A 105749-nucleotide genomic window follows, 5' to 3' on the forward strand; every position below is an offset into this window, starting at 1 on the left:
TTGCCAAAATCCTTGGCTACAGATTCATCTCCAAGTAACGTATAGTTGATCGATTTCATTTTACTTGTGAGAATTGGCAACTAGTAAAATATCTTGTGGAGTTGCATCAAAAACAGATTATACATTACATGACACGGTACAATAAACAGACAAGACAGATTTTATCGAGTTGTACTATACCACGCCTGTTTTATGTACAGTAACAAGTCCGTTATCTCCAATAATTTCTTTAATCTCTGGCAATATGCTCTCGATTTTTTCTAGATCATCTATTACCTCAATTATTAACGGCATGTTAACTGATATTCCCTCTATTTGGAAATTTGATTTTCCGCGCTTACCATACCCTGAGACTCCTGTCCACACAGTAGCTCCTGAGATGTTCCCTTTCTTTAGAATATCCAATATCATGTTATGAACGCGTTTTCCTTTGAATGTATCATTACGCTTTATCCTTATCACAAGAGACCACATGTCCAGAGTTCTCATCTAAATCCCCCTCCTAGAATAACACTCGTTAGAGCCCTGCCGCCAAATATTGCTCCAAGCGACAATCCTACATTAGTCATGACATTAACTGCGACTATGATGTATTGTTTGTTATCAATTAGATTTGAAGTTTCAAGCGCAAATGATGACATGGTTGTTAGTCCTCCGCAGAACCCTATTGCTACAAGCAATGCATATTTTTCATCAAGATTCCATTGTTGCGAAAAGACCGCAAATGCACCAAGAATAAAACTTCCAATTACATTTACAATCAATACGTTTACGGGTAATGCACCAAGTAGCAATGGAGATTTTGTGATACCATACCTTAGGAAAGTTCCAGCCGCTCCACCCACTGCAAGAAATACCAGTTCTATCATTTTCATACCTGACTAGCGCATTGGTTACTTAAATTAACTACATTTTGGGTTTTGATTTTTTTGCTCATTTGTATATCAATTCTCTACATGTCTTACCTAGTCACCAGAGATCATATGGGTGATTTTTTCTCAAACGTCTTATTGCTTTTATGTATAGTTTGAACACTTTTTTCTGATCTTTTTCCTTTGATCTTAAGGAAGTATACCCCTGCTATAGCTATCCCAGCAGGTACAAAGAACATAGGCATAAGCCACCACGAGATCTCCAAGTTTCTTGCAGGTTCTACTATTGGCATGTTCATGTTGCTCATGCTAGAGTTTCCTTGTTTAACTATAGTAGAATACTGCACCGACTGTCCCGTATGAGCAACATCGTCAAACTCAAATGTCACAGGACCTGGGTTGTCAAATTGGAAATACTGGTATGCGCCTCCATACTGTGTCGAGTCATCAACCTTGTACAACTGTTGTCCATTTTGGGTAATTGTAAATACATAGTGAGCAGGTATTGCCAGAAATTTGATGTTGTCATAGATCTGGTATACGAAGGTAATCTTTTGCCCTGTTGTGATGTAGTGAGGCTCCCAATCAAGGTCCATTTCATATGCTCTGTCTTGAGTGAGGCGCACAATGGGAAACTTGGTAATCTTCATGTCCTTCTGCATCGGTAGGGACGGGTTGTGCTTGCTGCACTATGACAAAACCTTGCATCCAGGGATGTATTGTACAAAAGTACTCAAATGTACCTGCTTGTGTGAACTTGTGGGTCCACGATTGTCCAATGTTGATGTTTCCGCTATCAAAAAGACCATCTGGCAGCCCTACGCTATTTCCAATAAGGCCTGCTCGCCCTGCAGACTTGCCGCTTGTTACAGTATGAATCTCTTTATCTTGGTTTATCCAAGTTACACTTTGATTCACACTTATTGTGACAAACGGTGGTTGGTACCAAGTTGGCGCGGCAGTATTGTAGTTTGGATCATATGCGCCATATGGGATGGTAATTACTTGATTTGTTTCTGCAGGAGCTTCTGATACTGCAGTGTGATAGCTGTATTTCTGGCCAATGGTTATCTCAACTATCTCATTTGGTCCGGTCCATTCAGTGATGCTGGTGTCTGGCATGCCTGCACCTTGTAGTTGCACCTGAAAGTTGATTGGACTTACATTTTGTAATGAACCTGTAACCTGTATGTCTTTTCCATTGACTGCAAGGGCAGACTCGTTTGAAAGCAACAGCATGCCATTGCTATCCATCTGTTGTGCCCTTATGCCATAATGTTCATACGGAATCAGATTTCCATGAGGATCAGTGAATGCTATTTGCAGAGCAAGTGGTTGGTCTGCTTCTATTTGTGTAGAGGTTATTGTAACGTGAACCGAACCGTCTGAAGAGACACCTTTTGCTACCACTAGTGAGTTGCCAGATTCAGTTTGTGCAAATGCTGTACCATGCATCAGATACAAGCTAGACAATACAGAGATAATGGCACTAACTACAAGAATGTCTTTAAAGATTCTATTGGTTTTGACGTATGACAGAAGCGAGATGTCTGTTATTGATGAAGCTATTCTTGTTTTTTTGGTTTTGATTTTTGTGTTCATTTGTCTACCCATTAATTTCCATTAGGTAGACATTATCAGCATCAAGCGATGCGGTTTAGAAATTTTTTATTTCAAGGCTAATGTCATAGCCGCGCATTTTGTATTCTACCATGCACATTTATAACTTTTGGTCAGTGTAGATTTGCCTCACACAAATACAATATGTAGGAAAATCAGCTTTTAGAATACATTCCCATCAGCTCAGTCTTGTCTATGACATGTCCATTCATGGCCTGTTCCAGATCACTTCTTGTCGAATTCTGATCAAGATCAAGCAAAGTATCCAAGGCATAGAGTGTAAAGAAATACCGGTGTGTGCCAGACGGAGGACATGGTGCTTTGTAGCCATGCGTTCCAGCGCTTGTAACCCCTTGAGGAAATATCATCTCTTCACCTGGAGAAAATGAGGCCTCATTAGTAGAAATGTTCCACATTACCCAATGCGTAAATGGTCCCTTTGGCGCATCAACATCGACAACAGTTAGTGCAAGGCTTTTTGCAGTTTGTGGAACACCAGATATTTCAAGTGGTGGCGAGATACTGTTGCCGTCACACGTATATTGTGATGGAATTGTTCCACTGTTTTCAAATGCAGAACTTGACAATACAAAAGACGAATTGTGTCCAGTTTGGAAAACATTTTCCTGTATGAGTATAGTAGATATTGTAAAAATGATGGCAGAGACAAGTGTCAGATAAATCCAAGATCGCATGTGAACGCTAGGCTCTGCTTTTAAATAAATTAACTCAAAAAAACCCTTTTTAAAAACAGGTCATGTGATTACAAGATTTTAATAGATTTAGAATAGAACCAGAACTGTGGTAGTAGACGTAGTTAGGACAATCAACAGAGTGGGCAAGTGGTCTTTGAATAGAGCGGTAGGAAGAAGGAGGCCCATAATTGCAGTTTTTAGTCTTACCCATTATTGTAATTATTACTGTCCCATGTGTCCATTTGGGGATTCAGACAAGCAAGGCCAGATAAAACTTGCAAGCAAAAACGACCTAACAACTGATCAATGGAAGCAGATTTTTGACAAAGTTGCACAATATTGCATTTGGTCCATAATAGAGGGAGGAGAAGCCTACAAGCAGGCCGGATTTCATGGAGCTTCGTGCGGTATGTGTACGGCCTCAAATTGCCAATTACATTGATTACAAACTGTTCATTGTTGCATACAATTGATCTTGATGAGCTGAAAAACTACATCCAGTTTATCACATGCAGCATAGATTCTGTGTTTGAGGAATCCTACTGCAAAGTTCGCGGAGTTACGCCGCAGATGTATCAGCGCGTAATGCAAAACTTGCAATTGTTGACAGATCACAAGGTTCCACATTATTTTAATTCGGTCATAACCAAGTTTAACACAAAAGAATTCATTGACAAGTCATATTTTAAGAGGGCAAAAGAGCTCGGTGTCAGTTCAGTTTCTCTTACATTTGTAGAAGACAGATCAGATGTGGATTATTCCTTGCTTCCCGACAGGGAGACCATTGTGAAGGTTTGCCAGAGTGTACTAGAACACATACACAGTAAAGAAGACCCTCAAGTGATGATACCTCCACAGTACTTTGAGCAGATAATCGAGCATGGACGCGGAGTATATGACGAGTGCGGAGTCTGGAAAAGCATCTTTGTAAACGGAAATGGCACAGTCATGGTGCCATGTTGGAAGTATAGCAAACCTGAGAACACATACAACCTGCTTGAAAAGAGCGTGGATGAAATATGGAGCGCACCACAGTGGGAGATTGCAAAGACATGTCATGACTGTGAAGTGTTGGGATGCATATGGTATTCTTCCCAGCCTGTAACTACTTTTGCCCAAAACTATATGCGAGGACTATCCAAGATGATCAACCAGCGCGTCCCAGATGTACAAGTCTAGTTATTTTTTCGCAACAATCAGATCTACTTTATAGTTAAGATTCAGTCTTGAATTTACATTTAATTTCCATGGAATAAAACTAGGGCGATTTGTTCTCTGAATTAATCTAAATCCTGCATTCCTCAAGTGCAGCCTTAACTCTTCTGGGCCTGTTTTTGATTTTACCGAATCTTTTCCTCGTTCAAAATCATATGGGTCAGACAATACGAGAAACTTTCTAGTCTGACGCGAAACAGTGCGCAAAAGCTCTGTCGGTTCAACAATATCAAGCAAGTTTAAGGCAATTACCAGATCAAACTTTCTATTCCCAAAAGGGGCGTTCAGCGAGTCAGCCACCACAAAATCAGAATTTTTCCTCTGATTCTTCTTTGCTTCCAGGATTCCGTAAAATGATTTATCGATTCCAAGTACATGCAAGTTTTGTTTTGCAGATTCTCGTGTTACATGTCCTATTGAACACCCATGTTCCAACACCAAATCACATCTAGGCAGTTTTTGAAGTAAATCTTTAACATGAGCGTAAAATTTTGAGCCCGTACTACGTTTGTAAATCCCACTCCAATTTCTTTCAAGATTTGAAGTATCCTTTGATGTGGGAGATATTTTTCCAAGGGCAGACTTTACAAATGACTTCATCTTTTGAGACTTTGCCATTAGCATCAGCTGTCCTCCCAAAGTCATCCGAATTGATAAGTATGACGAAAAATTGTCCAACATGAAAGGTATTGATGATATCACTGGATAACTGTGACCGCATTTTACACAGTTGAGAAATCCCTCCTGCAGCTCATCATCAGATATCAGTGGTTCAGTTGATAGATCAGACTTGCAATTTATGCAACGCAAATATTTGGCAGTAAAGTCAAACAATGATATTTCAGAATATGTTACAGATTAAATTTATACTGTTTACTCTTGAATTTTGCTTTCCTGAAACAAGTCAGAGTTATACCAGCAATATCTGAAATAATCCAAGCACCATTCGTGGAACAGAGGATCTGCACTGTAAAACATCTCACGCATATCGGTGATACCATCCATGGTTGGAAAACCAACACATGCTTCTTTCTCATTTAATACTACAATCACATTTGTACCGGCTCTCATTTTTCGCTCAACCAGACCTTTGTCAAGTAAAGATTTCATACCTAATTTTTTGAGCAGGTCACGTCTGCCTTTTGGAACTATGACAGATTCTGAAAAGATGTAATGTAGTTTTATTCCCTGTTTTACTTTGATCAAAAGCGGCTCTATTAGATCAAGTGGCACTTCGGTAAAAATCTCATAAACAAATTCATCTGCATTTTTATAAATTGACTTCCACTGCTCTAGTACCTTGACAAATCCTTTAACCTGTTGTCCGCCTGCAAGTGCACCTATTCTTTGCATAAACTTCATTGGAATATCTCCAAAGTCGTGACTTTCAAAATATTTCCTGTTCTTAGAAAGAAATAGCAGTGGACGGAACCTGCGTACATATTGTTTTGCCATAGGTAGTAAGATCATACATGCCATCACGATCCTTTACAATCAACCCTGCAGATGCAAGCCGCTCAAAATTCCTATGAACTTCCTGAACCGTAGCATGTAGTTCTTTTGCCATGTTTGAAATCTTGGATTTTTTCTCTAAAAGTTTGAAGATTATGTTCAGGCGTTGTTCGCTTGCAAGTTCAAGAAAGTCATTTGCGGCATTTTCATATATGTCAGCCACTGACAGAACTTCATCAAGTTATTTATCTAAATCTTTGCCCTTGTTTTGCTACAGATTATTTCAAAGGCAACAGATCAAAGATCTTTTGTATTAGATTTTTATTTTAAAACACTGGAAGATAGCATGTACAAAAAGGCTAGTTAACTTTGTTAAGTAACCCATTAAATCAAAGAAACAAAATTAAGAGTAATGCTTGAGATTGGAGATATTAACGAGGAGATGATGCAAGATCTCTTGTCAGATAAAGCCAACAGGATGATACTAAAATCAATTATGACCGCCCCAAAATCTACAACTCAGCTCTGCATAGAATGCGACATACCTACAAGTACAGCATATAGAAAGATGCAGAAACTACTTGACTACAAGGTAATACGTAGAATTGGCACCATAAATGAGGCAGGCAAAAGAGAGATACTCTACAGGAGCAATTTTTCAGTTTTGAAGAAAGCTTCTCAATGGGAAGAATTTTGTTAAACTAAAATAAAGTGCCGCCTTGGCATACAATATGATCACTGTTAACTGTAGAGACATCCTTCCCATAAAATCAACACTAGCTGTTTATACTTCTGACCAAGTGGGTGCAGTTCCTGCGTTAAAATCACGTGAGTTTATGCTTGCCCCAATAGAAGACGAGGAGATCAATGCGGCAAACGTAATCACGGCAATCAAAATGTTCCTTGCGTCACTAGGATGTGAAAGACATTTTGCAGTAATACAGAAAAATGATGTAATTTCAGTAGTCGCACTTGATGGATACAAGATAGATGTACCGCCACAAGGTGTCACTGACCAGTTTTTTTCATGTGTTCATTGTGGATATGTTACTCAATTTGAGACAATGTACAAAAATCACATGAAGATCCATTATTTGTGATGTATAGCCAGAGGCGTCAATTGGCAACTACTTCATAGAACATGGGCCTAGGTGGGGTTTGCATGTATGAATGTCCCTTTGATTGAATTCGAAAATGCTCCTGTGTTTGATGCATTTTTTCAAACTTTTCCTGACTCTCAAACTCTACCAATATGGTATGTTTGCCAGTACGAGTTGCCAGCAGTCTTCGGTTAATGAATCCATCAAACTTGGCAAGATCGTGGTTGGATTCATTTACCCATTTTTTGAATTCTTCCTCTACACCGCTTTTTAGTTGGATCTCAACTACAGCTACGAACATAGAATTCCTCGAGGCTGGAGGATTTAAGAGGATTTCTAATATTCCCACTTTTTGTAAACAAGGTCTCAATAGACGCAATAATGCTAAATACGGGATTACGTTCGACAGATGTATGAATGAGAGACTGCTCATATTTGGCGGAATTGCAGCGGCAATTGTAGTTATGACTACAGCAGTTTTTCCATTTTGGAATCTTATTCCCAACATGGTAACGGAACAAGTTACCGTAAAGTCATCAGACCAGAATGGTTGTTATGTTGAGACTCATGATCATTTTGTCATAAAGATACCGCCATGCAACGCACAGCCCGGACAAAACATAACAGCTACATTTGATGCCAAAGTAAGAGATCGTGAAAAACAAATCTAAAGCAGTTTTAGACTTTGTGTAACCTTATCAATTGTATCTTCTGGAGCAGGCCCTATAGAGATACAGGTTACCGTTCCAGGTGCAATCTGGGTATGACCTGCATCAGTTACCTCTGACCACGGAAGACCAAGAGTAATTACATGTTTTTTTACATTTTCCAATTCGGATAAACTTGAAACTTTGAGCACTACTTTTTCTTGACCAGACTCTTGCCATGCATCATACCACTCCTTATGAGATTTTCTTACATGTTCTGCACCTAGGACACATGCATGCCCCACTTGGGCAGCAATCTTTCCAGTACCCATTCCGAGATCCTTTCTTACTACAATTACCTGTTTAATGGTACCCATATCAATTTGGAATAATATTAGTACATGTTAAACTTTTGAATTGAAAGTATTTTTTCATGGACAAAAACTGGACTTGAGACGCCAGATATTCAACGGTTAGATAAATACATGGAATTGTTCTGTTTTTTACAGATAGTTCGATTGCATTCTAAACAAGAGAATCCCTGACACGATGTTTGATATAAATAAATGATGAAAAGTAACAAGGTGTGGATTACGACGTAGTTGTTGCAGGTGGAAGCGTGGCAGGACTTTTGTGTGCAAGAGAAATTGCATTACAAGGCCACAAAGTCCTTGTCATAGAAGAAGACTATGAGATTGGTCACACCAGAACATTGCGGGGGACTTGTAAGTCATATCAGCCATGGATGATCTTGGAATCATCCCAATGAGAGCTACACTTGACAACAAGGTAAGAACTGCTCGCATGATAGCGCCATCAGGAAAGAGCTTTACACTAGATGCAAGACCGCAACAGGTCATAGTACTTGATAGGAGAGAATTTGATAAGCAAATTGCACATCAGGCCAAAGTCAACGGTGCAGAGATACGAGTAAGGTCATCACTTAGAGAAATAACCAAAGACGGCGTCAAGACAAGCGACGGAGACATCAAGTGCAAGATAATAGTTGATGCAAGGGGAGTCTCCTCTTTAATTCACAAGGACCGTACAGGAACACTGCAATCTGCACAATACGAAGTATATGCAGACTGGATTGACAAGGAACAAGTCGAAGTATATCTTGATCAAGAAAAATACCCTGGATTTTTTGCGTGGATAATACCAACCAGACGCGACGAAGCAAAAGTAGGAGTTGCCGGAAAAGGAATCAATCCAGCTTTGGTGCTAGAAGACTTTTTGAAGCAAAAAGGCAACTATTCCACTGTAAGAAAAATATTTGCGCCCATATGGGTAAAGGGGCCAATCAAGGAATTTGTAACAAGAAACATAGTAACAGTAGGAGATGCTGCAGGACAGGCCAAGCCCACCACTGCTGGCGGAATTTATTCTTCAGGGCTTGGCGGCATATTGGCGGGAAACGCAATATCCAAATTTTTAGAATCTGGAAAAAAAGAAGAGTTGCAAAAATATCAAAAAGAATGGTCGGAGAAATTTGGAAAAGAGTTTGAGCAGATGCTTCTTGCCAGATCTCTTCTTGAAAGACTTGACAACAAATCGATCAATGGTCTTTTCGAATCAATAACTCCTCAAGTGTTAGAAGAGATTTCAAAAGAGGGAAGCTTTGATTTCCACACAGTATCTGTTGCAAAACTTTTAGGAGTAAAAGGTTCTGTAAAAGCTATTCAGGCAATTTTAGGAAATGAATTGAGACGATTATTGAGCTAAATGTGCATTTGCTCATAAGGAAGATATAAATTCGGTAAAAAGTCAGTTTCCAATATGTCGTCGTCTATTACTTTACCAGTATGCAGTTCGTGCCATAGACCAATAATGCCTAATGATAAATGTGTAAAATTCAACTGCCCTAACTGCGGCTCTGAATTGCTTTGGCGCTGTGAAAGTTGCAGAGAGTCGGCTAAAGTTTACAAGTGTAAATCATGCCACTTTGAAGGACCATAAAGAATATGCCTCGACTAGTTTTACGAGCAAAGATTTTACCAACAGGTACTGAAATAGATCTAGACGGTGTTGCTAAAAACATCAGTACAACTCTAAAGGACGGCATAGCGCTTTTAAAATATACAAAAGAGCCACTTGCTTTTGGTCTCTACTTTATTAATGCCGAATTCGCCTTAGATGACAAGGAAGGACAAATGGACTCACTTGAAAACAGTGTACGTTCAATTGAAGGCGTAGGAGAGTTCGAGGTACTCGGAGTAAGTCGAGCTTCTGTAGACGCCAAGTAATGGAGGTGTCTTTTTGGTAAAAAAAGATGAACTGCTCCAGATGCGCGTTGGAGAAGCAAAAGCAAAAGGGACGTAGGCAAAAGACGAGCCTAGAATAGAACCAGAAGCCATGGAATTTTTAAAAGTTGAACCTGGAGATATGATAGAGATCATAGGGAAAAAATCTAGCTGTGCAATAGTATGGCCAGCCGATGATGACAACAAAGCTCCTGACATGGTCAGAATAGATGGCCAGACAAGAAAGAATGTCGGCGTGGGATAAACGATCTAGTCAATGTTAGAAAAGTCATTGCAAAACCAGCAAAAAGCGTTGTCTTGATGCCAGTTAATGGAAATGTTACAGTAGATAAGGAATTTACAGATTTTGTCAAAAACAGACTAAAGGGTTTGCCTCTTTCCGAAGGAGATGAAATATCAGTAATGATTCTTGGAAATTCCATGGACTTTAAGATACATAAAATTTCACCAAAAAGCGTTGCCAAGATAGACCGCGGTACAGCACTTACCATTTTGACTGATACTTCAGTTGACAAAAAGGCGCGTGTCACATACGAGGAGATAGGCGGACTCAGAGCACAGATAGACAGAATGCGCGAAATTGTAGAACTTCCCCTAAAACATCCCGAAGTTTTCAGCAGATTAAACATAGAACCACATAGTGGAATTCTTTTGTATGGACCACCGGGATGTGGAAAGACATTGATTGCAAAAGTACTTGCAAGTGAATCAGAAGCCAACTTTTATTCCATAAATGGTCCTGAGATAATGAACAAGTATTATGGAGAGACAGAGGCAAGACTTAGAGATATTTTCAAGGAAGCAAAAGACAATGCTCCAAGTGTGGTATTCATTGATGAAATTGACGCTATTGCTCCAAAAAGAGAAGAAGCTTACGGCGATGTTGAAAAAAGAGTAGTAGCTCAGTTACTGGCGCTCATGGACGGCCTCACAGATAGAGGCAATGTAATCGTACTTGGTGCAACAAACAGACCAGAAAGTGTAGACCCTGCGTTGAGAAGACCTGGTAGATTTGACAGAGAGATAGAAATTTCAGTGCCAAACGCAGACGGTAGATTAGAGATTTTACATATTCACACAAGAGGAATGCCTATTGCAGAAGATGTTGACTTGAAGGTTCTTGCAGCAGAGCTCCATGGATATACAGGTGCTGATATCAAGTCACTTTGCAGAGAGGCTGCAATGAAAGCTCTTAGAGCATTTTTGCCCGAGATCGAGATGGAGACTGAAAAAATATCTCCTGCAATACTACAGAAGATGACCATACGCCTTCAGGACTTTTACGATGCAACACATGAAATTGTCCCAACTGCAATGAGGGAGTTTTACGTTGAAAGTCCAAAAGTATGGTGGAAAGATGTCGGAGGACTAGATGACGCAAAAAGAACACTAAATGATAATTTGATTACTGCCATAAAAGAACCGGCAAAATTCCAGAAGATGGGAATCAAGCCTCCAAAAGGCGCTTTGCTTTATGGTCCACCAGGATGCGGAAAGACAATGCTTGCAAGAGCACTTGCAACAGAGAGTGGGGGCAACATGATATTGGTAAGAGGAGCAGAAATATTGTCAAAATGGGTAGGCGAATCTGAAAAGGCAATAAGAGAGATTTTCAGAAAAGCAAAAGCATCATCACCGTGCATTATAATTTTTGACGAACTTGACTCTTTAGCAAGATCAAAATCGCTCGAAGAGGGGGAGGAGTAGGAGAAAGATTGCTCAGTCAGCTACTCACAGAGATGGAAGACGGTGGAGCTGCAAGAGTCATAGTTGTCGGAATTTCCAACAGGCCTGATCTGATAGATCCTTCGTTGTTAAGACCTGGTCGCTTAGACTTGATACTCTTCATTCCACCAGCTGAAGAAAAGGGAAGATTTGAGATAATCAAAACACTCACACGACAGATGCCTCTATCAGGGGATGTCGATTTGAAGGAGATTGCACTTTCAACAAAGGGATACACAGGTGCCGACTTGGTAGCAGTATGCAGAGAGGCAGCAGTGCAGGCAATGAGAAACAATACGCCAAAAATCAGTAGCGGAGACTTTGCAGCTGCATTAAAAGTCATCAAACCATCCATTACCAAAGGCGTTGAAGATTGGTACACATCAATCAAAGACAATATATCGTACGCATTACCCAAGCCAATTGACAAGGCGTTTTATGGTTAGATATGGCAACTATTCCTCTTAGAAATTCAGTATATGAAATAGTAAAAAATGCAGGCTCTATGACAGACTCTGAGCTCTCAAAGGCATTGATAAAAGCAGGAATTTCTATTCCTGAAGACGAATTCAACAAAACACTGCTGAATCTTGAAATCTATGGCCTCATCAAGGTTACTTGGCTAACAAAAGACGAGAGAAGAGTTGAGATTTACGAAAAAGAAGAAAACGAAGATGACATAGAAAAGCAAAACAGGGAAAGCCTAGAAAAAGAATACGAAGCAGGGTTTCCTGGTGTCGAACAAGAGCAAGACGTTCAAGAATAATTTATTTTATCACAGGAAAATGGAATGCTGCATCAAGTGCAATTCCTACAAATATTATTGTAAGGTATGGAGCAGTCACCTTGTAGGCCTTCCATGCAAAGTCCGAAGTCGGAGTCTTTGTCAGCTTGTAATGATATACCAGCATTAGGCCACCTGATACTGCGGCAATTGCAAGATAGACATAGCCCAATCCAAACGCTACAAGTGCCAATGAATATGGAAGTAGTATCGCGGTGTTGACAAGTATGTACTTGGATGTCTTTTGCATTCCAATCAATACAGGCAACATTGGAACATGTGCTTCCGCATAATCATCTCTTATCTTCATTGCAAGACACCAAAAGTGAGAAGGAGTCCACGCAAAGACAAGAACACCTACAAGTGCGCCCAATATGTCCATTGAGCCAGTAGCAGCTGCCCATCCTGCCATAGCAGCACAGCTTCCAGCAAAACCTCCAATTACAATGTTGGACGAATTGGCACGCTTGAGCCAGACAGTGTAGACTATCACATAGAAGAAGACTCCTAATGCGATGAAAAATGTAGAAACCGGATTTAGTGTAAACCATGCATAAATTACAGAGACCGCACTTACAATTAGACCATATATCAGAACATTTCTTGCAGACATCCTTCCTGACGGGATTGGTCTATTACTGGTTCTTTTCATCAATAGATCGATGTCTCGATCATAATAGTGGTTGAGAGCACTTGATCCGGCTGAAGAAAGCGATCCGGCAATGATTATGTGCAATAAACTGACATAGTTGAGTTGTGGACCTATCAATTTGCTTGCTGCGTACATCGATGTTACGGCGGTAATTACAAGTAAAACTACTATACGTGGTTTTGATATCTCCAGTATTTCTTTTAATCCCACTAGTCTTAGCGAGTCTGCTGGGAATTTAATTTCTTCGAAGTTTGTCACGAGAGGTCAAAAGAATTAAGTACCTCACTTAATCGAACTACCACAGATGAGCGACTGGGATCTAATGATGCCTGGTATGGGTTTGACCTCCATAGGTCTTGGAGGAGTCATTTTAACCTACTTGGGAATTGCCAATACGTTTCTTACAGGAATGCAGGCGCTTTCAGGTTTGACCATGCTCATAGGCATGGTGTTCTTGGCTGCAGGAATTCTAAGTGGCGGTGTTTCAACTAGCCCAAGAGCCAAAGCAACAACTCTTGTGATATTTGGAATTGCAGGTTCTGTCGCAGGTTATGCAATTAGTCTCAATACTGTCATAACATCATTGCCCAGATTTGTAGGACTTTTAATTATCATAATCATACCAACTGTTGTCATAGCATTTTCATCTATGAAAGCTCAGAAATATTTCAAACCAATAGCAGTAATATTTGTGGCTGCCATGGCAGTTGGAATTGGATCATTTACCGCGTTTGGATTCATGGGACCTGGTGCACAATTCTCTCTGCATCCACTAAATGAAACCAATGCAACACAAACAGCCGCTCAGACTTTGCCAACAGCTCCAGTAATTACAGTTAGCATTCCAGTCAACGCATCCATTAAAGGAAATCCAAACTTTACACCTAATACTGTCACAGTTCCAAAAGGCGACATAATAAAGTGGACCAATAACGATACAGTACCTCATACTGTTACAAATGCCCCAGATGGTGCAATATTTGATTCAAATTTGATTTCAGCAGGCAAGACATATTCACTTGACACATCAAAATTAAACGGAACTGAATATGACTACATGTGCACAGTGCATCCATTTATGACAGGCAAGATAATAATAACTCAGCCACTTTTTGCAAATGTTACAATCTCAAAAGGAGCATCCACGCAGAGCGCGGGACAAAAATATTTTGATCCAGCCAGCCTTTCTGTTAAAGTTGGAACAACTGTAATTTGGACCAACCAAGATTCTGCATCACATACAGTCACAAGCGGTGATCCAAGTGCAGGACCCTCAGGGACATTTGATTCTAACCTGATCAAGCCTGGAAACACATTCAAACATGCGTTTACAACAGCAGGTACAACGTCATATTTCTGCACAGTTCATCCATGGATGACTGGAAAAGTTATAGTAGGATGACATTACAAAAAGAGATAACACTTTCTAAAAATCACGTTGACACACTAATACGACATGCAAAGCAAAACGAGCCCAATGAATCTTGTGCCATACTTTTTGGAAAGAATAACAATGGACAATTTTCAACAACAGATGTATTTCTAACAAAAAATACAGAACCAACACCTGTTAATTTCACCATATCAAACGAGGATCTCATTAAAGCATACAAAGAATCTGAGGAGAAAAATTTAGAAGTCATAGCAATTTTTCACTCTCACCCAAACTCGGTAGCTTATCCCTCATCCACTGACCGTCAATACATGGAAGTAAATCCAGTCCCATGGATTATCTATTCAAACACAAATAACGAATTTAGAGCATATATTTTAGAATCGACTATCGTACCAGTTAATGTAACAATCCTTTAGCATTATTGCTTGTGTATGTTCTTTTTATGTCGCTCAAAATGCTCTTTATCTACAAAGGTTGCGCTACAATCCTTACACTTGAATCCGGCTTTTTGGCCCCACACTGATAAATAATACACGTAAGTTACGTAAAAGAATTGCCCTAGCCTAAACGTGATCTTTATACCATTGTAGAATTATTCGCAAATTTCCTGTAATTTCAATTGTTTTCCCAAGATCGTCAACGCTCCTAATGGTTCGGTAGACCGAATAGGAATAATGACTAAAATGATCTGGACTAACTTTATCGAATTCCAGAATAATGTTCTTGATCTTTGGAAGATCGGCTGACACTTTATGTATTACGATAAAAACCCGCGGGATTTAGAATAAATATCCCTTTTTCATCAATCAAAAACATGGACATTCACGTATACGACACATATGTAGAGGCAAAGGACGGCCATACGATGCATTTTGATGTCATTACAAATGTAAAAGATCATCAGAAGGCAATCCAGTATGCAAAAGAATGGCTTAAGAGCATAAACGAATCAGATGCAAAGGTTACAACCGAAGAGTGCCAATTCTGTCACACACAAGGTGCACCTCAGCCAATTGCTAACGAGATCCAGCAGAAAGGATACTTTATCCAAAAAATGGAAGGCTGCCCGTAACTACCTTTTTTCAATTTTTTAAACTCTTATTTTTGAAAACTCTTTTTAGATCGCCCTATTCTATTTGATATCATGGCAAACAATAGCAAATACAACAAACTGACAGTAGAAGGAGAAATCCAAACCAAGTGGATATGCGGCTGTTTTGAGACAGTAGACGGATTCTTCAAGTTTTGTACAGAACACAACAATGCAATGAGAAAAACAATAGAGGCTCAAATAGACGAGCTTGACATGACATTGATTGTGGATGATAAAAGATCAGACTAGTCTACAAAACAAAGATGGCAACAAATGCAGATACGAAAACTATTGCTACGGTATTTAACAATTTAATGACGGTATTTAGTGCAGGTCCTGCAGTATCCTTGTAGGGATCCCCAATTATATCTCCAACAATTGCTATCCTGTGCTCTTCAGTTCCCTTTTGTTTGTTGATTTCCATGTATTTTTTGGCATTATCCCATGCACCACCAGTATTTGCCAGGTGGAATGCCAGGAAAATCCCCGTAATTACAGCACCCATCAAAAGTCCAACTACTGCAGATGGACCCAAAATTATACCAAGAACGATAGGTGCTGCAATTGTTATTGCGGCAGATTTCCAGAGCTCACGCAATGACGCCACGGTTGCAACATCAACACATTTTGCATAGTCAGGCTTTGTCTCATGGGTCAAAATGCCAGGAGATTCCTTGAATTGTCTTCTTACTTCTTCTACCATTTTAGAAGCTGCCCGTGCTACTGCTGAAATCAACTGGCTTGTGATAAAGAACGGCAATAAACCTCCTACGAGCAACCCGACAACTACGGCAGGATTTGAAAGACTAGTAATCAAAGGTATGATGGAAGACTTTTCCTGCTTCATACTGAAATGCCTGAATCATGGCTAATGCCGCAAGACCCGCACTTGCAATTGCAAACCCTTTAGTCACAGCTTTTGTAGTATTTCCCACTGCATCAATTTCATCTGTAACTTTACGATTTTCTTCTCCCATACCTGTCATTTCTACAATTCCACCTGCGTTATCGCTAATAGGACCAAACGCGTCTATGCTCAATACAATTCCTGCAAGGCTTAGCATTGCCATAGCAGTAAGTGATGTACCAAAGATTCCATAAAGCACTGTTTGAGTAGGATCTGGTGCTGCAGATGATGCCAACACATACGAGGTAGCCAAGGCCACTACAATAGCAATCATGAACGGCCCTGTTGAGCGCATTCCTTGAATTATACCCATCAGTGTAAGTGATGCATATCCCCATTTTGCAGAAGCCGCAATTTCTTGGACAGGTTTGAACCTATAGCTTGTAAAGTAATCTGTGATTCGCTGTATTATTGGTACCAGAATAACTCCTATTACTGTACTACCAAACAATGCATACGCAATCTGAGTATGACCAAGAAACAGATATGTGAAAACAAAATTAAGTGCGATTGCTATTGCAGCAGAAACATAAAATGCGTTGGCAAGGGGCTTGTTTACATCTGTCATCTTTCTTGGAGTTATGGTTGCAATACCAATGATAGATGCAAATAATCCTGAAGCACCAATTAACATAGGATAAAACAAGTTTTGAGGAGTTCCAATCAGTCCTGCAATTAGTAGCGATGCAAGCATTGTTACAATATATGATTCATAAATATCAGATCCCATCCCAGCCGCATCTCCCACGTTGTCTCCCACGTTATCGGCAATCGTTGCTGGGTTTCGTGGATCATCTTCTGGGATATTTGCTTCAACTTTTCCTACCAAGTCTGCACCCATGTCGGCAGCCTTTGTGAAGATTCCACCACCGACCCTGATAAACAGAGCAATCAGACTAGCGCCTATACCTACTCCAGCAATTGTGATAGGATTTGGAAACGCAAAATAGAGTAGACTCATGCCCAAAAGAGCCATGGCAGGCACGGCAAGACCCACTGTTGCCCCACCTCTAAATGCAAGAGCAAATGTATGCCCAAGTCCTTTTCCAGATGCGTTTGCAGCTCGAACTGCTGCCTTTACTGTAATTTTGAGTGCGATCAGTCCAGCAATGGCAGAAAGCCCAGCGCCGACAGCAAAAGCAATGCCGTTTGTAGAGCCAATTGCGGCACCGATCAGGACAGCAAGACCTATGGCTATCGGAATAACAATTCTAAATTCTCTTCTCAAAAATGCCATTGCGCCTACCCCTACTGCATTTGAAATATCTAGCATCTGTTGTGTTCCAGGCTTTTGTTTAGATACCCATGTTGCAAGTACTGCCGCAATGATGAAGGATATGATTGACGCACCGACCGGAACCAGTTCTTTGAGCGTCATCTAAAAGTAAAACCCGGCTGGAGTATTTATATAAATTTATTCTACTTTTCTCATATAATGTTATAATGAAATGATTTAAAGTTCTTTTAAAAAGAATTTTTACACTCTTTTTCGATATGGTTTAAAATTTTTTCCGGCCAAACCTTGCCTTACAAGCTTGTTGAAACGCTTTCCATGGCTAAGATAAGGAAATCGAAAATGGATTAGTTCGTGCACGATGGTATTTTCAAGCGTCTTGTCATCAGGTATTTTCTTGATATTAACAAAGACCAGATTGTGTTGCAGGTATGACACCCCCAAGTATTTGTAAGCCGAAGTCCTTCTACCCTGAGTAACTTCCTTTGGCATGTCAAGAACTTCTCTAGTTGTCAACAACACTTTGGGTTCTGAGATTCCAAATCTCTGGGAATAGATCCCAACCTTCTCCAAGATCTTAACTTTCAGGTCTAAATCATGTTTCATTGCTTGAGAGTCGTTCTGAAATAGTTTAATTGGAATTGTCAAATATCGTGCAAGAGTTTGTGCATTTTTCCAAGTTTACCAAAAAAGTGGTTATTTAGGGTCAGAACTTGTGTAGCTTAATCATAAATCATACAGCCACCGTGTCATCATACCCCGCTAACTCATAGAATTCATAATCTTACTTGACTTATTTCTTATCTCTTCGGTTACAGTCACAATGACCAGTCCTTCGTTTGGCTGTCCATACATGATAACAGAATTCTCCGGAGCATGTATGGACAACGGGTAAAACCAGCAGGTCTTCTTCACCTTTTACAATTATTCGAACTGGCATATCTGCCTGAAAGGCTTTTTTGATGACAGATATGCTCTCGTCGGTAATCTCTGCTGCAGGGTTTACGCACTCAAGAACCGTCTTTGTGTGTCCCATTGGCAAATCTCGCTTGTTTCTCTTTTCCATAGAATCTACTATCTGCAATGACGGGATCAAGTCCAAATTTTATCATCTTCTCAGTGGTGGCATCTCCTATCGTTATCAAAAAGGTACCTTTTGGTACGATTCGTAAAATATTCTCTTTTGTTACCTCAGAATCTTTAATTAATAATCCCATGGGTATTTTGAGACTATCACGCAAACTGTCGGGTAGATGCACACGATACCTTTGTTTTATTCTATTTTTATGTAGTTGCTTCTGCAGCCATTTCTTCGCTTAGCTGGCTTGCAATCACACTACATCTTGCTGCTACATTCTTTGCCACAGCCATAAATGCTGGGCATTTGGAGAATTTGGATCAGTTACAAGTACAGGCCTGCCGCTGTCAGAGCTTTCCATGATGCCCGGATTTAGAGGAATTCCACCCAAGAATGGCAGACTGTGTTTTTCTCCCATTCTTTTTGCACCATCTTTGCCAAAGATATAATGATCAGTATTGCAATTATTGCATTTGAAATAGCTCATATTTTCTATCACGCCAATAATTGGCACGTTGAGTTTTTGGAACATGCCAAACGCCTTTACTGCCACATTGCTTGCGACTTCTTGAGGAGTGGTCACGACTACTATACCAGTAATAGGAATTGTTTGAGCCAGTGTCAATGGTATATCTCCTGTTCCCGGTGGGAGGTCTACAATTAGATAATCAAGATCACTCCAGTTTGTATCTACTAAAAATTGTTTTAAAATTCCTGAAATTATCGGGCCACGATATATTGCAGCCTGGTGTTCTTGATCAGCGAAGAATCCAAATGATACTACTTTCAATCCATGCGATTCTGCAGGCTGTAGTTTGTTATTGTCAACTTCTAGTGCAGCTTTTCCCATTCCAAGCATAAGCGGTACGCTTGGGCCGTAAATATCCGCATCAAGAATTCCAACTCTAGCACCAGTGTTTGCAAGAGCCAATGCAAGATTTACGGATACAGTTGTCTTACCAACACCGCCCTTTCCACTTGCAACACCTATGATGTTCTTGACAGTAGGTAGCATCTCATCCATGCTGAGTGCACGGCCTTCCATAACTTTGGCAGTAACTTTGATGTCTGGTTTTGATACCCCTGGAATTTTTGATAATGCTTGACGTACGTCTTGCTCTATCTGCTCATTGAAAGGGCATGCAGGAGTAGTTAATTCTAAAGTAAACTTGAGATCATTGCCATTTATCTCCAGATCCTTTATCATCCCCATTGAGACGATATCTTTTTTGAGATCAGGATCAATTACGGTGCTTAATGTCTGTAAAACCTCGTCAACTGATACCATACAATAAAAAATTCCTTAGTACAATATTTAAACATAGGCAAAAATAGCATACAAGCTATCCAAAGATTCATAAATTCAGATTTTGCCAGTTTTTTTGAATGTTTTCTATATCAACCCTTACTGATGTAGTTAGAGTTCCACCGAAATTATTTGGCGAGTCGCTGAAAAAGGCAGCCATAACAATTTTGAGAGAAAAGTACGAGAGCATGATAAATCCAGAATTGGGTTATGTCATAATGATTATGGACACCAAAGTCGAGAAAATGGGCAAAATTATTGCCGGAGACGGAGGTACTTATCACAGAGTAGAATTTACTGCACTTACATTCCATCCAAAGCTTCAAGAAATTGTCAGAGGAGAGATTGTTGAAATTACAGACTTTGGAGCATTTGTGAGAATTGGTGCAACTGATGCTTTGTTGCACTTGTCACAAATAATGGATGATTATCTAAAGAGCGACGTAAAGTCAGGCATGATTTTGGCTAACCAGAGTGGAAGAACAATGAAGATTGGCACCACACTTCGAGCAAGAATTACCGCAGTATCATTAGGCAAAACCGCTGCAATGAAAGTCGGCATAACTTGCAGACAACCGTTCCTTGGTGCAGATGAATGGATTGAGGAAGAGATAAAAAAGTCAAAATCACCTCCTACCCCACAAGCTGAAAAGGCCAAAAAACCCGTAGAAGCCAAGTGATAAGAAATGGTTAGAGAAATGGCTTGTCGCAAGTGCAAATTTGTAACCATTGGGAAGGTATGCGCAATTTGTAAATCAACAGACTTGACACCAGATTGGAGTGGTGCTGTTCTCATAGTAGATCCCATAAATTCAGTCATTGCAAAATCTTTAGGAATAACTGAAAAAGGAAAATACGCCCTCAAGGTAACCTAGATTGCACAGTCGTGCAAAAAAAGCACTAGAAACATTTCTCAGAGAAGATATAGGTAAAGGGGACATTACAAGTAAGCTTCTTCCAAGAAAAAAAATTTCCGCAGTCATAATTTCTCGTCAGGCAGGCATCGTTGCAGGTACATTGCATGTCAAAGAGATATTTACTTCAAGAAACTGTCGAGTCAGAATTCTAAAAAACGACGGCACAAAGATAAAACCTAATGACAGAATAATTGCCATATCAGGTCCTGCATATTCTGTTTTATCATGTGAGAGAACCGCACTTAATTTGCTATCGCGTATGAGTGGAATTGCAACGCAGACAAACAAGTTGGTTGGAATCATCAAAAGCGCAAATCCAAAAGTAGAACTCTATTCCACAAGAAAAACTGCTCCAGGTCTACGTATTTTTGACAAGGAAGCAGTGGAGATAGGTGGCGGCAGAAAATACCGAGTCGCTCTTGACCAGATGGTCATGATAAAAGATAATCATCTAGCAGTAGCAAAGTCATTACAGGATATAGTACGCGCTGCAAAAAAACGATATAAAAAATTTGAAGTTGAAGTAGAAAACCTCGATGATGCAATAACAGCTGCAAGAGAAGGAGCATCAATTATAATGCTTGACAATATACCTCCAAGAGAGATCCTACACATAATCCAAGTCTTAAAACGAGCTAAATCTTCGAAGACATGTAAAAATTGAAGCCTCTGGCGGAATAGATGCGTCAAATGTAAAATCATACGCCAAAACTGGCATAGACATGATTTCTATTGGAGGATTGACCAGTTCGGTCACAGGATTAGATTTGAGTCTTGAAATTAACTGATTGCGAGCATGCGTTCTATAGCTAGATGTGCCCTTTGCGCAATATTTTTTGGAACCTTGACTTCGTATTTTTCTTCCTTCAATGATAAATAGACCTTGTCAAGAGTTATCATCTTCATGTACTTGCAAACTGCCGAGTCTGACATTGGGACGAATTCTTTTTCAGGGTTTTGTTTTTTCATTCTGTACAGTATGCCTGTTTCAGTAGCGACAACGAATGTCTTTGCGCTAGAACTCTTTGCGTGATTCATCATTCCTTCCGTTGACAAGATCTGGACTTGTCTATTACCATAATCCCCACACGCTACATCATACATGATAGATGAAGTGCAACTACATTCTGGGTGAACCAGAAACTCTGCACCTGCATATTGTGTTAGTTTTTCTTGTACTTCTTGCGGTCTGATACCCTGCATGGACGTGACATTCACCTGCCCAGTATGTACATGTTTTTTCTATCGGTCATCTTGGCTACATACGAACCAAGAAACATGTCAGGCAAAAAGAGCACTTCTTTATCAACTGGAATCGATTTTACTACATTAACAGCATTAGACGAGGTACAGCAATAGTCAAGCTCAGCTTTTACTTCAGCTGAGGTATTTACATATCCCACCGTCACTGCACTGGGATGTTCGCTTTTCCACTTTTTCACTTGATCAGCATTGATAGTGTCTGCAAGAGAGCATCCAGCAGACAGGTCTGGGATGAGTACCTTTTTGTCAGGACATACAATTGCTGCAGTCTCTGCCATGAAATGCACCCCGCAAAATAGAATTGTTCTATGGTTAGTTTTTGCAGCTTGACGAGAAAGTCCTAATGAATCACCTACATAATCTGCCACATCTTGCACTTCTGGCAATTGGTAATTATGAGCAAGAATTAGCACATCCTTTTGTTCTTTTAGCTTAAGAATTTCGGATTTTAGGTCCATTGTTCAGAATAAAGCTGGTTTATCTTTCCATTTAAAGGGTCGTGATATTGACAAATTTGTAGTCAGGCAGAATACATTGTGGCAATATTTGCCATTCAGGTTCCTATTTGGATTTCTCCGTCACAAATCTTCCTTAGGCATTCAATTGCAGAAAGAATTGCAAGCCTGCTTGTTTTTGGATTGCTCTCACTTGGAACGTTTTCAATTTTAATCGAAAACTTTCCAAATTTTCCACTGGCCTCTATCTCATGAGTGTTTTTGTCAGTTTTTGGGTCGGCAACTATTCTTACTTTAGTTTTTGTGCTCCCAATTCCGGCCAAGCTGATAAGTGCTGCAACGTTAATGTTTGCAGGAAATAGTCTTACTGCCTCTTCTGCGGTTCCGTCGTATATTACAGTTGATTCTTTTATCTCATCTGGATTTATTTTTGAAGTCTCAAAAAATTTTGCCCCCTTTAGCGCTTTTGGGTTTTTGGTCGTGACTAGTACTATTGATTCCAGCTCGTCTTTTACTGCCCTGAATACTATCAAGTCCGGCAATTGCGCCAGACGGAAGAAATACTCGTTTGTTAAAATCCTTGCAGCCCTCTGACACTATCTCAAATATGGATTCGTCCAATAGTGCGCCCACACTCATTATCATCAGGTCTTTTCTATTTTGAAGTATGGACAGTGCATTATCTCGTACTGCATCCTGAGAAGCAGCCTCTATTATTAGATCCACTGGAGACGCAGCTAGCAGACTAACATTTTCTGTTATCACAGGTTTGTTTTTTAGTTTCGATACTAGACGTTGTGATGAATCTTTTGAAAAATCAAACATGTGTGTAAGTTTTGCAGCAATTTTGCCAGAATCTATAGCAATGGCTATTTCTGTACCTATTGCGCCACAACCCAACAGCCCTACCCTTTTCAAATCAATACTTTTGGCAAGCTACCTTGTTAAATCTGTTATCGGCTTTGCAGGTACACAACACAAAATTGAATTATACAATTTGCAGAGTTAATGGTGGAGTAAGATATAGAATTGGAATCACATGAGTCCACGCTTATAGAAAAATTCCTCTTCAGAATAGCAAAACAATGGATTGCTGGCGATACCATGGATGAAGCTCTTCAGTCTGCCAAGGCGGCAAACAAGAATGGAATGAACGCCGTAATCAACAAGCTTGGCGAACATATGACATCAAAGGATCAGATCAGCGATACAGTATCAGAATATCTAACACTTGTTTCAAACTTGCGTAGATCCAAGGTTTCTGGAGGCATATCAATCAAGCCAACTCAAGTGGGCATGTCTAAAACTATTGAAGATTGCATGACAAATCTTGAAAAAATAATAGAAAAAGCGACGTCCTCTCAGTCCTTTGTTTGGATAGATATGGAGTCTTCAGAATATACGGATAATACAATCAAGATCTACCTGAATTTATTTGAAAAATATGAGAGACTTGGTATGGCGATACAGGCAAACCTCAAGCGTACCGAGCAAGATTTGGAGATGCTATTAGAGCACGGCGCAAAGATTCGGTTGGTAAAAGGAGCATATAGAGAGAGCAAAAAGAATGCCTACAAAACAAGACATGAGGTAGATGAAAACTATGAAAAACTGACAAAGATGCTTTTTTCATGCGGTAACGAATTTGCAATAGCAACTCATGATTCTAAGATGATTGATCTTGCCATAAATTTATCAAAGAAAAGTGAGAGAAAGTTTGAGTTTCAAATGTTAAAGGGAATACGAGATGAGCTAAAACCAGTCTTGATCAAGAGTGGTTTTTCCATATCAGAGTACATACCATATGGAACCAATTGGCTTCCTTATTCAATAAGACGACTAAAGGAAAGAAAACGAAACATATTGCTTCTTGGTAGCTCTTTTCTTCATTCACATCGTGTTTGAGTTTGCTCACGCATGAATTGAAGTAAATAGTAAGCACCGCCTGCACCCTTGCCTGAGATTCCAGAATATTTCCAGCCTACAAAAGGCTGGGCCCCAACCATTGCTCCAGTTGTTGCACTAGCTGCCCTATTTGCATAAGTAACTCCTGCTTCTATTTTATTGAAAAATGATTCAATCTCATTTTTGTCTTGGCTGAAAATTCCTGCAGTTAACCCGTAGTTACTTTTGTTGGCTTCAGATATTGCATCATCAAAGTTGTCAAATTCCTCTATACAGAGAAATGGGACAAATAATTCTTCTTTCACTAGTTCGTGATCTTTTGGAAGGCCTACAACAATTGTAGGTTCAACAAAATTTCCATCCTTGAAGTGTGAGTCAGACAAGACAGATCCGCCACAAACTATCTTGCCATCTTTTTTTGCAATTTCTGTCGCCTTTTGGAATTTTTTCAAAGATGCCTCATTTATTACAGGACTGACAAAAACATCTTTTTCCCACGGTTTGCCCATCTTTAGCACCTTGGTCTTTGCAACCAACTTTTTCTACAAATTGATTTGCAATATCCTTTTGGACATAAACCCTTGAGCATGCACTGCATTTCTGACCACTATAACCAAAGGCCGCCTTCAAGACACCGTCTGTTGCTTTTTCTAAATCAGCTGTTTTTGTAATTATGGCAGGATTCTTTCCGCCCATCTCTGAGATAAACGGCCTTGGAATGCTTTCAACAAATGCGTTAAAGCCTGACATTCCTACCTCTTTTGAACCGGTAAATGCAATTCCGCATCAACAAGAGGGCTTTCCAAAATGGTTCTACCCACTACACCGCCAGAACCTGTTACAAAACTTACAACTGCCTGGAGGAAGTTTGTGACATATGGCCTCAATGAACTTGTAGGCAGATATTGGAGAATCAGCTAGACGGTTTCAATATTGCCGTATTGCCAGTAATTAATGCACCAGAAGTCATTCCTATCGATATCGCAGATGGAAAGTTAAATGGAGATATTATTCCCCAGACACCATAGGGTTTCAGTGTACTGCGAGTCTTTTCATTTTGATTTGCGCTTTGAGTCTCTTTTGAAAAACCTTGGTTTAGGTCAAGCTGGTCTGCATAGAATCTCATAAAATCTATTGACTCGTCCAAGTCTCCCATGGCCTCTAGCCTATTCTTGCCATTTTCAAAACTCAGTATTGCTGCAAGATTGAATTTATTCTGCGCAAATACATCTGCTACCTCTCTGAATATTTGAGATCTCTTCTGGTATGGTGTAAGAGACCACTTGTGAAAAGCCTCTTTGGCAGTTTCGATTGCATGTAATGTATCCTCCTTTGATGCCAGTGGAAAGTTTGCCAAAACAAGATTCTTGTCAGCAGGAGAATGCACTTGAAACTGGTTGTTTGAAAATATCTCTTTTCCGCCTATTATCATAGGGTAATTTTTGCCAAAATCTTTCTTGATTTCCGCTATTGCCTGATCAAATTTACTGATGAAATTCATCTGTAGAGTTGTTTGATACATACTTGGGCCAGGTGTTTTCGTTTTGGAACATGATAGTACTAGGAATCAACTACAATAATTAGTTAGCTTGGAGTTGATTTTGTGTTAACTTGCAGAATGAATCTGTTTCAAACGAGAAACATTTTATCCTTACAGGTAAAGGTGTTTTATGCTCAATACAGTTTATCGTGAAGCCCTAAAGAAACGAGATGAGGCAAAATCGATCTTCAAAGGGGAGACATTTGAGCGCATCATACAGGCTGCCAAGGAAAACTGGATTGATTACTTGCCTCAGAAAAAGGACGCAGTAATAGCAGGCATAGATAGTAGCTATAACAGTACAAAGTTTCAGGGGCTTGAGTTATGGGTGGTTACCGGAGTATCAATAAAATCAGACGGCAAAATCATAACTGAAAAACACAACCAAGGCTTGGGTCAGCCTTCTCCAGAGCTTGAGACGCAGGCAAGCAAGATGGAGGTAGAAGCTTGTGTTGCTTCAGTAGACATGGCTGACCTAGTAGCACTTGACGGTTCACTATATTCACAGTTTCTCACAAGACAGTCTTCACTTGGCAATTCTATCACTTTGGCAATCAAAAAGAAAGGAAATGTCGTGTTCATATCAAAGACATCATCTGCAAGAAAACAGTTTGAAAAACTTGGCTCTGCTGCAGGAGACATATTCTACTACAATCATGCAGTCAGAGGGCCAGGCTTTAGCAAAATATTTGTCGACAACTCACTTGGGCCGGGCAAAGTGGTGTCATATGTCTATGCAAGACTGCGAGACTCTACACCATTAATCAAGATCGAGTTACTTGGATCAGGAATTAGTGAAAATGAGATAAAATCTCTTTTGGATAGATTAACAAAAAATAGTGTCGGAGGATATCCATACGCGCTAAAGTTAGCTCACGAGAATTGCAAGATAACCAATTCAGAGTTGTCAAGACTTGTTAGTCTATATGGACTGACAAACGAGATTGGCTCTAGGGAAGTGCTGAATTGATAATAGGTGTTGTAATTGGCGAATCAAAGCCAACCGAAGTAACTGCACAATCGTCAAAGCCTCTTTCTGTTGGAGAATATGTCATAATTGATTCACAGGATGGCAAGATTCTTGGCCTGGTTGAAAAGTCTGCAATATCAAGTGATGCACTCACAGATGTTAGAAACTTTGATGAGGCAGTTGAGAGCAAAGAAGTTGCCGAGATTAATTCTAGGGATAAAAATTACAAGGTAAAGATTGGCATACTGGGATTTTTGGACAAGTTGCAAAAAGGACAGGTGATAATTCCTGCAATTCCACCACTTCCTGGAACCTCAATTCTTGAAGCAACCCAGAATGACTTGGGAATGATATTTGGGCCGGTTGGAAACGAGTGGATCAGGATAGGCTCACTTTTGAGAAATTCAAGTATTGAAGCAAAAATAAACATCAACAAAATTGTATCAAGACACTTGGCCATTCTTGCAATGACTGGAATGGGGAAGAGCAACCTTGTCTCTCCTCATAGCAAAACATGTTGCAACATTAAATGGTACATTGATTATCTTTGATTATCATAACGATTATGAAAATCTAGATCGTTGCCAAGATGAATTACATGATGGCGAAAATAAATCCCAGACTCTTGCCTGCAGACAAGCTGGCCGAAGTCATAGAACTTCGCGAGAATGCAGACAAGCAGCAAAGGGTCTTGCGAGAATCGCTTACTGATTCAGTCAAGCAAGCAAAAGACTTTTGGTCATCTTTAGAAGAGAATGTTTCTGCATTTGGGCACACCACAAAAGGTTATGCCGATAGCGCAAGCAGGGTTTTAGACAAGATAGATGACGCCAAACATAGATTTTCAGACATACTAGACCCAGATTGTGGAGACCCCGTTGATTTGATAAAGGAAGGAAGAGTGAATATCTTGAACATAGCTGAGCTAAGCGAGAGACAGGCAAACGCCGGATTGTCATATTATTTACAAGAACTTTTACAGCACAGAAAAGAATCAGTCTGGGAAAGAAAAGGCAAATCAACGCATAGGAAAAATTACAAGTTTCTTGCACCAATATTTGTCATAATAGAAGAGGCCCACGTCTTCATACCAAAGGGAGATCATACTGATACCAAATATTGGGCATCAAAAGTAGCAAGAGAGGGACGCAAGTTTGGAATTGGTCTATGCGTAGTGTCACAGAGACCAAGAAACATAGACCCCAACGTTCTCAGTCAGATGGGCTCTCTTGCAATAATGAAAATTGTACAAGATGACGACCAGCAACAGATAGCATCTGCCGCAGAATCATTAAGCAAGGATCTTTTGTCTCAGCTCTCATCTTTGAATATTGGGGATGCAGTATTGATTGGACAGTGGACAAACTTGCCTTCAATAGTACACATAGATGAAATGAAAAGTAAAAAATCTGGCTCTGACTTGAATGCAGTCTCAGAGTGGAGTCAGACAGACAAATTCAAAGACATTGCAAAAGAAACAACACAGGGGTTAATCCAAAAAGATCTATTGCTTGATTGAGATGATTTTCTCACATATTTCTGATACACATCTTGGTTTTGTACAATACCATTCAGAGGAACGCGAGGAAGACATCTACTCTGCATTTAACCAAGCCATAGACACCTCAATAAAAGACCATGTCAATTTTGTCATATTTGCAGGAGACATCTTTCATGTGCCAAATCCAAGCGGCAAGGCAATTATAGTATTAGCAAATGCACTAAAACGATTAAGACAAAACAGCATAGAATCATTTTTCATTTTAGGAGAGCACGACATCAGCAGGATAAGGTCAACTCCTGTTCCTTTTGTATACCACAATTTGGAATTTTCAAAATACATAGGAAATGGAAAACCCCTTGTGCACAAAGATATTCTCATAATGGGTTTTGACAAGAGACGAAAAAGCGAGATTCATACGTTTGAGAATGATTTTGCAACAGCTGATCTTGCAGCAAAGAACCACCAAGGACACAAGATATTGGTTTTACATCAAGGTATTTCTGAAATCAACAAATTTGCAGGAGAATTGAATTCTACTGATTTACCAAAGAACTTTACATATTATGCAATGGGCCATCTGCATGACCAAGAACTAAAAAGATTCTCGCACCTTGGAGGACCGCTGGCATATCCAGGGTCCATAGAAATGACATCAAGTGAGAGCATAAAAGATGCCCAGAAGGGATTCTACCAAGTTGATACATCAGGCCCCGAAGTCACATCAAATTGGATAAAACTTGACACTAGGCCACAGATGTCTTCTAGGATCTCAATTGACAACCTTTCCGATGAGATTGGCGTACTCGCTGAGAAGATCAAGTCATGTAGTAGAAAGCCAGTGGTTGAGATAAGAATAACAGGTGATGTCACAGACTCAGGATTTGTTCAAACGCAGGTCTCTCGGTTGTCTGAGATGACTCTGCGATGTTTTTGGAAACACGTTTCATCAGAGCAAAAAGACGGAGTCGGTGTTCATCGAAAGACCAATAAAAATAGAAGAAGAGATGCGCAATATAGCAAAAGACATTCTTGGCTCCACAGAGCTTGCAAATTTTGCCATAGATGAATTGTTACCACTACTCACAAAGGGAGACATTGATGAGGCAAATGCCGCAATCAATGAAAACTATATGCAATTCAAAAAGGGATTGAGAAATGCTACGATCAGTTGAATTAGCAAATTTTCTTTCACATGCAAACACCAGACTAGAGTTTGACAATGGAGTAACAGTCTTTGTTGGACCAAACGGAGCTGGAAAATCCAGCATAATAGATGCCATAACATTTGCATTGTTTGGAGAACACATAAGAAAATCTACAAAAGGACTGTTACGCAGAGGAAGCAGTCAGGCATATGCCAAAGTAGAATTTTCCATTGGAAATAGACAGTTTGAGGCAGTCCGCAAGATAGACCCAAAGGGAACGGTATCTGCCCAACTTTACGAAAAAATCAATGAAGAATTAGTTCCACTTGCGGCAGGCGAAAGAAAACAATTTGGAGAGTCCATGACACAAACAATCGAGTCCCTGATAGGACTTGATTTTGAAAAGCTCAAGGTAGCATCTATCGTACAGCAAGGCGAATTGCAGTCAATCATTGAGGCAGATCCGAAAAAATTCAAGGAACTTGTCAATGCAATAATTGGAATAGACAAGCTTGATACAGCATATGAAATTATGAAAAAGGCCATTGATGCATTTAGGATGTCTGTGAAGGCAAAACTTGAGTATGACGACACTAGCATAGAACTTCTTCAAACCAAGATAGACACGTCGTCAAAAGAGGTCTTGACTTTAGAGCCCAAAAGAAAGAAACTGGAAGAAGAAAAGGCAGTACAGGAGCAGGAATTTTTCACACTGCAGAGTAAAATAGAAAGCGACGCACCAAAAGAGCTCAAGTCAAAAGAGATAGAAAAAAGAAAAGAGGAACTAGGGACGTATCTTAGAAACGCTGTAACGTCCATCAAGAGAGAGATTTTTGAAAAAGAAAGAAAACTTGCAGAATGCACTAACAGTTTACCAATTTTGGCAGTCAAATCACAGATAGAATCTGAGACTAGACAAGTACAGCAAGAGATTGAACGAATACGAAATGAATCAAAAGAGATAGGTGAAAAAATAGCCAAGATAAAAGGACAGCAAGAGATTGCAGGCAAATTGCGGATGATAGACGGAAAATGCCCAGTATGCGACTCCAAGGTAGATCACATCAATCCTTTGTTTGAAGAAGAACATTTACGCATGGAGCTTGAGACACTGAGAAAGAAAGGAGATACTCTCACCCAAGAAGAAGTTGTAAATCAGAACAAGAAAAAAGAAATGGATTTGAAAACACAGCAGATCATCAAGGCAGAAAGCGTTCTTGCCTCAAACAACATCAAAAGTCAAGAAGATTTGGCAAGATTAAAAGAAGAAATCTCTAGTTTACAAACTAACATCAAGGAAGTTCATCTTGAGGCCAGTACGACTGGAAATCTTACACAGTTTGCAATAGACGAGTATTCAACTGATGCAATCAAATCAATATTGTCCCTAATAGAAGAGACAAAAGACTTTGATGTGACAAGTTTTAGAAACATCAAATCAAAGCTTGAACCACAGAGAAAACTTCTCAGTACGCTAGACCAAGAACTAGGCGCAATAACCACTAGACTAACTCTTCATAAAGAAGAGTCTGAGAAAATTTCACAGACATTGGAAGAGCTACAGCACGTGAGACAGTATGTTTCAAGTCTTGAAACTATACGTGGTCAGATTTACAACAGGGATGGTCCAGTTGCCACAAGTCTTCGCTCATGGGCACTTGGAACCATATCTCAAAAGGCCTCAGAATACTTGTCCACATTTAACGTAAAAATTCAGAGAATTATACTTGAAGATAAAGCAAGAGATATTGGAATTACGTGCTATTCTGGCAATTCCACACTTGACTTGGAATCATTGAGCGGAGGAGAAAAGGTAAGCGTTGCGTTGGCGTTACGTCTTGGCATGGCACATCTCATGGGATCATCGAGCCTGAACTTTATCATCCTTGACGAGCCTACTACACATTTGGATCAAGAGAGAAGAAAATCCCTTGTAAGTGTGCTCTCGCAAGCTTTTGAATCAAATGTAGATTCCATATCACAGTTCATCATAATTACTCATGACTCGGAGATCTTTGAAAATTCCAACATTGATGCAATATATGATTTCAAGTCAACACCAGAAGGAACTCTGGTTACGCCAATTTAGCCGCCAGTTAGTTTTGCAAATCGTTCATTCTTGCAAAGGCTTTCCATAAACTTCAAGTTGGAAAGCGCCACTACTGCCGAGTCTCTTACCTGCTCGCTAGAGTCTTCAAGTGCTTTTTGCAGTGTCTCTTTTGCATCTTGAGATCCAATCACACCAAGAGCAACAGCTGCTTCATGTCTAACAAACAAACTAGGATCATTTCTAGTTGCGTCTTCTAGTGGAGATATACCGCTTCTAAGACACATCTGTCCTAGAGAAAATGCCGCCTCGTGTCTTACCAATTCGTTGGAATCTTTCTTTAGCACACTTGCAATATACGGAACGACATCTTCACCACCCATATCCACCAGAATACAAACTGCTCTGCATCTAATTACAAAGTCTTCATTATCCAACAGGTTGACAAAATATTTCTTGTCCTTTTTCTCATATCTTTCTTCCATTTCAGATAATAGGTCAAGGCGGTCTTTAGGAATAAGTTCCATGCACACAATTTTATAATCGCATATTTATTTCAATGACTGTATGAGCCGATTGCGATATTGGAAATTAACAGTAGAAGATCTCAGAAAGGCACAGTATGATCCAAAAAAAGTCCTGATCTGGGAAATAAAATGTACCAAGGATGACAAGGGCACACATTTTGGAGTCTTCTGCTACAGAAACGGCACGCCATGGGATTACACATCCATTCACGGTATCGTCTTTTATCACAATCAGATAGATCAGCAAGAGATAGAAAAAATAACTAACTTCCTCAAGGGAAAATTTGGCGGCGAGCCAGCAGAAAAAGGCAGCAGAATATTCTTGAAGAATTCAAAGGAAATCTACGCGCCAAGCGAGATAGCAGACCTTGCAGTTCAGATAGGAGACACGTTTGAGGGAAGTACAGAACTAACGGTAGAACTTGAGAACTTTACAGTTCCTGAACAGGAACAAAGCAACTTGCCTTCAAGCAAGATTCTCCCCATACCTGGCAAGTAGATAAATAGGGTTTTGACAAACTCTAAGATCTCTGATGGATAGGCCAATGACGATCATGGAGCATCTGGAGGAGCTAAGAAAGCGAGTCTTCAAGATGATCATTGCGGTAGGAATTGTTACATTCTTTATTTTGGGATTTCATTTAACGCCATTTATCTACAATGGAATTCATCTGTACTATCCAACTTTTAGTCCCTTCAACAATATCGCAGCACAAGCAACTGTTGTCATGAAGCATAACCTGCTTCCACCTTCAGTACAATTAATTCAGACTGCTCCAGGACAGGCGTTTTTTGCACAGTTCTATATCGCAGTTTTGCTCGGCGTTGCAATAAGCATGCCAGTCATAATAAGAGAATTCATGGGATTTTTGATACCGGCCCTTGGCAAAAAAGAAGCGCAGATGATAAAATCTGCCACGTTTCCCGCAATTGGGCTTTTTGTAGCAGGTTGTTTGTTTTCATACTTGGTTGTAACTCCATACACGCTAGCATTTCTCTACAAGTATGGCGAGTCTGCAGGTCTCCTCACTTTTCTCAATGTGGTAGACTTTATCACATTCATATTGCAATTTGCACTTGCATTTGGAATATCATTTCAGCTTCCGCTCATAATGTATGCAGTAACCGCATCTGGAATGGTCGGCGAGAAATTTTGGAGACACAACATAAAGTGGGCCGTGATTGCAATGGTGATTTTGGGAGCTGCCATAACACCAGACGGTAGCGGGGTTACAATGTGGTTTGTTGCAGGGCCGCTGATAGGACTATATCTCATAGGCATGTTCCTCTCAGAGAGGCGCGCAAATCAGATTGCAACACTTAAATCTTGATCTACCGCATTAAGAGCACTCATGGCATATGAGAATGTAATAATTATTGTTGTAGTTATCGCAGTACTGATTTTCGGAGCAAAGAAGATCCCAGAGCTAGCTAGAACATTTGGCAAAGCAAAAGGTGAATACGAGAAAGGAAGAATCGAAGCAGACAAGGAACTAAAAGAGTTCAAAGACAAAGAAGAACTCAAGTAAAGAACGCTTTTTTACCCATACAAAAAGAGATATTCCATTGATCAAAAGATCAGAGATTCAAAAAATAGTAAGAGAATACTCGGATCTGTCCATAGGCTCACTTGGTAGCCATTCTGCCCTTGAAATAATGGACGGTGCCAAAGATGAAGGATTTAGGACAGTGGTGGTGTGCCAGAAAAGGCAGGGAAGTTCCGTACAAAAGATTTTCGCGAATTGCAGATGAAATAGTCATAGTCAACAAATTCAAAGACATGCTTCTGCCCAAGATTCAATCAAAACTTAGGTCGTCAGATACCATAATAGTTCCACATAGAGCCCTTACTGCATATCTTGGGTATCATCCAGTAGAAGACAAGCTCAAGATACCTTTGTTTGGAAATCGCGCACTCTTTCAAGCAGAAGAACGTGCGTACAAGAAAAACCAATACTATTTGCTGCAAAAGGCCAAGATTAGACTGCCTAGAATATTCAAAGACCCAAAAGACATAGACAGACCTGTAATAGTAAAGGTTCAAGAAAAGGCACGCAAACTAGAAAGGGCTTTCTTCATTGCAACGTCTTATTCAGACTACAAAGACAAGACTGAGAAGAAAATCAGACAGGGGTTGATATCAAGGGACGCACTAAAGGTTGCAAGCATTGAAGAATTCATAGTTGGTACCTACTTTAATTTCAATTATTTCCATACACCAATATCAGACGAAGTGGACTTTCTTGGAATTGAAAGGAGACTGCAGACAAATGTCCACGACTTTGTTTCATTGCCTGCAAAGCAACAACTTGAGACAAACATAGAATTGCAAAACATAGAAGTCGGCCACACACCAGCCAGCATACGTGAATCTCTGCTAGAAAAGGTAATAGAGGCAGGAGACAAGTTTGTTGCTGCAGTAAAAAAAGAGTATCCGCCTGGCATCATAGGCCCATTTTCACTTCAAAGCGTGATTACAAAAGACTTGGAGATACTAGTATACGATGTATCACTCAGAGTTCCAGGCAATCCAATTCTTGCAACTACTAGTCCATATACAAAGTACAAGTATGGAACAACTTTTGGCGTGGGCAGAAGAATAGCAATGGAGATAAGAAAAGCCCAGCAAGAAGGAAAGCTCGAAGAGATAGTAACCTAGGCTTCCATTTTTTCTTTTAAAAGATTTTTTCTGACAAGTATAGGTATATTGTAAAATGATGCCATTGCAATTGCATCAGATGCCCGATAGTTTCGCATGACAAGATCACTTTTTCCTGTAAAGTAGAGATTTGCGCGCAGTACGCTTCCACTTTCGTATACCTTTATTCTGACAAGAACTAGTTCGTTTACTTCGGCAATTTCCTCAATCATGTTGTATATGGTAGGTATTGCACCTCTTTCACCTTCAATAAAATTTGTAATGTGTCTTGCAACCTCGCCTGAAAATGCCCTTATGTGAAATTCTTTACCATCATCGGCTCGTAGTATGACCAGTCCTTCTACTCCATATGGATCAATGAAACCAACGTAAGTGATCTTAGTCTCTGCATAATCAGAATCTTGTGGCTCGTCTATCTTCACGGCTAATCTCTATCGAGCGTCATTCGCAGATAAATACTTTGAAAAAAACAGATAGAATTTAATGTCACCGTGCTTCGTTTTTACTCGTTGGAAAAACAGAGCACAGTACACCGCTCACATAAGGTACTGATCACTGTAGGATTTTTAGCAATAGCTGTATCGTTTCTTGCATATGCAAGAAACGACGAGATCACCATAACTCCAGCAGCCATGCCAGCGCTGCAGAATTTAGCAGTTGCAACATATGTTATTTTATTCACTTCATTTGGCGCAATAGGTTGGGGCTTGTACAAGTTTTTCAAAGCCAAGATAGAACTTCCTGATTCATCAACGTCTTCAATAATTTCAAATGCCATAAACAACAAGAGGGCAAAACAGATCTTTGTCATAAGTGCCATAGGATACGGGATATTTTTTGGACTAACATCTGGAATAATTCTCTACAAGCCAGAGCTCAATGCAACGGATTATGGATTTCCAACTCCACCACATATCGAGCTCTCACCTTGTTGTGATTTGCCAGGATACATGCCAATGATATTTGCGTTTTTCACAGAACATGTGGGATTACAGATTGTTCCACTAAATCTAGTTCTTCTTGTTACAGTATCCTTCCTAGTTGGATTGAATTTTGCCCTTTCGGCAACCACATTTGCAGTTGCAAGAGGGGCAGGAAAGTTTAGCACGTTTGGCGCAGTGACAGGACTCTTTGTAGGATGCCCAACATGTGCAGGTACTGTCTTTACAATGCTCTTTGGTTTGGGAGCTAGTGCAACAGGGATTACATTGTTTTTGACAAGCTATGAAGCACAACTGCAAACCATATTCATCGCTGCGTCAATTCCTGTACTAATTGCCACTCCGTATATCATGGCAAGAAAGATTAGAAAGGCACAAAACGGAAGCTGTGCAGTAGAACCTAAGCAGTAGATTTTACGACCTGAGGTGTTTTCCAGTCACCTATATTGTAGCCATCTTCTCTCAAATATTTCAGAGTAAGTTTGTAGACCAGCTCATCGTGATCAACGACTTCTAGAATTTCTTTCCAAGTTACCACGCCTGCCTGTTCTATCTTTTTTTCAAGTTGAGACGAGATAGACTTTGCTATCACTCGACATTGATCAAATGTTTTACCATTTTTGTAGGCTCTTGTCCTTGAATCACAGGCATCCATAGTTCACAGAGCGTACGACCCAAATAAAAAGTTGAATTTTATGTTTATTTGATAGAAGAGTTTTAAACTAAATGAGATTCATAATTTGTCAATTGCTCTCAGATAACAAACAAAAATTTGTCAGCATCAATCCTGTTGATGTATTTCTTTGGACATTTCGCAGAAATGAAAATGATGTCATAAATCTTTACGATACATTAGCATCCCTGATGCAGATCTCTACTGGAAGCAACATGCTCAATTTTGGATATTGGAATGAGAATACGTCTGATCCTCACCAAGCACAGATCACACTTTGTAAAACTATTGCAGAAATGGCGGAATTAAAATCATCAAATGACGTGTTAGATGTAGGAAGCGGTTTTTCTGAGCCTGCAACCATCTGGAAATCAGAATTTCCTCACATCAAAATTTCTTGCCTAAATGTAAATCCACAGCAACTCAATTTTGCCTCAAAAGTCATCAAGGGAAATGATTCTGCATCAAATCATCATTTTGATTCAGAACAAATTGACCTTGTCAATTCTACTGCCACAAAGTTACCATTTGCAAACAAGTCCATGGATAGAATAATTGCTTTAGAATCCGCACAACATTTCAAGCCATTTTCAGAATTCATATCAGAGAGCAAGAGAGTGTTGAAGGAAAAAGGCATCTTGGTTTTGGCCATACCAACACTTGCAAAATCAGCAAAATCTCTTGAAGTGTTCAAGCTTGGCATACTGTCTTTTACGTGGTCATCTGAGCACTATGATCTTGAAAATATCAAAAAGACAATTACAGATGAGGGATTTTCTATAATTTCCACAGATTTTATAGGTTCAAGGTATACGAACCGCTTACTGACTATTATATCAAAAAAAGAGAAGTTCTAAGATCAAAGATATTACAACAATATTCGCCATACGTTGAGAAGATCCTCTTCAAATCATTACTAAAAATGAAAGAGGTTTCTGAAAACAAGACCATCGATTACATTCTTTTAAAGTGTGTCGTATAACAACGAACAAAGCCTTATTTTGTAGTGGTGTATAGTCTCATCATAATACCAGTTCGTCTGGTACCACTGCATAGAGTAATTTCTATGCAGGTGCCATTTTATCACAATCCAGATCCATAGACAACCTAGTGTTTACCAACATGCTTTAAGAAAGCCACGCTTGAGATCGAAAAACATATCACATATCATTTAAACTTGAGAAAAAGAATTATTAGCACATTTTAACTATCTTGTCATATGGGCCTATTTGGAAAAAAAGAAACCCCTGAAACAAAATGTAAAGAATGCGGTCTTGAATTCAATGACCCTGTGCGTTTAGACAGACACATGAAAAAAGCCCACAAGCATGCTCCACAAAGGAAATTTGATGAGCAGGGGTTTTCCACTGGCGGCATGTGGTAAGTTCGCGATAGGTATAATTCACTATTCAAACGGCTATAGAAGAAGTTGGTCGCTGCAGAGATCCTTGGAAATTTGACAAATTTCATTATTCAAACCATATCAAATTCTGGATATCTGGGAATTTTCTTGCTCATGGTTGCAGAAAGTGCGCTAATCCCAATACCAAGTGAGGTAATCATGCCGTTTTCAGGCTATCTTGTCTCAACAGGAAAGTTCAATGTCATACTTGTTATCATTGCAGGCTCCATTGGAAATCTCGTAGGAGCCCTAATTGCATATTTTGTAGGGTCATATCTTGGAAGGGGCTTTGTCTTAAAATATGGAAAATTTGTCTTGCTCAGAAAATCACATCTTGAACTTGCCGAGTCTTACTTTAAAAAATATGGCGACAGATCAACTTTTATCAGCAGACTATTGCCAGCCATAAGAACATACGTTTCCCTGCCGGCTGGGGTTGCCAAGATGAATCTGAAGAAATTTGCAGTTTTCACCCTGATAGGCTCCATAATATGGAACACCACATTAACATACATTGGCGTAAAATTAGGCGAGGAATGGGACAGCATTAGAAAGTATTCAGATTATTTTGATGCGGTTGTAGTAATAGTTGTAATAGTTGCCATTATCATGCATACTTGGAAGAAGAGAAAATCGGCACCATCAGTCAACGATCCTTAAAGTGGCTTAGCTCTTCCAGTATTATTTTGAATATTGTTTCATTATCAAGCAAAACACATGGAATGTTGTTTTCCTTGCATGCCTTGCCAACTTCAGTGTCTTCGGTAACCATTATCATGCCATTTTCTTCAGCATATTTTATCATGGAATAGTCACTAGCGAGTTTCTTGCCTTCTGCAACCAGTTTTTTCACACTGAGCGCATCATAGCCAAATTCCTTTAGTTTTGTATCTATTCCATCATACATTGCGTCAACTAGCACTTTCATATTGTAACCTCAAAAGAGTTCCTATTTTTATCATTTGGTTTCAGAAATGAGACGACGATTTAACTTGAATCTGTTTTTCTTGTCAAAAATATGGTTTTCTATGTAAATGAATGCAATTCTATGAAAATACATACTACAATTATGCCCTAAAAGAATCCTTTAGAAGCATTACACAAAGCTTTTAGATCATGCCGTTTTCCGTACCACCATGGAAAGGAATCAAAATGCGTATAAACACATTCGTTCCGCCCTAGCATGAACATGGCACTAGATACAATTTTTCTAAATATTTCCCTGAGTAATTTTTCACATGTGCTTCTCTATTCTTCATATTCTTTGTTAAGAATGACAATTGCCCTTATCATATCGTATGTGTTTGCTATAACATATGGCATTGCAGCAGCGCGTAATAAAAAAGCTGAAAAAATACTGATGCCCATCTTAGACATATTACAATCAGTTCCAATTTTAGGATTCTTTCCTGCTGCCATATTCTTCTTTATTGCGCTATTCCATCAAAGTTGGGTTGGAGTTGAGTTGGCTGCAGTATTTCTCATCTTTACAAGTCAAGCTTGGAATCTCGCCTTTGCAGTGTATGAATCAGTATCATCCTTGCCTGCAGACTTGGAAGAAGCATCCGGTTCATTGGGATTAAAAGGGTGGAAAAAATTCAAGACATTGTACATTCCAATAGCCATACCAAAGCTCACCTATAATGGAATTTTGTCATGGTCTGCAGGATGGTATTACTTGGTAGCTGCTGAAATGATCTCAATAGGATCGCAGCAGTTTAACATGCATGGCATTGGCAGTTATCTAGCCGAAGCAACGTACGCAGGAGATTATCAAGGAACAATCATGGGACTTATTGTACTTGTCATGATAATTCTTATTGTTGATTTAATATTGTGGCGCCCTCTAAGACACTATGCAAATAGATTCAGGTATGAATCAGTGTCTTCTGACGAGGACCAGCCTCAGAAAGGCACCCAGGATCAGAGAATCACATGGTTGAGAAGTCACTTGGCCATATTGCCTGTCAGACCTGCAGTACTAACTCAGGCAATTACTGCAGATAGATTCAGACCAATCATTACAACAGTCAGACATGTTACCGAAGAGCCGAAATTTGTTCAAAGACATCGCAAACCGATATGGATTACAGTAATAGTTATCCTCGTGAGCATATTTGTGATTACAGGTGAAGCTTTTCTAATAGGATTAGTTTCGCTTCCATCTAGCATGTCAAATGACTTGAAAAAACCTGAGATAGCTTCAATGGCAGGCCAGATCCCTGCAGCGTTAGGAGCCTCCCTGCTTCGACTACTAGCAGCTTACCTAATCAGCATAGCATGGATTATCCCTCTAGCTCTAAAGCTAGCTGGCAAGCCAAAATCCTTTGGTATGTCCATATTTACAATGGAGGTTCTTGCGTCTCTTCCTGCAACAGCACTCTTTCCACTCATAGTACTAGGAACCATGCATTTGCCAGGTGGCCTTCAACTCACATCAATTATTCTTACAATGACTGGGAATGCAATGGTATCTGCTCTTTAATGTTGCTAGGTGGAGTCAAGGCAATTCCATCAGACATGTTTGAGGCTGCAAAGACATATCGCATTACAGGACTGCAAAAGCTCCGAAAATTTATTTTTCCTGCAATCTTTCCCGCATTTATTACTGGAAGTATAACTGCATGGGGTGGAGGATGGAATGCATTGGTCTTATCAGAATACATTACATTTAACAAACAAACCTTGTCAGTGCAAGGCCTCGGAGCATTGATGAATGAAGCAGCTTACAATGTTGGTAGTGTCACTTTGCTTACTTTGACTATTGTTGTAATGGTTTCCGTAGTAGTAGGATTGAATAGAGTGGTGTGGAAACGCCTTTACAAAATAACATTTACAAAGTACAAGTTAGGATTGATGATATAATTGACAACACAAGTTGAGACGCCAAAACTAGTTGAATTTCGTAATGTTACCAAGGCATATGGACCCATGACACAGAGGCCACATGTTATTTTAGAGCATATCAATTTTGCCGTATTACAGCATGAGTTTATCTGCATAGTGGGACCGTCAGGATGCGGAAAATCGACACTCTTGAGAATAATGATAGGCCTTACAAAACCTGAGGATGGCGAGGTATATTATCATGATAAGAAGCTTGGAGGAATTTGTGAGGCAATGTCAATGGTTTTTCAGACGTTTGCATTATTTCCATGGTTAGATGTTATTGGAAATGTTGAACTTGGACTGGAAGGAAAGCCATTTTCCAAAGAAGAAAAAAGAAAACGAGTCTTGGATGTGATCAAAGTAATAGGCCTTGATGGATACGAGGAAGCATATCCAAGGGAACTTTCAGGCGGAATGAAGCAACGCGTTGGAATTGCAAGAGCAATGGTTTCAGAGCCTGAAATTCTTTTAATGGATGAGCCATTCTCAGCATTAGATCCTTTAACTTCGACACACCTAAGAGAAGAGGTATTACACTTATGGGGAGACCCGTCCTTACCCCCAGAAGCAGTAGTAATGGTAACACATAACGTAGAAGAAGCTGTGTACATGGCAGATAGAATCATTGTTTTAACATCCAGACCTGGCACCATAGCCAAGGAGATACATATTGACTTACCTAGACCAAGAGATCCGCGAAGTCCGGAACTATACAAACTTGTAGATGAGATAACAGGATTCATAGTATAATGAAGATTTATTTGACAGCAACGAAAATGGAATTTGTTTTATGGAGAAGTTAGGTTGACCATTCCTCGCGTTCAAGTTGGGAGAATGATTGGACTCTTAGAAATTTTACAAGACTTCAAGGGCAAAGTAGACCTGGCAAAAGTTGCAGAAGAGCTCAGATTTGAGCTTGATGACATACTTCCTGCGGTAGACGCTGCAAAGCTTCTGCGTCTGCTTCAGGTAGATACAGGTGATCTGATTTTAACTGAAGATGGAAAAATACTACTATCAAAGAATGCCAGTGGAAGAAAGAAAATACTCAACAAGATATTAGCAAGTTTGGGAGAATTCAAAGGCATTACAGATTTTATTAAAAACGATCATGGTGGCGAAATAACAAAAGATGAACTTGTTGAATTTATTAAAGAAAATATGCCAGATGTTGATGCAGAACAGACATTTTCATGGATTGTGGAATGGGGGCGCTATTCGTTACTGTTAAGATATGATAGCGGTAGTGAAAAAATAAAGATCACAGAAAAAACCTCAGGCTCCAAAGAATAGCATAATAGATACAACATAACATTATCAACAGTTTTTCCTGGTAGACATTTTTATCAAATCTTTGGCTTCTTTGTCAGTTATTATACCAAAATAGATCATTTTCATTAAAATTGATCTAAATCAACTATAAATCTAGAATATCTCTATTTTATACAGAAAATCAAAGGTTCATAAATCGAATTCACCAACTCTCGGAGAATTACCTATCATGAAAGAATTTGGAACCCTAGAGTATGTCTTGGACACATATTCAAAAAACTGGACTTGGAAGCTTACCGGCTCTAGAGCTGTTAGCATGGTTGCCCGTGTTATTCCACAAGCTTGGTATGGCGATGGTCCTGAGGAAGCCATAGTACCTGATACAGAACACAATGTTCAGAAAATTAAATGGATAATGGAAACTTATCCACTTGAGATAAAATCTAGAAACATTTGGCAGAGAAAAACAAGGCACATGAAAGTGTCAAAAAAGAAGTGGACCAGAATAGAAAAATTACGAAAGGCAAATCCTGGCGAACAATTCAGGGGTACACTACTTAATTTTCAAAGAGAAGGGCTAGACTTTCTTTTAAAATCTTCCGGCAACGCTCTTTTAGCTGACGAGATGGGATTGGGAAAATGTTTGAAAGCAGATTCTCTTATCAGCACAATAAATGGACATGTTACAATAAAAGACATTTGGGAACAATCCACATTAACAGAAAGAGATGAGGATGAAGAATGGGGTAAATTAAAAACTCCCATCAGCATACAAACATTTGACGGAAAACAGATAGTTATCAAACAAGTAAACAGAGCTTTCAGGCAGAAGATTGACGAAGACATTACAAAGATTACTCTCTCTGACGGTTCAGTAATAGAATGCACTAGACGCCACATGTTTCTTACGCCAGACGGTTGGAAGATGGCTGGAAAATTAAACACGGACGATAAAGTAGCCATTCCTTCAAAAACATTACATGTAGAAAAAAATTCGCTAACACCAGATATAGCAGAATTAATTGCGTGGCAGATGGCAGAAGGATACGAGTATATTGAAAATAACAGATACCCACGTGGAAGATTCTATAATTCTGATTCAAAAATATTGTCAAGAATACAACAGTTAGGAAAATACCAAGGAATAGAACTACCCAAGCCAAGAAAAGAGGATACTACTTTTGTCATTGCTACAACTCAGTTTTATGAGTTATTTTCAAAATGGGGATACAAATGGGGTAAAAAATCAAAGGATAAAATTGTCCCAAAGGCAATAATCGAAGCATCGTTACCAGCACAGAAAGCATTTGTACAGGCAATTTTTGATGCAGAAGGTCATGTGAGCAAAACACATTGCGAATTAACTACTGCCAGTAGATCGATTGCATTTGCATTACGTGAAATTCTTCTTCACTTTGGCATCTGGCTTCGTATCAGATCTGCAAGAAAATATGCCACAAATGGCACAAGAAAACGTAGGAAATACTATGTCTGTACATTTGGAGGTAATTCAATAAACAGATTCAATGATCAATTTAGGATCATCTCAACGCACAAACAAATAGCACTAGAAAAACTAGCAGCAAAGAAACACAATACGAACATAGAAGGAGTGCCCTCACAGAAAATTGTTCAGAGAATTGCTGAGACTGGAATATCGCTACGTTCTCTCAACCTGTACACACCATACAAGTATACGCAAGGCATGAGCAAACAGCTAGCCCTTTTTGTTTCAGACAAGTTAGATACACTTCACGAGCATAAACTTGCTGAACAATTACGTGAGATAGCACTGGAATCGATTAATTGGTGTTCAATCAAATCTATAGAAAAGAAACAATTTCGTGGATATGTGTATGACCTATCAGTGCCTGAAACACACAACTATATTGCAAATGGCATAATTACTCATAATACCGTTCAGACTCTGTCATACCTTGCAACAGAAAGACAGACATTTCCAGCTCTAATTGTTGCTCCTCTTGTTACCCTGAGCAATTGGCAAAGAGAGATTCAAAAGTTTCTCAAAAGAAGAAGCAGAAATGGAAGAATAGTTGAAGGTGAATATCCGACATCAGTTTTAATTCGAACCGGCAAGTCACAGGAAATAGGAAAGTATGACATTTACATCATAAATTATGATTTGCTATACAAAAGACTAGACGACCTTTCAAAATTGAACATAAAGACACTTGTATGCGATGAGGTACAGCATCTTCGTTCAAAATCAACCAAAAAATATTCTGCAGTAAAGAAACTTTCTGCACTAGAGTCGGTAAAGTACAGAATTGGATTGTCTGGCACTCCAATCTACAACAGAGGATCTGAGATTTGGCCAATAGTTGATATACTAAGACCAGGACTGCTTGGAAGTTTTGATGAGTTTTGCGAGTATTTCTGCTACGTAAACGAGAAGGGAAAAGCAATAGTACTTGAAAATAAACGCGCCAGCCTGGGCGAAGAGTTAAGAAAGCACGTAATGCTAAGACGCAAGAAATCAGATGTACTAAAAGAATTGAAAGAAAAAGTAAGATACAAAGAACTCATAGAATCAGATATCAATTATTACCATGCAGAACTTGACAAAATATGGAAGAGGCTAGAAGAAGAACAAAAAACTGCAACTTCGGCCTTTGACAAGTTTTCATCATACAAAAGAGCCATCCAGAGTGAGAGACAGGCAGCAGGAGCTGCAAAAGTACCTCATGTCATAGAGTTTGTCAAAAACATCATGGAAATAGAAGAGAGTGTCGTAGTATTTTGTCACCACAAGGCAATTCATGGATTGCTACACAAGAGTCTTCATGAATACTCTCCTTCTTCCATCATAGGAGGCCAGACAGACAAAGAGCGACAAGGCAACATCGACAGATTCCAAAATGGAGAAACAAAGCTAATGATTGCAGGGCTCAGAGCTGGAAACGTTGGAATCAATCTGAGCAGGGCAAGATACGTGATATTTGCAGAGCTTGACTGGAGTCCTGCCATTCACAGACAGGCCGAAGACAGATTACACAGAATAGGTCAGAAAAATACCGTATTTGCATACTATTTGATGGGCAATGGTACGCTGGATGATCACGTAGCAAATGTGCTAGTTGACAAGAGTTATGAAATTGATGCAATCATGGACGAAAAAGAAGAGCCATTTGAAGACAAGGACAAGGCAGAATTAATCTTGGCTCAAATCCACGACAAGCTCTCAACCAAGCGCTAGTTTCATTTCTCTTCGCGTATCTCGTACTTGTCAAAAAATCCTGGCCTTCACCTTGTTTTTCCACAATAAATGACTCTAGTTTTTTTATAACTTCGGCTCTGTTTAGCCTTCCTTCATTTGATACATAATATTCGGCATGTGACGCTCGGAATTTCTTGTAGTTCATCCCTTTTGTCATCAATATCATTACAGAATTATCCATAATAAGAGATCTCATTGCCTCAGTTTTTTTGCCTGCTTGATGCACTTGTCTCCTTCTTTTTTCTTTCCTATCTTGAGCAGTAGACTGCCCTTGTTATACCAAGCATTTGCAAAATTAGGATCAAAACTTGTTGCCTTATCAAATGACTCTAGTGCTTCATCGTATCTTTCCAGATTGTAGAGACACACCCCATTTAGGTTCCATATTGCCGCATGTGCAGGATTGATCTTGATTGCCTTGCCAAATGACTCTAGTGCCTCACCATATCTTCCCAGGTCAGAAAGACATACACCCTTTAGGTTCCACGACACTTGTTGATTTTGAATCAATCTCCAGCACCTTATCATAACAGACCAGCGCTTCCTCGTATCTTTTCAGATTAGAAAAGCAGTCACCCTTCTTGAGCCATGCATTTGCATACCTAGGCAATTTTCCGACGGCCTTGTCATAGAGTACGACTGCCTCATCATACTTGCGTTTAGCAAAAAGCGCCTCAGCTTGGTTGTACCATGAAACAGCATCCTCAGGATACAGGTCAGCAAATTTTTTGTTGGGTGTTACCACAGTTTTGTGGTGATTTTTCAAGGTTTGGTAGGCATCAGATATTAGTTTGAACTGTTGATCATCTTTTTCTGATGAATTTTTATCAGGATGATACTTGAGGGCCAATTTTCTATACGCGCTTTTTATCTCTTTTAGTGACGAGCCGGGCTCCAAACCCAGAACTTCATAGCATTTTGAAACATTCAACTTGTATCACCCTAAATAACTCGCATCAACTCTAATTTGCAAAAACCTCTACAAATTAGCCTTTCACAGCATAACATTATTAATTTTATCATACATAAATGCAAAAACTCTATCATTATGACACATTTATCAATAATCCAAATGATCATTTTGATGTCAGAAAGCAATTTTTGTTGAATTTTATTTAATTCACAGTTATCAAAAAATTATTCCCAAGAAATAAATTGAAAAATATTTCAGCAGACTAGAATGACAAATCAAACAATAAGTGAACTTGTCAAAATGGCCGACAAGATAGTAATTGACGAAGTAAAGGGAAAGAAAGTGACTTTGAAGATAAGCTGGTTTGATCTCAAGGGAACAAGAAAATCAAAAAAGTTTTTGATGACGGAAAAGGAAAAGATCGAGTTTTAGATCTTTTACCTAATCATCTTTTTTATCGTCCATAATCTAATTTTTCCTAAAATTTTTCGATTTTATAGAATAAAAATTTTGTTCATGAGTTCTTCCCATCACTAATAAGCAAAAAAACAGTCCAAAGCATGGCGAACATTCCTTGTTTGTGATGCAGGAACTCAGACTCACCACCAGGATCTGAACGATCCTTACCCGCACAGGCAAGGAACGCCTACATTAATCACATATTGACGGGTCGGCATGAGACCGCTATGAGAGAGTAGATCATTTCATTTTTTCCTTGCAAACTAGCGAAATGCCCAAAACACTTGATGACGTATATTATTTCATGGGCTTTGTACTATACAGCAAAAGACACGGCCTTTATAGAAAATCGTTTGTTTTGCATTCTAGTGATTGCAAAGTAGATGAAGAGGAATAAATTATCAGACACATTCCCATTGATAAACATGATAAATGACCAAGCCTTGATTTTGTCATGAACAAGCACGAAGTCAATAAATCTCTTCTAAGCAAATTTACCCTAAATCAGCTACACGAGTTTTGCAAGACGCATAAAAGAGAGATGAACCAAATAGATTACAGGGACAGAGTAATTCTTGGCGAATCAGATCCTGAAATAATAAAGAAAAGATTCATTCCATACATAGTAGGTTTTTTTGATCAAGTGGAAATAATAGAGTTTGCCAGAAAACACAACATACCGATAGATTGACTAACTTGTCTCAAGGACCTGTCAACGAGTTGTTTCCCAGTCAAGTCCGTATGCCATTTGCAGATTCTGTCGTATCATTTCCACCTGTGGTATCTCCAGAATAAAGAAATCCCGCCGCAGACATGCGCGCTTGTACAAGTACCAATTGCTGCCTGATGTTTTCAGCCACATAGCTTTGCTTTGACTGGCAATCCCACTGACCTTTTCCAAAGATAACATTTGAAAATGCCAGAAGATCATAATTTTTTTCATACGAATATGGAATCAAGCCCAAGACCTTTGTTTTGATAACAAGTGTCGAATTAAAATCTGCATTAGACTCGTTGCTCAAAACCCAGTTGACAAATGTCTTCATGGTATTAGAGTCGGTAAAACCTAGTGTTCCTTGTAGTTGTCCCTCAGAAAGTGGCTGAACCGTGTTTCCAGTAATCTCAAGTGAGCCGTAATCACCTGAAGCACCACGCATGTCAGATTCTACGCTCTCAACGGTTACAGGTACAAATGATGGGTTACACACAGCCAAAGTAATATCCAAACCTGATGTATTGACCTGCCCTATACCACCTCCAGCAAACTCTAGGCTTTTTGCCAAATAGGATACACTGACAAATAATGCAGATAACGCAATCACTATTACGACTGCAAGTATTATCAGAGATCTTTTCATGAACATTGTGATCATACCTAGTATTCATAAACTTCTTGGCAAGAAAATACTCTCATTTACAGTAGACTTGGGTCAAATCGAATCTGAGAAAAAGCGAACTTCAAAACAAATCGACGTTCTAAATGCAGCAATCAAAGAAATAGAGTCCAGATAGAATAATTTTTACGCAGTGATTGGACAAGGTAGGGATTCTGATAATTTGACAATCAGTCTTTGTGTTACTTGATTATCTATTTGTCCATCGCTTATTGTAGAGAGCGGCAAGAAAGTAGAGGCAAAATCCAGTATTGATATGATTGTTTTTGTATCCTCCTCGTCTATCTGCAATCTGGTCAGCGATGTTTTGGAGTCAGTCTTTCGGAGTAGAAACTGCTTGAGGGTATCATATGAATACTCTATTCCATGCTCCTCAGATGAATGCGTCATGAACTTTCGGACCACGTCTTTTTCTTCTCCTTCAGCTTCATATCTGCATTCAAATCCATAATCGGCGCATGCAAATTTTGCCATAGATTGCATGACACCCTTTATCTCTTAAGAAGTAGCTTGATCGAAAATGGCAAATCTTGATGAAATAAACTGGAAATCACAGCAGGCTTGACGGAAACCTTGAATTGCAGGTCAACTTTCGCTTTGTATGATCATATTGCTTGAGACACGAACCAATATGCGTATGATGATACCATGAAACGAGGATATGGAATCCTGATAACCGGAGCAGGAATGTTAGTTATTGGTCGTTTTCTTTCACAATGGATAGTAAACAGCATACCTACAATCAATCAGGCTCATTCATCTATGATGGATGCACAGTATCACATGTTATCATGGAGTAACCAATTATCTACAATCAGCCAGTGGGGAATAATCGTGCTTGTCATAGGCGGATTTGTGACCGCTCTTGACAGAATGAAGAAAAATCAGGCTAGTGCAAAAAATGACTAGTGTTCTTGAACAAATACGTTCAATGATTCTTTTAATCCCTTGTACCTGTTTCGTATCGTAACTTCTGTCACGCCTGCAGCCATTGCAATTACTTTTTGTGTAGTATTGTCTCCGTTTACTGTACACGACAGATACAGTGCAGCAGCTGCAAGCCCCATAGGGTCCTTTCCTGCAGAAAGTTCCATGTCGTTTGCTTCCTTTAAAATCTCAAGTGCTTTTCGCTTTACCTTCTCGCTCAGCCCAGATTGGCTTGCAATTCGCGACATGCATTTTATCGGATCAAGTACTGGCATTGTCATATCAAGCTCTTCTAGCAATAGCCGATAGGAACGTGAAATGTCCTTTCGTTTTATGTTAATTTGACGTGCAATCTCGTTTAGTGTCCTAGGAGTACTAGATTCACGGCATGCCATGTATAATGCCGCTGCAATAAGACCAGAAATTGACCTACCCTTTGTGAGCCCCCTTTCTAGACCCTTTCTGTAGATGTATGCAGTCTTTTCAATTACTGCGTCAGAGAGGGCAAGCTTGTCCCTTAACCTGTTGAGTTCGCTGAAAGCCTGTCTTAGGTTCTTGTCAGCAGATTCGCTGGCCTTACTTCTGTTATCCCATGTTCTGAGACGATCCATAGTATGCTTCATCGAGGAAGAGAGCGGTTTTCCCATCGCATCTGTTCTGCCATGACCTATCATGGTGGCAAGCCCCATGTCATGCACCGCAAGTGACGTAGGCAATCCCGTTCTTGCCCTGTCATCATATTCTTCCTTTGTAAATGCGCGTGTCTCAGAGCCCAAGTCGACTATGCGATCTTGTATGACAAAACCGCATCCACTACAGAATTTTTCGCCAGTAGAACTGTCTGTTACGAGGGAATCTTTTCCACATCGCATGCAATTACCAGCATTATAATTATGTAAAACCATACAATTTGTCACCTGCATTGCATGACATATCAATAAGAACTCTCGTATTTTGTGATGGATGATTTTCGGGTTTTGTCATAACTTTGGTTTCTGATGTTGAAAAATCATGTTTTGATCAATCAACAAGTCAACAATGTTGCAATTCAACATGCTTATTAGCTATGCAAGTTCTCAAATAACATGGCAAAAGCCAAAGCAAAATCAAAAGCAAAATCAAAAACCGCAAAGAAATCTAAGAGATAAAATAAAAGTGACCTGAAATGGTCAATCCATTTTTTCCATAAAAGAAATTCTAAAAAATATTTTAATCCATATCGTGTTAACGATTTTTTTATTCAGAAAAGATCTAACAATTAGTTTTAGAGACATCGAGGTGTAATCACAGATGCTTTTCTGCCATCTGGACTTTAGAACAATGAGGATAACAGGGATGGCCATACTTGCACAAATCCATAGACTGGCCAGATATGACAGAACTAGAATAATGGTGACGGGCTTACAAGTGCGCTTCTTGAGGGATTCATAAGAATACAGCCACATTGCGAAGAAAATTACAGCATTGTCATGAATTTTATCGGATTATTCAGTGAGAAGAGTAGTGCGATTTTGAATCAGATTTTGTTTATTGCATATTTGTGTTAGTTTTTTCCAAATAAACTAGAGTTACTGTTATCAGTAACTTTTTTAGTTTTAAATATTTTATATCCAATGGTTTGATAGAGACGTAGATTTTTCTCGCTTTTACTTCCAGTAAATAATTCAAATCTTTTACAGGATTTAAACAAACTTTCTATTTCATTCATTAATTTTTTCCCAATACCATGACATTGATAATCAGGATGAACCATGAGCCTTCCTATATGACAGGTCTCCCCCTGTTCAAATGCCCTAACAGAACCTATTATTCTTTCATCAACCATGGCTTTGAGAAATATCTGGAGGCCAAATTCATCTCGTATACTTTGTAAAGTCTGAGTCATTGGCGGAATGGTAAAATCATCGTAAAGTTCAGATTCACTTTTGTATGCTAATTTTTGAAGCAAGAGTATCTCTTCTGCATCAGAAATTATTGCTTTTTCTAGTGTTACCATGGAATCATTGATTTAGTTCTTTAACAAATCTAAGTTTTATGATAGTTGCATGTTCCGACACATGATGTCTATGCGTATCATTTAACTAGATACAGTATATAGTGAAATCATGGGACAAAAAGTGTCAGGAATTGAAAAGCTTCTTGCCCCCTCGTTGAACAGAATGGAAGAAGAGTTGAAGGAGGTTCATGCCGAGATGAACACGGCAAAGGCAAAGATAGACGAAACTAGCAACAGGATAGCAAAACTGGAAGAGGACAACAGACGCCTTGCAAATAGAATAGACAATTTAGGCAACGGGTTACCTGCCGATGTTCGAGTCTCAATTGATAACATAAATGACATGGAAAAACATGACAGAGACGAGATTGATATTCTAAAACGCGGTATTGATGTTGCTCAAAGAAGGCTTACGGTCTTAGAGGCCAAAATGAAAGAACTGGTCAATGAAATCCTCGAAGAAAGATCAATGCTTGAAAGAATTGCTTTGTTTTTAACAAATCTTACAATCTCATAATACCAGAGATTCTATTTTATGATCTTTTTTTCCTTTTAGAGTCATTTAATGAGGATCTCTTTGTAGAATCATCCAATGATGATTTCTTTTTGTCCAAGTGCTTGATTCCAAAGCCTGCAAAAAAAACTAACCAGCCGCCGATAGTCACATATCCCATGATACCCTTAACCGAGTCTGACACATCATGTGAAACTGCAGAAAATATCCAGTTTATAATAATGACAGAAATCCCTGCGATCATGATCATAGTTCCACGTTGCATACAATCATAACTTTCGCACTGATCTTAAAGATTCCCTTCCCATATGAAATAGAGAAATTATCAGACAGCGTTAGGCTTTCATGCGTGAGACTCGTTGTTTGTTATAAAAGGACGACATCGGTTTGACGCAAAGACGTGACTAGTTGAAACTAAATATTTAAATCGAATTCCGTTTCATACAATTCAATGTCCACAAAAACGATCGCAATAATAATTGCCGCTTTTGCCGGAGGCGTGATCGCAATAGGAATTGCGATGTCTGCAGGATCAGGATGGGAACCAGCAGGCCAATATACCGGAATAAGTGACGCGTCGCATACTGCCAATAACTCATCGAATTGCTATGCATTTCAGACAGGATGTAGCGTTTCAAGTTATGGTTCAACAAATACTAGTTCGGACTATAGCGGTGCAGCTTTGAGCGGCAGCTATGGCCAACCATAGATTTACAATCTATTATTTTTTTCATTTTATCAGTAATTACAGATGATTTTCCATCAAGTTCACAACACATGAGAAGATACACATTACTTTCGATAAGAACAGACGCATAGCCTTTAGAATCAAAATCAATGACAAATATTAAACCAACATGAGATATCGAATAAAAGAAATGGACAAAGTGCAATGCGTGGAATGTTCCTCTGAAAATATAGGCGAATATATGGACCCAATCGAGAAGAGCGACGGTATGCATTATTATTTTTTATGTGAAGATTGCAAGCATGAATGGGAAGTAATAAGAAAATAATAGATTAAACATGTAGAAGAAATATTGCGTTAAATTTTCTCGCATTCTCTCCATTTCAGACGATTTTTTGGTGTAATATACGCACATGTTATTCTAGACATGAATCGAGCTAAAAATGTTTGTTTTTAGCAATAGTAAGTTCCTAACGCATGGACATTGGTTTCAGCAAAAAAATTGAGGCAGGCGCATCTTAGGCAAATAAAAGATGTCTCCCTTTAAAGGAAAGCTCGACCCCATCAAATAACATATGAAGTGGTTACCTGTCATTGTATTTCTTGCCATCCTTTCAGTACCTTTAGCAAACGGACAGTTCTATGGGCAGGTACAAGAAAATTCAGGTAATACAAACCAGCAAAGTAATACGTTTCCCAAGATAGCTTACACTGCTGACAAAAGTTACGAGGTAGACTTGACATGGGAACCTCATAGAATACTGACTGACCAAAAGATTATCTTCATTTTTCAATTTTATAACTACAAGACTGGTGAGCTTGTCCCAATGGTAGATTACCAGTTCGTCATATCACAGGATGGAAAGGAACTGACAAGAATCTCGGGAACTACCTCTCAGGCAGGTGACTACAAATACTTTGCATTTGATAATCCGGGTCCTGTCACCATAAGCCTTGAGAAAATAGGTGATACAGATTCTTCTGCATCTTACAACACTATCATATATCAAAATCCTAATCCGACAGGTCATGTCGTCATTATGCAGCCACCTGCAAACATTTCAGATAAACAAAGATCAATCTTTCCCATAATTGAAGACGTGATTGTGGGTGTGTTGATAGCGTTAATTGTATGGCTAGCAAGAGATCCCATATTGAAAAGACTGAATGTTTAGGCTTGAATTGGATTTGACCTAAAAAATTACGACAGATTCAATCGATAATTCAAAATCAGATAACAGAAATTGGCAAGATCAAAGAAGTTGTGAAGTCAATCTTAATGCAGATGGGAAAAGACTTGAGTTATGGAAGATTGAAAGTATTGATTCTAAAATCATGAATGACTCTGTGCCTATTTCTTTAAACCATTTTTCTAAGGATGAAATCTAACAAACACGATCAACTTTAAAAATATAGCCACGAATTAGCGATATTGAAAAAACCATGTGTGATTCTCCGACGAATTTATTAATTAAAGTATTTTACACCTTCATCGATGTCTATTTCATAACCCATCTTTCTCCAGAAGCCGGTACTTCGGGTATCTTCGATTCTAATTCTTGAAAAATCATGGTTTCTTACCCAATTTTCAACAGATGCGTGTATTTTGCTTCCAATTCCATGCCCTCTATATTTTGGATTTACCTCGAACATCTCAATTGTAGGAGCACAGTCATTCATTTCTCCTGCATAATAACCCAACAAAGCCTTTGCAATGACTTTTCGATCGTTACGAAAATACATGAATGTCTTAGGTAATAGTTCAATATTACCATCTATTGTGCCAGTTCTACATTTTGCCAAGATTTTAGTTTGTTTTATTTTAAAAGATTCTTCGATATGTTCTATCATTGCAAACGATTCAAATTCCAAACTTCTACCGTTTAGGTAATTTAGAATGCCTTCTTCAGAAGTTCTCTTTGTGAATCGAATAACAAGACAATTTGAGAGTGGAAATACGATTACGGATTCACTTACTGAAGAAATATTCAAAATTTCTCCATACGCGTCGTTTGATTCAGTCGTGATGTCGTATTGATTTTCTTCAAACCATTTTTTTAAAGATGTAAAAAGACCATTGGCTTCTCCAAATTCACCATAATCAACAAAAAACGTAGAATGACCATCCGCCTTGATCTCGTAATTTTTTGTATAATTTTTCCAAGATAATGTTAGCGGTTCTTCATTTAATCTCGGATACATTCGATAATCGTTCGAGTCGCTCAACTAAGTGCAGATTCCTCATTAAAGTACTTAATACTTTGAGTCAATTTCCAACAAATCATAACTTCCGTTATTATCTAGTAGCTTCAATTTCCACGCCTAAACGGTGGGTTTACTATTTTTACTCTTTGTCCACAAACTCATCTGCTGTTGGAGGTTCTGGACTTAGGCCCTTTCTCTTTCTAAGATCAGCTACTATAGTTGACAGGATAGAGTTTGGAACTGGCGTCCATGCCTTAAAGTGCGTGTTCCACATTGCCTTTCCTGCAGTCTGTCCACGCATTACCTCAGACAAGTCAAATGTTTCAGATGCTGGAATCTCTCCAGTGATAATATTTACAACGCCTTTTTGTTCCATGTTCAGAACCTTGCCTCTCTTTCCGGATATGACACCTGCGACGTTGCCAATGAGTTCCTGTGGAATCCTGACCTCAATTCCAAGTGTTGGTTCTAGCAGTACTGGTTGGGCAAGCAACATTGCACCCATACATGCGCGCCTTGATGCAGGTCCTAGCTGTGACAAGCCCCTGTGTGCTGGGTCCTCGTGAGGTACGAAATGATGGAATGTAAACTTGCATCCCCTCACCTGTTCTCTTGTAAGAGGCCCTTCCTTCATGGTATCATCAAATCCTGACAATATCGAATCAGTTGATTCCTGGACAAACTGGACACCTTTGGTACCATCAACCATAACGTTTCCTCTAGTATCAAATCGCATTACACGTTTTGCATCATCGCCATCCCAGCCGGCTTCCTTCAGTATCTTTTGTACTTCCTTTTTGTCCTTGTACTCGTTTAGTGTACCGTTTCGTATCATCTCAGCTACTTTCTCGTCGAGTGGTTCTACTTTCATGAATATCTTGTTGTGTCTGTTAGGTGATTTTGCCATGATGGGTCCAGCAGAGCCACGAATTGTTTCCCTGTAATTGATCAAGGGTTGTGAAGTGACAATATCCACTTTGGCATCTGCAATCAATGCAGTTGCAATCTCAAGGTGGAGCACACCCATGCCGGCAATCACTGTCTCTCCACTCTCTTCGTTTATCTTTACGACCAAGTTGGGGTCTTCAATTGTAATTCTGTTTAATGCCTCGACAAGTCTTGGCAAGTCTTTTGGATGCTTTGGCTCTACTGCAATTTGTACAACTGGTTCTGACACATACTGGATTCCCTCAAATGTGTTAACACCAGATATTGTGGATATTGTCTGACCCGCTCTTGCATACTCCAATCCCAAAAGTGCCGGAATATTTCCTGCTGCAAGCTCACCTACCATTTCCCTCTGGTTGCCCATGAAAAAGTTGACAGACTGGATTCTTCCCTCTCTTTTTGTATCAATGATATGAATTCTATCACCATCTTTTATCCTTCCAGAAAATAACCTTCCAATCGCGACAGGACCAGCGGCCGGATCAACTGTCATGTTTACAATCATCATTATGGCAGGTCCGTTATCATCACAATTGAGTAATGCCTTGCCAATATCTGATTCAAGGTCGCCTTTCCAAATCTTTGGAATTCTGTATTTTTGTGCAACATCTGGCGGCGGGTGATGTTTTACTACCATTCCAAGAACTGCATCATACAGCGGTGCCTTTTCTGCAAGTTCCTTGACACTTCCACCTTCAGAATATGCCGCAAAGATATCTTTGAATGAAATTCCTTTTTTCTTCATTACATCTGCATTAAATCCCCACTTGTCCTTTGCAGAACCAAATGAGACACTGCCGTCCTGAATACTTACTTTCCACTTGTCCTTGTATTCAGGCTCTGCGTAAATATCGATTAATCTGTTAAAGTTGGTTACAATCTCAAGCAGCCATTCCTGCATCTTCTCAGGTGTTAATCTTAATTCCTTTATGAGACGGTCAATCTTGTTGATATAAAGTACTGGCCTTACCCTCTCTTCCAGGGCTTGACGAGTTACTGTTTCTGTCTGCGTCATGATGCCCTCTACGGAATCAGATACCACAACTGCACCATCTATTGCCCTAAGGCTTCTAGTTACACGTCCAGTAAAGTCAATGTGACCTGGAGTATCAATCATGTTAATGACATATTCTTGGTTATCTTTTTCATAGAGTAAAGTAACATTTGCCTGAACGATGGTCATCTGTCTGTCTTGCTCTAACTTCATCGAATCAAGTGCAAGTGCCTGTCCTGCCACAGATGGACTGATGATACCACTGGATGCAAGAAGACTGTCACTCATGGTAGTTTTGCCGTGATCTACGTGAGCTATCACACCAAAATTTCTGATAAGTTTCTTATCTCCAATAATTTTGAGAATCTGGTCAGTTGCCTTAAATTTCATGTTTTAGCTAAATCCTTTTCTAGCCGCTATTAAACGTTTACAAGAATTATACAATAAATCAATGGATCATGGAAGAACTGGTGTTTCGCAATCTTTTTTCTTCAATAAAGAATCAATCCTTTTCGACTTTCTTTTTTGTTGCATGCAATACAATCAATTCTGAAAGCAAACATGAAAAACAAAATCAGTTCCCAATGATTTGGGTTTTAGGATCAGGCATCACCAATTCTCATACGGTTTACTGATGAATTCTTAAGCCCGTTGTGATTTTTTTCAAGTGTGACAGCAGTTGACATAACTTGGATATTTATAATAGAGGTAAAAATCCTAAGTTATGGAAATAACAGTCGGTCACACGCCAGATTCTGACGACGCCTTCATGTTTTATGCAATGTTGACAGGCAAGGTTACATCCCCTCACTTTAAGGTCAATCATGTTGTTGAAGATATAGAGACGTTAAACAAACGAGCCCTAAACCATGAGCTTGATGTCACAGCAGTTTCTGCACATGCCTGTGCATATATCAGAGATTACACCATATTGAGAAGCGGCGGGAGTTTTGGCAAGGGTTACGGTCCAATAGTAATTTCAAAACAAAATCTGTCCCCTGACCAATTGCGTCGCTCCAAGATAGCAATTCCTGGAAAGATGACTTCGGCATTTCTGTTGTTGCAGCTAATGATTGGCAAATTCGATTACGTTGAGATGAAATTTAGCGACATACCAGACGCTGTTTTAAGAGGCGATGTGGATGCAGGGCTTGTCATACACGAGACCCAGATAACGTATGAGCAAAACAAACTTGTCAAGATAATGGATGCAGGCGAGTGGTGGCGCAATCACACAGGCGGTCTTCCAGTTCCACTTGGAGTAAATGTGATGAGCAATCATTTCGGTCCAGATACAATAAAACAGTTTGATGCATTCTTCAAAGAATCAATTGTTTATGGAATGGCACGTATCGGAGACGCGCTCGATTATGCAATGCAGTATAGCAGAGGCCAGCCAAGAGACCTCATTGAGAAATTTGTTCGAATGTATGTAAATGACATCACTATAGAGATGGGAATACTTGGAGAGCATGCCACACGAAGTCTGTTCCAGTTTGGAATAGAAAAGGGACTCATCTCAGAATTCGATCTAAGATTCGCATAAGATAAAAACCAAAATTGACAATTAATGGTTAATTAAGAGACAGGCCAATTACGATATTGTGGACAAGCGAATATTTCTTTTAGGTGTTACAATGTTAGGGATTGGCGGATTATCATGGTACTACCTTAACAGTACAATGCCAATGAGCACACCCGACATGACTGCCGATGAGACAAGCGCTTTCAATGAGGCTCAAGCAGTAAACACTGGCCTGTCAAACATTTCTCAGATGGTGGCAGGACTAGGATTCTTCATAGCCTTGATCAGCGTGGGACTCAGACGCAGAAACAAAGGCGGCGTTGGAAAACCCGTTACACAAAAGCCTGCTGAAATCTAGAACGTTTTTAAGATATTGAAAAAGGTGTCTCGCTGTGCTGCATCTCTTCCAATTTCTTTTATCATGTTTCCAAGTTCCAAAATAGAAGAGTTTGTTCCCCTTCCAGCCGCACGATAAATCTCTTCTGAGAAAGCAGTGCCTACCAGATCATTTCCGCCATATGTCAGGGCTACTTGAGCCAGTTTCTTTCCCAGTGCAACCCAGTAAACAGAGATGTTGTCAAGTTGTTGTGCAAGCATCAGTCTTGAAACTGCAATGACTCTCAGATCATATGTGGAGGGGCTTTCAGATTTTACCAATCCTGCTTTTTCAAGTTCTGTATTTTCTAGGCTGAATTTGAGAGGAATCAGAGCGATAAAGCCCTTGGTTCTTTTCTGCACCTCTCTTAATTTTACCAAGTGATCTACAATGTGTTCTGGCTTTTCAATATGGCCAAAAAGCATGGTCGCATTGCTCTTGATGCCCAGATTATGTGCCTGTTCAATAGTATCAAGCCATTCTTGTCCTGAGCACTTGCCCCTGACTATCTTATTTCGTATTTCCGGATGAAATAGTTCTGCTCCTCCACCTGGCATTGTATCAAGACCAGATGCCTTGAGCCTTGTTAGTACTTCTTTTACCGAATTTTTTGTCAGTTTCGATAAAAAGAATATCTCTGCAGCAGTCAGAGCTTTAATGTTCATTTCAGGATGGCTCTTTTTTATTGTCCTGAACATTTCTTCATAATACTCTAAAGGTAACTCTGGGTGAAATCCCCCAACTATATGCACCTCGGTTGCACCCAATTCTTTTGCCTTGCCTACTCGTGCTTCAATATCCTGTGGAGTTAGTGTGTAAGCATCACTTTCGTTTCCTTTTCTATAAAATGCACACATCTGACAACTTGCGGCACAAACATTTGTGTAATTTAGATAATAAGACGCAGCAAATGTTACAGTATTTCCCGACTGTTTCTGTCGTACCAGATCTGCTGCAGCGCCCAACATGTAGAGATTATCATAAGACATTAGCTCAAGTCCGTCATCATACGAGAGTTCCTCTCCAGAAATGGCCTTCTCAAGTGCTTTAGAGTCTTTGACTAGCTTCTCTAACATGCCTCTTGTTGATTTTAATATCAATATAAAAGTAAACAGGGCGTTTTGCTATCGAAACAACGCATTGCTTGTTATATCTCTTGAACATTTGTTATTTTTGCCGCAATAGTCCTCACATTCGTGGGCAGTGTTAGATTCCTGATATCCAAATCCGCATTTCTCGCAGAAATAATACTTTTTTCCTTTTCGATATTGTTCCTGAACCATACATAAGATTAGGCATTTCCAGAATTTAGTGCTTTGGCCGGTATCTTATTTTATTACCCTAGTCTGGGGAGATCATGAAGCTGCATCACATAGGAGTTGTCGTGCCAAGCATACAAGATTCACTTGGCGACCTCAAAAAATACATGAGTTTTCAAAGCATTAGCTTGCCGACTCCAGTCGGAAGCAGAAAGGTAAATGTCTGTTTTTTAAAAATTGGTGAGCCGTTTCTAGAATTGATAGAGCCGTCATCGCCAGATTCTTCCATTGCAGAGTTTGCGTCAGGTGGGAGGTGGAATACATCACCTATGTTTTGAGGTAGACGACATACAAAAAGAGGTAGACTCTATGGCAAGCAAGGGTGCAACAGTACTTGTAGCTCCTGTAAAGGGCTTTGATGAAAGAAGAATTGCGTTTGTAGACCTGAACATGAAAAATACCAAATGTGGTATCATCGAGTTTATTGAGATTCACCAGTAAGATGTCTAAACTAAAAATAAAAAAAGGAAAGGAATTGCTTCTACTTGCTTGATGCAGTTCCTATGACAACTGGTCCATCTGCTGGATTCATGACCTGATATGATGTGTCGCCCATAGATCCTCCAATACCATGGAACATCATTACTTTTCCGGGCATGCCAAAAAATCCATCAGGTGCCTCAGTGTTTGACAAAACTTGGCCATTTCCTGCATCCACTATGACAAGATGGGTCTTACCTGAGCTGTCAAGTACCTGAAAGTTGTACACATAGTACCCTTGATATGGTCCAAGTTGTCCTCCTGTCACAGTTCCTCCAGTCACTGCAGTTTGTGCAGTGTTTGCAGCATCGACAAACTTTGTCTTGACGCTCTGCATCAGAAGCTGGTTTATGTTGATGCTTCCTTGAATTGCAGGTATGTTAACCATGGTCTTGCCTAAGGTTCCGGTACTGTTAGATGGGGTTGTGTCAGCGTAGACAGATACCGTTGTCCCAAGGGTAGCAACGATTGCCATACCTAGAACAATTCCAAGCAATGTCTTTTTGTTTGAAATGATTTTGTTCATCATTTGCACCGGCAATAACTAATGTAAATCTATAAAACTTTGTTCAACCTTGTTAGTTCATAATATTAGGTAACATAGTTACCGAGAAGCATAATTAGTTGAAATTTGATTTCTCGCTATGCACTTTACATTAGGACTGTTTTCTATTTGTAATAGTATTGTGCGAAATAGCGCAGCGTATGTTTTTGATGGGGAAAATATTTGTCACATGAGTATAGAGATAGAATATACATAAGAAAAGATATTTTGCTTGCATTAACAGAAGCAGGTGAACTGAAACAGACATCACTTCTCTCCAGATGTGGCCTGAATATTGTAGCTCACAAGGACATATTGGAAGACCTTGAAAAGAAAGGATTCATCAATAAAGTAGAAGAACCATGGGGGAGTAAAAAAATAGTCAAGTATAGCATCACCGACAAGGGAATTCACGTACTAAAAGAAGTCTTGGATCCATACGAGGAATTGTTTCCAAGAAAAAGTAAGGAGTAACTCGGTAACTATGTTACAGAAATGTTTTAAGATAAACAAAGAGGAGTGTGTTGTACCATGACAGCGCCTGAAAATAATTCTTCTCCATCACCCCCAAAAGAGAGTGAGCGCGAGAGTGTCTTTAAGGTGTTAGACGAGCTTGTCTCACACATGTACACCTTTAGAAATGTTGCCATGCTGCTCATAATCTCAGCGTTTGTCTTGGTACCAATCTCTCTGGTCATTGCAGTACTGTTACTGTCGAGCCCAGAGTTTGTTCCAGGACCAGAAGTTCAGTTCATAGGAACTAGAATGTTCAACGGAACACCCGCGATGATAAATGATGCGTTTGTTAACTCTACCTCTGGTGTAATGAGTATTAGAGTTGTTAACGGAAACATGACAGAAATTGGCATGGAAAAATTAAACACAACTAACACACCAAATGAAGTTGTAATTCAAAAAGGTCCTAACATGACAGTGGGACAGATTATTACGACACGCAAGGGATCTCCTAACACGATCTTCTATTCACCCGCAGGTCCTCCTAGATTCATGGTGTCGGGTGGCCCATTTCCGCATCAGGTATTAGACATTAGTACAATAATCATTGTCTTCATAGCGGTCTCCATTGTGTTATCATCAATATACCTGTTCATTGGAATAAAGGAATACAGTTTTTTCTCAAGATGGAACAAGAAATTTTCCAGGTACATGTCACTCAGGGATAAAGCAGAGAAAGAGCTTGGCTAGGACAAGACATAGATTAATCATGAAATCTCCACATATTGGAAAAGAAGGCATGCTCGATTCTGAACAGATGAATAACGAAGGAAATCTAGATGTCTTTCACTTTGGTTCTGTATTTCCTAAGACTATAAGACCAACTATGCCGAACCTGTTGAAGATAAAGCTAAATTCTTGTTTTCAGTGCAGATCTCTGAGATATTACTACGATAACCATTACTGAAATTATTAGAACTAGTGACGCCACTGGACCAAATTCTGGAACAAAAGTAGTGCTTTTTGAGAACATGATACCGTTACTTCCATTGTTAGCTTGTTGCCATGCAAGATACACAGTATTTGGAGATGACGCCATGGTGCCATACCACGAGCCATAGGTACCGTCGTTTACATTCACTGGAGATTCAAAACTATTACCATCGTCTGCACTTTTAGCTATGTAAATGTCATAGTTGACCAGGAGTGTTGTCAACCCAGCTTACGTATACATTATTAGTATCAGCAGATATTTGTGGCCAGCCAGATGCACCAGGAGTGTTGCTGACATTTATGGGCGTGCCAAATGTTTGTCCACCGTCACTACTTTTTGCAAGGAGAATGTCATAGTTTTTCTCTGTAATGACATTAGTCCATGTTACGTAAACGTTGTTTCCTACAACAGCAAATTGCGGGTATCCAGAATCTTGCACATCTCCGCTCACATTGACTGGTTTTGCAAATGTAGATCCACCGTCAGTGCTTTTTGCAAATAAAATATCAAAATTGCCAGGACTGTTATCCATCCATACTGCATAGACATCATTTCCATTGACTATCATTTGAGGGGCTCCAGAATCTCCTGTATTGTTACTAATGTTAGTTGGAATACTGTTGAAGGTATTTCCAGAATCATTGCTACTAGTTAGAAATACGTCAAAATTTTTTGCGCCATTGTCTTCCCACATTAAATAAACATGGCTCCCATAAGCGAAGATTTTTGGAATTCCAGTGTTGCCACCAGGATGGCTAGTGATTGGAACTGGAGTGTCAAATGTAGTGCCACCGTCATCGCTTTTTGCAAAAACTACATTTGTTATATCACCTGTCGTTCTTTCTAACCATACAACGTAAACATGGTTATCAGATGCAGCAATTTGTGGAAAAGCCGAATCTTTAGAATTGTCGCTGATTTGAACTGCAGGAGCAAAGGTGGTCCCATTATCATTGCTTTTTGCAAACGCAATGCTGGATTTGTTGTCCAAAAAAGACTGCCAAGTTGCATATATTTGGCCTTGAGAGGCCACAATTTTCATATTATCTGGAGCGCCAGAGTTTACATTTCCAAGGTCGACTTCCTTTTCAAAAGAAGAGCCCCCATCATTGCTTTTTGCAAACATTACCCCAAATTTACCAGCAGTATTGTCCACCCATCCAACGTATACGTTGTTTCCTGAGAGTACCAATTGCGGCAAAGTGGCGTTTTCACTTGGGGAACTAACACCAATGACATTTGTAAATCCCGTAGAACCAGAATCTGCGAAAGCGTTCGATATAGATACAGAAAAAGCTAAAATCAAAAGTGCTGGGATGAGTTTTTCCACACACAAGACTTTGTTCAGCATTATAAGATAGTTTTGATTCAAGAAATAATTACGGATTGATTTCATCTACTATTAGATTTAGTTCTACTCTAGTCTTTGTGTTGACGGTATTTGACACATGTGAGACAAGGGCAACCTCTTTTTTTTCGTCGCCAAACAACAAACTGGTCTTTACTTTAACAGGCGCAAATTCAGTGTTTGGTCCAAGCATGATCTTGGGTAAAAGAGAAAGTATGGACATGTCACCAGTGTCAGCTCTTATCTTGTAAGCAGTGGTATCAGTAAAGTACACACCTCCTCTTGTGGTCGGTTTTCGCACTGGAATTTTTGATTTAGCTATGAAAACATTTTCAAGATCAAAGATTTTTTCATCAATGTGTAGAGTATACTTTCAGATTAGAAGATTGAATTATTTTTGACATTATTTCCTCACTGACTTCCATAAATCGTACACTTATTCCAACACGTAATAATCTTCCTTTTGAAGAAATGTTTAAGATGGTTTTAGAGTCATCTTCATAGGTCTTTATTTGAAAAATTATGAGATAGAATCTGCTTGGCAATATCACGACGGAACAAAACATCCAAACGGAATGCTTCTCAACAGAGCCCACACGTATCATCCTGCAAATAGACCCATACCGTACAAGATATACAAAGATGCAACACGGATCAAACTTTTGCTGGACAAACAGCCAAGTGAAATTTCTGCCCTTGATGCCATATCAATTAGCACTAAAAGCGAACATGAAAACATCATTCCTGACATCAACATGCGCTTTCAAGAATGCTCTTCTTCTCAGGCGGCATCACAAAGACCCTTAGATTTCAGTCTCTTGGCGAGATAGAGTTCCGGGCAGCATCGTGTACTGGAGCACTATACCACATAGAGATTTACATCATATGTTCTGACATTTCTGGGCTTGAGGCAGGAGTTTATCATTTCAATCCGCAGAATTCCTCATTGACGGTATTAAGAAAGGGAGATTACCGTAAAGTTCTTGCAAATGCAGTAGCAAATGAGCCTTTTACATCTACTGCGCCCATCATGTTGGTCTTCACTGATGTATTTTCAAGAAATGCAGTCAAGTACCAAGCAAGAGAATATCGACATACATTTTGGGACTGTGGAACAATTCTTTCAAACGCACTTGCAATGTCAAATGCACAAAAAGTCCCATGCAAATTGATACTGGGTTTTGTCGACTCTGAAATAAATTCACTTCTTGGTCTTGATACAAGAAAAGAAGCAGCAGTAGCAATATTGCCACTTGGTCACTTTGACCAAGAGATTCCAACCTCACCTTCCATGTCTGAAGTTTCCAAGTCAGAACCATCAGAGCAGTACGTTGATCTTGCATCCATAAATGAGATTCACGAGTCATCGTCTCTGACAGACAAGCAGGAAGTGGCATCTTGGAGAAATCAAGTCATTCATGAACCACAGAGTGTAAAACCAATTGAAAGTACAGGAAGGGTTTCTTTGAAAGACAGTCTGGAAACTGTCATTCTCAGACGCGGTTCTACACGTAAATTTTCTCAAGATTCCATCTCACTTGAACAATTATCAACCATACTGAAAAGATCCACAGGCAGAATTATTTCAGATTTTGAAAAAGAAAGTATCAACGACGTCTACTTGATTGCAAATGCAGTTGACGGACTAGAACAGGGATCATATTTTTACAACAAGGAGCATGACAAACTAGAGATTTTACAGAAAGGAGATTTTCGAAACATATCAGGACACTTGGGCTTGGATCAAAGTTTGCCTTATGATGCATCCATTACAGTATTTTTTATGGTAAACCTTCAGAAGATTCTAGAACGCCTTGGTAATCGCGGATACAGAGTTGCACAATTAGATGCAAGCATCATGGGAGGACGAATGTATCTTGCATCATACGCATTACATATTGGTGCTACAGGACTTACATTTTATGACGATGAGGTGACAGAATTTTTCTCACCTCATGCAAGCAACAAAAATACCATGTTCATGATGGCATTAGGCAAGAAAGCCAAATCGTAGAGAGATAAAACAAGTTTTGCGCCAATACCAGTTCTCAATCCTTATATCTTTACTATCAAATTCATCATGAATATGCATATCAAGAAAATACATGTAATACTTGCATTAATTATTCTGATTCCATCATTTATTGATCTTACAGTTCCAATCTATAACAGAGATGCACCGGAACTATTTGGGATAGCCATTTTTTTATTGGTTCCAAACTTTGTGGCTGTTTGCATCAACGGGATTCTATATTGTTTTTGCTCGCATAAAGGGGAGAATCATGAATGACTAGCTCAGACATTGTCATTCCATTTGTCTCTCTTTTCATTTTGTTTATTGTTTTAGGATTTTACGGAAAATACTGGAGAAAAGGAGATCTCAATCACGTACACGAGTGGGCTCTTGCGGGAAGAAAGCTTGGCACTACACTAGTTTTCTTTCTCATAGGTGCCGATCTTTATACTGCATACAGCTTTGTTGCAATCCCCTCCGGAGTATTTGCCAAAGGTTCTCTCTATTTTTTTGCCATCCCCTATGTCATGCTGACTTTTGGAGTAGCACTTGTAACCATGCCAAGACTATGGACTCTGGCAAGAGAGAAAGGATACATCACGGCTTCTGATTTTGTCAAAGACAGATTTGGCAGCCCTACGCTTGCAATAATGATAGCCATCACTGGAATAGTTGCTGAACTACCGTACATAGCGCTTCAGATAGTAGGAATGCAGGCGGTTCTGACCGTCATGCTTGCAGGCTCTGCCAATGCACAGGTGGTAGAAGAGATCTCGCTTTTAATCTCCTTCATAGTCTTGGCTGCTTTTACTTATACAAGCGGTTTGCGAGGAACTACACTTACTGCAATATTCAAGGACATTATAATCTGGATTACAGTTTTTGCAGTAATCATAATAGTTCCGCTCAGCGTTGGAGGATTTCAACATGCTTTCAGTCAAGTAAAAGCAAATTATGTAACACTGCCTTCTGCATTGATGCCTGCTTATGCTACACTGATTCTTGGCAGTGCACTGGCACTCTATCTGTACCCTCATGCAATAAACGGTGTGCTAAGTTCTGAGAGTGCACGAAAGCTTCGAACAAGCACTGCACTGCTCCCCCTCTATGGAGTAGGACTTGCCATACTTGCTCTAATGGGAGTGCTAGTATTTGCAGTTCCCAATGCGATGAATTTCCTTTCAGGGTTTCCAGAAAGTTCCAGAGGCATACTCGTGGTTCCATCTCTGATAATGTATACAATGCCAGGGTGGTTTTCAGGAATTGCATTGCTTGGAATTTTTGTCGGAGGTCTTGTACCTGCAGCCATCATGGCCATGGCTCAGGCAAATTTACTTACAAGAAACATAATAAAAGAATTTAAACCAAATATTTCAAATAGTTCAGAGATTCGAATTACCAAAATTTCGTCAACAGTTTTCAAATTCATAGCTCTAGGTTTTGTTTTTGCAGTACCTGCAACATATGCGATATCATTACAATTGCTTGGAGGAATATTGATTGCTCAAATATTGCCTGCAGTTATTTGTGGATTGTATGTCAAGTCGTTGAGAAAAACTCCTCTCATTATAGGTCTGCTTGTCGGCATAGGTTCTGGGATTTACATGTTAGAAGCTGCAAATAATTTTGGAGCGCTAACTGCATCACTTTTCAACACAGGTTTTGGCTCAATCTACATTGCCGTAATATCACTTGCCATCAATCTAGCAATATCATTTGGCGGAAGCTATGCAGTAAATAAGGTGCAGGCGTCAAAAACGGAAAAAAATTAAGACCTGATATATGGTCCAGATATTAAAAACACAGCAAGATAGAAACTATTTCTTGGAACTACTCGTATTCCATCAGTTTCTTCTCTTCTAGAAGAGTGTGCAGATTGTGAACTGCCCTATATACTTCAGTCTCTTTCTTTGTACCAGTACAGACTAGCTTACCAGAAGCAAAGATTAGAACAACAGATCTTGGATCAAGCATTCGGTGTATTAGTCCGGGGAATTGCTCTGGTTCATACATACTTCTTGGAAGACTTCGTGCTGCTCTTTCAAGGTGTACTTTACCACCAAGGCTTACAGACGCAACTATGTTTTGAATTGTTATCTCAGGATCCTTTTTGATTTTTATCTTTCCCTTTCGGAGTTTCTGAACCACTGTATTTACTGCATTAATAGCTGCATCTTCAGATTTAGAACCAGTGCAGACCATCTTACCTGAGCTGAAAATTAGTGTTGCAGTCTTTGGCGATTTTAATCTAAAGACCAGTCCTGGGAATTGCTCTGGATGATATTCTACATCGGGAAATGTTTTTGTTATTTCAACGAGGTCGATTTTTTGATCGACGGAAGCAGAGGCAACAACGTTTACGATATCTACGATCGGTTTTGTTTGCGGCACTTATAAGGGTAAAATTTAGTACCATATATACCAATTACATCCTCTACGCAGGAAAAATCGAAAAAAATGCCCATATGATACAATAGGGATCAAACTGCAACAGCCCAAATCTCTAGTATGAGGCGCACGAGATCGTTCCACTGATCTTTTTGACATCTGTATCTTTTGATATTTCGTAAATGGTGTTAAGGGTCATCAGCCCGACAACTCTTAGCTTGCAATCATCTTCTTTTGCCATTTCGAATCCATATTTTTCAAGCCCAAACCTCTTTTTGTCCAAATCCACTACATGAGCATATTCAACGACAATCTCTGCATGAGGTTCAATATCGGTGAATTTTCTCTCATAATACATCGCTTGCATGGCAAGTTCAGGTTCAATTTTTTGCAGTCTGTTCTTTATGTCTTCTAGGAACTCGTCGTATTCTGCCTCAATTAGTTGAGACATGATATCAATACGTCAAAATCTTATTTAAATTTGCCAATAATACCAAACTTTGGTTAAATATGTGTGAGTGTTTTTCTCACAGATACACATGCAAAAATGTGCGCCATACAACTAGAATGATCTTATTGAATTATATTCTGCGGTAAAAAAGTTCTCAAAATAAATGAATTTTGGAAAAATATTTGACCGCAAAAAAGCTGATAACTCTAGTAAAAATCTAGAAGAGATTAACAGGATAAAAGAAGAGATAGAGAAAGAAGACAAGATATTTGAAAATGAATTGCCCTCAAAATACACTTTATTGCAAAAATTTGGTATGTCTGACCTGAAAACATTATGCAATGAATTGCTAGGAAGTGGACCAGTAGTAGAGGAATACGAGGATCCTAAAACAGGAAATAAAAAAATGCTTCCTCAATACAAGGAAGATTTCATACATTTCATCATAGACGAATTAAGATTGTCTGAAATAAAGGAATATGCAATAAAAAATAAAATCGCGCCTGATGACCTTAAATAATGACAGTAATTTTGCTACAGAATTTTAGCTGTTTGGAACAACAAGATCAAGAAAGATAGTCTTTGTTACAATTCCATTAGATACGCTAACCCCTAGCGTATAGTTACCTGGAGGAGCAGAATAATTTCGCAGGAGTAATTGTGCGTCATGACTAGAAGAAAGATCAAGAGTGTCAGGTGACAATTTTACGTCGAGATTTTCAAAACCAGCATTTGAAGCCATTGAACTTGATGCATTCAAAAATACGCGATTTGCACTGTAAGGACTCTGTCCATCAACTTTTAGATTCACAGATGTCTCTTGTGATGCGTCAGAACTGAGAACAACTTTGCTTGTGTCAGAAGATATGGAAAAAGGCAGTTGCACGTGACCATCAATTCTTGCGATTTTGTTAGTGTTCCATTCTGAAAACCACAGTATCATGTTGTCAGCAGGATCAGTGGCGATGTTGAGAGGATATGTCAGATACCCATCTGCAGGTCTAGAGGGGATATCGTACTCTATCATGGTTTTGTTTACAGTATCAAAGTACGCAACCTTGTTTCCCTCATGCTCATTGAACCACAGATCTTTACCGTCATTTATTCCCCGTATCCAAAATGGAAGTGTCGTTGCATGATACACATTTTGTGAAGTTGGATATCGCATAACCTGATCATTTCCAAATTGGTATTCAGTAAGAAAACTTGTACCATGCTCTGTCAGCCAGATAGAGTCATCAGTTACGAGAAGATCTGTAGGAGATGAAAATTGGGTCTGGTTATTTATTGGAATTTCCTTTACTTTTGTGATTCCAGTTACAACTCCGTTTTCACGGTCTATGTTAAATTCAATAATCTTTTGAGTGGTTATTTCTGCGACCCATACTGAGTTGTCTTTTAGATACAGCCCGGCAGGAGCAGTGCCATTGCCAAGATAAAATGCAGATACCTTGTAGCCAGTTTGGGTGTCGGCACTTTTTTGTACAACACATAAAGAATCACCGCTAAGTGTTGTAAACCACACATTCCCAGTGTTTGCATCTGCCTTCATCTGAAATGCAGAACCTGCATCTGATGAAATGGAGTGAAAAGTATCGTTTGTAGGATCAAAACGCCATAGTGATTTTGTTCCAAGCGGAGAAAACCATCATGATTCCATCTTTATCTTGAACTATAGTCCAAACCATAGTGGTGTTCTGTCCTGGATTAAAATACTGGGAGTTTCCGTCCTGTATCTCATAATTTTTTAGCTGTCCCGATTTTTGATCAAAACTGTAAAGCATGTCAGACTTTGATGATGTGACCCATACTGTTCCTGTTTTATCTACAATTAGGCCATTAGGTCCAGAATTATCAGGCAGTGAGTATTCTTGCAGGTATGGATTTTGGCTCAGAGTTGGAGTCAAGACAGATTCTGAAGGCTCAGATGCAGTCGGTTTTTGAGATACAAACCAAGCTGCCGCAAAACCAACCAGTACTATTCCTATAATTACACCCATCTTTTTAGATATCAAATACGCTCTCTCTGAAATTTAGGTCCTAGTTTCTTTATTAGTGTCGCGAAGATTCCTGCCTAGTTAGAACCACGACCAAATATAATATACCAAAACTGCCTAATCCACACAATGCAAAAAAAATACCTGCTTTTAGTGGTTTATTTCAGCTTCTTTGCAGGTCTTGTAACTTATGAAATAATGCATCCATCTTTTAGCACAGACGCTGCAAAAGTTGGCAACTATGAAGTCCAGGTATCTACAACACCTTCAGTCCCCAACGTAGGAGGTGACACAAAGATTCACTTTCTTGTGCTAGACCAAAATGGTAACCAAGTCGATAAAATCAGGATGGGTTTGAAGGTATACTATAACGACAACTTGATGAAAGAATTTCCTCCAGATGATTATCCAGGATCATCAGACATTGATTACACATTCCAAGAGCCAGGAAATCACGTATTCAGAGCCGAGATCTTGGATCCTAGTACCGGAAATGTAGGAGTATACGAATTCAACATAACCACGCTTAGCCTGTATGCATCAATTTTTGTAGTCCTAGTTATTGTAGGAGTTGGCGGAGCTGGCGGCATAGTCATAGCAATAATGATCTTTGCCAAACGAACACGGCCAAGCTCAAGATATTAATCAAAAGGCGTGACCCATAAATGCAGGACACTTGGAGATTACCTCCCTTTGAACAGCGCCTTTGCGCTTGGTTCGCATGTTAGTTCCTGCAGGGCCACGCTATGTCAAGCCATTTTTTGTGGCTTTGTGAACATACCATATGATGAATTTCATAATATTTAAGAATTTATTTAAAAAATCTCAGATTAAATTTTAATTATTTTGTTTATTGTTGATATAATGTTATTTTTATCTATAAATTACTAAATTCACCATAAGATCCAAGCAGATAGACCAAGTGCTAGCAAATTAAGATTCACTCAAGCATTGTCCAGAACCTAGAATATCTAAAAAGACCAACCCAAGCCAGATATGAAAAAGATTAGCGATAACGCAAAGAGAAAATAAAGATCTCTTCTGCGATGCGCAAGATCCATGTTAAGAAAGATAAACGCACCCATACCAATCAATCCAAAAAACAGGAGCAGCCTCCCAAGTCGCTTCCAATTCAAGTATAGAACGAATAGTACTTGAGATATAAAATGGATCTGGCTTCAAACTTGAGGCCAATCACTAGAAAGTGAATTTAGGAAATAACTTTACAATTACAGAATTCCGCATTTTGCATAGTATTGCTGATGATATTCTTCTGCCTTGTAGAATTCTGGTGCAGGTAATATCTCAGTTACAATTTTTTTCCCAGGTTTTTCCAAGTTTTGGAGTTGTTCTTTTGATTGCTTTGCGGTTTTTTCTTGATCTTGGTCATGATAGAAGATGGCCGACCTATACTGAGTACCCACATCAGGACCTTGTCTGTTCAGTGACGTAGGATCATGACAATGCCAAAAAGCATTGAGAATCTGGTCATACGATACAACAGAAGGGTCAAACTCAACCTGAACTACTTCTGCATGTCCGGTTTGGTCCGAACAGACATCCTCATATGTTGGATTACTTAGGTTGCCACCCATGTATCCTACAGCTGTTGATGTTACACCTTTTATCTTTCGGAATTCATGTTCAACACACCAAAAGCATCCAGCCCCAAAAGTAGCCTTCATAGACAGATACTCATGACTGCAGAATTAAATCCTATCGGAATGAACGGATAAAATAATGCCGCAACTTCGTTATCGGTAATTTTTCCTTCAGACCACGAGCAAATACCTGATTTATCAATTGATGAAGTTTGGTCCTGTGATGGAGGCATGGTAATCATTTTATTTGAATCAAGAAATTGAATTGCTGCCCCAAAGTCACTGTCTTGTATGGTACCATTACACCAAAAGCCTGCCAGATTTTTTACCCAATAAGGTATAGACGTGCTTTCTTGTTCACAGTTACAGGAAATGATTTTAGAACAGAGTTGCCTTCAGGGCTTATTGCAGAACAAGTAACTGTTGTTGTACCAATAGGAAAGAGAGAACCCGATGACGGATAACAAACAGGACCCACTAGCCCTTGTAGCACAGTAGAGTTTAGAAAATTCACACTGGTTCCATATGTATTTGTAGTTTGTACCGTTATGCTGCGAGGTACAGAAACACTTGGTGCCATCACGGGTGCAGTGTTTTGATAGTTTGCAGTTCCAATCGTTACAAATATGCTAGACTCGGACGGAATTTGTTGGGAGTTATCTCCAAATGTAAATTCCAAAGTAGAGCCAAGCTCAACTGGAAAGCCGTCAATTTGGCGAGGTATCTTAAAGGTAGCCGCAAAAGTGTCGGTGTTTGGTCCAGTTTCCCTTAGAGTGCCAGTGCTTGTATGAAATGCAGAATCTGCAAGTGTGGTGCTCACCCCTCCCATGTGGACTTGAATCAAGTTTAATGGTATGTCATCTGGAACTTGGGAATCCAAATTATAATTTGGCGCATAAATCTGAAGTGTGAAATATCGTCCAATGTTTACACTTTGTTCAGAAGGCTGACCTGCTAGGACTTGATTGTATGGATGATGGAATAGAGCTTAGAACCACAGATTGTGTTATTGTTTGGGGATTTCCATTGTTATCTGTAGGCTGGTGATATGTCATAAGGACCACATCGCCGTTTTGTAGCGGTCGCCCATTGACAGAAGATGGTAAAGTGAGTTGGAGGTAGAATTGCCCAGTATCAATACCAGTCTCTATCCATGCTAGAAGGGCCAGATATTGGAGTTCCGTCAATAGTAAAATCAACCAAACCTGCTGTCGATAAAGTCATGACCCCTCTATGATCTGTGACCAAATTTTCGTCGTTGATATAGAAAGATAAAACTGCTCCCGGAGTGGCAGATTGCGCATAACAAAGTGAGATGGGCAGCAAAAGCAATGATATTGCAAGATATTTCATCACAGAATTTACAACAACATCGGCATAATTATATCTCATGACGATTCAGATTTGGGCTTGCTGGTGAATTTGTCTGCGTTTTCAATGATCTTCTTCAACTTGGGGCGCATCGATTCCAGATCTCCCTTTGACAGTCCCTTGTACAGTGTCTTTCTCAATTGAAGGATAATTTCCACAATAGAATCAACAACAGATTCAGATTTTTTTGTAAGATACAGTCTGTTGTGCCTCCTGTCTTTTGGGTCCAGCTTTCGTTCAAGCAGTCCGTTTTCTTCCATTTTATCTATTACAGGCACAAGAGTACTGCTGTCAACATAGATCCTATCAGCAAGTTCTCTTTGGCTAAGCCCGTCAAACGAGTTTAGTGCTAAAATAATCTTCCACTGACTAGATGTCAGCCTTAATTTGTTTTTGATCTCACATTCTGCAGCACTTTCCATTGATTTTGATGTAAGGAAGATCAACGTTCCAATGCTGTCTTTTAGGTCTAATTTTCGCATGTTTTATGTTATATTAGGTTGTATACAAATCATTTGTATACAAATAGATTATATATCATAAAGCGAAACATAAGTCATGGCAGAACAAAAAAACCCAAGTCACTTCACTGCTGTAATGGTCACAATAATCGCTTTACGATATATCAACATGCACAATATCACGCATGCAAGTGCCACAATACAGGCAGATGAAGCAGGATATGCCACAACTTAGACTATTCTATAGATCGAAAAATTTTATCTTCAGTTGGATAGCATTTGTCATAATAGTTCCAAGCATGCCATTATCGTATGCTGACCGCGTAATTGACGTTCAAACAGTAGCAAACGTAAATGAGCAATCGTTACTTGCAACCATATCGAATGTGCAAAATTATCCACAAATCTTCCCCGATAATGTGAAATCGGTCAAGGTACTAGACAACAAAACAAACTTGGTAGACATGAACGCAGGTGTAAATGGAGTTTTCTTTGATACCCAAGCAATATACCAGCAATTGCCAAACGGCACATACACTGTACAGGTAGTATCAGGAGATCTCAAAGGTACTACAATGACAACTGAGCTTGACAAAACATGGGGTTTTGATGGCGCACCAGGAATGGGAACTGTGGCAAACATTAGTTTGGATTTGAAGACGTCGGGATTTCTTTCGTGGATGCTAAGTTTTGTTCCTGACAGTTCGCTCAACTATGCCCTTCAGAACGGAATTAGCAAATTTGTAGACTATGCAGAACAGAACTAGTCTTAGAGAATCCTTTCCGATATTGACATCAGTTGGTTTTGTGTAGTTTTGGTTTTAACTTGGAGTTTTTCTTTAGTAATTCCAAAGCAAGAGCCTTGTTGTTCAGGGCAATGTCGTATTTTTTATCAATTTTTAGAGCAGAGTTGAAACACTTTATGGCATCCTTTAGCATGCCAAGCTCCCCAAGTGACAGTCCCTTGTATGCTATTGCCATGGCGTATCGCGGTTGGATCTTAAGAACCCGGTCATAGCAGTCAATTGCATCATGATGCTTTCCTAGAGTATGAAGTGCAGAGCCCTTGTTTACAAGCGCATCCACATTATTGATGTCTACCTCAATGGCTGCGTTGTAACACTTGATTGATTGTTTGACTTTACCTATGTTCTGAAGTGTGACACCCTTGTTTATCAGGGCAGTCACATTATGAGGTTCCTTGTATAAGACAAGATCATAATATTCTAGGGCAAGCGTATACTCGCCTTCTTCACACAATTCATAGGCCTCGTTTAGAAGAGATGAGTTTCTCATCTTTTCGTACTATAAAACCTCATGATATTATTCTTTTAGTAGAAGACATGTTTGTTCTCAGTCAACAATTAGCTTTGCCCCAAGATAGAAAAATAATACTTGCAATGTCAATTGTGTTAATTTTCTCTCATACTATTCATTCACGATCTAGCTGATTTCCACATGTGGAAGAGCATGTGTTCGTAAAATGAGCCAATTTAACAAACCAATGAATCGAGGGTCTGAATTCACAACAGTCTTTAAGGGATTTTTAGTGCGAGATTCTAATGCCTACGATAGTCTTTGATTTTGACGGTACCATAGCAGATACCATGTCAGTAGTGATAAAAATAGCCAACAAATTTGCCGAGCAGTTATGGATATCGTAAGATACCTCTAAGCGATCTTCCAAAACTTAGAGAAAAAAAGCCCAGCGAGGTGCTAAAGCACTTGGGGATTTCAATCTTTAAGCTGCCTATAGTTGTAAGAAAAATAAGATTTGAGATGAACAAAGAGATAGTCCATCTGCAGGCCGCAGTGGGGATTAGAGATGCACTTGTGAATCTAAGAGAAAATGGATGTGTGCTTGGCATACTTACTACTAATTCAAGAGAAAACGTCATGGAGTTTTTAAAAAATAATGATTTACAGTTGTTTGATTTTGTATATACTGGAAGGGCAATGTATGGCAAGAGCAGATTACTCAAGAAATTAATGAAGGAGAAAACAATTCCTCACAAAGATCCAATTTACGTCGGAGACGAGATAAGAGATATCGAGGCTGCAAAAAAAGCAGGCGTCAGAGTCATTGGAGTTTCATGGGGATACAACACAAGGACTGCACTTCAAAAGGCAAATCCTGATTACATTGTAGAAAAACCAGAAGAGCTTCAAGATATTATTTTAAACAATAGCTGATTGTAGACCTAAGGTTTTTAGAGACACCAAGTGTATCATGCAATTAAATTGAGTGCAGACGTTACAGACGAAGAAAAAAAGGCACTTACTCCAGACTCTGGATTTAACCTGTGTGGTATTGATTACTTTGAATCATTTGGTAGGAGACTCTACCTGATAAAACACTATGATAAATATCAAGATGCGCTCAATGCAAAAAAAGAAAGAGAGAATCCTAATGAATATCTCATAGTCTACAAAGGATCTTAATTTCGAAGAGCATGACATTGATCATGATGTCAATGAATTCATTTAATACCAAATAATTCAAACTGTGATTTCATGCCATTGAGTCCTGAATTTAAAAAATATTTAGAAGAAACAATTCATGGCATAATAATTGGAATTCCAACATTGAAAAAAGAATATCCAAAGTTCAAAAATGACTGGAAGTTTAGCAGTGAATTTGATTTTCTTTACGGCTGTATCGTAGGTCAGATACTTGGCAGCAGTCTTACTGCCTTCAAGATGATACATAACAGGGAAGCCAAAACGGATGAAATTTTATCAATTGGAGAACTAATCGAATCATATTTTCCACTGATTCGAGACGAGATACAAAACGCATCTTGACTTGTACTTGTAATCTTTTGTGCTGTTATTATAATATCATTTTCCTTTGGCAGACTTTGGCTTTTCGTATGTTTTTTTGAAAATCCTAATTGCTTCAAGATGCGAACAGTTTGCTTTCAGGCCTTTACCATGATGAAATTTGTAAAAATTCTTGAATCCCTCACACTCACAAGTCTCGGATGTTACAAAATAGGATTTCGCAGGATCACTTGAGGACTTGACCTGATAGAGATCATCTTCCACTTTAACTACGCCGTCTTTAGCTAAAGCCTTTGCCTTTTTGATAGTATTTGCGCTCATAGTTTAGCAATTAGAGCCGTGTTTTAAAAAGTACTTGAAAAATACAGAGTATTAACACTGTGCAAGAAGTATCAATGTAGAGCGAACTCCGTCAATGCGCCGGATTTTTTCAGAGACGGTAGTGTTGATTTCATCAATTGTCTTAGATTCTATTTCCGCCACTATGTCATAATGGCCTTCAGTGCCTCGCGCTTCAATTACTCTGTCTATTGCCTTTAGTTCTTCGAGTACTTGTTCTTCTTGTCCGTAGTCACATGCGATCATAACATATGCAGTTGGCATAATATCTATACAGCATCATGATATTTCAATAAACCTACACAAACAGAGACAATATAGAAAAATACAACAAACGCAATTTTCCCGATTCACAACATTTAATCTTGTGACAATGACATTATCGTTGAGAAGCATATTATGAAACAGGATGATGAATCTGAAGTTCTAAAAGGAATGTTTGAGGAGATAATGAAAATTGTTCGTCAAAAACAGATCAAGATGGAATCCATTGTGCAAAGAGCTACAGAACAGGATATGATCTCTCAGGATTCATTTAACAGAATTTACAAAATACTCAGCGATTACGGCAAGAAAAAACAGTGGATGTAATGCAGTATCAGGATTCAGGCCAGTTGGCGCCGCATGAATAACATATGCTTCTTACACCATTGTATCTCTCATCATAGTACACACCACAGTTCAAAGATTCGCATCCCAGACAATTAACAAGGTTGTCAGAATCAAAGACAATGGTCTGCGAAGGAAATTTGTGATTTAAAAGCACCATTATTGGATGCGCCTTGCTCTTGTAAACTGCATATTTTCTTCCATCTACTATTACAGAAGTATAGACTTGAATGAGATCACATTTCTTTAGATTTTTGATCTTTTTGTACGCCAATGCTAACGAGATCTTGCATTCTTTGCTTATGTCAAGTGCAGACTTTGGCGAATCAGTCAGCGATTCCAGTATTTTTCTAGAATATTTATCGCCAAGAATCTTGAAGATGGCATTAACGGTGGACTCGTCTTCTACTGTTTTTCCTCTGAGTATCAATTTCATATTCATGATATACCACGTTCCAGCAAATCGCTGTTTGACTATGGTTTTAAGACTCTGAAATAAAAAGAAATCTGTAACAGCAGTTAGAGCACCTATGAAAAGGCAGAGGCGTTTTTGCCCCAGGGTGCAACTACCTGTCGGCTACAGCATACCAGGCAAGAGGGGATGGGTTGCAAGCTAGTCAAAAAAATCTTGGAGAGGAGCCTTTGGTAGGAATCCCCTCCAATGCGAAGGCCGCTTGCCTGCCAAACGACTGACTAAGAGACACTGTTCCAATGCAAAAAAAGATCGTTTGGGTAAACCTTCTGCATAACATTACACAAAATGGCATATAGAAGTCCCTCACAATTAGAGCTTAATTTTCATAATCTTAGCTGATTTGTCAGAATACTAGCTTTTTGTCTGACATATTTTTTGTCACAATTTTTGTCGTTATCAGGTACAATTCAGATACAAAAACTCCAGACATGCAGTCACAGTTTCATGTTAAGACTTTTTATCTTCTGAATTATCATGATCGTGGTTTGAGTTGGGCTCGGTGGACAGGATGAGTAGACCATCGTCTAAGAAGAGAGTAATCAATTTCACTTTTTCCTTGGATGTTATCATCCAGTTGGTCTTGCCAAGTGCTTCATTGAACATGTCCTCCCATGAGGCTTTGACTGACGCTTGATAATGAGCCATACTGCTCAGTTCTTCATCAAGCAGAGGCGCAGCATCTGGGCTTCTAGCAAAGGATATCAATTTTCTGTCTTTTATTCTCCCTACAAAGCGAACAGATCTATCTAGACCTAAGATCTGCATGCATGAATCCATCTGCTTGAAGCTTTGTGTCAATTTCAACATGAACGATACCAAAAAGGAGATTTAATCCTATGTATGACTGTGATTAATACATATACGATCGCAGTAGATTTTGAAATTTCATTATTAAAAATTGAAAAAAAGTACAAAAAATCTTGGCAAGATAATCAAGTCTGGAATCTAATTTAACTAATATTTGTAACATGCAGATTCAGGAATGCAGTTACAGATCATGAGGTTTTCAAATTTATGTCCATGATTTCGGGTCTTTTTTCCAGATACGAACGCCATCAACGAAGACCTGCTTTTCTTCTTCAAACACGGTATGCCACCTACCATCATGAGGAAACATGGTATTCATCTCATGTACTTTCTCATTAGTGGGCGGAGTATTCATTAGTGCACCCCATCGCATATTTTCAATTTTTGGCATTATTTCATTGATGTCACGCATAACCATTCCATTAGCAGGCGTCTTTTATTTGCTTTTTTTAAAAATCATGATCTAGGAGAAATACAAGAGTTAGATTTCTTGCTCTTCGTTGACCAGCATTGTAATGGTGGAGACGATCTTGTTCACTCTTCTTATTTTACCAAGCATGTTTCTTACGTCTTCCATATTTCCACACTCTATTTTGGCAATTATATCATACACCCCATAAACTCCTTGAATCTCATACTTGACAGACTGGCCAGTCATGATTTCATTTATTTTCGATATTATCTCGACTTCGGAATTTGGCTGGCTATTTAGTAGAATGTATGCAGTTGGCATCACAGTATTTAGGAATCCATACTATTTCAGTATGGACCCATTACAAACCCACATACAATTTTTCACATAACCAAGATAACAGAGTAAAACATCTAGTCCCCTAACTAGGGGATTCACTGGCTATGAACATACACGCCAATGTTTCTTTCTTTGGTTTGTTGTCTGTGATATAATACGTGATCACGAAATAAAAGACTATCCAACAGGCAAAGTAATCTATTTGTAATTTCAATTTCTACACAGTGAGCTTTATTACTTTGGCTGACGAATAATACACATGAGAAAAGAATTCTGCCACGTTTGTAAAGAAGGCGGCAAACAATGCGTCGATGTCGATACCAAGGGTGAAGTGTACCTCAAAATGTTTGAGGTAAAATGCTCAAAATGCGGGGCTCCTTTGGCAGTCTGATATCATCCATATTTTTGTGACTAGGTTCAGGAGATTACCAGTCAATTAATTCCCTACTGCCGTATAGATGTCATGACAACAATCGTAGGAATCAAGACAAGAGATGGAGTAGTCTTGGGCTCAGACAAAAGAGCAAGCAAAGGATTCTTCATCGGATCAAAGATAGTCCAAAAGATTGCAAAAATAGATGAGACGTTAGCAGTGGCAATCGCAGGTCAGCTCTCTGACGCAGAATACATAATCAAGGTAGCAAAGGCCGAGAGAAGATTGATGGAACTTCGAAGAGGATTTCCTCTAACTGTAAAAGAGTCTACCAGATTGATTGCAAATCTAGCATATTCTGGCTTGAGAAATTATCAGCCATATTATGTAGAGTTGCTTGTGGCAGGAGTAGACCAACATGGCGCGCACGTATATGCAGCTGACATGAGTGGTGCCATAACAGCAGAAGACTTTGCCTCATCAGGCTCTGGTTCTCCCATTGCATACGGAGTGCTTGAAAGCTTGTACAACAAGGAGATCAAAAATGAGCAAGCAAAGGAGATTGCCACGCGAGCTGTTGCCGCTGCAATGGAGCGAGACCCAGGCTCTGGCAACGGAATAGATGTGTTGGCAATACCAATGATAACAAGGGAGGTTGCTGCATAAATGTCAGAATCTAGTCCAAACTCTGGAAGGTTTCCATTCTATGGGCCTCAGGGCAGACTTGTTCTGGTGGACAGCGCGCTTGAAGCAGTAAGTCGCGGGTCAACAACTATTGGAATCAGGACTCCAAAGTTTGCCATACTTTCAAGCCAGATAAAACCAACGCACCCATTGATAGAGCCATCTGAGAAAATATTCTCAATTGATTATCACGTAGGTGCCACGGGTTCAGGATACATTGGAGACATCTTGCAGCTAATTGACACCCTAAGACTAGAAGCTCAGAAACACAAATTGACGTATGAGAGCCCGATAGATACAGATTCTCTGGCAAAACATCTCAGCACTTACCTACACAACTATACAACGTATGCTGTAAGACCACAGGCTGCTTCAATCATACTGGCTGGCGCAGACGAGACTGGAGTACAGATGTACCAAGTTGACCCAAGTGGTACTTTCTTTAGAGGCTCTGGTTTTGCCATAGGTCAGGCAGCTGACATGGCGCTGGATGTAGTGACAAAGGAGTACAGTGCGGATTTGACCCAGCAGCAGGCCATAGATCTATCAAAGAAGGCAATAGAGAAAGCGCTCGGTGAGAAACCAATTGTTGAGACAGGCATTGTTCTTGCAGGCGAAAATACGTTCCACAAGATTCCCTTTGAGAAGGGAAACTAACTTTTTTATTTTTTTAGATATACGGTATTCACAGAGTCGTATTTTCAGTTATATTGATTGAAAGAATCCAAACTATTCCTTCCGCTAGGTTTTGTCTTCTGGAATACTTTGGTTATTTGCTCAAATATGTGATATGCACTTACCATGGCTTCTGCCTTGCTTTTGTCTCCTATGGCATTGCTCTCTACTACTGCGTATCTTGATACAATCTTGAGATTGACTTGGAACTTGTCACCGTTGGCCCATTGTAGCACATATCCTCCGTCTCCATCTATCAATCCCATCCATCTCAAATTACCAAACCATTTTCCGACAAGCTTGTTTACAATTTCTTCAACCTCAACAGTGCTTGGAATGTACAGCTGAAGTACCTGGACAAATTGAATGTGTTGTTTTGATATTTTCCTAGACAAGTTCTCAAGATCCAACCTAGACCTCTTGACTAGAATTGATCTTAGGTTCTTACTTGGCCTATAACCAGCCTCGCTTTTCTCTACAAGACCGGAATTTTCCAATCTATGCAGAGATCTTGATAGACTTTGCTGGTGCATTCCCAGTTTTCTTGCCAAGCCATTGAAAGTGTACTGATTATCAGCTAAATCATTATCTTGGTTTAATATCGACAAAACTTTCTTGTCATTTGCTTGAAAGTCATCAAGCGATATTCCAGTACGAGTCATCAATTATGAGTTGCACTATCTTGTCATCTAGTGTTATTTCTTTTTCCTCCTTTTTTTCCTCGATCTCAGTCTTGATTTCTTTGTTTTCCATTTTTTCTATCCCATAATGAGCTTGCTACTTATTTAAGGATAGGCGACATTATCGCGCTATCTCTTCCTGTCTTGTCACCATATTGGTCAAAGATTTGTACAGTATGTTTAGTCTATTTTTTCTTGACCTTGCATTTCTTGAGCTTAGTCTTAATTTATTATTGCAACACGGACAGCGATACAGAGGATATGAATTTACATCAATGAAGACACCGCACACAGAGCACGGTCTCTGTCCTGCCACGAATCTGAATCCGTCAGATGGTCTTTTTGCTGCAAACCTATTGCATATTCCTTTACATCTCAAAAATTATCAATTCTCCTTTTGACAGGTACAAAAATGCACATAACTTTGATTTGATACGACATTGATAAAGTGACTAATATCCAATAAACCTAGTCACAGGTACTGCATACACCAATGGATTGGCCAAATATGTTATCATCACTAATAGATCTAATTCTTGTTTCTAGTTGCAAAAGCATATCCAAATGATGTTGATACTATTGCAACAGCCAAGACAGGGCCTGTAAATTCTGGCATGACAGAGGATTTTGTCAATATTTCATACGAAGCAACGAATGCAACTATCATTGCTGCACCACTCAAAGCGTATGACATGTATCTAAATCCACGAGTATTGAATATCCTTGAAAATGCAGAACGAAGTATTACACTGTCAAAAGTATCAATTGGAATCATGCCCAGAGCAAAGAATCCTGCCAATATCAATGCGGATTGGACACCTGTAGTAGCTGATGCCACCGCAGATAACGAAATGGCTGAAATTTGCGTTGCAGTATCAAATCCAAGGCCAAATACCAGACCAGTTACAAGTGCAGACCCGACAGGACCTAGCATTCCTGTTTTGCTGAGAATTTTGCTTGCAAGTATCGCAGAGCCGCTTTTCCCCCATTTCTTCATGGAGTAGATGTTAATTGTTCCTATTACACCCAAGGCGATAGCCCCTATCACTCCGCCCCAAAAGGCCAGATTACCAGTACTAGTCATGCTGCCAATGACATAGATTATGAAAACCATTTCTGCCAATACGGATATCATATGGCCTGCACTGAATCCTGCACCTACCCATCTCGATCTCTTGATTGCATTATGTAGTCGAACCAGGTTATCAATAGCCGTAATATGATCAACGTCAAGAGCATGACGCATGCCAAGCAAAATCATTGTTGGAAGTGATACAGCGATAAACGGCCACATGTCTACCAAATTAGATTTTCCCCATCTCAGCAAGTGATATGGATGTATGTTTTTAAATTTTGATGATTCCAGATTAATTGTGAAACAGACAGAAACTGTAGATCAATACATTTTTGACACAATTCCCAAATAGATTCCAACAATTTTAGATTAGATTTTAGTTTTCAACAGTGAGAATCAATTACAAACAGGATTATTTTTACAATGAAGATTGGCACCGGTAAGAATGGCGCTGCCCAAATCTGCACTGCTCAAATCTACACCGTCGAAATTGGCATTAGTTAGATTCGCATAAGCAAAGCCAGTATCTTGGAGACTTGCTCCCCTAAAGTCAGCCCCTGAGAGGTCCGAGTTCATAAACAAGACACGGTCCAGGTTAGCATTTTTTAGTATTATTCCATGAAAGGTTGCCCATCTCATAGTACTGTCGTGAAGTATGGTTCCAGTCAGATTTGCATTATTCATTGTTACAAAGTTAAAGTCAGAAAACTGCGCATCAGTTGATACCATGCTAGCACCTGAAAGATTGGCACTTGAAAAATCAGTGTTTGCCATCTCTGCGTTATTGAGATTGGCACCGTTTAGGTTTGCCTCAACCAGATCTGCTTTGAAAAGATTAGCATGTGAAAGATTTGTTCCTTGAAGATTTGAGCTATCAAGATGGGCGTGACTCAAATATTCGCCCGAATGATCACACCCATGCCAGTCCACAAGGGGGTAATTGTTGTCATTACAATTTTTAGACTGTGAAATTACGCTAGGAGATGCAGTGGTAGTTTGGTTTACTGATACAGTTTCCTTGGATGAAAGACTTGTAATAAGATTATGGATTTCCTGCATGAATTGCTGGTCATTTATGTTACCTGAAAGCCAAATGCTTGCATTGTCTCTGAACCATTGAGGTATCTGCTGTCCAGTATCAGCACTTGCATAATTATGAGATGATGTCAAGTTGAACAATAAGATAGTGACAAGAGCATAAACTACTGTAAGCATTGAGATTCTTTTTGGTGTCATAAGCCTATATCTGAAAATATTTGGTCAAATTAGATAATAAGGTACATGGTACATTTGATAGTTGTACCAAGATTGAAAATCCAAGACTGCGAATCAGGTACATGTTTTATCAAATGAATTTGGCGAAAATATTGGTTGTGTGACATGTGTTTCTTTTTGTGCCCGGCCCAAATTTACTTTCTTTGAAATATTCTTGACATGGCGATCACACCAATAAATGATATCATCACAAGCAGTATTGGGATTGGAAACTCTGGTACGGCAGAAATATCAAATGCAGATATCAGGTTAGGATGAATTTGCAGATGTACTACCATCATAACATCCATGCCAGTATCTCGCGCATCTATCTTCTGTTTGAGTTCATTGAGTGCAGTACCAACCTTGTCAAGATAAGGCGACGTATTTGATGGTGCAATAGATTGTAAATTGCTAAACATGTTTTGAGCCGTACCCTGCTAGTGCTTGAGCACTTTGGTATGCAGCTACATTAACAATTGGAGTGCTTGTCGTTTTTGACATGCCGCCTCATGCCAGACATGCCATTTCCAGATGACGAACTATTCATATTCATGTTATCCATGTTGGTAAGATCAATTGTTGATCCTATTGCAGTACCATAATCCTTTAGGACTTCATTTATCACGTTAACTATTGCCAATGCCTGTACCGTAGAGTTATTTTGTGATGAGCTGCTAACTTCTTGGGATTCAGCTTGGTCCAAAAGTTGGCTTGTCTCATCTGCCTTTTGGTTTGCCATAGTAGGATCTGCGTTTTGTTGTCCTGCCATAGAATATAGGTTATCTATTGATGTCGATAACTGAGTAGCAAGAGTAGAGTTTGTTTGAGAGAGAACACCAATCTCGTTGTTTCCCCAGTACTCTTGACTTTTTGATAGGTGCCATTGAGATAACGTATTATTTGAAATATTATCTGCCATCAACTTTGATTCAACCTTGAACTCTTGAATTTGTGCAATCAAACTTGCGTCGGAATTTTGAACAAAGGTATGAGCAAATGCAGGATGAACAACCATTGTACCGCTGAATATAATGACCATTAACGATACAACAAGGGTCCTTTTCATATCAACAGGTGCACCAGCATATCATTTTAAAATATTTTGGTATATACGTCAAAGAGAATCAGGTTTGATTTTTACGTGTTAGTGCTACAACTGCAATCACGATTCCTGCAACTCCAATTCCAATTCCCGTGATGCTTATCATAAACAATGTGTCTGTAATGTTTTTTACCTCATCAAATGATTTTGCCACGTTTGCGTAACTCTGTGTAGCTATATTGGCGTCACTTGCTGCTTTGGTGATCTCAGCAGATAATTGGTTTATGACTTGAGAGCTTACATTATTTTGTTCGGATCCTGAAGGTACTGTTACCGAAGACGAGGGTATTGATGATGGTGTAGAGCCAAGTGGTTGATAATATGCATCCTTATTCTCCACTTCATCAAGTGGAAATACTGCATTTACTGACTGTCCATCTATGGTGCCATTCACTATTACATTGTAAGAGCCAACCTTTGGTTGGGATCACCGTAGCGTCATACTCGTCTGGAGTGTCATCACTTGGGGTAAACTGTAATGTCTTTTGCAATCCGCCATATGTTATCACTATAGTCATGTTGTCTAGCGCTGTTTCTTGTATTGGAGTTGTATTGTTGCCGCTTCCCTTGTCTACGAACACTTGTACAGTATTTGTGTCTCCAATAAGAGGTGGCTCATTTGCAAGCCCTATCTTTACTGTCACGTCTCCAAAGTTTTTTGTTACATGTGCGCTGGCAGGGTGCACTGCAAAAGGGATTACAATAAGAGCTACAAGTATCGGGATCAACATGATGCTAAAATTTTTCTTCATTTACAAATCGTCCTTCTTGTCATATAAAATATTTTGTGGTACGACAGGCGAATGCGAACCAGTATGGTAAGAGCCGTATCTTTTCACATCCCGTATGCTGTTTGTAAGATCTGTTGCTGTTTTGGTGTAGAAAAACGAGGATGCAACAACGAATACTGCAATCAATGGAGCGGCAAATCCCGCATAGTTTAGAGGCGAGACAGGAATGATTGGAGCAACCAGATTACCTGCGCTGTTTGCAGATCCTGCACTGTTAACACTTGATGTGATCAAACCAAGCGCATGTGCTCTTTGTTCTGCAACCACTACTCCTTTATCCTGTAGCCACAAGCCACTGTGTGAATGAATTTTTTGACGGAATATCAATTTGAACATATTGACCTGTACTTGGGTCCACTACCGCAACTTTGTCATAGGTATGCTGTGCAATCCACAGGTGACCGTCAGCATCAAGTGTCATGCCATAAGGCAAATTGGAAGGATTTTGATCAAGTGGATATGATTTGAACATGCTAATCAAAGAGTCCAGAACAAGCAATCCATGACCTTCATGTTCTGTTACATACACTTGATCGTTTCTCGGATCTTCCAATATTGAAGTCAGATCGGATTGGGTTGCATTTATGTTCGGATCATGCTGTACGACATTACCATTAGTAGGATCAACTTCTGCAATCTTACCACTGCCCCCTCTGCAATCCATATTTTGCCAGAGTCAGCGGCAGTTGTGATTCCAAGCGGCTCTGAGCCAGAAGGTAATGAAATTGTAGTAAACGATCCTGCTTGAGGATTAAATTTCAGTAATTGATCACCGTTTGCAACAATCAACCATATTTGTGATGTTTTATCTAATGTCATACCCGATATGATTCCGCTGTTTGGAATCTTGTATTGCTTATCAGAGTTGTCGTCAGGATTATAATGACCTAGAATTTTTGTGATTGGATCAACATACCATATCATGCCGTCAGAATCAAGCACCATCCATGTTACAATATTGACGCCAGATAGCTTGTGTTCAGTGTATTTATGAGAAGTGAGATCAAATCCAAATATTCTACCGCTGCCTATGGCAGAATCGCCAACCCAGACAATCTCTCTGTTTTTGTCATATACCGGATACAGTGGAAGTGAGGCATTTTGCGGCATATGGTATTCAGTGAGATTAAATGAAAGTTGGTTTAGTGCAGGTTTCAAGTAAAAATCGTAAGTAGTTGCAAGCTCTATGGAATTTGCTTGGGATTGAAATCCGTTTACCCCTATCTCCCAATTGCCTCCAATACTAAATGGAACATTTGCAGTAAAAGATCCGTTACTGATCTTCTGCATCTCTACATTTTGCAATGAAATTCCTTTATCAGTTTGCGTAGGTACCAATTCTACTGATTTCATATCCAGTTGCTTCATAGATGGATCAAGAAATGTTACTGTAAAATTATCAATTCCAAGGCCAAATGGGCTCAATGTCATCATTACCTTATTTCCATCAACGGTTTTTGTATCTGTGAATACATTGTTGTCCACATTGCCAAGTGGAGCCATGGCAAACACATTTGGTATCGCATCTTGCTGAATTGGAAACTCATTCCCAGGGGTTCCAGAATTAGTAAGAACTGCAACCGAGGCAAGTAGTGCCATTCCAATAATAGCCTCAATCTTTGTGATGTTAAATGATAGCGATTCAACTGGACTGATCGTTGATGTTCCATTGGTTTTCACTAGTGTTCTTAAAAGATTTGATGCTTTTTTGTGAATAACTAGTTGAGTGTAAGCTCCTATCGATAGCATGGCTGCAGCAAGCAATAGTTTTATGATCAGGATCTTACCATATGTAGACACAAGCGTAAGCGACAGATTGTTTTCAAGTATATACAGCAGGAATGGTCCGGTTATTGCTACGACTCCAAGCGAAGCCACGACAAGTATTGAAAACCTTGGAATTATGATAGAAATTAATGAGAGATATGCTTCTTTGTTACTCAGTTGTTTTAGTACGGGAGATACTGCAAATGCGAGATAAAAGATACCCCCAATCCATAATGAGGCCACTACATTATGTATAAAGTCAATCAATGTGGCATATACATATCCTGTAGCTGTACCATGACCAACCAAACTTGTAGTCAACAATGTACCAACGCCCATTCCAAAAAGTACCCATGTGGAATATTTTGTAACTTGCTTGCCTTTTCTCGTATCAAGATACACTGCAGCCGAGACTGCAAGAAGTCCTGCTGAAATAATTATACGAACAATCATCATATTGCCAAACTTGGTAGATAATGCATCTCCAAGACCACCGCCGATAGCAAATGCTTCAGCTACTACCATTCCAAAATCTGACGCTACAAGCAATATCGAACCTATCAATGCCAATTTTATCATTCTCTTGTCAATCAGCGTCCTGCTCGTTGCAGTAGATGCATTTAGCCACGAGATCCTCGACACTGGTTTCCAGAGCCATAGTGTTGCCGATGCAGCACCTACAACCATCACCTGTGCCACAAGTGTAGGAAATCTAGCAATAGCCTCTGGTATTGAGATCTCAGTGAGATATCAGATGACGATTGTGCAAGATTTTGTGATACTTTGGCATTTACTCCAAATACAATTCCAGGCGTAGTAACATGGCCGTCTGTTGCATCAAGTACCTTAGTGGATACGGTATAGATTCCATTTGGGAGTCCAGGTTGAAGTGTGATTTCAAGTCCAGTATGATCCGAGTTGGTATAATGCAAGTCATTATTTTGAACTTGATTGCCATTTGGACCGGTAACTACGATCTTACTATACTTGATATCCACCGGATCGCTGAAAACAATGTCTATTGCAGATGGAACAGAAGATACGGATTCATACGCATTTGGGGTGCTGCTTGAGATGAAGGCATGCTCGTATGACACAGGAATGGTCGAAATAGCCAGTATGCATGAAACGGATATTGATGCAAGTAAAATTATTTTCAAATTCTGAGGGTATTTCATCTAGTATTACATCATAATGGAGATTACATGTTATTTTAATCTACTAGTACAAGAACAAAATTTATTCGTCGTCTGTACCACAAAATATTTTATATGACAAGAAGGACGATTTGTAAATGAAGAAAAATTTTAGCATCATGTTGATCCCGATACTTGTAGCTCTTATTGTAATCCCTTTTGCAGTGCACCCTGCCAGCGCACATGTAACAAAAAACTTTGGAGACGTGACAGTAAAGATAGGGCTTGCAAATGAGCCACCTCTTATTGGAGACACAAATACTGTACAAGTGTTCGTAGACAAGGGAAGCGGCAACAATACCACTCCAATACAAGAAACAGCGCTAGACAACATGACTATAGTGATAACATATGGCGGATTGCAAAAGACATTACAGTTTACCCCAAGTGATGACACTCCAGACGAGTATGACGCTACGGTGATCCCAACAAAGGTTGGCTCTTACAATGTAATAGTGAATGGCACCATAGATGGGCAGTCAGTAAATGCAGTATTTCCACTTGATGAAGTGGAGAATAAGGACAAGTACTATTTCCCACCCTTATCATAAACAGACAGAATGTCACTGAGATAAAAACTGATTCCAAATGTACATCAAGTTATTTTTAAAAATCAAAACAGTAAGATCAGGCATTTTTTATCCTGGTGCAAAAAGTCACCATTAGAGACTGCTAGTTCGTATGTTGTACCACTTGATTTAAATTTCATTTTGACTTATTTTGATTGTGTTCAGACCCCAAACTCTGATCGAGACCAAGTCTACACTGCTTAGTGTCATAATATTTGCACTTGTTGCCGCGTTATCAATTCCTGTCATATTACCACACATATTCCAGCAATTCGAGCTTTTCCACATACTTTTACACATTAGCGGAATAGGCTTTGCTTCATTTCTTACAATAGTTGCCGCAGTGGCATATCACAAGGTCAAGACCCGTAGGCTTCTTTTCACCACTATCGCATTTGGCACTTTTATCTTGGCAGAAGTATTTTCCCTAATTGATGCAGCATGGGAATCAAAATATTATTTTTGGACTTTTTCATCAGCCGAGATAGGCCATCTAGTCATGTTCTTTCACTCTACTAATGTTTGCACTAAGTGTGTTTAGGAGAGATTGAAGATGGATAGAGTTACGCAGATAATTTCAGTTATTGAGAAAAATCCAGGAATAAAATTCCGCGAGATAATGCGAGAGACGGGAATGAAAAATGGTGTTCTGGGATATTATGCAGACAAGCTAGAAAGAGACGGGGCTGTAAAGATTGACAGAAGCCCTGGCCAGACAAGGTTCTATCCACCTGGAATAGCAGACGATGACATATCATTGATAAAGAATCTGAGGCAGGAGACACCAAGACAGATTCTTGCATCTTTGCTACATCACAAAACTCTATCATTTAGCGAATTAGTTTTGAAAACACAAAAATCGCCAGCTACAGTTTCCTTATACCTTGCACAAATAGCAAGAGACAATCTCATTGAAAGTAAACTTGTTGATTTCAAAAAAAGATATCATGTTAAAGACGTGGAAAAATTGCAAAAAATTATTGATAAATATCATCCAGGCCTGATTGAAAGATCGGCAGATCATCTAGCTGATACTTTTTCGTCACTTTAAAAATATCAAAAATATTATTTTCAGTGTCAAAGATAAAGACAGATTCCAAGAATGAAGATCAGAGTTTATTTAGAGTCCAGAGGAAGCCACGATAAGAGTAGATACGTAATGAAACCTGTATATTTTCTAGTTATTCTAGTCATCGCTGTTTCTCTTTTTCTTGTTTCAAAAGCACAGGGAGACGGGTTGGCCAGCGAGATTCTCCCCCCTTCCCTGATAGGAAACACAAATGTTACCTTGTCCATTGGCTCCATCCCATTTTTAATTGACAATAATCACGCAGGTACTCAGCTAAATCTTGTATTGATGGATGCGTCAACCCAGCAGCCAATACCTGATGCCACGCTTGCAATTTCTGCATTCAAGGGACAAGATGCAGTTTTTGGTCCACATATTCAAAAGTGACAGCGGGAATTTTGTTTTGAGTTTCTACCCACAACAATCAGGCAATACAACATTTAACGAACAGGGCGGACTCCTTTCAGGAGTATTTGGTCAAGACAGCGGAAACTATGACGTCAAAGGTCCAGTCTTTGACACAGGCGGATTGTACAGGTTCAAAATTGAGGTAATCACTATGGGTGCATATGACAATCAAGTGAGCAAGTCGTATACTGCCGGTATATCAATACCAGAGTATGACAATCTTACAATCAATGACCCCGGTTATGGAACACAGCAGATGCAGATCATAGCATATTATGATCGTCTGCACAATATCACATATGATCCAGTCACAAAATTTGTTAATTTCACCATGCCATTTGACTGGTCTACTCAAAACATAAGCCAGCTTACGGTAGTACACCAAGAAATAAGGATTCCAAGAACTTTGGGAGATTTTGTGGTAACAAAATATGACGCCTATGTGAACAACATCAAGATACCTGACAAGTTGATATCAATAGATGATTATTCCATGGACGCATACAGGATAGTGCACCTAATTTTATACAAGCCAGATGTTGAGAATCTTTTTTCAGAACAAAAAGATCCTGGCCAAGAGATGAATTTTGCAATCAAACCAAGTGATGAAAATATTTTTCCAGTTGTCCAGTTCACAAGGAATGCACAGTACAAGATAGCACTAAGTTGGAATCCAGAAAAAATTCTAGAGGGTAACACTACACAGTTCAACTTTAAGGTTCTAGATCCATATGCTGCAAATAAAACAGTGAGCCCAATTTCCTATGATTTCTCAGTACTTGAGGGAAAAAACGGAGTGATATATCACCAGATAGGAAAAACAACTGATTCAAGCGACGGGGATAACATCAATGTCGCGTTTCCATCAAACTACTACAGGGTCAATCACAATAGCATTTGAGAACCTAAATGGAAGCAGTTTCTCGGCTACAGAATTCCCATCTACAGTGAACAGCCCCGATACAGCAACTAACCAGTCCACAGTGCCCGAGTTTCCATTAACTGCATTTGCGGTACTTGCAACTATGTTTGGATTTGGGGTCTTGCTTTCAAAAACAAGATTGTTCAAATCAAGGCAGATTTGATTTACCCTTTCATGCCATATCCGACTAGTACAGAGTAGCATCCAAGACCACAGTCTTCGCAAATGGGTTTCATCGATTTGTCTTCTGCACTGCCTATACAGCAAGGCTCTTTTCCCTTCCCATATGGTCTACCGATAGTATGGCCCACGTAGGACAGTCTACAGGAGTAGTACCTTTTCCACCCCAGTTCTTTTTCATCAGTTCAAGCTGGCTGTCTGGATTGATGATATAATCAGGATATTTTTCTCTCATTGCAATGATATCATCTACAACACGCGTTCTTTCCTCTCCAAATGGAAGCCACAGTGGATCGTTTTTCATAAATGGCGTATGAAACTGGAATCCAATTTTATTTGAATAGTTGTGCCACTCTTCCATGACGTCCTTTACCGTCTTGTAGTTAAGAGAGTTTATGGTCATTGTGATCCACATGTCCTTGTAGGCTAGCTTGCCATTTTTTTCCACATAATCAATAACATTGTGTCGTGTTTTATCCCAGGCACCGTTGCCGCGAATCTTGTCATGAATTTCTTTTGTTCCATCTATTGATATCCAATAGAAATACAGGTTGTCATATTTTTTCAACGGAATCGTTCCATTAGATACAATGCAGATTCGCTTTGGAAATTCTTTTATGAACAATTCAATTACATCTGGTCTCATAGTAGGCTCCCCTCCAACAAGCGTAATTATGAAAACATGGTTTTTCTTGAATTTTTCATCAATTACCTTTTTCCATTGCTCTACGGTTAGCTCTTCATTTTCTTTTCTATTGAGCCACCAATAGCAATGAGTACAGTGTAGATTACACACGTTGATTATATCTGCAGAGCCATATACTGGACTGCGTTTGTGAAATAACTTGTATCCTGCAAATTTAGTAAATATATGCACATAGCTTGGAGTCTCTTGAATTATCTGTCTTACTCCTCTACCCATTATTTCCATTATACCCTAGATATGTCTCAGCACCTTATAAGATCTTTTTAATTGCAAAGTTTTAGAAATCTTGCGATAACAGTCTTTGTAAAATCTGTGCACGTGTTCAGTTAGAACATATCAGTGTAGTAGTGCATCGGATTTTATCAAGACTGCGAATTCTTGTAGTTATGGTGTGCTTGATCTCGTCTACTTTGGCAGACTGAATCTTGACTAGCACGTCATAGTTACCAAATACGCCTGTGACTTCCTTGACGCACTCTATTGGCTTTAATTTGTCTATGACTGAACTCTCTGACCCCATCTCACAGTTAATCATCACATATGGCAGTTTCCAACCCATGATATTACGTGATTATAGTATATGAGATTTACATATTGCAAAGATCAAAAATAAAAAAGATGGGAGTTACTGTGCCCCAATTAAGAAAATGACATCAACCGTTGTTGTTATGTCTTGATTTGATGTAAGTATCGGTGTTTGTGCCATCATAGGTACAGCAGCACTCATCGCTGCCATGCGATATTCTGGAACTGGTGAAGGCATGTCAAACCCAGATAGGTTCACCATTTTCACACCAATGATTTTCTGGCCAAGTGGGGCAAGCGCCTTTTCAGCCTTTGATTGTGCGTCCAAGACCGCCTGGGCGATTAGACCATTTTGAACACTCTGCTGTTTTGCAGGCGAAAGTGAGAACGATACACTGTCCACCCTATTTGCCCCTGCTCCAACTGCTACATCAAGTATCTTTCCTGCAAGACTCATTTTGGTTGTTTTAATGAGTAATGTATTAGAAACCTTGTATCCGACAAGCTCGTTTTTGTATTCGTTGTATGGAGGATACGGGCCAGTCTGATTATAGACGGGGTCTATGGTAAAGCCGTTGGTGCCGGTTTCATTGCTTGCAATGCCAAGATTTTGTATTGCAGTAATTGTGGCATTCATTGCTTGAGCATTTTCACTCATTGCTTCTTGTGCTGTTTTTGCTTGTGTGTCAACTCCCAGCTGTATCATAACAAGATCTGGAGAGACCGACGCGGTAGCAGTTCCAGTCACAGAAGTAGTGTTTTGTTGTGGCGGGAAATAATACGGTGCTTGTTGCGCATATGCTTTATTGCTAGAGGTTTGCATGTCAGCGAAGACAGTTGTTGAGACAATTGCAATTGCGGCAAGTGCAGCCAGAATTATTGTGGTTTTATTTGTCATTAGTATCGTATTAGATGCTAGATCTTATAGGTTTTGATTAAATTTCACTTTAACTTAATTTTATATGAAAAAATCATGTTAATCTGTATGATACACAAAAATTTTTATTTTTAGCGATACATCGAAAAATTAATGTGTTGTTTTGATTTTTTTATTTTTCAATCTACTAGCTAGTTTTATTCCAAAAAACACGGCACAGAACATGACAGCTCCCCCAACCAATGCAAGCAATATCATCACCTGATCTCCTGAAAGAATAGACTGTTCAACAGGTGCCGGAGACGGTTGAATTGAGACAGATGAGTTCACTGCCCCGTTAATTGCAGCATGCATTGGAGTGGCCGACTGTAGCATGGTCTTTGCTGCCATTTGAGGAACATATGCAGACTCTGCCGGAGTTTGGTTTTTTTCAAATATGTATAGTCCTGATGCACCTATGACAAAAGCTGCCACGCTTGCCATATAGTGTCTGAGTTTCATCAGTACGGTATCTTTTTTTGAAACCTGTATGGCATCATCAGAAGGACTGTCAGGAGGAATTATCACAAGTGCAGTTTTTACTGGTCCATAGTATTTCATTTGCTTATTTTTTTGGCTCATCTCAACCTTGTCTACTTTGATAAGACCTACACTCAAAAGCCGGTTTATGTGCCAGTTGACAAGAGGTAGTGAAATCTCTAGTGTCTTTGCAAGTTCATTTGAGCTTGTAACGCCTTGCGATATTTTGCCAAAGATTGCACGACCTGTATCATTTGCCAGTTCTTCTCCTATTATTTTTATTCGCTCATCGTCGGTACTAATCACTTCAATGTATTCTTCAGGTTTGACCGAGAGATCTGATTCTTTATCAGTACTGTCTGGCATCGTTTTTTCTTCCACAGTCCCTTTAAAATGCCTTGACAATATACTTCACGGACTCATTGTACGCAATTGTTATAATTTTCAAATGACTTGACCAATCCGTAGGAAAAGTCGATCTTTCAACTAGCTTGCAAAATTACTACTCTGGCACTTATGCCAGATCTTGCCAGTGTTTAAGACAGAATTCCAATTCGGAATCAGAAAAAGCAGTATTGTTCCACAGTTTTTTTGTATTGTACCAACAAGCACAGGTATGGGAAATAATTACGGAATGGAAAAAGTGCTAGTAGGTTTAGCCATAGAACATACCCTTTTGCAGATCGGCAAACCTGTCTTCGATAAGGTTGAAAATCAATTTCAAAGGAAATACCAACACTCCCTAATAGACGGCTATGACTATCCACAGTACCTAAATGAGATCTTAAGAGAAGTTTTCGGCAAATCCCATTCAGACATAATAAAATCCATCGAAGAGTTCCTCGAAGAATTCAAGCATGATCAACCAATAGAGACATTCATCGAAAAAATAAAGCAATAAGCAGGTACAAAAATCTAAAACATGCCCAGTTTTCAGGCAAGTTTGAAGGCAGTTTTACCTACCAGACATACTCCACTTTTCTTCTTGATTCATCTTTAGTATTTTTTCAATTGAAATGTCGCTGTGGTCTTTGCTCAGATGTGTTGTATATTCAAGAAGGCTAGTGAATTTCTGCTTGCAGATAGGACAATCTTTCTCAAATCCAGTCATTGCCACCTTGAAAATAGGAATTTTTCTATTTTAATGTATGCCAGATTATCACGTACATGATTTTTCAAACTTTTCTCATCATGGTAATCATTCAAGCATTTTCATTTATGCCAGTAGCAGCAAAGTCTCACTTGAATGGCATTATTTTAGGCGCAATTTTGAAATTGCAGCAAGGATATTTTTCTGAATTATTTTGTCATACATGCTTGGTATAATATTGTTATAGTGGAGTTGCTTGATTTTAGATTCTTAATTTTTCCTGTAACAATTATCTTTCCTTTTAATTTCTTGTGTAGTGCAAGTGCGTTCTTTGAGTTCTGGTCAGAAACCATATGCTATCACTCTAACACCTGTCTTCTAAGTCTTTTAATCATTCTTGCAAAATGGGACAGCTATTACCTATCGTCGTTGCACGCATATTTTTTATCAAGTCGATATATGATGGTATTTTCTGTTAAATCAAATCTCACATTGCATTCAAGCTCCTTGAACGCAGCATCATAAAATGTCTTGAAATGTTTGGACCATTTTAGCCCCATATCATGACGCATGATAAACTTGATTTCATCCTTATCTTCCAATTGGGTAAAGCTAAAGCCGGCAGCCTTTGCCCTGCCGCGTAAAACAGATATCCATTCCCATACATCGTATTTTCCTTTCATTGCAAATAGCATATCTCTTGAAACATGTTTTCCTTTTTCCTCAGCAATGCCTAGAATTGTCTTATCATCGAGTTTATCAAACCAAGATGTGAGAAGCGCTTTTGGCACTGGCACCCACCCAGATTTTGATGCCACGATATCCCAATCTACGGCATGCGCCAAGAGTTGATTGACAAGCGCATTTAGGGTAATCCTCTCAAATGTGGCATGAGATTTTATCTTGTCAAGAACCTCCTTGTCTATCCTAAATGTTACTGTCTTGTTCTTCTCGATTGCAGATTCATCGTCCATGATACAGTTTTTGTTGCTTGCATACTGATTAATATTGCGAAACAGAGTTCATTTGGACTCATTTGTAATATAGCCAGACATGTCATTTTGGCGCCTGGCCAACTACAGGCTAGTGTCGGATTTCAGAAGCCACGATATTGTATTTGCCTAATTGATTTTTCATCATATCACGGAATTGTTTTGAATTGATCTTTTGAATCAAAGGCGTGCAATCCATGCCCTTTTTTGCAATGGCAATTATTACATTTGAAAATATAGGTATTGATATAAATTTTAATTTGCTTCTTTCTGTCGCGATATAGTTAACAGTTCCCAATTCTTCGTCAAAATCAGCATACATAGAATGCTGCAGTCTTGTACCCATGCATAATATCTCCATCTTTTCTTTACTCAAATCAAGATTTTTTGGTGCTTGCTCTAGTATTCTACCTTGAGCATTTATGATTCCAATATACTCCAAATTGTATTTTAACAACGAATTGAGATGATCTGCTAAATCTTTCTCTTCCATGTAATCACATGGTTGCTCTTATGCTAAAAAAGGAGAGCACTATTATGCACTAGAATGCAATACAAGAGATCCTAGAGAATAAAATCAAATGTCACAATCTCAATATCATTCGACATGATGTTGTACTGTCAACTGGTCATAGAATCGCACTGACTTGATATTGACAAATTCCAACATGCCGTATCTTGACAATTCTCTTCCAAAACCACTTTGTTTTACTCCACCAAAAGGTATTCTTGGATCAGAGACAACAACGTTGTTTACTGCAACAAGTCCAGATTCAACCAATCGTGACAGCTTGTCAGCTTTGTCCAGATTCTGAGTCCAGATACTCCCACCTAGGCCAAATTGTGACTCGTTAGCAAGGCGTATTGCCTCCATCTCATCTTCCACTATAGTTACTGGTGCAACTGGCCCAAATGCTTCCTCTTGTGCCATACGCATCTTTGGGGTAACATTACCAAGTATTGTAGGACTGTAGAAATACCCCTTGCCGTTCATCCTCTTGCCGCCAGCTAGTACCTCAGCGCCTTTGTCTACGGCATCTTTTACAAGTTCTTCTATCTTTTCAAGGCCTGCAGAATTTACCATGGGTCCTATGTCAGTATCTTCAGATGTTGGGTCACCCACTTTGAGCTTCTCTGTTTTTTGAACAAATTTTTCAATGAATTCTTTAGCAAGATTCTTTGTAACAAAAAATCTTTTTGATGCAATACAGCTTTGTCCACAGTTGATAAAACGTCCCTTGACTGCTCCTGTAGATGCCTTTTCAGCATCAGCATCAGAACACACTATGAAAGGATCGCTGCCGCCTAGTTCCAGCACACATTTTTTTATTTTAGATGTGGCCCGCTGTGCTACTTTGGAACCAGCCATATTACTACCAGTAAATGTCACAGCATTAACAGAGTCTATGAGTTGTTCTGCCATCGTAGAATCAGCAATGGCAGTTTGGAAAACTCCCTCAGGTATACCAGCTTTTAGGAACATGTTTTCAATTTCTATGCCGCATTGCATTGTGGCACTAGCAGGTTTTAGAACAACGGTATTTCCTGCCATTAGTGAAGGAGCTGCAAACCTCAAAGCTTGCCAGTACGGAAAGTTCCATGGCATTATACTTCCAATTACCCCAATTGGTTCAAACGCAATGAAGCTCTTTCTAGCATCAGTGTTTATGGATTCATCGTGAAGAAAGGTTTCGCTGTTATCTGCATAAAACTCCATCACCCAAGCACACTTTTCAACTTCGGATAGTGATTCCTTGATTGCTTTGCCCATCTCTTTTGTAGCAGTGAGTGCCAATTGTTGCTTGTTCTTTCGTAAAACATCAGCAAAAATATTGATAAAATCGGATCTTCTTTTAATATCCTTTTTCCAGTCAGAAAAAGCCTTTTTTGACTTTACAATTTTTTTATCCAGTTCCTCCTTTGTTATGACATTGTATTGTGCCAAAACTTCTTCCGTGGTAGGATTAATTGTCTTGATTACCATATCAGAGTAAGATACGGGGTCGTATATAATCTTCCAACTACCTAGTTGCAAGTGAACAATTTGCAATTTTTGAAGCTTTTAATATTTTGGTCAATAACGCATAGCATATGCAATCGCTCTCTTCTCGCGAAAAACAAAACCTGCAATTTGAGACAGTCCTTGTCTTGCAGGGAGGAGGATCCCTTGGAGCCTACGAATGCGGTGTCTACAAGGCATTGCATAGACACGGAATCGAGTTTGATATAGTAGCAGGAACTTCCATTGGAGCAGTTAATGCGTCAATTATCACAGGAAGTAAAAGTGACGAACCAGCAAAGGCATTAGAAGAATTTTGGCTTGATCTGGCAGAAGGTGTAACTTCGCCTGGCTTACCTGACAATATACGACCATACTTTGCATCAATGTATTCTGCAGTTTTTGGAAATCCCAAAATGTTCTTTCCAAAATGGTTTATTCCCAGTGCAGATTATTTTATGCCATATTTTTGGCAGTACATGTACGACATCACCCCCCTCAAGAAGACACTAGATCAGTATGTCGATTTTCAAAAGATTCAGAGTCCTAAAAGACCAAGGCTCATAATAACATCTACAGATATCCAAAATGCAAAGCCCTCTGTTTTTGATAACAAATATGACCACATTGAAGCAGATCACGTACTTGCCAGTGCAGGATATCCATTTTACGGCATATCGTGGACCCAAAAAAGTGGAAAATATCTCTGGGATGGAACCCTTCTAAGTAATACACCTCTTCGCGAGGTGATAAATGCTTCACCAAAACTCGACAAGAATGTCTATGTCGTTGATCTATTTCCAAAAAATCAGCCCGAGATTCCAAATAACATGTTTGAGGTCTGGCACAGAGCAAGAGACATCATGCACACTGACAAGACAGAGAACAACATACACATGTCAAAGACAATCACTCGCTACTTGAAATTAATACGAGAAATGCATGATATTCTTAGCTCTTCTACACTTGACGAAAAAGACAAATCCAAACTTCGCATTGTTAGAACAGGAATATCACAAACTTGCCTCAGAACGAGGTAGCATCATAAATCAGATAGTAAGAATACAGCGTCACTGAGCATGTTCATTTTCTCTTAGAAGATGCAGATTTTTCAGTTGCCACAATAAAAGAATTAATAGAAAAAGGCGAAAAAGATGCAAAAGAAGCGCTTGTTACCAACAACGTAGAATAGCAAGCCATAAGACAAAAGCCAAAAAATCGACCAAAGACAATTTACACGTGGTCAAATGATTATAACGAAAAAGACTTATCATACATGCTTTCTCCCTACGTATAGTTGCAAACCAAGTTTGCAGATGTTTGGGGGCATAAAGTAAGATACCTAGAGGAGGGCAAGTCAGGCAAAACGATCCTCCTCATACACGGATTAGGCGGTTCTGCAGAGAGATGGTTAAAAATCATCCCTAGCCTGAGTTCAAAATACAGGGTTATTGCACCAGATATGATTGGTTTTGGGCATAGCGACAAGCCGTCATTGGATTACACAATAGAGTTTTTTGGCAAATTTCTATCTGCCTTTATTGATACACTGGATCTGAAAACAGCTATTCTTGTGGGCACGTCTCTTGGCGGTCAAATTGCAGCAGAATGTACCAATACCAACAGATCCATAGAGAAGCTAGTCCTTGTTGCCCCTTCCGGAGCCATGAAACGATCTACTGCAGCAGTTGACGCATACATGATGGCGGCTCTTTATCCCAATAATTCAAGTGCCAGAATCGCGTTTGAAATGATGTCTAATTCAGGCACAGTTGACGAATTTACAGTATCCGATTTTGTAAAAAGAATGTCCATTCCAAACGCAAAGCTTGCGTTTATCTCTTCAGTTCTAGGAATAAAGAACTCGAAGATAGATGAGAGTTTGCAGAAGATTATGGTGCCCACATTATTGGTGTGGGGAAAAGAAGACAGAGTCATACCCATCGAATATGCAAAGCAATTTGTCTCCTCAATTAGAGATTGTAAATTCTTAGAATTTGAGGACTGCGGCCACCTACCACATGTGGAAAAACCAGACATTTTCTCCGAGTCAATACTGGAATTCCTAGATTCAAGGCTCGTTGTGGCCAAGTAAGAGTTAAATACCATTTGTTGGTAACTATTACCAATGACTGGTAATAACAACCAATACGATCCTGACTGAGATGTTCCACGAATGGATACAAAGGAGTGGAAAGGCACAGATGGATTTCATGAAGACTTTTGGCGAGATGATGAGCAGAAACAACCAAGTCAATCCACTTGACACATTAAAAGAGATAACAAACAAGACTACCAAAGCACAGTCCGATTTTGTCCAAAATTTTACAGATATGCAGTCAAAAGGCATGTACAACATGTTCAACCCTTCACAACTACTACCCTCGCTCCTATCATGGGGTACTTTCAAAACATCAGTAGGAAGTAATGGTCGCATTTCGATACCGGAAGCAGAACGAGAGGCGCTTGGAATCAAGGAAGAAGACCTTGTGCAAGTAATCGTCATACCGGTCGAAAGGAGAAAACAAAAAGCGGAGGTGAAAGAATGAGTAAGACAACAGAGACAAAAGAAATCTTTGCAGTGTACAAGCAGAATGTTAACCGATGCTTTGATGAAGCAGAGAAAAATGTTGCACAGTGTTTACAAGCAGTAACTAACCTACAGCAAGAATATGCAACAGCATGTAAAAACACAATCGAGAACGCAATATCAATGCAACAGGAATACGCTTCACGAACAGGTCTATCTACTAACGTACCATCAGCATACTTCAAAATAGTAAATGATGCAACAGAAGAGATAGTCAAGACAGGTTCCGTTCAGAGCAAAGCAGTGCTTGCAACAATTGATGCAATCAGACAAAATGTAAAGACATTCAACGACAATACAAAATCATTTTCTGATATGAACGCAAACATACTGCAATCTTGGTTCTCAGCATGGACACCAACAAGAAATTAGTTAGTAACTAACTATTTTTTTTATTTTTCAGATCTTTCTTTTATCCATTGACCTAGTTCTGGCAGTACCTTTTTTTGAGAAAACGAGCTTGCTATCATGCCTACATGTCCTGTGGCATACATTCTCAATGTTTTGTCTTCGCTTGATACGGCATAGTGTATTGGCATACTACATTCTGGAGATACCAAATGATCTCCCACTGCCACCTGAGTAAATACAGGCATTGAGATGTTTTTGAGATTTATCTGTCTGCCAGATACATGCATCTGGTTTCTAATCAATAAATTGTCTTGATAGACATTCTTCACCCATTCCCTGAAAAGCTCGCCTGGTATAGGAGGGGTGTCACTTAGCCATTTTTCTACGCGGATAAAGTTTTCAACATACTCTTTGTTGTGGATATTTTTAAAGAATTGAGCATATTTTTCAAGACCTTGTTCAAAGGGTTTGAGAATAGAGAACACATAATACATGAATTCAGGCGGTACGTTGCCTACGATATCTGCCATCTTGTCCACATCCATGTGTTTTGCCAAGTTTGCTACTACTGTACTATCCCGACTGCCGTCAATTACCGGTGCCGTTAAAATCAAGTTTTTTATTTTTTCAGGATACAATGATGCATAAACTGTGGCCAGAGTTCCCCCCCGTACAGTATCCTTGCATTGAGACCTTGTCGACACCTGATTCGTTAAGAATAAAGTCTACACAATTGTCCATGTAACCGTTCACATAGTCATCAAAACCCAGAAACCTATCCATAGTAGTTGGAGTCCCCCAATCTATTAGATATACATCCAAACCTTGTTCCAACATATTTTTAACCCAGCTTTTTTGCGGATGAATATCCAGTATATGATATCGATTTATCAAAGCATATGTGATCAGAAGAGGCGTTTTTACCTGTTTTTGTTGCGTAGAATTAAAATGCAATAATCTCATTTTTCCTTCAGAATATACAACATCATACGGGGTCATTCCCAAGCTAATCTCATCTGGTGCGGCAACCAATTTTGGTGCGTCAAGAATATTTCGGTTCATTTGCAGGAACTCTTCCAATATTCTTGGATCTATCCTAAGTTCACTTTCCATTTTCATTTCCTCCATGATTAGCTATTTTTTCAAGTTTGGCAACTCTTTTTCGCAATAAGTGTAATTCTTTGTACAGCTCGTCAATTTCTTTCTTTGTAGGCATGTTAACAGTCTCCAGCATAAGCGATGTCACATTATTCCAGTGTTTTGCAAGTTCAAGTTCGCTTGATACTAGTTTTCCAAAGTTTTCTGCAAATTCTAGAGAATCAAATAGTCTTGTAAAGTAATTTTCGAATATGTCTATCCAGATACGCTTGGTAGCATCAAGATGTTCAGTGTCTGTTGGAATCTCTGGCACTTTTTTGCTAAATTGTTTTTGTGCCTCATTCCACGTATCTGTGAGCTGTTTATAATATTCTCCAAGGCTTGTGTTAAATTCAGCCAGTTCTTGGTTGATTTCTATCATTTCTGCGCTAACCTTCTTGGCATTAACGCCTAGTTTCCTAAATGGTCCTGTGGACATGAGCGATTGCGGCCTACTTGACATCAAGGATATCAAATCCGTCCAAAATAGTGAGACGTGTTTGTAATATCCTAATGATTTCTTATACTCTTCCGTAGAACTCATTAAGTGTATTAAGTAACATTCACATCTTATAGAGATTGCTACGCGGCATTGAGAGAAGGATCTCAGAACGTCTCATCGATATTAAATAATGATTAACAAAGTTAAGGAGTGGTTGTAATTGCAGATATTTGGCATAATAGATTTAACTGCGCAGTGCGAATCTTGATGTTTTGGACCTGCAAATCATTAAAAGATACCTAGTGTCACAGTAATACAATGACGCAAAAAAGACCACAGCCTACAAAACCTGACACTGTAGAAAACAAGTCAACGATTTCTGTTTGTGATATCATACACACTAATGCCAATAATGTAATTGAAAAGATGGAATCTCTTTTACCCATAAACATGCAGATGTATTCTGATTTTTATACAGAATATTTACATTCTCTGCAAGATCTTTTTGGTGCATGTTACATAGCAGAAAATGAAATCTTGTCCAAGATGGGAATTGATCAGAAGACTCTACAATCCTTTGACACATATGCCAAAACAGTTGCCAGATCAACAATTTTTCAAATCGAAATGGCCAACAATATCCAAAAGACATATTTACAGACTCAGATATCGTCCATCAAAACACTTGATGAATACATACGTCTTGCACTTGATTACTACTCAAGGATGCTTTCCAGATCTCTTGGTACTCCTTTTCAGAAAATTTCAAATCACTAAGTTTTCTGTTTCGCAAGATAATATTTTAAATTACATCTAGACTCAATTAGTTGCCAAAATTGGCAAATAATATAGATTGACAAAAACTTATGTCGTGATAAAATTGACCAAATCATACATGCAAGAAAGGCACGTCACAGTAAATGGAAATAAAATAAGGTATATCGAGGAAGGAGATTCTAAAAATACCATAGTTTTACTTCACGGGTTAGGAGGCATGGCGGAGAGATGGTTTCCGTGGTGCCATTTCTGAGTAAAAAATATCGAGTGATCGCAGTGGATTTGATCGGATACGGTCAAAGCGATAAACCTCAAGTAGACTACACGCCAGAATTTTTCAGAGATTCCATACTTGGCCTTCTAGAAACTCTATCACTGGAGAAGGTATTCATGATTGGCACATCGCTTGGAGGTGAGATTGTAGCAGAGTGTGCGGCTACACAGAATTCGACAATTAAAAAAATTGTCATGGTGGCACCGGCTGGAATAATGAAGAAATCCACTCCTGTTCTTGACGCATATACAATGGCCGCACTATATCCAAATCACGAATCGGTGAAAACTGCATATCAGATGATGATGGGAGAAAAGAAGGAAATAAGTTCCCAATCAGTTGAGAACTTTATTTCAAATATGACTAGACCCAATTCCAAGATGGCGTTTCTTTCCACGCTTTTAGGAATGAAAAACTCTCCTGTCATAACAGAAAAACTAAAACTGATCAAGATACCGGCACTTCTCATATGGGGAGATGCTGACAAGATGATTCCAATAGAATATTCCAAAGAATTTGCAAGTTCCATTCCAGATTGTAATTTTGTGGTTATGAACGGATGCGGGCATACACCTTACGAAGAAAAACCCAATGAGTTTTCAAAGATAGTGCTTGACTTTTTGTAAGGTAGAGGAGCTGGATTTTTCATGATAAAAATAAAAAGAGTTTATGAGGTATCGTCTGAAGAAGACGGTTTTAGAATTCTCATTGACAGACTGTGGCCTCGTGGACTATCAAAAGAATCTGCAAAGATAGATGCGTGGTTAAAGGACATAGCGCCTAGTGATGACCTCAGAAAATGGTTTTCCCACGATCCAAAAAAATGGACAGATTTCAAGAAAAAATACCGTGAAGAGCTCAAGAGAAAAAGAGATACCGTTTCAATGATCAGGTCACTTGAAAAAGAAAAGAAGATCATAACATTTCTCTACTCTGCAAAAAATAAAGAATACAACAATGCAGTTTTCCTACAGGAATATATGCAAAAATAGAAGCAAAATCAAATACCATATTCCCCAAATGTGCCAATCCAAGACAAATCAATCACAAACAAAATAATTATTTTGTACTTGACACCTCACACAATATTCATGTATCACATCTATGGTTTCAGATACATGGATAGTAAACAAGATGGTGAATTTCTTGACGAAGACCTAGAAGAAGGCGATAAAGACACAGAATATCTGGATGACGAATTCGAAGA

153 protein-coding genes, 9 pseudogenes and 1 riboswitch (2 of these 163 cut by a window edge) are annotated in these 105749 nt (G+C 39.2%); of the genes and pseudogenes, 83 read left to right on the forward strand and 79 right to left on the reverse strand.

Annotated elements, in window-relative coordinates; translation table 11 throughout:
- The 6 genes from DYY67_RS11455 to DYY67_RS02825 form a co-directional block, all read right to left on the reverse strand.
- Positions 1–59, reverse strand: the beginning of a protein-coding gene (locus DYY67_RS11455; RefSeq protein ID WP_320415937.1) for a hypothetical protein. 241 nt of this gene lie to the left of the window's left edge; the window shows 59 of its 300 coding nt (coding positions 1–59); it begins with the start codon at positions 57–59; the stop codon falls past the left edge of the window.
- Positions 60–174: 115 nt separating this feature from the next.
- Positions 175–489, reverse strand: a complete 315-nt coding sequence (locus DYY67_RS02805) for a DUF190 domain-containing protein (RefSeq protein ID WP_166390577.1) — start codon at positions 487–489, stop codon at positions 175–177.
- On the reverse strand, positions 486–869 hold the full coding sequence (crcB, locus tag DYY67_RS02810; RefSeq protein ID WP_255492695.1) for a fluoride efflux transporter CrcB: 384 nt from the start codon (positions 867–869) through the stop codon (positions 486–488). The genes DYY67_RS02805 and crcB overlap by 4 nt, the downstream gene beginning before the upstream one ends.
- 110 nt (positions 870–979) lie before the next feature.
- The gene (locus tag DYY67_RS02815) at positions 980–1522 is read right to left on the reverse strand and encodes a hypothetical protein (protein WP_166390581.1); all 543 of its coding nucleotides are present in this window, start codon (positions 1520–1522) and stop codon (positions 980–982) included.
- Positions 1470–2486, reverse strand: coding sequence for a cupredoxin domain-containing protein (locus DYY67_RS02820; RefSeq protein ID WP_166390583.1), 1017 nt, complete (start codon positions 2484–2486; stop codon positions 1470–1472). Before DYY67_RS02820 ends, DYY67_RS02815 begins: the two co-directional genes overlap by 53 nt.
- A gap of 7 nt (positions 2487–2493) precedes the next feature.
- A riboswitch (Fluoride riboswitch) is annotated at positions 2494–2574 on the reverse strand.
- Between the two features lie 73 nt (positions 2575–2647).
- The gene (locus DYY67_RS02825) at positions 2648–3187 is read right to left on the reverse strand and encodes a YbhB/YbcL family Raf kinase inhibitor-like protein (protein ID WP_166390585.1); all 540 of its coding nucleotides are present in this window, start codon (positions 3185–3187) and stop codon (positions 2648–2650) included.
- Between the two features lie 106 nt (positions 3188–3293).
- Between DYY67_RS02825 and DYY67_RS02830 the strand changes: the two genes are divergently transcribed.
- On the forward strand, positions 3294–3629 hold the full coding sequence (locus DYY67_RS02830; RefSeq protein WP_166390587.1) for a hypothetical protein: 336 nt from the start codon (positions 3294–3296) through the stop codon (positions 3627–3629).
- A complete protein-coding gene (locus DYY67_RS02835; protein WP_166390589.1) occupies positions 3590–4366 on the forward strand; it encodes a hypothetical protein in 777 nt (258 codons plus the stop codon). Before DYY67_RS02830 ends, DYY67_RS02835 begins: the two co-directional genes overlap by 40 nt.
- Here the strand turns inward: DYY67_RS02835 and DYY67_RS02840 are convergent, their stop codons facing one another.
- Together DYY67_RS02840 and DYY67_RS02845 are read right to left on the reverse strand one after the other, a co-directional pair.
- Positions 4367–5020 (reverse strand): class I SAM-dependent methyltransferase, encoded by a 654-nt coding sequence (locus tag DYY67_RS02840; protein ID WP_166390591.1) that lies wholly within the window; start codon positions 5018–5020, stop codon positions 4367–4369.
- A gap of 255 nt (positions 5021–5275) precedes the next feature.
- Positions 5276–6077: pseudogene (locus tag DYY67_RS02845) on the reverse strand (helix-turn-helix transcriptional regulator).
- Positions 6078–6266: 189 nt separating this feature from the next.
- Between DYY67_RS02845 and DYY67_RS02850 the strand changes: the two are divergent.
- Both DYY67_RS02850 and DYY67_RS02855 read left to right on the forward strand, forming a co-directional pair.
- Positions 6267–6554, forward strand: coding sequence for a winged helix-turn-helix domain-containing protein (locus DYY67_RS02850; protein WP_166390593.1), 288 nt, complete (start codon positions 6267–6269; stop codon positions 6552–6554).
- Positions 6555–6573: 19 nt separating this feature from the next.
- Positions 6574–6954, forward strand: coding sequence for a C2H2-type zinc finger protein (locus tag DYY67_RS02855; protein WP_255492696.1), 381 nt, complete (start codon positions 6574–6576; stop codon positions 6952–6954).
- A 16-nt stretch (positions 6955–6970) separates the two neighbouring features.
- Here DYY67_RS02855 and DYY67_RS02860 read toward each other — a convergent pair whose 3' ends face one another.
- Positions 6971–7255: an antibiotic biosynthesis monooxygenase family protein gene (locus DYY67_RS02860; RefSeq protein ID WP_166390595.1), complete on the reverse strand. Its 285-nt coding sequence runs from the start codon at positions 7253–7255 to the stop codon at positions 6971–6973.
- A gap of 112 nt (positions 7256–7367) precedes the next feature.
- Between DYY67_RS02860 and DYY67_RS02865 the strand changes: the two genes are divergently transcribed.
- A complete protein-coding gene (locus tag DYY67_RS02865) occupies positions 7368–7625 on the forward strand; it encodes a hypothetical protein (RefSeq protein WP_166390597.1) in 258 nt (85 codons plus the stop codon).
- Here DYY67_RS02865 and pth2 read toward each other — a convergent pair.
- On the reverse strand, positions 7622–7978 hold the full coding sequence (pth2, locus tag DYY67_RS02870; protein ID WP_166390599.1) for a peptidyl-tRNA hydrolase Pth2: 357 nt from the start codon (positions 7976–7978) through the stop codon (positions 7622–7624). The two genes, DYY67_RS02865 and pth2, sit on opposite strands and share 4 nt — an antisense overlap.
- 209 nt (positions 7979–8187) lie before the next feature.
- Between pth2 and DYY67_RS11460 the strand changes: the two genes are divergently transcribed.
- The 6 genes and pseudogenes from DYY67_RS11460 (at position 8188) to DYY67_RS02895 (ending at position 12356) form a co-directional block, all read left to right on the forward strand.
- The gene (locus tag DYY67_RS11460) at positions 8188–8370 is read left to right on the forward strand and encodes an FAD-dependent oxidoreductase (RefSeq protein ID WP_320415938.1); all 183 of its coding nucleotides are present in this window, start codon (positions 8188–8190) and stop codon (positions 8368–8370) included.
- A complete protein-coding gene (locus DYY67_RS02875; RefSeq protein WP_320415939.1) occupies positions 8343–9326 on the forward strand; it encodes an NAD(P)/FAD-dependent oxidoreductase in 984 nt (327 codons plus the stop codon). Before DYY67_RS11460 ends, DYY67_RS02875 begins: the two co-directional genes overlap by 28 nt.
- Positions 9327–9380: 54 nt before the next feature.
- Positions 9381–9560 (forward strand): zinc finger domain-containing protein, encoded by a 180-nt coding sequence (locus DYY67_RS02880; protein ID WP_166390601.1) that lies wholly within the window; start codon positions 9381–9383, stop codon positions 9558–9560.
- Between the two features lie 5 nt (positions 9561–9565).
- The gene (locus DYY67_RS02885) at positions 9566–9847 is read left to right on the forward strand and encodes an elongation factor 1-beta (RefSeq protein ID WP_166390603.1); all 282 of its coding nucleotides are present in this window, start codon (positions 9566–9568) and stop codon (positions 9845–9847) included.
- Positions 9848–9860: 13 nt separating this feature from the next.
- Positions 9861–12036: pseudogene (locus DYY67_RS02890) on the forward strand (CDC48 family AAA ATPase).
- A 2-nt stretch (positions 12037–12038) separates the two neighbouring features.
- Positions 12039–12356 (forward strand): hypothetical protein, encoded by a 318-nt coding sequence (locus DYY67_RS02895; protein ID WP_166390605.1) that lies wholly within the window; start codon positions 12039–12041, stop codon positions 12354–12356.
- A gap of 1 nt (position 12357) precedes the next feature.
- Here the strand turns inward: DYY67_RS02895 and cyoE are convergent, their stop codons facing one another.
- Positions 12358–13236, reverse strand: a complete 879-nt coding sequence (gene cyoE / locus DYY67_RS02900) for a heme o synthase (RefSeq protein ID WP_166390930.1) — start codon at positions 13234–13236, stop codon at positions 12358–12360.
- Positions 13237–13330: 94 nt separating this feature from the next.
- Here cyoE and DYY67_RS02905 point away from each other — a divergent pair, with 94 nt between their 5' ends.
- The 4 genes from DYY67_RS02905 to DYY67_RS02920 all read left to right on the forward strand — a co-directional run bounded on the left by DYY67_RS02905 (position 13331) and on the right by DYY67_RS02920 (position 15764).
- Entirely contained in the window at positions 13331–14428 is a 1098-nt protein-coding gene (locus DYY67_RS02905; RefSeq protein WP_255492697.1) for a cupredoxin domain-containing protein, read from the forward strand.
- Positions 14425–14838: a Mov34/MPN/PAD-1 family protein gene (locus tag DYY67_RS02910; protein ID WP_166390607.1), complete on the forward strand. Its 414-nt coding sequence runs from the start codon at positions 14425–14427 to the stop codon at positions 14836–14838. Before DYY67_RS02905 ends, DYY67_RS02910 begins: the two co-directional genes overlap by 4 nt.
- A 398-nt stretch (positions 14839–15236) precedes the next feature.
- On the forward strand, positions 15237–15494 hold the full coding sequence (locus DYY67_RS02915; RefSeq protein ID WP_166390609.1) for a DUF2024 family protein: 258 nt from the start codon (positions 15237–15239) through the stop codon (positions 15492–15494).
- A 72-nt stretch (positions 15495–15566) separates the two neighbouring features.
- Positions 15567–15764 carry a hypothetical protein gene (locus tag DYY67_RS02920; RefSeq protein WP_166390611.1) on the forward strand — a complete coding sequence of 66 codons (198 nt, stop codon included), beginning with the start codon at positions 15567–15569 and terminating at the stop codon, positions 15762–15764.
- A 1-nt stretch (position 15765) separates the two neighbouring features.
- Here DYY67_RS02920 and DYY67_RS02925 read toward each other — a convergent pair.
- The 6 genes and pseudogenes from DYY67_RS02925 to DYY67_RS02940 all read right to left on the reverse strand — a co-directional run bounded on the left by DYY67_RS02925 (position 15766) and on the right by DYY67_RS02940 (position 20022).
- Positions 15766–17800: pseudogene (locus DYY67_RS02925) on the reverse strand (sodium-translocating pyrophosphatase).
- 99 nt (positions 17801–17899) lie between these two features.
- Positions 17900–18262, reverse strand: coding sequence for a M48 family metallopeptidase (locus DYY67_RS02930; RefSeq protein WP_166390934.1), 363 nt, complete (start codon positions 18260–18262; stop codon positions 17900–17902).
- Positions 18263–18418: 156 nt separating this feature from the next.
- Entirely contained in the window at positions 18419–18511 is a 93-nt protein-coding gene (locus tag DYY67_RS11865; RefSeq protein WP_445082569.1) for a DUF359 domain-containing protein, read from the reverse strand.
- A 79-nt stretch (positions 18512–18590) separates the two neighbouring features.
- Positions 18591–18722, reverse strand: a pseudogene (locus DYY67_RS11870) (DUF359 domain-containing protein); the annotation flags it as partial.
- Positions 18667–18873 (reverse strand): hypothetical protein, encoded by a 207-nt coding sequence (locus DYY67_RS10545; RefSeq protein ID WP_255492702.1) that lies wholly within the window; start codon positions 18871–18873, stop codon positions 18667–18669. The gene DYY67_RS10545 and the pseudogene DYY67_RS11870, both read right to left, overlap by 56 nt.
- A 67-nt stretch (positions 18874–18940) precedes the next feature.
- Positions 18941–20022 (reverse strand): annotated as a pseudogene (locus DYY67_RS02940) (Mrp/NBP35 family ATP-binding protein).
- Between the two features lie 98 nt (positions 20023–20120).
- Here DYY67_RS02940 and DYY67_RS02945 point away from each other — a divergent pair.
- From DYY67_RS02945 to DYY67_RS11465, 4 genes are read left to right on the forward strand one after another with little or no spacing between them, the layout of a single operon-like run.
- The gene (locus DYY67_RS02945; RefSeq protein ID WP_166390613.1) at positions 20121–20720 is read left to right on the forward strand and encodes a DNA-directed RNA polymerase; all 600 of its coding nucleotides are present in this window, start codon (positions 20121–20123) and stop codon (positions 20718–20720) included.
- Positions 20721–20726: 6 nt separating this feature from the next.
- Positions 20727–20915 (forward strand): transcription elongation factor subunit Spt4, encoded by a 189-nt coding sequence (spt4, locus tag DYY67_RS02950; protein ID WP_166390615.1) that lies wholly within the window; start codon positions 20727–20729, stop codon positions 20913–20915.
- A 1-nt stretch (position 20916) separates the two neighbouring features.
- Positions 20917–21621: a carboxylating nicotinate-nucleotide diphosphorylase gene (gene nadC, locus DYY67_RS02955; protein ID WP_320415940.1), complete on the forward strand. Its 705-nt coding sequence runs from the start codon at positions 20917–20919 to the stop codon at positions 21619–21621.
- A 13-nt stretch (positions 21622–21634) separates the two neighbouring features.
- Positions 21635–21745: a hypothetical protein gene (locus DYY67_RS11465; protein WP_320415952.1), complete on the forward strand. Its 111-nt coding sequence runs from the start codon at positions 21635–21637 to the stop codon at positions 21743–21745.
- On the opposite strand, the pseudogene nadA reads toward DYY67_RS11465, so the two are convergent.
- Positions 21738–22678 (reverse strand): annotated as a pseudogene (nadA, locus tag DYY67_RS02960) (quinolinate synthase NadA). The gene DYY67_RS11465 and the pseudogene nadA overlap by 8 nt on opposite strands.
- A 95-nt stretch (positions 22679–22773) precedes the next feature.
- A pseudogene (locus DYY67_RS02965) lies at positions 22774–23593 on the reverse strand (aspartate dehydrogenase).
- A gap of 111 nt (positions 23594–23704) precedes the next feature.
- Here DYY67_RS02965 and DYY67_RS02970 point away from each other — a divergent pair.
- On the forward strand, positions 23705–24580 hold the full coding sequence (locus tag DYY67_RS02970) for a proline dehydrogenase family protein (protein ID WP_255492703.1): 876 nt from the start codon (positions 23705–23707) through the stop codon (positions 24578–24580).
- Here the strand turns inward: DYY67_RS02970 and DYY67_RS10550 are convergent.
- Together DYY67_RS10550 and DYY67_RS10555 are read right to left on the reverse strand one after the other, a co-directional pair.
- Entirely contained in the window at positions 24562–25116 is a 555-nt protein-coding gene (locus DYY67_RS10550) for an aldehyde dehydrogenase family protein (RefSeq protein WP_255492704.1), read from the reverse strand. The two genes, DYY67_RS02970 and DYY67_RS10550, sit on opposite strands and share 19 nt — an antisense overlap.
- Positions 25040–25330: an aldehyde dehydrogenase family protein gene (locus DYY67_RS10555; protein ID WP_255492705.1), complete on the reverse strand. Its 291-nt coding sequence runs from the start codon at positions 25328–25330 to the stop codon at positions 25040–25042. The genes DYY67_RS10550 and DYY67_RS10555 overlap by 77 nt, the downstream gene beginning before the upstream one ends.
- Between DYY67_RS10555 and DYY67_RS10560 the strand changes: the two genes are divergently transcribed.
- The gene (locus DYY67_RS10560) at positions 25254–25454 is read left to right on the forward strand and encodes a hypothetical protein (protein ID WP_255492740.1); all 201 of its coding nucleotides are present in this window, start codon (positions 25254–25256) and stop codon (positions 25452–25454) included. The two genes, DYY67_RS10555 and DYY67_RS10560, sit on opposite strands and share 77 nt — an antisense overlap.
- Positions 25455–25493: 39 nt before the next feature.
- Here DYY67_RS10560 and DYY67_RS10565 read toward each other — a convergent pair whose 3' ends face one another.
- The gene (locus tag DYY67_RS10565; RefSeq protein ID WP_255492706.1) at positions 25494–26081 is read right to left on the reverse strand and encodes an aldehyde dehydrogenase family protein; all 588 of its coding nucleotides are present in this window, start codon (positions 26079–26081) and stop codon (positions 25494–25496) included.
- A gap of 169 nt (positions 26082–26250) precedes the next feature.
- Here DYY67_RS10565 and DYY67_RS02980 point away from each other — a divergent pair, with 169 nt between their 5' ends.
- From DYY67_RS02980 to DYY67_RS02995, 5 genes and pseudogenes are all read left to right on the forward strand, one after another.
- The gene (locus DYY67_RS02980) at positions 26251–27090 is read left to right on the forward strand and encodes a DNA double-strand break repair nuclease NurA (RefSeq protein WP_166390617.1); all 840 of its coding nucleotides are present in this window, start codon (positions 26251–26253) and stop codon (positions 27088–27090) included.
- Positions 27087–27641 (forward strand): helicase HerA domain-containing protein, encoded by a 555-nt coding sequence (locus tag DYY67_RS11470; RefSeq protein ID WP_320415941.1) that lies wholly within the window; start codon positions 27087–27089, stop codon positions 27639–27641. Before DYY67_RS02980 ends, DYY67_RS11470 begins: the two co-directional genes overlap by 4 nt.
- Positions 27642–27688: 47 nt before the next feature.
- Complete coding sequence (locus tag DYY67_RS11475; protein WP_320415942.1) at positions 27689–28609, forward strand: ATP-binding protein; 921 nt, start codon at positions 27689–27691, stop codon at positions 28607–28609.
- A gap of 1 nt (position 28610) precedes the next feature.
- Positions 28611–29766 (forward strand): annotated as a pseudogene (locus DYY67_RS02990) (metallophosphoesterase).
- Entirely contained in the window at positions 29750–31828 is a 2079-nt protein-coding gene (locus DYY67_RS02995) for an AAA family ATPase (RefSeq protein ID WP_166390619.1), read from the forward strand. Before DYY67_RS02990 ends, DYY67_RS02995 begins: the two are co-directional and overlap by 17 nt.
- On the opposite strand, the gene DYY67_RS03000 is transcribed toward DYY67_RS02995, so the two are convergent.
- The gene (locus DYY67_RS03000) at positions 31825–32313 is read right to left on the reverse strand and encodes a HEAT repeat domain-containing protein (RefSeq protein WP_166390621.1); all 489 of its coding nucleotides are present in this window, start codon (positions 32311–32313) and stop codon (positions 31825–31827) included. The genes DYY67_RS02995 and DYY67_RS03000 overlap by 4 nt on opposite strands.
- Before the next feature lie 40 nt (positions 32314–32353).
- Here DYY67_RS03000 and DYY67_RS03005 point away from each other — a divergent pair, with 40 nt between their 5' ends.
- The 4 genes and pseudogenes from DYY67_RS03005 (at position 32354) to DYY67_RS03020 (ending at position 34972) form a co-directional block, all read left to right on the forward strand.
- Positions 32354–32812 (forward strand): hypothetical protein, encoded by a 459-nt coding sequence (locus tag DYY67_RS03005; protein WP_166390623.1) that lies wholly within the window; start codon positions 32354–32356, stop codon positions 32810–32812.
- 34 nt (positions 32813–32846) lie between these two features.
- Positions 32847–33644: a twin-arginine translocase subunit TatC gene (gene tatC, locus DYY67_RS03010; protein ID WP_166390625.1), complete on the forward strand. Its 798-nt coding sequence runs from the start codon at positions 32847–32849 to the stop codon at positions 33642–33644.
- Positions 33645–33665: 21 nt separating this feature from the next.
- Positions 33666–33842, forward strand: coding sequence for a Sec-independent protein translocase subunit TatA/TatB (locus tag DYY67_RS03015; protein ID WP_166390627.1), 177 nt, complete (start codon positions 33666–33668; stop codon positions 33840–33842).
- Between the two features lie 37 nt (positions 33843–33879).
- Positions 33880–34972, forward strand: a pseudogene (locus DYY67_RS03020) (DUF1297 domain-containing protein).
- Here DYY67_RS03020 and DYY67_RS03025 read toward each other — a convergent pair.
- On the reverse strand, positions 34969–35394 hold the full coding sequence (locus DYY67_RS03025) for a bifunctional nuclease domain-containing protein (protein ID WP_166390629.1): 426 nt from the start codon (positions 35392–35394) through the stop codon (positions 34969–34971). The pseudogene DYY67_RS03020 and the gene DYY67_RS03025 sit on opposite strands and share 4 nt — an antisense overlap.
- An 87-nt stretch (positions 35395–35481) precedes the next feature.
- Between DYY67_RS03025 and DYY67_RS03030 the strand changes: the two genes are divergently transcribed.
- Complete coding sequence (locus tag DYY67_RS03030; RefSeq protein ID WP_166390631.1) at positions 35482–36324, forward strand: hypothetical protein; 843 nt, start codon at positions 35482–35484, stop codon at positions 36322–36324.
- Here the strand turns inward: DYY67_RS03030 and DYY67_RS03035 are convergent.
- Positions 36314–36568 carry a hypothetical protein gene (locus DYY67_RS03035; protein ID WP_166390633.1) on the reverse strand — a complete coding sequence of 85 codons (255 nt, stop codon included), beginning with the start codon at positions 36566–36568 and terminating at the stop codon, positions 36314–36316. The genes DYY67_RS03030 and DYY67_RS03035 overlap by 11 nt on opposite strands.
- Positions 36569–36660: 92 nt before the next feature.
- Between DYY67_RS03035 and DYY67_RS03040 the strand changes: the two genes are divergently transcribed.
- The 3 genes from DYY67_RS03040 to DYY67_RS03050 all read left to right on the forward strand — a co-directional run bounded on the left by DYY67_RS03040 (position 36661) and on the right by DYY67_RS03050 (position 38648).
- A complete protein-coding gene (locus DYY67_RS03040) occupies positions 36661–37443 on the forward strand; it encodes a class I SAM-dependent methyltransferase (protein WP_320415943.1) in 783 nt (260 codons plus the stop codon).
- 362 nt (positions 37444–37805) lie between these two features.
- Positions 37806–37970 carry a hypothetical protein gene (locus DYY67_RS03045; RefSeq protein WP_166390636.1) on the forward strand — a complete coding sequence of 55 codons (165 nt, stop codon included), beginning with the start codon at positions 37806–37808 and terminating at the stop codon, positions 37968–37970.
- A 72-nt stretch (positions 37971–38042) separates the two neighbouring features.
- Entirely contained in the window at positions 38043–38648 is a 606-nt protein-coding gene (locus DYY67_RS03050; RefSeq protein WP_255492708.1) for a DedA family protein, read from the forward strand.
- Here DYY67_RS03050 and DYY67_RS03055 read toward each other — a convergent pair.
- Positions 38635–38916, reverse strand: coding sequence for a DUF5615 family PIN-like protein (locus DYY67_RS03055; protein ID WP_166390639.1), 282 nt, complete (start codon positions 38914–38916; stop codon positions 38635–38637). The genes DYY67_RS03050 and DYY67_RS03055 overlap by 14 nt on opposite strands.
- A gap of 261 nt (positions 38917–39177) precedes the next feature.
- Here DYY67_RS03055 and DYY67_RS03060 point away from each other — a divergent pair, with 261 nt between their 5' ends.
- From DYY67_RS03060 to DYY67_RS03080, 5 genes are all read left to right on the forward strand, one after another.
- Positions 39178–40473, forward strand: coding sequence for an ABC transporter permease subunit (locus DYY67_RS03060; protein ID WP_166390641.1), 1296 nt, complete (start codon positions 39178–39180; stop codon positions 40471–40473).
- Positions 40473–40853 carry an ABC transporter permease subunit gene (locus DYY67_RS03065; protein ID WP_166390643.1) on the forward strand — a complete coding sequence of 127 codons (381 nt, stop codon included), beginning with the start codon at positions 40473–40475 and terminating at the stop codon, positions 40851–40853. The genes DYY67_RS03060 and DYY67_RS03065 overlap by 1 nt, the downstream gene beginning before the upstream one ends.
- The gene (locus DYY67_RS03070) at positions 40854–41627 is read left to right on the forward strand and encodes an ABC transporter ATP-binding protein (protein ID WP_255492709.1); all 774 of its coding nucleotides are present in this window, start codon (positions 40854–40856) and stop codon (positions 41625–41627) included.
- Positions 41628–41681: 54 nt separating this feature from the next.
- On the forward strand, positions 41682–42170 hold the full coding sequence (locus DYY67_RS03075; RefSeq protein ID WP_166390645.1) for an AAA-associated domain-containing protein: 489 nt from the start codon (positions 41682–41684) through the stop codon (positions 42168–42170).
- 454 nt (positions 42171–42624) lie between these two features.
- A complete protein-coding gene (locus DYY67_RS03080; protein ID WP_255492732.1) occupies positions 42625–45366 on the forward strand; it encodes an SNF2-related protein in 2742 nt (913 codons plus the stop codon).
- Between the two features lie 213 nt (positions 45367–45579).
- On the opposite strand, the gene DYY67_RS03085 is transcribed toward DYY67_RS03080, so the two are convergent.
- Together DYY67_RS03085 and DYY67_RS03090 are read right to left on the reverse strand one after the other, a co-directional pair.
- The gene (locus DYY67_RS03085) at positions 45580–45879 is read right to left on the reverse strand and encodes a tetratricopeptide repeat protein (RefSeq protein WP_166390649.1); all 300 of its coding nucleotides are present in this window, start codon (positions 45877–45879) and stop codon (positions 45580–45582) included.
- Positions 45845–46318 carry a J domain-containing protein gene (locus DYY67_RS03090; RefSeq protein WP_166390651.1) on the reverse strand — a complete coding sequence of 158 codons (474 nt, stop codon included), beginning with the start codon at positions 46316–46318 and terminating at the stop codon, positions 45845–45847. Before DYY67_RS03090 ends, DYY67_RS03085 begins: the two co-directional genes overlap by 35 nt.
- Positions 46319–46567: 249 nt before the next feature.
- Here DYY67_RS03090 and DYY67_RS03095 point away from each other — a divergent pair, with 249 nt between their 5' ends.
- The gene (locus DYY67_RS03095) at positions 46568–46732 is read left to right on the forward strand and encodes a hypothetical protein (RefSeq protein ID WP_166390653.1); all 165 of its coding nucleotides are present in this window, start codon (positions 46568–46570) and stop codon (positions 46730–46732) included.
- A gap of 481 nt (positions 46733–47213) precedes the next feature.
- Positions 47214–47450, forward strand: coding sequence for a hypothetical protein (locus tag DYY67_RS03100; RefSeq protein ID WP_166390655.1), 237 nt, complete (start codon positions 47214–47216; stop codon positions 47448–47450).
- Between the two features lie 40 nt (positions 47451–47490).
- On the opposite strand, the gene DYY67_RS03105 is transcribed toward DYY67_RS03100, so the two are convergent.
- Positions 47491–48117 carry a hypothetical protein gene (locus tag DYY67_RS03105; protein WP_166390657.1) on the reverse strand — a complete coding sequence of 209 codons (627 nt, stop codon included), beginning with the start codon at positions 48115–48117 and terminating at the stop codon, positions 47491–47493.
- 7 nt (positions 48118–48124) lie between these two features.
- Between DYY67_RS03105 and DYY67_RS03110 the strand changes: the two genes are divergently transcribed.
- Positions 48125–48271 carry a hypothetical protein gene (locus DYY67_RS03110; RefSeq protein WP_166390659.1) on the forward strand — a complete coding sequence of 49 codons (147 nt, stop codon included), beginning with the start codon at positions 48125–48127 and terminating at the stop codon, positions 48269–48271.
- 8 nt (positions 48272–48279) lie between these two features.
- On the opposite strand, the gene DYY67_RS11480 is transcribed toward DYY67_RS03110, so the two are convergent.
- Positions 48280–48627 carry a DUF1059 domain-containing protein gene (locus tag DYY67_RS11480; RefSeq protein WP_166390661.1) on the reverse strand — a complete coding sequence of 116 codons (348 nt, stop codon included), beginning with the start codon at positions 48625–48627 and terminating at the stop codon, positions 48280–48282.
- A 174-nt stretch (positions 48628–48801) separates the two neighbouring features.
- Between DYY67_RS11480 and DYY67_RS03120 the strand changes: the two genes are divergently transcribed.
- Positions 48802–49062, forward strand: coding sequence for a hypothetical protein (locus DYY67_RS03120; protein ID WP_166390663.1), 261 nt, complete (start codon positions 48802–48804; stop codon positions 49060–49062).
- On the opposite strand, the gene DYY67_RS03125 is transcribed toward DYY67_RS03120, so the two are convergent.
- On the reverse strand, positions 49059–49985 hold the full coding sequence (locus tag DYY67_RS03125; RefSeq protein ID WP_166390665.1) for a transcription initiation factor IIB: 927 nt from the start codon (positions 49983–49985) through the stop codon (positions 49059–49061). The two genes, DYY67_RS03120 and DYY67_RS03125, sit on opposite strands and share 4 nt — an antisense overlap.
- Positions 49986–50623: 638 nt before the next feature.
- Complete coding sequence (locus DYY67_RS03130) at positions 50624–51076, reverse strand: GNAT family N-acetyltransferase (protein WP_166390667.1); 453 nt, start codon at positions 51074–51076, stop codon at positions 50624–50626.
- A gap of 109 nt (positions 51077–51185) precedes the next feature.
- On the opposite strand from DYY67_RS03130, the gene DYY67_RS03135 reads away from it, so the two are divergent.
- The gene (locus DYY67_RS03135) at positions 51186–51593 is read left to right on the forward strand and encodes a hypothetical protein (RefSeq protein WP_166390669.1); all 408 of its coding nucleotides are present in this window, start codon (positions 51186–51188) and stop codon (positions 51591–51593) included.
- Between the two features lie 16 nt (positions 51594–51609).
- Here DYY67_RS03135 and DYY67_RS03140 read toward each other — a convergent pair whose 3' ends face one another.
- The gene (locus DYY67_RS03140) at positions 51610–51834 is read right to left on the reverse strand and encodes a hypothetical protein (protein ID WP_166390671.1); all 225 of its coding nucleotides are present in this window, start codon (positions 51832–51834) and stop codon (positions 51610–51612) included.
- A gap of 207 nt (positions 51835–52041) precedes the next feature.
- Between DYY67_RS03140 and DYY67_RS03145 the strand changes: the two genes are divergently transcribed.
- Positions 52042–52299 carry a hypothetical protein gene (locus tag DYY67_RS03145; protein ID WP_166390673.1) on the forward strand — a complete coding sequence of 86 codons (258 nt, stop codon included), beginning with the start codon at positions 52042–52044 and terminating at the stop codon, positions 52297–52299.
- A 554-nt stretch (positions 52300–52853) separates the two neighbouring features.
- Positions 52854–53453 (forward strand): hypothetical protein, encoded by a 600-nt coding sequence (locus DYY67_RS03150; RefSeq protein ID WP_166390675.1) that lies wholly within the window; start codon positions 52854–52856, stop codon positions 53451–53453.
- A gap of 292 nt (positions 53454–53745) precedes the next feature.
- Here DYY67_RS03150 and DYY67_RS03155 read toward each other — a convergent pair whose 3' ends face one another.
- Together DYY67_RS03155 and DYY67_RS03160 are read right to left on the reverse strand one after the other, a co-directional pair.
- On the reverse strand, positions 53746–54504 hold the full coding sequence (locus tag DYY67_RS03155; RefSeq protein ID WP_166390677.1) for a GNAT family N-acetyltransferase: 759 nt from the start codon (positions 54502–54504) through the stop codon (positions 53746–53748).
- Between the two features lie 118 nt (positions 54505–54622).
- Positions 54623–56815, reverse strand: coding sequence for an elongation factor EF-2 (locus DYY67_RS03160; protein WP_166390679.1), 2193 nt, complete (start codon positions 56813–56815; stop codon positions 54623–54625).
- Between the two features lie 334 nt (positions 56816–57149).
- Between DYY67_RS03160 and DYY67_RS03165 the strand changes: the two genes are divergently transcribed.
- Both DYY67_RS03165 and DYY67_RS03170 read left to right on the forward strand, forming a co-directional pair.
- The gene (locus tag DYY67_RS03165) at positions 57150–57971 is read left to right on the forward strand and encodes a menaquinone biosynthesis family protein (protein WP_166390681.1); all 822 of its coding nucleotides are present in this window, start codon (positions 57150–57152) and stop codon (positions 57969–57971) included.
- A gap of 58 nt (positions 57972–58029) precedes the next feature.
- Positions 58030–58308 carry a hypothetical protein gene (locus tag DYY67_RS03170; RefSeq protein WP_166390683.1) on the forward strand — a complete coding sequence of 93 codons (279 nt, stop codon included), beginning with the start codon at positions 58030–58032 and terminating at the stop codon, positions 58306–58308.
- On the opposite strand, the gene DYY67_RS03175 is transcribed toward DYY67_RS03170, so the two are convergent.
- Together DYY67_RS03175 and DYY67_RS03180 are read right to left on the reverse strand one after the other, a co-directional pair.
- Positions 58305–59402, reverse strand: a complete 1098-nt coding sequence (locus tag DYY67_RS03175) for a radical SAM protein (protein WP_166390685.1) — start codon at positions 59400–59402, stop codon at positions 58305–58307. The genes DYY67_RS03170 and DYY67_RS03175 overlap by 4 nt on opposite strands.
- A 48-nt stretch (positions 59403–59450) precedes the next feature.
- Positions 59451–59609 carry a hypothetical protein gene (locus tag DYY67_RS03180; protein ID WP_166390687.1) on the reverse strand — a complete coding sequence of 53 codons (159 nt, stop codon included), beginning with the start codon at positions 59607–59609 and terminating at the stop codon, positions 59451–59453.
- Between the two features lie 74 nt (positions 59610–59683).
- Here DYY67_RS03180 and DYY67_RS10575 point away from each other — a divergent pair, with 74 nt between their 5' ends.
- Positions 59684–59923: a VOC family protein gene (locus DYY67_RS10575; RefSeq protein WP_255492742.1), complete on the forward strand. Its 240-nt coding sequence runs from the start codon at positions 59684–59686 to the stop codon at positions 59921–59923.
- Complete coding sequence (locus DYY67_RS10580; RefSeq protein WP_320415944.1) at positions 59892–60086, forward strand: VOC family protein; 195 nt, start codon at positions 59892–59894, stop codon at positions 60084–60086. Before DYY67_RS10575 ends, DYY67_RS10580 begins: the two co-directional genes overlap by 32 nt.
- Positions 60087–60126: 40 nt before the next feature.
- On the opposite strand, the gene DYY67_RS03190 is transcribed toward DYY67_RS10580, so the two are convergent.
- Positions 60127–60654, reverse strand: coding sequence for a PepSY domain-containing protein (locus tag DYY67_RS03190; protein WP_166390688.1), 528 nt, complete (start codon positions 60652–60654; stop codon positions 60127–60129).
- A gap of 198 nt (positions 60655–60852) precedes the next feature.
- Between DYY67_RS03190 and DYY67_RS03195 the strand changes: the two genes are divergently transcribed.
- Together DYY67_RS03195 and DYY67_RS03200 are read left to right on the forward strand one after the other, a co-directional pair.
- On the forward strand, positions 60853–61143 hold the full coding sequence (locus DYY67_RS03195) for a winged helix-turn-helix domain-containing protein (protein WP_166390689.1): 291 nt from the start codon (positions 60853–60855) through the stop codon (positions 61141–61143).
- A gap of 57 nt (positions 61144–61200) precedes the next feature.
- Positions 61201–61875, forward strand: coding sequence for a hypothetical protein (locus DYY67_RS03200; protein WP_166390690.1), 675 nt, complete (start codon positions 61201–61203; stop codon positions 61873–61875).
- Positions 61876–62035: 160 nt separating this feature from the next.
- Here the strand turns inward: DYY67_RS03200 and DYY67_RS03205 are convergent, their stop codons facing one another.
- Genes DYY67_RS03205 through DYY67_RS03215 form a run of 3 tightly spaced genes read right to left on the reverse strand, consistent with a single transcriptional unit; the run spans position 62036 to position 63768 of the window.
- A complete protein-coding gene (locus tag DYY67_RS03205; RefSeq protein ID WP_166390691.1) occupies positions 62036–62341 on the reverse strand; it encodes a PEFG-CTERM sorting domain-containing protein in 306 nt (101 codons plus the stop codon).
- A complete protein-coding gene (locus tag DYY67_RS03210; protein ID WP_166390692.1) occupies positions 62316–63449 on the reverse strand; it encodes a sialidase family protein in 1134 nt (377 codons plus the stop codon). Before DYY67_RS03210 ends, DYY67_RS03205 begins: the two co-directional genes overlap by 26 nt.
- Before the next feature lie 49 nt (positions 63450–63498).
- The gene (locus tag DYY67_RS03215) at positions 63499–63768 is read right to left on the reverse strand and encodes a hypothetical protein (protein ID WP_166390694.1); all 270 of its coding nucleotides are present in this window, start codon (positions 63766–63768) and stop codon (positions 63499–63501) included.
- 211 nt (positions 63769–63979) lie between these two features.
- Here DYY67_RS03215 and DYY67_RS03220 point away from each other — a divergent pair, with 211 nt between their 5' ends.
- The 3 genes from DYY67_RS03220 to DYY67_RS03230 all read left to right on the forward strand — a co-directional run bounded on the left by DYY67_RS03220 (position 63980) and on the right by DYY67_RS03230 (position 67253).
- The gene (locus DYY67_RS03220; RefSeq protein WP_166390696.1) at positions 63980–64297 is read left to right on the forward strand and encodes a hypothetical protein; all 318 of its coding nucleotides are present in this window, start codon (positions 63980–63982) and stop codon (positions 64295–64297) included.
- Positions 64237–65481, forward strand: a complete 1245-nt coding sequence (locus tag DYY67_RS03225; RefSeq protein WP_166390698.1) for a SagB/ThcOx family dehydrogenase — start codon at positions 64237–64239, stop codon at positions 65479–65481. Before DYY67_RS03220 ends, DYY67_RS03225 begins: the two co-directional genes overlap by 61 nt.
- 272 nt (positions 65482–65753) lie before the next feature.
- On the forward strand, positions 65754–67253 hold the full coding sequence (locus DYY67_RS03230; protein ID WP_166390700.1) for a sodium:solute symporter family protein: 1500 nt from the start codon (positions 65754–65756) through the stop codon (positions 67251–67253).
- A gap of 58 nt (positions 67254–67311) precedes the next feature.
- Here DYY67_RS03230 and DYY67_RS03235 read toward each other — a convergent pair whose 3' ends face one another.
- Positions 67312–67872 (reverse strand): TATA-box-binding protein, encoded by a 561-nt coding sequence (locus DYY67_RS03235; protein ID WP_166390702.1) that lies wholly within the window; start codon positions 67870–67872, stop codon positions 67312–67314.
- Positions 67873–67984: 112 nt separating this feature from the next.
- The gene (locus DYY67_RS03240; RefSeq protein WP_166390704.1) at positions 67985–68320 is read right to left on the reverse strand and encodes a hypothetical protein; all 336 of its coding nucleotides are present in this window, start codon (positions 68318–68320) and stop codon (positions 67985–67987) included.
- A 163-nt stretch (positions 68321–68483) separates the two neighbouring features.
- On the opposite strand from DYY67_RS03240, the gene DYY67_RS03245 reads away from it, so the two are divergent.
- A complete protein-coding gene (locus DYY67_RS03245) occupies positions 68484–68840 on the forward strand; it encodes a hypothetical protein (RefSeq protein ID WP_166390706.1) in 357 nt (118 codons plus the stop codon).
- Positions 68841–68864: 24 nt separating this feature from the next.
- Here the strand turns inward: DYY67_RS03245 and DYY67_RS03250 are convergent, their stop codons facing one another.
- Complete coding sequence (locus tag DYY67_RS03250; protein ID WP_166390708.1) at positions 68865–69872, reverse strand: hypothetical protein; 1008 nt, start codon at positions 69870–69872, stop codon at positions 68865–68867.
- A gap of 55 nt (positions 69873–69927) precedes the next feature.
- The gene (locus tag DYY67_RS03255) at positions 69928–70320 is read right to left on the reverse strand and encodes a hypothetical protein (RefSeq protein WP_166390710.1); all 393 of its coding nucleotides are present in this window, start codon (positions 70318–70320) and stop codon (positions 69928–69930) included.
- A 150-nt stretch (positions 70321–70470) separates the two neighbouring features.
- On the opposite strand from DYY67_RS03255, the gene DYY67_RS03260 reads away from it, so the two are divergent.
- Positions 70471–70962, forward strand: a complete 492-nt coding sequence (locus DYY67_RS03260; RefSeq protein WP_166390712.1) for a hypothetical protein — start codon at positions 70471–70473, stop codon at positions 70960–70962.
- Between the two features lie 584 nt (positions 70963–71546).
- Here DYY67_RS03260 and msrA read toward each other — a convergent pair.
- The 4 genes from msrA to DYY67_RS03285 all read right to left on the reverse strand — a co-directional run bounded on the left by msrA (position 71547) and on the right by DYY67_RS03285 (position 73771).
- Positions 71547–72002 carry a peptide-methionine (S)-S-oxide reductase MsrA gene (gene msrA / locus DYY67_RS03265; RefSeq protein WP_166390714.1) on the reverse strand — a complete coding sequence of 152 codons (456 nt, stop codon included), beginning with the start codon at positions 72000–72002 and terminating at the stop codon, positions 71547–71549.
- Positions 72003–72243: 241 nt separating this feature from the next.
- Positions 72244–72798, reverse strand: coding sequence for a hypothetical protein (locus DYY67_RS03275; RefSeq protein WP_166390718.1), 555 nt, complete (start codon positions 72796–72798; stop codon positions 72244–72246).
- Between the two features lie 254 nt (positions 72799–73052).
- Positions 73053–73310 carry a hypothetical protein gene (locus DYY67_RS03280; RefSeq protein ID WP_166390720.1) on the reverse strand — a complete coding sequence of 86 codons (258 nt, stop codon included), beginning with the start codon at positions 73308–73310 and terminating at the stop codon, positions 73053–73055.
- Complete coding sequence (locus tag DYY67_RS03285; protein ID WP_166390722.1) at positions 73307–73771, reverse strand: MarR family winged helix-turn-helix transcriptional regulator; 465 nt, start codon at positions 73769–73771, stop codon at positions 73307–73309. The genes DYY67_RS03280 and DYY67_RS03285 overlap by 4 nt, the downstream gene beginning before the upstream one ends.
- 76 nt (positions 73772–73847) lie before the next feature.
- Between DYY67_RS03285 and DYY67_RS03290 the strand changes: the two genes are divergently transcribed.
- Both DYY67_RS03290 and DYY67_RS03295 read left to right on the forward strand, forming a co-directional pair.
- Complete coding sequence (locus tag DYY67_RS03290; protein ID WP_166390724.1) at positions 73848–73985, forward strand: hypothetical protein; 138 nt, start codon at positions 73848–73850, stop codon at positions 73983–73985.
- Positions 73972–74517: an SRPBCC family protein gene (locus DYY67_RS03295; protein ID WP_166390726.1), complete on the forward strand. Its 546-nt coding sequence runs from the start codon at positions 73972–73974 to the stop codon at positions 74515–74517. Before DYY67_RS03290 ends, DYY67_RS03295 begins: the two co-directional genes overlap by 14 nt.
- Positions 74518–74545: 28 nt before the next feature.
- On the opposite strand, the gene DYY67_RS03300 is transcribed toward DYY67_RS03295, so the two are convergent.
- Positions 74546–75046, reverse strand: coding sequence for a tetratricopeptide repeat protein (locus DYY67_RS03300; protein WP_166390728.1), 501 nt, complete (start codon positions 75044–75046; stop codon positions 74546–74548).
- A 266-nt stretch (positions 75047–75312) separates the two neighbouring features.
- On the opposite strand from DYY67_RS03300, the gene DYY67_RS03305 reads away from it, so the two are divergent.
- From DYY67_RS03305 to DYY67_RS03320, 4 genes are all read left to right on the forward strand, one after another.
- Positions 75313–75414, forward strand: coding sequence for an HAD hydrolase-like protein (locus DYY67_RS03305; RefSeq protein WP_166390730.1), 102 nt, complete (start codon positions 75313–75315; stop codon positions 75412–75414).
- The gene (locus tag DYY67_RS03310; RefSeq protein ID WP_166390732.1) at positions 75389–75943 is read left to right on the forward strand and encodes an HAD hydrolase-like protein; all 555 of its coding nucleotides are present in this window, start codon (positions 75389–75391) and stop codon (positions 75941–75943) included. Before DYY67_RS03305 ends, DYY67_RS03310 begins: the two co-directional genes overlap by 26 nt.
- A 48-nt stretch (positions 75944–75991) precedes the next feature.
- Positions 75992–76192: a hypothetical protein gene (locus DYY67_RS03315; protein ID WP_166390734.1), complete on the forward strand. Its 201-nt coding sequence runs from the start codon at positions 75992–75994 to the stop codon at positions 76190–76192.
- Positions 76193–76264: 72 nt separating this feature from the next.
- Positions 76265–76555, forward strand: coding sequence for a hypothetical protein (locus tag DYY67_RS03320; protein ID WP_166390736.1), 291 nt, complete (start codon positions 76265–76267; stop codon positions 76553–76555).
- Between the two features lie 36 nt (positions 76556–76591).
- Here the strand turns inward: DYY67_RS03320 and DYY67_RS03325 are convergent, their stop codons facing one another.
- Both DYY67_RS03325 and DYY67_RS03330 read right to left on the reverse strand, forming a co-directional pair.
- Complete coding sequence (locus tag DYY67_RS03325) at positions 76592–76855, reverse strand: hypothetical protein (RefSeq protein ID WP_166390738.1); 264 nt, start codon at positions 76853–76855, stop codon at positions 76592–76594.
- A gap of 51 nt (positions 76856–76906) precedes the next feature.
- A complete protein-coding gene (locus tag DYY67_RS03330; RefSeq protein ID WP_166390740.1) occupies positions 76907–77137 on the reverse strand; it encodes an Lrp/AsnC family transcriptional regulator in 231 nt (76 codons plus the stop codon).
- 135 nt (positions 77138–77272) lie between these two features.
- Between DYY67_RS03330 and DYY67_RS03335 the strand changes: the two genes are divergently transcribed.
- Entirely contained in the window at positions 77273–77464 is a 192-nt protein-coding gene (locus DYY67_RS03335; protein WP_166390742.1) for a hypothetical protein, read from the forward strand.
- Between the two features lie 7 nt (positions 77465–77471).
- On the opposite strand, the gene DYY67_RS03340 is transcribed toward DYY67_RS03335, so the two are convergent.
- The 4 genes from DYY67_RS03340 to DYY67_RS03355 all read right to left on the reverse strand — a co-directional run bounded on the left by DYY67_RS03340 (position 77472) and on the right by DYY67_RS03355 (position 79497).
- Complete coding sequence (locus DYY67_RS03340) at positions 77472–77918, reverse strand: winged helix-turn-helix domain-containing protein (protein ID WP_166390744.1); 447 nt, start codon at positions 77916–77918, stop codon at positions 77472–77474.
- A 486-nt stretch (positions 77919–78404) separates the two neighbouring features.
- The gene (locus tag DYY67_RS03345) at positions 78405–78722 is read right to left on the reverse strand and encodes a hypothetical protein (RefSeq protein ID WP_166390746.1); all 318 of its coding nucleotides are present in this window, start codon (positions 78720–78722) and stop codon (positions 78405–78407) included.
- A gap of 247 nt (positions 78723–78969) precedes the next feature.
- Positions 78970–79176, reverse strand: a complete 207-nt coding sequence (locus DYY67_RS03350; RefSeq protein ID WP_166390748.1) for a hypothetical protein — start codon at positions 79174–79176, stop codon at positions 78970–78972.
- A 69-nt stretch (positions 79177–79245) separates the two neighbouring features.
- Positions 79246–79497: an Lrp/AsnC family transcriptional regulator gene (locus DYY67_RS03355; RefSeq protein ID WP_166390750.1), complete on the reverse strand. Its 252-nt coding sequence runs from the start codon at positions 79495–79497 to the stop codon at positions 79246–79248.
- A 277-nt stretch (positions 79498–79774) separates the two neighbouring features.
- On the opposite strand from DYY67_RS03355, the gene DYY67_RS10585 reads away from it, so the two are divergent.
- The 3 genes from DYY67_RS10585 (at position 79775) to DYY67_RS03365 (ending at position 81229) form a co-directional block, all read left to right on the forward strand.
- Positions 79775–79906, forward strand: coding sequence for a hypothetical protein (locus tag DYY67_RS10585; protein ID WP_255492713.1), 132 nt, complete (start codon positions 79775–79777; stop codon positions 79904–79906).
- Between the two features lie 72 nt (positions 79907–79978).
- Positions 79979–80554 carry a proteasome subunit beta gene (locus DYY67_RS03360; RefSeq protein ID WP_166390752.1) on the forward strand — a complete coding sequence of 192 codons (576 nt, stop codon included), beginning with the start codon at positions 79979–79981 and terminating at the stop codon, positions 80552–80554.
- Positions 80555–81229, forward strand: coding sequence for a hypothetical protein (locus tag DYY67_RS03365; RefSeq protein ID WP_166390754.1), 675 nt, complete (start codon positions 80555–80557; stop codon positions 81227–81229).
- A 44-nt stretch (positions 81230–81273) separates the two neighbouring features.
- Here DYY67_RS03365 and DYY67_RS03370 read toward each other — a convergent pair whose 3' ends face one another.
- A complete protein-coding gene (locus tag DYY67_RS03370; RefSeq protein ID WP_166390756.1) occupies positions 81274–81909 on the reverse strand; it encodes a MarR family transcriptional regulator in 636 nt (211 codons plus the stop codon).
- A gap of 194 nt (positions 81910–82103) precedes the next feature.
- On the opposite strand from DYY67_RS03370, the gene DYY67_RS10115 reads away from it, so the two are divergent.
- Positions 82104–82328, forward strand: coding sequence for a hypothetical protein (locus DYY67_RS10115; protein ID WP_218584684.1), 225 nt, complete (start codon positions 82104–82106; stop codon positions 82326–82328).
- Between the two features lie 128 nt (positions 82329–82456).
- Here DYY67_RS10115 and DYY67_RS03375 read toward each other — a convergent pair whose 3' ends face one another.
- From DYY67_RS03375 to DYY67_RS03420, 10 genes are all read right to left on the reverse strand, one after another.
- Positions 82457–83221, reverse strand: coding sequence for a HoxN/HupN/NixA family nickel/cobalt transporter (locus DYY67_RS03375; RefSeq protein ID WP_255492734.1), 765 nt, complete (start codon positions 83219–83221; stop codon positions 82457–82459).
- A 177-nt stretch (positions 83222–83398) separates the two neighbouring features.
- Complete coding sequence (locus DYY67_RS03380) at positions 83399–84238, reverse strand: pentapeptide repeat-containing protein (protein ID WP_166390760.1); 840 nt, start codon at positions 84236–84238, stop codon at positions 83399–83401.
- Positions 84239–84411: 173 nt separating this feature from the next.
- Positions 84412–84678, reverse strand: a complete 267-nt coding sequence (locus tag DYY67_RS03385) for a hypothetical protein (protein WP_166390762.1) — start codon at positions 84676–84678, stop codon at positions 84412–84414.
- 50 nt (positions 84679–84728) lie between these two features.
- The gene (locus DYY67_RS03390; protein ID WP_218584685.1) at positions 84729–85298 is read right to left on the reverse strand and encodes a hypothetical protein; all 570 of its coding nucleotides are present in this window, start codon (positions 85296–85298) and stop codon (positions 84729–84731) included.
- A gap of 85 nt (positions 85299–85383) precedes the next feature.
- Positions 85384–85755: a hypothetical protein gene (locus DYY67_RS03395; RefSeq protein WP_166390766.1), complete on the reverse strand. Its 372-nt coding sequence runs from the start codon at positions 85753–85755 to the stop codon at positions 85384–85386.
- Positions 85706–86113: a hypothetical protein gene (locus tag DYY67_RS03400; RefSeq protein ID WP_166390768.1), complete on the reverse strand. Its 408-nt coding sequence runs from the start codon at positions 86111–86113 to the stop codon at positions 85706–85708. The genes DYY67_RS03395 and DYY67_RS03400 overlap by 50 nt, the downstream gene beginning before the upstream one ends.
- Positions 86114–86443 (reverse strand): hypothetical protein, encoded by a 330-nt coding sequence (locus tag DYY67_RS03405; protein ID WP_166390770.1) that lies wholly within the window; start codon positions 86441–86443, stop codon positions 86114–86116.
- Complete coding sequence (locus DYY67_RS03410) at positions 86427–86705, reverse strand: SMP-30/gluconolactonase/LRE family protein (RefSeq protein WP_166390772.1); 279 nt, start codon at positions 86703–86705, stop codon at positions 86427–86429. Before DYY67_RS03410 ends, DYY67_RS03405 begins: the two co-directional genes overlap by 17 nt.
- Before the next feature lie 29 nt (positions 86706–86734).
- A complete protein-coding gene (locus DYY67_RS03415; protein WP_255492735.1) occupies positions 86735–88606 on the reverse strand; it encodes a CopD family protein in 1872 nt (623 codons plus the stop codon).
- The gene (locus DYY67_RS03420; protein ID WP_166390776.1) at positions 88606–89097 is read right to left on the reverse strand and encodes a copper resistance CopC family protein; all 492 of its coding nucleotides are present in this window, start codon (positions 89095–89097) and stop codon (positions 88606–88608) included. Before DYY67_RS03420 ends, DYY67_RS03415 begins: the two co-directional genes overlap by 1 nt.
- Before the next feature lie 116 nt (positions 89098–89213).
- Between DYY67_RS03420 and DYY67_RS03425 the strand changes: the two genes are divergently transcribed.
- From DYY67_RS03425 to DYY67_RS03445, 5 genes are all read left to right on the forward strand, one after another.
- Complete coding sequence (locus tag DYY67_RS03425; protein ID WP_166390778.1) at positions 89214–89666, forward strand: hypothetical protein; 453 nt, start codon at positions 89214–89216, stop codon at positions 89664–89666.
- 175 nt (positions 89667–89841) lie between these two features.
- Positions 89842–90225 (forward strand): hypothetical protein, encoded by a 384-nt coding sequence (locus tag DYY67_RS03430; protein WP_166390780.1) that lies wholly within the window; start codon positions 89842–89844, stop codon positions 90223–90225.
- Between the two features lie 12 nt (positions 90226–90237).
- Complete coding sequence (locus DYY67_RS03435) at positions 90238–90735, forward strand: winged helix-turn-helix transcriptional regulator (protein WP_166390782.1); 498 nt, start codon at positions 90238–90240, stop codon at positions 90733–90735.
- A 108-nt stretch (positions 90736–90843) separates the two neighbouring features.
- A complete protein-coding gene (locus DYY67_RS03440; RefSeq protein ID WP_166390784.1) occupies positions 90844–91140 on the forward strand; it encodes a hypothetical protein in 297 nt (98 codons plus the stop codon).
- Positions 91141–91156: 16 nt separating this feature from the next.
- Entirely contained in the window at positions 91157–92062 is a 906-nt protein-coding gene (locus DYY67_RS03445; protein ID WP_166390786.1) for a hypothetical protein, read from the forward strand.
- On the opposite strand, the gene DYY67_RS03450 is transcribed toward DYY67_RS03445, so the two are convergent.
- From DYY67_RS03450 to DYY67_RS03470, 5 genes are all read right to left on the reverse strand, one after another.
- Positions 92027–92230: a hypothetical protein gene (locus DYY67_RS03450; protein ID WP_166390789.1), complete on the reverse strand. Its 204-nt coding sequence runs from the start codon at positions 92228–92230 to the stop codon at positions 92027–92029. The genes DYY67_RS03445 and DYY67_RS03450 overlap by 36 nt on opposite strands.
- 109 nt (positions 92231–92339) lie before the next feature.
- A complete protein-coding gene (locus tag DYY67_RS03455) occupies positions 92340–93194 on the reverse strand; it encodes a radical SAM protein (RefSeq protein ID WP_255492714.1) in 855 nt (284 codons plus the stop codon).
- Positions 93195–93291: 97 nt separating this feature from the next.
- On the reverse strand, positions 93292–93528 hold the full coding sequence (locus tag DYY67_RS03460; RefSeq protein WP_166390791.1) for an Lrp/AsnC ligand binding domain-containing protein: 237 nt from the start codon (positions 93526–93528) through the stop codon (positions 93292–93294).
- Between the two features lie 66 nt (positions 93529–93594).
- Entirely contained in the window at positions 93595–94392 is a 798-nt protein-coding gene (locus tag DYY67_RS03465; protein ID WP_166390802.1) for an SIMPL domain-containing protein, read from the reverse strand.
- Between the two features lie 129 nt (positions 94393–94521).
- On the reverse strand, positions 94522–95256 hold the full coding sequence (locus DYY67_RS03470; RefSeq protein ID WP_218584686.1) for an ArsR/SmtB family transcription factor: 735 nt from the start codon (positions 95254–95256) through the stop codon (positions 94522–94524).
- A 160-nt stretch (positions 95257–95416) separates the two neighbouring features.
- On the opposite strand from DYY67_RS03470, the gene DYY67_RS03475 reads away from it, so the two are divergent.
- Positions 95417–95791 (forward strand): hypothetical protein, encoded by a 375-nt coding sequence (locus DYY67_RS03475; protein WP_166390806.1) that lies wholly within the window; start codon positions 95417–95419, stop codon positions 95789–95791.
- A 398-nt stretch (positions 95792–96189) separates the two neighbouring features.
- Here DYY67_RS03475 and DYY67_RS03480 read toward each other — a convergent pair whose 3' ends face one another.
- From DYY67_RS03480 to DYY67_RS03495, 4 genes are all read right to left on the reverse strand, one after another.
- The gene (locus DYY67_RS03480) at positions 96190–96333 is read right to left on the reverse strand and encodes a hypothetical protein (protein WP_166390808.1); all 144 of its coding nucleotides are present in this window, start codon (positions 96331–96333) and stop codon (positions 96190–96192) included.
- 63 nt (positions 96334–96396) lie between these two features.
- Positions 96397–96954: a hypothetical protein gene (locus DYY67_RS03485; protein WP_166390810.1), complete on the reverse strand. Its 558-nt coding sequence runs from the start codon at positions 96952–96954 to the stop codon at positions 96397–96399.
- Positions 96955–97063: 109 nt separating this feature from the next.
- On the reverse strand, positions 97064–97465 hold the full coding sequence (locus DYY67_RS03490) for a hypothetical protein (protein ID WP_166390812.1): 402 nt from the start codon (positions 97463–97465) through the stop codon (positions 97064–97066).
- A 105-nt stretch (positions 97466–97570) separates the two neighbouring features.
- Positions 97571–98956, reverse strand: coding sequence for an NAD-dependent succinate-semialdehyde dehydrogenase (locus DYY67_RS03495; protein ID WP_166390814.1), 1386 nt, complete (start codon positions 98954–98956; stop codon positions 97571–97573).
- A 107-nt stretch (positions 98957–99063) separates the two neighbouring features.
- On the opposite strand from DYY67_RS03495, the gene DYY67_RS03500 reads away from it, so the two are divergent.
- From DYY67_RS03500 to DYY67_RS03515, 4 genes are all read left to right on the forward strand, one after another.
- Complete coding sequence (locus DYY67_RS03500) at positions 99064–100011, forward strand: patatin-like phospholipase family protein (RefSeq protein ID WP_166390816.1); 948 nt, start codon at positions 99064–99066, stop codon at positions 100009–100011.
- 257 nt (positions 100012–100268) lie between these two features.
- Positions 100269–101066 (forward strand): alpha/beta fold hydrolase, encoded by a 798-nt coding sequence (locus DYY67_RS03505; protein WP_166390818.1) that lies wholly within the window; start codon positions 100269–100271, stop codon positions 101064–101066.
- Positions 101067–101184: 118 nt separating this feature from the next.
- On the forward strand, positions 101185–101520 hold the full coding sequence (locus DYY67_RS03510; protein WP_320415945.1) for an AbrB/MazE/SpoVT family DNA-binding domain-containing protein: 336 nt from the start codon (positions 101185–101187) through the stop codon (positions 101518–101520).
- Positions 101517–101933 carry a hypothetical protein gene (locus DYY67_RS03515; protein ID WP_166390820.1) on the forward strand — a complete coding sequence of 139 codons (417 nt, stop codon included), beginning with the start codon at positions 101517–101519 and terminating at the stop codon, positions 101931–101933. The genes DYY67_RS03510 and DYY67_RS03515 overlap by 4 nt, the downstream gene beginning before the upstream one ends.
- Positions 101934–101953: 20 nt before the next feature.
- On the opposite strand, the gene DYY67_RS10590 is transcribed toward DYY67_RS03515, so the two are convergent.
- The 3 genes from DYY67_RS10590 to DYY67_RS03525 are packed head-to-tail and all read right to left on the reverse strand — an operon-like array spanning position 101954 to position 103512.
- A complete protein-coding gene (locus tag DYY67_RS10590; protein ID WP_255492716.1) occupies positions 101954–102526 on the reverse strand; it encodes a hypothetical protein in 573 nt (190 codons plus the stop codon).
- Positions 102527–102539: 13 nt separating this feature from the next.
- A complete protein-coding gene (locus tag DYY67_RS10595; protein ID WP_255492717.1) occupies positions 102540–103025 on the reverse strand; it encodes a hypothetical protein in 486 nt (161 codons plus the stop codon).
- The gene (locus tag DYY67_RS03525; RefSeq protein ID WP_166390822.1) at positions 103015–103512 is read right to left on the reverse strand and encodes a poly(R)-hydroxyalkanoic acid synthase subunit PhaE; all 498 of its coding nucleotides are present in this window, start codon (positions 103510–103512) and stop codon (positions 103015–103017) included. The genes DYY67_RS10595 and DYY67_RS03525 overlap by 11 nt, the downstream gene beginning before the upstream one ends.
- Positions 103513–103809: 297 nt before the next feature.
- On the opposite strand from DYY67_RS03525, the gene DYY67_RS03530 reads away from it, so the two are divergent.
- The 5 genes from DYY67_RS03530 to DYY67_RS10120 all read left to right on the forward strand — a co-directional run.
- Positions 103810–104268 (forward strand): hypothetical protein, encoded by a 459-nt coding sequence (locus DYY67_RS03530; RefSeq protein WP_166390824.1) that lies wholly within the window; start codon positions 103810–103812, stop codon positions 104266–104268.
- 118 nt (positions 104269–104386) lie between these two features.
- Positions 104387–104521, forward strand: coding sequence for an alpha/beta fold hydrolase (locus tag DYY67_RS10600; RefSeq protein WP_255492718.1), 135 nt, complete (start codon positions 104387–104389; stop codon positions 104519–104521).
- A complete protein-coding gene (locus DYY67_RS03535) occupies positions 104509–105168 on the forward strand; it encodes an alpha/beta fold hydrolase (RefSeq protein ID WP_320415946.1) in 660 nt (219 codons plus the stop codon). The genes DYY67_RS10600 and DYY67_RS03535 overlap by 13 nt, the downstream gene beginning before the upstream one ends.
- 21 nt (positions 105169–105189) lie before the next feature.
- The gene (locus tag DYY67_RS03540; RefSeq protein WP_166390826.1) at positions 105190–105534 is read left to right on the forward strand and encodes a DUF488 domain-containing protein; all 345 of its coding nucleotides are present in this window, start codon (positions 105190–105192) and stop codon (positions 105532–105534) included.
- A 30-nt stretch (positions 105535–105564) separates the two neighbouring features.
- Positions 105565–105749, forward strand: partial view of a hypothetical protein gene (locus DYY67_RS10120; protein ID WP_218584687.1) — the 5' portion only. The gene runs 22 nt beyond the window's last position; only the first 185 of its 207 coding nucleotides appear in the window; the start codon lies at positions 105565–105567; the stop codon falls past the right edge of the window.

This window comes from Candidatus Nitrosotalea sp. TS, from assembly GCF_011319465.1.
Classification (GTDB): domain Archaea; phylum Thermoproteota; class Nitrososphaeria; order Nitrososphaerales; family Nitrosopumilaceae; genus Nitrosotalea.

Excerpts from the sequence above, each read along its gene's own strand:
- DYY67_RS03035 (WP_166390633.1), bottom strand. The coding sequence starts at position 36,568 with ATGGATGCCTGTGATTCAAGGACAAGAGCCTACAAAAATGGTAAAACA.
- DYY67_RS03250 (WP_166390708.1), bottom strand. The coding sequence starts at position 69,872 with ATGAAGGCAGATGCAAACACTGGGAATGTGTGGTTTACAACACTTAGC.
- DYY67_RS02865 (WP_166390597.1), top strand. The coding sequence starts at position 7,368 with ATGAATGAGAGACTGCTCATATTTGGCGGAATTGCAGCGGCAATTGTA.
- DYY67_RS03240 (WP_166390704.1), bottom strand. The coding sequence starts at position 68,320 with ATGTCTCAACTAATTGAGGCAGAATACGACGAGTTCCTAGAAGACATA.
- DYY67_RS02850 (WP_166390593.1), top strand. The coding sequence starts at position 6,267 with ATGCTTGAGATTGGAGATATTAACGAGGAGATGATGCAAGATCTCTTG.
- DYY67_RS02915 (WP_166390609.1), top strand. The coding sequence starts at position 15,237 with ATGGACATTCACGTATACGACACATATGTAGAGGCAAAGGACGGCCAT.
- DYY67_RS02920 (WP_166390611.1), top strand. The coding sequence starts at position 15,567 with ATGGCAAACAATAGCAAATACAACAAACTGACAGTAGAAGGAGAAATC.
- DYY67_RS02980 (WP_166390617.1), top strand. The coding sequence starts at position 26,251 with ATGCTCAATACAGTTTATCGTGAAGCCCTAAAGAAACGAGATGAGGCA.
- DYY67_RS03380 (WP_166390760.1), bottom strand. The coding sequence starts at position 84,238 with ATGACACCAAAAAGAATCTCAATGCTTACAGTAGTTTATGCTCTTGTC.
- DYY67_RS02910 (WP_166390607.1), top strand. The coding sequence starts at position 14,425 with ATGACATTACAAAAAGAGATAACACTTTCTAAAAATCACGTTGACACA.
- DYY67_RS03465 (WP_166390802.1), bottom strand. The coding sequence starts at position 94,392 with ATGACAAATAAAACCACAATAATTCTGGCTGCACTTGCCGCAATTGCA.
- DYY67_RS03355 (WP_166390750.1), bottom strand. The coding sequence starts at position 79,497 with ATGCCAACTGCATACATTCTACTAAATAGCCAGCCAAATTCCGAAGTC.
- DYY67_RS03365 (WP_166390754.1), top strand. The coding sequence starts at position 80,555 with ATGTCAGAATCTAGTCCAAACTCTGGAAGGTTTCCATTCTATGGGCCT.
- DYY67_RS02820 (WP_166390583.1), bottom strand. The coding sequence starts at position 2,486 with ATGGGTAGACAAATGAACACAAAAATCAAAACCAAAAAAACAAGAATA.
- DYY67_RS02805 (WP_166390577.1), bottom strand. The coding sequence starts at position 489 with ATGAGAACTCTGGACATGTGGTCTCTTGTGATAAGGATAAAGCGTAAT.
- DYY67_RS10595 (WP_255492717.1), bottom strand. The coding sequence starts at position 103,025 with ATGGAAAGTGAACTTAGGATAGATCCAAGAATATTGGAAGAGTTCCTG.
- DYY67_RS03420 (WP_166390776.1), bottom strand. The coding sequence starts at position 89,097 with ATGAAATACCCTCAGAATTTGAAAATAATTTTACTTGCATCAATATCC.
- DYY67_RS03130 (WP_166390667.1), bottom strand. The coding sequence starts at position 51,076 with ATGGTAACACTAGAAAAAGCAATAATTTCTGATGCAGAAGAGATACTC.
- DYY67_RS11865 (WP_445082569.1), bottom strand. The coding sequence starts at position 18,511 with ATGTATGGACAGCCAAACGAAGGACTGGTCATTGTGACTGTAACCGAA.
- DYY67_RS03350 (WP_166390748.1), bottom strand. The coding sequence starts at position 79,176 with ATGCGTGACATCAATGAAATAATGCCAAAAATTGAAAATATGCGATGG.
- DYY67_RS03190 (WP_166390688.1), bottom strand. The coding sequence starts at position 60,654 with ATGATGAACAAAATCATTTCAAACAAAAAGACATTGCTTGGAATTGTT.
- DYY67_RS02930 (WP_166390934.1), bottom strand. The coding sequence starts at position 18,262 with ATGAAACATGATTTAGACCTGAAAGTTAAGATCTTGGAGAAGGTTGGG.
- DYY67_RS03080 (WP_255492732.1), top strand. The coding sequence starts at position 42,625 with ATGAAAGTGTCAAAAAAGAAGTGGACCAGAATAGAAAAATTACGAAAG.
- DYY67_RS02905 (WP_255492697.1), top strand. The coding sequence starts at position 13,331 with ATGAGCGACTGGGATCTAATGATGCCTGGTATGGGTTTGACCTCCATA.
- DYY67_RS03000 (WP_166390621.1), bottom strand. The coding sequence starts at position 32,313 with ATGGAACTTATTCCTAAAGACCGCCTTGACCTATTATCTGAAATGGAA.
- DYY67_RS03145 (WP_166390673.1), top strand. The coding sequence starts at position 52,042 with ATGTCCACAAAAACGATCGCAATAATAATTGCCGCTTTTGCCGGAGGC.
- DYY67_RS03415 (WP_255492735.1), bottom strand. The coding sequence starts at position 88,606 with ATGGTTGTAGGTGCTGCATCGGCAACACTATGGCTCTGGAAACCAGTG.
- DYY67_RS03345 (WP_166390746.1), bottom strand. The coding sequence starts at position 78,722 with ATGCAGATCTTAGGTCTAGATAGATCTGTTCGCTTTGTAGGGAGAATA.
- DYY67_RS03105 (WP_166390657.1), bottom strand. The coding sequence starts at position 48,117 with ATGAAAAGATCTCTGATAATACTTGCAGTCGTAATAGTGATTGCGTTA.
- DYY67_RS03120 (WP_166390663.1), top strand. The coding sequence starts at position 48,802 with ATGAAACGAGGATATGGAATCCTGATAACCGGAGCAGGAATGTTAGTT.
- DYY67_RS02840 (WP_166390591.1), bottom strand. The coding sequence starts at position 5,020 with ATGGCAAAGTCTCAAAAGATGAAGTCATTTGTAAAGTCTGCCCTTGGA.
- pth2 (WP_166390599.1), bottom strand. The coding sequence starts at position 7,978 with ATGGGTACCATTAAACAGGTAATTGTAGTAAGAAAGGATCTCGGAATG.
- DYY67_RS03335 (WP_166390742.1), top strand. The coding sequence starts at position 77,273 with ATGAAACAGGATGATGAATCTGAAGTTCTAAAAGGAATGTTTGAGGAG.
- DYY67_RS03425 (WP_166390778.1), top strand. The coding sequence starts at position 89,214 with ATGAAGAAAAATTTTAGCATCATGTTGATCCCGATACTTGTAGCTCTT.
- DYY67_RS03230 (WP_166390700.1), top strand. The coding sequence starts at position 65,754 with ATGACTAGCTCAGACATTGTCATTCCATTTGTCTCTCTTTTCATTTTG.
- DYY67_RS02825 (WP_166390585.1), bottom strand. The coding sequence starts at position 3,187 with ATGCGATCTTGGATTTATCTGACACTTGTCTCTGCCATCATTTTTACA.
- DYY67_RS03165 (WP_166390681.1), top strand. The coding sequence starts at position 57,150 with ATGGAAATAACAGTCGGTCACACGCCAGATTCTGACGACGCCTTCATG.
- DYY67_RS10585 (WP_255492713.1), top strand. The coding sequence starts at position 79,775 with ATGAGAAAAGAATTCTGCCACGTTTGTAAAGAAGGCGGCAAACAATGC.
- DYY67_RS03500 (WP_166390816.1), top strand. The coding sequence starts at position 99,064 with ATGCAATCGCTCTCTTCTCGCGAAAAACAAAACCTGCAATTTGAGACA.
- DYY67_RS03330 (WP_166390740.1), bottom strand. The coding sequence starts at position 77,137 with ATGCCAACTGCATATGTTATGATCGCATGTGACTACGGACAAGAAGAA.
- DYY67_RS03530 (WP_166390824.1), top strand. The coding sequence starts at position 103,810 with ATGACGCAAAAAAGACCACAGCCTACAAAACCTGACACTGTAGAAAAC.
- DYY67_RS02815 (WP_166390581.1), bottom strand. The coding sequence starts at position 1,522 with ATGAAGATTACCAAGTTTCCCATTGTGCGCCTCACTCAAGACAGAGCA.
- DYY67_RS03525 (WP_166390822.1), bottom strand. The coding sequence starts at position 103,512 with ATGTCAAGTAGGCCGCAATCGCTCATGTCCACAGGACCATTTAGGAAA.
- DYY67_RS03485 (WP_166390810.1), bottom strand. The coding sequence starts at position 96,954 with ATGGACGATGAATCTGCAATCGAGAAGAACAAGACAGTAACATTTAGG.
- DYY67_RS03435 (WP_166390782.1), top strand. The coding sequence starts at position 90,238 with ATGGATAGAGTTACGCAGATAATTTCAGTTATTGAGAAAAATCCAGGA.
- DYY67_RS03480 (WP_166390808.1), bottom strand. The coding sequence starts at position 96,333 with ATGGTTTCTGACCAGAACTCAAAGAACGCACTTGCACTACACAAGAAA.
- DYY67_RS03305 (WP_166390730.1), top strand. The coding sequence starts at position 75,313 with ATGCCTACGATAGTCTTTGATTTTGACGGTACCATAGCAGATACCATG.
- DYY67_RS03285 (WP_166390722.1), bottom strand. The coding sequence starts at position 73,771 with ATGCGAAAATTAGACCTAAAAGACAGCATTGGAACGTTGATCTTCCTT.
- DYY67_RS03065 (WP_166390643.1), top strand. The coding sequence starts at position 40,473 with ATGTTGCTAGGTGGAGTCAAGGCAATTCCATCAGACATGTTTGAGGCT.
- DYY67_RS02995 (WP_166390619.1), top strand. The coding sequence starts at position 29,750 with ATGCTACGATCAGTTGAATTAGCAAATTTTCTTTCACATGCAAACACC.
- DYY67_RS03160 (WP_166390679.1), bottom strand. The coding sequence starts at position 56,815 with ATGAAATTTAAGGCAACTGACCAGATTCTCAAAATTATTGGAGATAAG.
- DYY67_RS10560 (WP_255492740.1), top strand. The coding sequence starts at position 25,254 with ATGGCAGGATTCTTTCCGCCCATCTCTGAGATAAACGGCCTTGGAATG.
- DYY67_RS03245 (WP_166390706.1), top strand. The coding sequence starts at position 68,484 with ATGAATTTTGGAAAAATATTTGACCGCAAAAAAGCTGATAACTCTAGT.
- DYY67_RS03360 (WP_166390752.1), top strand. The coding sequence starts at position 79,979 with ATGACAACAATCGTAGGAATCAAGACAAGAGATGGAGTAGTCTTGGGC.
- DYY67_RS03495 (WP_166390814.1), bottom strand. The coding sequence starts at position 98,956 with ATGGTAATCAAGACAATTAATCCTACCACGGAAGAAGTTTTGGCACAA.
- DYY67_RS03515 (WP_166390820.1), top strand. The coding sequence starts at position 101,517 with ATGAGTAAGACAACAGAGACAAAAGAAATCTTTGCAGTGTACAAGCAG.
- DYY67_RS10600 (WP_255492718.1), top strand. The coding sequence starts at position 104,387 with ATGCAAGAAAGGCACGTCACAGTAAATGGAAATAAAATAAGGTATATC.
- DYY67_RS03490 (WP_166390812.1), bottom strand. The coding sequence starts at position 97,465 with ATGGAAGAGAAAGATTTAGCAGATCATCTCAATTCGTTGTTAAAATAC.
- DYY67_RS02895 (WP_166390605.1), top strand. The coding sequence starts at position 12,039 with ATGGCAACTATTCCTCTTAGAAATTCAGTATATGAAATAGTAAAAAAT.
- DYY67_RS10565 (WP_255492706.1), bottom strand. The coding sequence starts at position 26,081 with ATGAATTTCATCAGTAAATTTGATCAGGCAATAGCGGAAATCAAGAAA.
- DYY67_RS03440 (WP_166390784.1), top strand. The coding sequence starts at position 90,844 with ATGAAACCTGTATATTTTCTAGTTATTCTAGTCATCGCTGTTTCTCTT.
- DYY67_RS03060 (WP_166390641.1), top strand. The coding sequence starts at position 39,178 with ATGGCACTAGATACAATTTTTCTAAATATTTCCCTGAGTAATTTTTCA.
- DYY67_RS03295 (WP_166390726.1), top strand. The coding sequence starts at position 73,972 with ATGCCACAACTTAGACTATTCTATAGATCGAAAAATTTTATCTTCAGT.
- DYY67_RS03255 (WP_166390710.1), bottom strand. The coding sequence starts at position 70,320 with ATGGGTGTAATTATAGGAATAGTACTGGTTGGTTTTGCGGCAGCTTGG.
- DYY67_RS03125 (WP_166390665.1), bottom strand. The coding sequence starts at position 49,985 with ATGGTTTTACATAATTATAATGCTGGTAATTGCATGCGATGTGGAAAA.
- DYY67_RS03470 (WP_218584686.1), bottom strand. The coding sequence starts at position 95,256 with ATGCCAGACAGTACTGATAAAGAATCAGATCTCTCGGTCAAACCTGAA.
- DYY67_RS03045 (WP_166390636.1), top strand. The coding sequence starts at position 37,806 with ATGGGCCTATTTGGAAAAAAAGAAACCCCTGAAACAAAATGTAAAGAA.
- DYY67_RS03455 (WP_255492714.1), bottom strand. The coding sequence starts at position 93,194 with ATGGAAATAATGGGTAGAGGAGTAAGACAGATAATTCAAGAGACTCCA.
- DYY67_RS10575 (WP_255492742.1), top strand. The coding sequence starts at position 59,684 with ATGAAGCTGCATCACATAGGAGTTGTCGTGCCAAGCATACAAGATTCA.
- DYY67_RS03005 (WP_166390623.1), top strand. The coding sequence starts at position 32,354 with ATGAGCCGATTGCGATATTGGAAATTAACAGTAGAAGATCTCAGAAAG.
- crcB (WP_255492695.1), bottom strand. The coding sequence starts at position 869 with ATGATAGAACTGGTATTTCTTGCAGTGGGTGGAGCGGCTGGAACTTTC.
- DYY67_RS03300 (WP_166390728.1), bottom strand. The coding sequence starts at position 75,046 with ATGAGAAACTCATCTCTTCTAAACGAGGCCTATGAATTGTGTGAAGAA.
- DYY67_RS03390 (WP_218584685.1), bottom strand. The coding sequence starts at position 85,298 with ATGGTCATTATATTCAGCGGTACAATGGTTGTTCATCCTGCATTTGCT.
- DYY67_RS10115 (WP_218584684.1), top strand. The coding sequence starts at position 82,104 with ATGTTTAGTCTATTTTTTCTTGACCTTGCATTTCTTGAGCTTAGTCTT.
- DYY67_RS03375 (WP_255492734.1), bottom strand. The coding sequence starts at position 83,221 with ATGTGGCCGTTTATCGCTGTATCACTTCCAACAATGATTTTGCTTGGC.
- DYY67_RS03200 (WP_166390690.1), top strand. The coding sequence starts at position 61,201 with ATGACAGCGCCTGAAAATAATTCTTCTCCATCACCCCCAAAAGAGAGT.
- DYY67_RS03055 (WP_166390639.1), bottom strand. The coding sequence starts at position 38,916 with ATGAAAGTGCTAGTTGACGCAATGTATGATGGAATAGATACAAAACTA.
- DYY67_RS03385 (WP_166390762.1), bottom strand. The coding sequence starts at position 84,678 with ATGTTTAGCAATTTACAATCTATTGCACCATCAAATACGTCGCCTTAT.
- DYY67_RS03150 (WP_166390675.1), top strand. The coding sequence starts at position 52,854 with ATGAAGTGGTTACCTGTCATTGTATTTCTTGCCATCCTTTCAGTACCT.
- DYY67_RS03175 (WP_166390685.1), bottom strand. The coding sequence starts at position 59,402 with ATGTTAGAGAAGCTAGTCAAAGACTCTAAAGCACTTGAGAAGGCCATT.
- DYY67_RS03180 (WP_166390687.1), bottom strand. The coding sequence starts at position 59,609 with ATGGTTCAGGAACAATATCGAAAAGGAAAAAAGTATTATTTCTGCGAG.
- DYY67_RS03400 (WP_166390768.1), bottom strand. The coding sequence starts at position 86,113 with ATGAAGAAAAATTTTAGCATCATGTTGATCCCGATACTTGTAGCTCTT.
- DYY67_RS02875 (WP_320415939.1), top strand. The coding sequence starts at position 8,343 with ATGGATGATCTTGGAATCATCCCAATGAGAGCTACACTTGACAACAAG.
- spt4 (WP_166390615.1), top strand. The coding sequence starts at position 20,727 with ATGGTTAGAGAAATGGCTTGTCGCAAGTGCAAATTTGTAACCATTGGG.
- DYY67_RS03280 (WP_166390720.1), bottom strand. The coding sequence starts at position 73,310 with ATGAGATATAATTATGCCGATGTTGTTGTAAATTCTGTGATGAAATAT.
- tatC (WP_166390625.1), top strand. The coding sequence starts at position 32,847 with ATGGATAGGCCAATGACGATCATGGAGCATCTGGAGGAGCTAAGAAAG.
- DYY67_RS02885 (WP_166390603.1), top strand. The coding sequence starts at position 9,566 with ATGCCTCGACTAGTTTTACGAGCAAAGATTTTACCAACAGGTACTGAA.
- DYY67_RS03100 (WP_166390655.1), top strand. The coding sequence starts at position 47,214 with ATGAACAAGCACGAAGTCAATAAATCTCTTCTAAGCAAATTTACCCTA.
- DYY67_RS03340 (WP_166390744.1), bottom strand. The coding sequence starts at position 77,918 with ATGAAATTGATACTCAGAGGAAAAACAGTAGAAGACGAGTCCACCGTT.
- DYY67_RS03325 (WP_166390738.1), bottom strand. The coding sequence starts at position 76,855 with ATGAGCGCAAATACTATCAAAAAGGCAAAGGCTTTAGCTAAAGACGGC.
- DYY67_RS03290 (WP_166390724.1), top strand. The coding sequence starts at position 73,848 with ATGGCAGAACAAAAAAACCCAAGTCACTTCACTGCTGTAATGGTCACA.
- DYY67_RS11480 (WP_166390661.1), bottom strand. The coding sequence starts at position 48,627 with ATGGCAAAATTTGCATGCGCCGATTATGGATTTGAATGCAGATATGAA.
- msrA (WP_166390714.1), bottom strand. The coding sequence starts at position 72,002 with ATGAAGGCTACTTTTGGGGCTGGATGCTTTTGGTGTGTTGAACATGAA.
- DYY67_RS03460 (WP_166390791.1), bottom strand. The coding sequence starts at position 93,528 with ATGGGTTGGAAACTGCCATATGTGATGATTAACTGTGAGATGGGGTCA.
- DYY67_RS03320 (WP_166390736.1), top strand. The coding sequence starts at position 76,265 with ATGCCATTGAGTCCTGAATTTAAAAAATATTTAGAAGAAACAATTCAT.
- DYY67_RS03015 (WP_166390627.1), top strand. The coding sequence starts at position 33,666 with ATGGCATATGAGAATGTAATAATTATTGTTGTAGTTATCGCAGTACTG.
- DYY67_RS11475 (WP_320415942.1), top strand. The coding sequence starts at position 27,689 with ATGATGGCGAAAATAAATCCCAGACTCTTGCCTGCAGACAAGCTGGCC.
- DYY67_RS03370 (WP_166390756.1), bottom strand. The coding sequence starts at position 81,909 with ATGACTCGTACTGGAATATCGCTTGATGACTTTCAAGCAAATGACAAG.
- DYY67_RS03540 (WP_166390826.1), top strand. The coding sequence starts at position 105,190 with ATGATAAAAATAAAAAGAGTTTATGAGGTATCGTCTGAAGAAGACGGT.
- DYY67_RS10555 (WP_255492705.1), bottom strand. The coding sequence starts at position 25,330 with ATGTCAGGCTTTAACGCATTTGTTGAAAGCATTCCAAGGCCGTTTATC.
- DYY67_RS02860 (WP_166390595.1), bottom strand. The coding sequence starts at position 7,255 with ATGTTCGTAGCTGTAGTTGAGATCCAACTAAAAAGCGGTGTAGAGGAA.
- DYY67_RS02945 (WP_166390613.1), top strand. The coding sequence starts at position 20,121 with ATGTTTTCTATATCAACCCTTACTGATGTAGTTAGAGTTCCACCGAAA.
- DYY67_RS03140 (WP_166390671.1), bottom strand. The coding sequence starts at position 51,834 with ATGATCGCAGGGATTTCTGTCATTATTATAAACTGGATATTTTCTGCA.
- DYY67_RS03135 (WP_166390669.1), top strand. The coding sequence starts at position 51,186 with ATGGGACAAAAAGTGTCAGGAATTGAAAAGCTTCTTGCCCCCTCGTTG.
- DYY67_RS02880 (WP_166390601.1), top strand. The coding sequence starts at position 9,381 with ATGTCGTCGTCTATTACTTTACCAGTATGCAGTTCGTGCCATAGACCA.
- DYY67_RS03510 (WP_320415945.1), top strand. The coding sequence starts at position 101,185 with ATGAAGACTTTTGGCGAGATGATGAGCAGAAACAACCAAGTCAATCCA.
- DYY67_RS10545 (WP_255492702.1), bottom strand. The coding sequence starts at position 18,873 with ATGGGATTATTAATTAAAGATTCTGAGGTAACAAAAGAGAATATTTTA.
- DYY67_RS03225 (WP_166390698.1), top strand. The coding sequence starts at position 64,237 with ATGCTCTTCTTCTCAGGCGGCATCACAAAGACCCTTAGATTTCAGTCT.
- DYY67_RS03095 (WP_166390653.1), top strand. The coding sequence starts at position 46,568 with ATGACAAATCAAACAATAAGTGAACTTGTCAAAATGGCCGACAAGATA.